This is a genomic window from Laspinema palackyanum D2c (assembly GCF_025370875.1).
Taxonomy (GTDB): Bacteria; Cyanobacteriota; Cyanobacteriia; order Cyanobacteriales; family Laspinemataceae; genus Laspinema; species Laspinema palackyanum.
Window position 1 is genome coordinate 122356 of sequence record NZ_JAMXFD010000007.1, and the last position, 115343, is coordinate 237698.

The window sequence follows — 115343 nt, forward strand, 5'->3', positions numbered from 1 at the left end:
ATTCTCGAATCGCCTCTACAGAGAATTGTGCTAATTTGAGGGACTGGCGATTCTCGAATCGCCTCTACAGAGAATTGTGCTAATTTGAGGGACTGGCGATTCTCGAATCGCCTCTACAGAGAATTGCGCTAATTTGATAGACTGGCGATTCTCGAATCGCCTCTACAGAGAATTGCGCTAATTTGAGGGACTGGCGATTCTTGAATCGCTTCTACAGAGAATTGCGCTAATTTGAGGGACTGGCGATTCTCGAATCGCCCCTACCTCCCCCGAATCGCCTCTACCTCACCAAGACACAGGGGAGGGGACCGGATTAGTTTGTTATAATTGGGCGAAACAGCAAAGATGCTGCTAGAAACTCGGTGTGTTTATCTTAGGAGAGTATCCCATGAGCGATCGCATTCCGTCGGAGTTCTTACAAATTATTGAAGATTTTCTCACTTTGCTGGAACAAGCTAAAACCGACCCCCAAACCCAAACCCAACTCTTGGCAAATCTCCCCAGCTTAGAAACCCAATTGACTGCCGCTGAAGATAAAACCTTGAAACTGGCTAAAATCCTTAAAACCTGGTGTAAAGAGTCCCAGATTACCTTCACCCCTGAAGAGTTGGCAACCATTCGCGCTAACATGATTCAAAAAGGAGAGAAAATCCGGAAGCCAGCGGAGGGAGAACGACCAGAAAGCGTCTATAATAAAGCCTTCCTGGTGGGAAAGGTGCAAGAGGCACAAAATACCATTGCTTAATCTTTTCCTGATTTTGAAGCGAGTGATTCATGAGCCAAACAATTCCTTCAATTTATTCCCCGAGTTTATATTGGTTTGCCTATCACTATCATCGAGGTTTGGTGACTTCCTCTGATGGGAAGACCGCCAAAAATTTAGATGGCATCAATCCCCAATGGGTGCAGAACAAATATCACAGGATTCTGACCCAGTTTAAGGTTGACTTAGAGTTAAAGATTCGTCAAGATGAACCCGCTCAAGATTTTGATTTGCTCATGGGTCCTGATGATGAAAGAGCCATTGTTGAGTTTACCACTCCCCAGGATTTAGAAGGGTTTATTTATCCCCAATCTCTCCATGATAGTTATGCCCTAAATCTTAACATTTACCAACCTGAATCTCGCGGGAAAAAGGAATATCAAATAAAAGATTTAGCTCAATTTAATCCAGGGAATTGCTTTAAGCCGGAACCGGAATCGGCATCAAATTTAGGTCAAACTTTGCTGTTGAGTGGTTATGTCAACACCACTCCCCCGGCGAAAATTCGAGATTTAGAACCTTTGGCGAAAGAATGCTGGATTCAGTTTTTTCACCTAGAAAATGGGCAAGCCTTACCGCCTCTTTATCGCGCTTATAACCTGTTTGGCGGATATCTCTACGAATATGGCAGTCCGAAGGCCAATTTAGACAAAAATCCTTATGGTCATTTATTGATTTGGTTTTTATTTGAAGAATATCCGACTTTAACGCTGCAAAACTGTTATTGGGAATTGCCGGAGTTATTCCTATACTATCACAAAATCTCGAAGAGTTTTCAAGATAGTCGGATTTATTATGATTGCGCCGATCGCCTGGTGACAAACCATGAAACGGAATTCAATCCGGTGAGTCAAACCTATCTCAATCGGCAAAACAAAGACCTACTCTCGGCCAGGGAACTACAAGTTTTGAAAATTACTTTAAAAACCCTGTTAGAAACTTCTCTAAACTATACGAAACAACTGCGAAATCTGGAATATGCCTGCAATAGTATTGCTATCAATAGTAAGAACTATCAAAGCAGTTTAGACCGGATGGAACAACTGGCGCAAACCCCGATGGAGGGGTTGAGGTTATTTCACGACAAAGAAGCGATCGCCTTTCAAGAACAAATCCGCGCTGATTTAAACTACTTTTATCCGGGCTCAAACCTCCTCAATCAATCGATTGCCACAATTCGCGGTTTAGTGGAAATTGACCAAGCGGAACGCGATCGCCACTTAGAACAGCAAATCCAAACCATTGGGACGGCGATCGCCTTCGGTGCCATTGTCGCCTCCACCTCCGCCTTACTTTTTGAACAATCCATGACATTTCCCTGGCAGGAAGAACATGGCGATCGTCTCCATCCTTTCATCCTTGCTGTATTACTCAGCATCGCTGCTGCTGCTGTCGCTTGGGGAGTTGCAGGATTCATACGGTGGTTGTGGAATCGGCGATAGCAGGTACGACTTACGCATTATTTAATATCACACCCTAAATGTCGGTTGATTCGCGAATCAACCCTACAGGATCTAGGGTTGATGCGTAAGAGGTGCGTTCGGTTGTTTTTTCCTTTTAAAACATATCCGCCATCCAAGGATGCGGTCCCGAAAAGAGTTGGGTGGCAACAGATAAAGCGGCTGGATTCCCTTGAAGATGACCGCTTAAATGGAGTTGATGGGGAGTGAAAAAGCCTGTATAAAGAGGCGCTAATCCCCGTACATCTAAGATTAAGTCCCCACGTCCTCCGGGAGTTACTTCTCCTCTGCCATTGGATACGGTGAGGATGAATTTCCTATTATTTTCAGACAAGATATTATCCTGTATTTCTAAGTGTAATTCTGCCTCAATGCCAAGGGGATAACCCCGTTGTTGCAGGGATAAAGGGACATCGACGATGCGTAACATCCAGTGAGATAACTCCGTAATTTGTGCGGTTTGTTCCGGGAGAGTTAACAAAAATGGGTCAATTGGAGAACTCCGCCAAATTACATGAGCAAATTGTGAGCGAAAATCGGCGATGAAGGTCCAGAGGCGACGGATGGCAGCAGGGGTTAAGGCAACCCAATCGGCGATCGCCAGGGTTTGGGAGTTTCCTTCTCGCCGTTGACTATAGATAATATACCCTTGCCAGTCATCGGGTTCGCCGATTAAATCTGCATAGAGGGTTTCTTCGGGGATGGGTTTAAAGATGTTTTCCCAGATTCCGGGGTGGCGAACCAGATTGCCATTACAGGCAACTGCCTGTTGCTGATACAGTGCGGCGATCGTCTCGGATAATATCGGTTCCACGGGGTGCATTCCCAGGGTGCGATCGCGCATCCGAATGCTATGGATGGGGAGTTGCCACTTACACAGACTTCCCGCCTGTTCATACCCTACTTTTCGATAAAGAACCTGCGTCGCTGGATAGAGAACTGACAAGGGAATCTGATTATTATAAATCTCTTGAAGGGTATGTCTGAGCAGTTCCTCTGCCACCCCAGTCCCGCGATGTTCAGGAGACACTCCCACTGCCGCAATTCCCACCATTGTCACGGGATTACCACCCCACCATTGTGCCATCGGATAGAGTCCTAATCCCCCGATAATTTGGTTGTCTTGCCAAATTGCTCGGTAGTTTTTGATACCAAGGCGATCGCGAAACAGTTCCCACCCCGTAAAATTAAAGCTATGGCAAAGCATTAATCCGAGGTTTTCTACCTCTTTCTCATTGGAAAGGGGGCCAAATTTACGCTGATGTTGCATTATAACTCTCGATTATAGATCCGTTCAAATCAGTCATTCAGTGATTCCTTGGGTTCCAGCTAAAACCTCAAATCTGGATAAATCAAGAGGGGATTAAGTAGGGTTTACCGAACATACGCGCTCTTTAAATTTTTATTGGCAAGAAATAAGATTAATAAAACCTAAATATAATCCAGACAACGGATTGCAGGAATAGCGTAAACCTCCGATAATCTACTGGCAGTGATTTCTCCAACTCCTACCGTAGAAATTTCAGCGGATCTCTTCCCTATCAAAACAGTGAAATCTTAATGTAATTTGGAAAACTCCAGGCTGAAAATTTTAACTCTTCCCTGGAGTCCTACGCAAAGATGGGTACGGTTAATACTACTACCCATCCCCTGAAGAGTCAGGTTAAGTTTTGAGCGTAGGCAATCAACGAGGTAAAAATACTTGCTATGCGTAGGTTCTACGAAATAGCAATTGTTTCACCCTGAATGTCGCTTAAACCTTGCATAAGTAGGCGGGTTAAAGCCTCAAAATCTACCTATAGATAGATGCGTGAATTGCTGGATTTACTGTTCATTACTTATCAATTCAACTCTATTTACCACCGAGGAGAGAAATATGCGAATTGCTCAAGTTTCACCGTTAGCAGAACGAGTTCCCCCACCGGGTTATGGGGGTATCGAATTAGTGGTTAGCCACATAACCGATGAATTAGTCCGTCGGGGTCATGAGGTTACCTTATTTGCCTCGGGAGATTCCCACACTTTAGCCAAATTGGAATCCGTGGTTCCCCGTGCTTTACGTCTGGACCCCACGGTGAAAGAGCCTGCGGTGTATGATATGCTGCAACTCAACCGCATTTATGAAATGGCTTCCCAGTTTGATATTATCCACTTTCACAATGGATACTCCGCATTGCCTTTGGCGGAACTGATGAAAACCTCAGTGGTGCATACCCTGCATGGGAACTTTAGTGCCGACAGCCGCAAATTGTATCAAAAGTATGGCAACCAGGGTTATATCAGCATCACCAACGCTCAACGAGAAGGTGGACCCGAACTGAATTATCTGGATACAGTTTATAATGGCATTGATATCGAAGCCTATCCGTTCTTTCCCAAGCCCCAGGACCCTCCCTATTTGGCATTTTTAGGCAGAATTTCCCCTGAGAAAGGGATTCATCATGCGATCGCGATCGCCAAAGCAACCGGCTGGCATTTGAAAATTGCTGGTAAAGTCGATCCCGTAGACCAAAAATTCTACGAAAATGAAATTAAACCCCAAATCGATGGTACCCAAATTGAATATTTAGGCGAAACCAACCACCAACAAAAGGTAGAGGTAATCGGAAATGCCGTAGCAACCTTGTTCCCAATTACCTGGAGAGAACCCTTCGGCTTGGTGATGATTGAATCGATGTGTACAGGAACCCCACTCATTGCCATGAATCTGGGTTCCGTTCCCGAAGTGATTGATCACGGTAAAACCGGCATTGTCTGCAACAGCATCGAAGAAATGATTGCTGCAATTCCTGCCGCTATGAAGCTTGATCGCCAAGCTTGTCGCGATCGCGTCGTTAGCCAATTTAGCATTGCCAAAATGGTGGATGGATACGAAGCTGCCTTCCGTCTTGCACTCTCGAAAACCTTTCACCAAAATGGTCATATCAAGGATAAATTGACAGTCATTGCCTAAAACTTTTTCAACAGAATAGGAGGTGGATTTACATGAAAGTCAGCAATCAATGTCCTTGTTGTAATGGCTCTTTATTACACCATATCCGCCAAGGCGGTTCTTACTGGTTTTGTTCAAACTGTTGGCAAGAAATGCCCAACAAATCATTGCCAGACAAGCTTATAACCTCAACCTCTAAAAATAAGGTGAATTAACTTCTGACCCAATTCCCCGTTTAATTTCAATTTTGTTTTTCTAAACCCTAGGCGAGGATGGAGCTTTTTAAAACTCTATCCTCGCCTTTTAAAATGAGTGACCAGTCTTCTGGGTTCATCCTGAAAAAATGCGAGAAAAATATCATTTCTCCTCCTCACTTCTGACCCGAAATCCTTGGCGAATGGGTCCATTATCCGGGGGTTGCACTTGAAAGGTCACTCGATCGCTCAAGTCTCCACTTTTAACTTCTAACGTCCATTCCCCCACCTCCATCGGCCAAAATAAAGCATGATTCGCCTCGGTTGTCAATTGCTGTTTCCCCGATGGACCGATTAACCACCATTCTATGGGTGTTTCCGGTGCAATGGCTAACTTAAATTGAATGCGCGGTGTAGCATCGCTCGAATCTAAGATAAAATAATCATCGTTTTCAGGAAAGGCAATTTTCAACCGATCTCCCGACAATTGAGGTTGACTTTGCCTTGCCAACCAGCTATTATACTCCTGAGATAACTCAAATTTCTCCCCCCGATTATACGCGCTCAAATGTTCCGGGGCCAAATATTCCAGAACCACCGAGGGACAATCGGGCTGTGGTTTTAATCCCGTTACGGCACATATAGGATGCTGAACCAGATTGTCCGGAGTCGGCAAAGCCGCCGGTTCCCGGGTTTCATGGAGATGTAACATAATCCGATTCCACAAGGGGGCCGCACCCGTGACCCCTGATACTTTTCTCATGCGATCGCCACTAAAATTCCCCACCCAAGTTGCCACGGTATAATCCACCGTATATCCCACCGTCCAAGTATCCCGATAATCGGAAGAAGTCCCGGTTTTCACCGCTGCGGGGAAGGGTAAACTCAGGACCGACTCCACCCCAAACGCCTGCGATCGGGCATAGCGATCGCTCAACATATCCCCAATCAGCGCCCAATAGGAGGATTCCGGGAGGGGTTGTGCAGAGGCAGCCGGGAGACGGCTACCCGGAGTCACGGACAACGGAATCAAATCCCCATTGCGGGCGATCGCCACATAAGCCCGCGCCAACTCCCATAAACTCACTTCCCCACTCCCCAAAGCTAACCCTAACCCATAATAGTCCGGGGATTTCGTGAGATGCTCAAACCCTAACTGATGCAAGCGCCCCAAAAACCGCTCCACCCCCACCTGTTCCAAAACCCGCACCGTCGGCACATTCAGGGAATTTGCCAGTGCCGATCGCACTCGTACCGGCCCTAAAAATCGTTCACTATAATCCACCGGACTATACAACTGCGCCCCGGGGATGGCATAATGGGTGGGAACATCCGCTAAAATCTGATTCGGGGCGATCGCGCCAATTTCTAAGGCAAACTCATACAAAAATGGTTTGAGCGCCGAACCCGGTTGGCGTAACGCCTGTACCCCATCATTCCGCCCCTGTTGCGCGTCGGCGAAGTAATTGGGAGAACCGACATAAGCCAACACTTCCCCAGTATGATTGTCAATCACTAACGCTGCCGCATGATTCACCTGATGCGCCGCCAGGGAACGGACCACCTCCTGAACCTGGGTTTGCACAAACTGCTGCAAAGGTCGATCCAGGGTTGTTTGTACTGTAGAAACCCCGTCCGGCAAGCGATTAGCCAGCCAAAACAGAAAGTGAGGGGCGGCGATAATGCCGCGATCGGGCAACAAAACCTGGATTTCTTCTTGTTCCGCCCGAGTTGCTTCCTCTGGGGTAATATAACCATCAGCGATCATGCGATCGAGAACATAGCGCTGCCGCTTTTTCAGCGATCGCCAATTAGAATAGGGATTATAATAATTCGGTGCATTGGGAATTGCCGCAAGAATACTGGCATGAGCCAGGTTGAGTTCCGAAGCGGGGAGTCCGAAATAAGTCCGCGCCGCCGCTTCTACCCCATAGATATTTCCCCCCATCGGCAGACGGTTAATATAAGCGTGGAGAATTTCATCTCGGTTCATCCCCGCAAACAGTCGCCAAGACACCCAAACTTCACCCAGTTTATGGGGCAAAGTGCGAGGGGCAGGTTCCAGCATCCGCGCCAATTGCATCGTAATCGTGGAGGCACCGGAAACCAGCGATCGCGCTTGTACTGCTTCCAAAACCGCCCGGGCGACGGCTTGTAAATCTACTGCGCCATGCTGATAATAGCGCTTATCCTCTGCGGCAATAATCGCCTGGAGAAACGATTCAGACACCTGATCAAGCGCCACCACAGCGGTATGATCTTGGTCCCGAGTGAGCAGGGTTCCCAGGGGGAGTCCATTGCGATCGCTAAAGGTAACCGCTTGTTCATTTTGGGCAATATCTTCCGCACCGATCGGCGCTAAATAAGGCAACATCCGCACCGTTGCCCCCACTAACCCCATCCCCAGTAAAATTTTCAGAGAACCCCGCAATTTGGGATGTCGCCTCAACCCCAATTGCTGAACGAATAAGCCGATTGCGGACATTTTGCTCATGGTTTTATTCTCGGAAGAAGGCAACATGGAAAATCATCCCCCCACTCGGGAAATTTTTAACCCGCTTGGGCTTGTTTTCCGAGGTAGGAAGAGTCTGTATTTATTTTAGGACGTGGGTACAGGATTGGTTCAAAACCGGGTTGGTTTAGCAAATTTGTCGCCATCAGGAACCACTCTAGGCTAGAAACCCGGTTTCTTGTCTTGCGCGAATCCGGTCCCGAGGTTCTCTGGCTGATTTGAGATCTCGTTATCAGTCCAATGCTACCCCCAGGGTCTGTTGCGAGGCGGATTTGCAGGGGACCGCAATTGTCAAGAGTCTCAGGTGATAAAATTGGCCTGAATGTAGGCCGCAGGACCGAGTAACCGCCTAGGCGATCGCCACCCTATCGAGATTCATTTACCCTCGGAGCGATTCCGTGAGGGATAATAGAGAAAAAATCATCAGCATCCGTAATATGACCGATCCCATCGGAGATATTTTATTAGTAGACGATCGCCCGGATAACCTCCGCTTGCTTTTAAATATTTTGAAAGACAAAGGTTATAAAGTCCGGTGCGTGACCAATGGTGCGATGGCCCTCCGAGTGTCCCTCAGACATCCTCCTGACTTGATCTTGCTGGATATCCAAATGCCCGAAATGAACGGGTATCAAGTCTGTGAAAAACTTAAAGCCGATCCGGAAACCGCCGAAATTCCCGTGATTTTTTTAAGCGTGATTGAAGAGGCTACCGAAAAGGTCCATGCCTTTAATGTCGGCGCAGCGGACTATATCACCAAACCCTTTCAAGTCAAAGAAGTGGTGGCGCGGGTGGAAAACCAACTGCAAATTTTGCGACTGCAAAATAAGCTGAAAGAGCAAAATATCCGACTCGAACAGGAAATTCGAGAGCGCAAAGCCATCGAACAGCAGTTACTGGAATTAAACCGGGAAATGAAACGGTCTAATCAGGAACTTGAACAGTTTGCTTATGTGGTTTCCCATGACTTACAAGCGCCTTTAGGAACCATTGCCAGCTTTGCCCAACTGTTACAAAACCGTTACCCAGATAAACTCGATAGCAAAGCCCTTCAGTTTATTGAGCGCATCATCAGTGGGAGTCTGACGATGCAACAGTTGATTGATGACTTATTGCAATACTCCCGAGTCGGGAGAATGACACAAGTCTTTGAAACGGTCAATTGCGATCGGGTACTCTCCCAGGCACTGGCTAATCTCGAAACCCAAATCAAGGAAACTCAAGCCCTAATCACCCATGATCCATTACCGGCGATCGCTGGCAATAGCATGGGGTTATTGCAATTGTTTCAAAACTTAATCAGTAACGCCCTAAAATACCGTCACCCCGATATTTCCCCCAGAATTCATATTACTGTCTCTCTACAGGAGGATATGTGGAGCTTTTCCATTCAGGATAATGGAATTGGCATAGAGACCAAGCACCTAGAACGGATATTTCAAATTTTTCAGCGGCTCCATTCCGACAAAGAATACCCCGGAACAGGTATCGGACTTGCCATTTGTAAAAAAATTGTCGAATTGCATGGGGGGAAAATCTGGGTCGAATCTTGTCCGGTACAGGGTTCAACATTTTACTTTACCATCCCGGCTCACAAAACCCAAGAGAATCCCTTGATGGAATCTCCTAAATTATAACTCGACCTAATTTTTATGCCCAACCCCTCCATCCCAAATCTTATCGGACCCCAACTATGAATTCAGCCCTCAACCCCCACACTATTTTAATCGCGAATGACGATTCCTCCTTCTGTCTCCTGATTGAAGAAGCCTTTCACGAAATTCGCGCCAACATCACCCTATTTTTTGTAGAAGATGGAGAGCAACTCCTCGACTATCTCTATCGGCGAGGTCGTTATCATGACCCCCTCAATTCGCCTTTTCCTGATCTCCTTTTGCTCGATCTCAATATGCCCAGACTCGACGGACGAGAGGCATTAGTCCAAATTAAATCTGACCCCCAATTCAAGATAATTCCCATTGTTATCCTGAGTAGTTCTTATCATGAAGAAGATATTTCTAAATGCTATAACTCCGGTGCTAACTCCTTTATAGTCAACCCCTTAAACTTTGACCAATTAACAGTGGCCATGCAGAGCTTATGCAACTATTGGTTATCCGTCGTCGCCCTTCCCCCTAAAAAACTATAAGCCCGAGTTCATCCCAGTCAATACCACCCATTCACAAACTTGTCTGAATTCACCGAACCTTAGAAAAGAGCCAATATATCAAAAAAACAACCCAGATTTCGGGTCGGAAAACCTCAAGTTTTCCCTGACCCGATATCGCTATAGCCGGTTGGTTCCGCCTGGGTTATTCGGCGTGATTTCCCCGGATTATTTATGCCGAATGGATTCGTAAATCTCTACATAATTTTTCCCAGGATAATTCCATGAGTAATCATATTCCATACCCTGAATTGCTAATTCTCGAAACTCTTTCGGGGACTCATACCACAAATCGATCGCCCGACTCATCGCCGACTCCACCGCAGCGTGATCCGTTTCATAAAACACATAGCCATTCCGTTTTTCCGGTGGCTTATTCTGGTCATAATCTCGGTCAAATACCGTATTCACCAATCCCCCAACCCCACGCACAATTGGAACCGTGCCATATTTCAAGCCAATCATCTGGGTTAACCCACAGGGTTCATAATTACTCGGAACCAGAATCATATCTGAACCGGCATAGATGAGATGGGATAACTCTTCATTAAAGCCCAACTCCAAATGACAGTCGGGATTATCATTTAAGAACTGTTTCTCATGCCAGAAATGGTCATTAATGGCCGGTTCCGTCGCTGAACCCAGGAGGACAAACTGCGCCCCTTTACTCAGGGCATAGTACATCGCATGGTGAACTAAATGCACACCCTTTTGTTGGTCCAGTCGTCCAATATAGGCAATAATCGGTTTATCTTCATCTTGCAACAATAATTGCGATCGCAGAGCTTTCTTCGCTTGCTGCTTGCCCTCAAAATCATCAATACTGAAATGAGAGGGAATGTAGCGGTCTGTTTCCGGATTCCAGAAATCATAATCAATCCCATTTAGAACCCCGGTAAACTTATCCTGATGCAAATGTAAGGTATGGCCTAATCCCGACCCCACCTCGGTGTAATGCGCTTCCCAAGCATGGTGAGGGGAAACCGTCGTCACCGCATTAGAATAAACAATGCCACCTTTCATGAGATTTATAGCAAAAGGATTGAAATTATCCCGGAGGCGATCGTATTGGAAGTAATAGGAATCTTGATTCAGACCCGTTCCTCTAAGCACCTCCGAACCCGCAGGTCCTTGATGCTTAAAGTTGTGAATCGTGTAACAAACCCGCTGATTCCACATCCCATTATACTTGTAGATTTCGTACAACAAGACGGGAACTAAACCTGTTTGCCAGTCATGACAATGGATAACATCAGGTCGCTTATTACTTCTGAGGAGAAATTCTAAAGCTGCCTTGCTAAAAAATGCAAAGCGCATATTATCATCACTGCACCCATAGTAACAGCCACGGTTAAAGAAATTATCCTCGCAGTGGGGTTCAATAAAGAAGCAAACCCGCCCGTGGACCCATCCACAATACACAGAACAGTGCACCGCCCCCCCATACCAAGGCACGAACAAGTCCTTATAGGCATCATGAAGGCCCCAAATATGGTCATAGCGCATACAATCATATTTGGGCAGAATCAGTTCCACCGTATGGCCCCGATTCTCCAATTCTCGGCTTAATCCATAAACCACATCCCCTAATCCGCCCGCTTTAATTACGGGGGCGCATTCCGAGGCAATCTGTACGATGTACATTTTTACTCCTCACGTTACAAAACTTAATTTTATCTCTGCTTTCATTGATTAGCAGCAAGGAGTCAACTTTGGCAAGTGCCGGTTTCACGAAATCAACACAAGCACCACGGCAGTGCAGGGGTTAGGGTGAGATTCCTCAAACATTGGTCCCGTAACGCTTAGAAACCGGGGTTTTGCAAAAATTTTGGGCCTATCTTGCACTAATTTAAGCCAAAAACCCGGTTTCAGGTCCCCCTGAACTCATCCAATATTCAGGTCAAGGGGCCTCTGGGGACAAATCTTTCTGCCTGGGGGACCCTTGAATGGGGATGAAGGCGATCGCTGCTGCACCTTTTAGGAGGGCGGCAGAGTATTGGGTTCTTGATAGCGTTGGTAGATGGCATGAATTTCTTCCTTAACCCGATCGCGGATAGCTTGGGGGGCCACCACTTGGCATTTATTGCCGTAGGGGAGGATTTCTCGAATCAACCAGAAGGGGTTAGAAACCCGACGGACCACTTGGCGCACCTCGCCAATCACCTCATTGCTGATGTCATTGCCTTTGCTTTCATAGGCTTTGACCAAGCCTTCATAAAAGTGTAAGTACACTTCAATAAAGTCGAGACCATTTCGCCATTCCCCTGCGATCGGTTGAATCTCTTTAATCCGATCCAGGCGCAGGCAGCGATTATGGATGAGTTCGGGAAAATCCGTGTTGGGGATATCTTCGGTCTCCTCGCACCAAATTTCCAAATAAAAGCGCTTTTCGCGAAAGGTGACTTGAGCGTAACGCACCGTGTATTCCAACTCACTGTCTTGGGCGTTCCGATAAAACAGTCGAAACGTTTGCTGGTTCTGGATTTGCTCCTCGGCCCGCAGACGCCATGCCTCACTGGGTTGAGTGACCAGTTGCTGGAGGGCTAGACGCAGGGGGGCCTCTAAATTCCCTCGGTCGAGGAGTAGAGTAGTCAGGGTTTGGGCTTCGGGGATATAGCCTGAATCAATCAAGAGGCGGTTAGCTTGCTGGAGGGCCTGAACCTGGGCGTTAGTCAGGGTTAGGGACTGTCCCACTTGAAATTTCCCCTGGGCGATCGCCGTCAGCAACCCCGAGATACTCCCGCGATCGCCCCACCGCACCTTCAGTTCATCGGCGATTTCTTCCAGTCGTTCCTTGGTCCCAGGGGGAATTGACAGTGTAATGGTGTCTTTTTTTCGGATCATTTACAAAATACACTTTCACTTATAAATTTATTATGCCATAGTAGCTATTGTAATTAAAAACGAGGTCGAATCTTATGTCGCAACGTCTTCGACTCTTGAAAGGCCCACCCACCAGTTTGGAGGAGCGCTATTTCAGCGATATTCGCCCGGTCCTGTATGAACGTCATGGCGCTCATCAGCAGTACGGAGTCAGAACCGGAACCACTTTGGCAGAACATTTGGATTCAGCTTGTCAGTTTATCTTGACAGTCAGCCGCCAAGCCGGAGTCCCGGATCGGATCCGGGAAATTCTCCTAGCAACCGCAGCGGTTCACGACCTCAATAAACTTGGCGACGCTTCTGGGCGTAACGTGAAACAGTTGGCGAGAGATCGAACATTTCTCGAAAAGCAGCTTGAAAGAGCCTGTGTCAAGTCTCTGGTTCCCTCAGAAGACTCACTAGAACTAGCGCGACGCCTGATCGAAAGGCACTCGGGTCATGGCGTCAGCGATGGCATGATTTTTTCCCCGGAACCGGATGAGATGGAAGCCTGGGTTGCGATGTTAAGAGCTGCCGATTTATTTGATTTAGGAATTCCTGAACACAAGCGGATTCAAAAATTGCAAACAGAGCTAACCGTAGCTTTTGAACGGGCCTGTTCTCTTTACCAAGTGAGAATCTCGAAGGATCTGGGATACATCACAGCTTTATTGCTCAATGCAGCGGAGGAAATTTTAGTCAAACAGGGAATGACTCCTTTGGCGATTTTCCCCGATGGCGTTCTGTTGGAGGGGGTAGCTTGGCCGCAAGGAGATTTAATCCCCAAAATAGCAGCACGGTGGCAATCCAAGATTAATGAAGTATTCGGTAAAAATATCGAGCAACTGGTTAATCCAACCAAGGATGGAATTAAAATTTCTCCGCAAGCGATCAACCAAGATATCGATGAAGTGGTGGCGATCGCCTTCGGGTTTTTAGAAAAAAAGAAAGGAGGGTTTAAAGCCAGCAAAATTGAGCAGGATATTGCCAAATGGGGACAAAAAGCCGGTTCAACGGCCTTAGCGGAGGCGGAAGCGGTGGGATTAGTCCCTGTGAGTAACCCGGAAGAATTTGCGATCGCCGAGGGATTAAAAGCGGTTTATTTAAGTTATCGCAGCCTTCAGCCCCAACCTAGCACCCAAGAAACTTGGGATTTAATTGCCTCTCAGGTGGGGATTTCTCCGGTTCATCGGGCGGCGATCGAACCCTTTGACCCGCAGTATGCGCGTCCTTTGTTTGCCGCCAAAGTGGTTACAAAAGGCCGCGAAGGAATCGAAGCAGCCTTGCGAGACTCCCTCCAAAAAAGAAAAGAGAGTGAGAGCGGAAGCGATGGCTCAGAGGACTCAACCGTTGCGCCAGAAATTCGCACAGCAGTCGAGCAACTATTAAACCTACCTGTTCCCTCCCTGCTCAATGGATTTGATGCCTTGACCGATTACATTACGACTAATCCCAAAGAGCGGTCTTCTTTGGGTTATACATCCGCTAACACTGAAAAACTGCGGTCTCCAAATATGCCACCGGGAACCAAAGTGCAGATGTTTTCTAATCGAATTCCCGGTGGAATGAGCGCGGAACCGACTCGGTATGCAGATTCTATTGAAGCATTAGCCTATCAGTTAGTCGCGGTGGGTGGACAGTTTCCAGCAGGTAGTAAAAATGAACCGATGTACTTACACTTCCTCCTGCCTCCCGGTTCTTCTCCAGAACTGCGGCGAATTTGGATCGAATTCTTGCGAGATAAAGCCCGAATTAATCCCGAAGGCGGACCGATTCAAGTCGATGAACGGAAGCTGTATCGGGATAACCAATTAGAGTTTAAATCTAGCAAAGTTGTAGGATTTGCCTTTCCTCAACGGTCGGATTATATCAATGGTAATGTCCTGATTCCTTTATTATGGGGGGATACGAATGTTTCTGTCTCCCTGCTTAAGTCATTGTGGCTGGCATTAGAACTTTCTTTATCCTTAGAGGTCGGATTTCCATTCATTGTCAGTTCCCATTTGGAAATAGACCCTTCTGCGGAGGTGTATGGCAAAGTCGAAGGAATTCCCACCTCCCTCAGTCCGTTACTAGAAACCGGGCAGTATAGTCGGGAAAATGCAGCCAAAATTCGGGACAGACTCCGATGTCTTGGACCGCTAGTTTTAGCCGTTGCCAGCCCTAAAAAACGGGATGATTGCCTGTATGATTTAGCGCGGGCAACCTCACAACCCTTTAGCCTTTACTATGTTTTATTACGATGGATTTTGCGAGAGAAAGAGAATCCCAACTGGGAAACAATCTGGAGTGAAATTTGTGAGCCCCTGAATACTTTACTGGAGAGTCTTATGCCCAAGGAGAATCATACCTTAACGCAATACCTCAAACAAGCGGCGCAACTGGCAGTCGCCGGAAAAATTTGGGGTTCTTCTTATAAGCGGACCGCTTCCATAGAACCATTTGGGAATTTTATTGCCGCTATTCGTTCTCAAAAGCCTTACATGGATTTGGACCTAATATTTGCCGCCCTGGTGCAAAATTATCATACCCGGCTCGATCGCATTCGAGAGCATGGGGTGGGCGCAACCAAGTTCGAGCAAATCAAGGACTATTATCAGGTCCTGCGGCAACTGTATGAAGAAGTCTATCAAGGTCGAGCCGAAAAGCTTATGGCTGACCAAAAAACCTTGGAATCGGCTTACTTTTTCTTCCTGCAAGATGCGAGAAATAAAGCCAAGGCTGAGTCTGAAAATTCCGAAATTGAAGTAACTGAAACTGTTGAATAGGAGACTTAATCATGTCTATTGAAACCCTGACCCAATTCCTCGCGCCCACCTATGAAAATTTCCCAAAAGGTCGGACCATCGGGATGGTGGTCTTGCGGAAAACCCAATCTGAGTTAATTCTCCGCACTGAAGGCTCCGGCGAACCTATGTGCAGTGAATTTGTACAAGCTGGATTTCAGCATAAAAATTCCCTTCAGCGTTTAGTCATGACTAAACGCAAACAAGTCGCTCCTGAACGGCGATTTGGGCGGGAACAACTTCGCGGATTTGAGCTTTTATATCCGAACAAAGATGGGGCAGTCTGTTCCCTAAATACTAATGCGCCTTGTGAAATGTGTATCGATTGCTTTCTGTATGGATTTGCTGCCGGTGGAGGTGGCGCACAAAAAAGCCGGGTTTGGACGGAAGACGCATTTAGCTTATTACCAACCTCTGAAACCGTGGCCGAACGAACCATCAATGCGATTTTTGAAACGGGAACAATGCGCGATGAAAATGGCAAAGCATCAACCGCCCTCAATACCAGTGAGTATATCAAACCTGGGGTACATTTTCTGGATGTGGTGACCCTAAAAGATATGACTGCGGATGAAATGCGGTATGTTCTGGGTAATATTTTGATGACTCCCCGATATGGTGCGGTTTCTAGTCGCATCGGACGCATGGAAAACCAGATTTTAGGGATATTTGGAGGGATTACAGAACTGCCGAGTTCGTTGGAGTTGGTGCAAAGTCTCTACGATGCTTTAATAGAGGCAAACACTCCGTTAGAGCATCCGTTTGATACAGATTTGTTGGTAGAGATGACTAAAGGGGCGATCGCCACTTGGACAAACCGTCGGGGGATTTCTAGGCAACTAACGGAAGAGCAATTAACCGATGTAATCGCAGATGTTGACCGTCACTGGGATGGAGAGCGAGAAACCTTTCTCAAACGCCTGGATCGTTCTTATGAAACCTTCCGCAAACCTCCGGCAAAGGCTTCTAGCAGTCGGAAGGGCAAGAAAAATGCTGAACCTGTAACCCCAGAAGGTTAAAATCCGGCTCCCCTTCTCCCAAAAAGGGAGAAGGGGTTGGGGGATGAGGGCCAGACCGGAAAACATGAGATACACCCAAGTTTTATCCCTACGGTTCAATGCAGAAATTGTATTTTGAACCATTCTAAAATTCGTTACAACTTTCAAAAATTAGCTTATGTCACTCCTCACAACTATAGAGAATACCCGGGCAAATTTGCCTTTGTTTAAACAGGCACGTTTGGTCGAATTGTGGTGTGCAGAACCCGTTTTTTTTGCCTCCCGAGAATTGTCCGACGCTTATTATACCGAGGGAGTCTTGGGAAACTATGCCTTAGCTTATGCTTTGGGTTGGGTCCGTTCACCCTATCGCCTGTCTGGAACTGCCACCTGGCGACCCACTTACCTGGAAGATTTGGGTGGACTTTCGGATTGTTATGTCTTACCCGCTTGGCCTAAGCAGGGCAAAGTTACATTTCGTTGGGAACGATTTAATGCACTGTCTGATTCTTATTGGTATGCGATGACAAATAATCGAGTCGCCACCAGTCGCGAGGATTTGCCCGTCCAACGTGAGGGAAAAAAGCCCAATTCATTTAGACCTAGCAATTTTCCACAGTCGGGAAGGTTACGAACGATCGCCCGAGGAAATCTGTTTCAAACTTTAGTCTTTGGCAATCGCGAATTACCCGATTACATTCGCGTGGGTAAATTTATGAGTAAGGTTCGAGTCGAGGTGATTTCAGAACTGAAACAGGTTGCCTTATCTGAGGGGATGTACCAAAGTAGCGCTTATCTGAATACGGCAGATTTACCCGCAGAGTTGCAGATGCTCTCCTTTGATTTAATCTCAATCCCACCAGCACCTTTAGTCAAAAATCTCCGATTTCAGGGTGCTGCTTGGCAATTTGGCGAAATCATTGTTCCCGTCGGTATCTGTTTTTGTGGTGGAGGAATCAAATAATGAGTAATGAACCCTTATCAATCCAGCTTGAAGCGCGCAGCATTGCCGCTTGTACTTCCTTGCCTCCGGAACTCGCTTTTATGGGGAATGCATTGCAGCATCAAGTGGAAGTCTACGAGCGATCGCGCGATCATGACTTGATTCTCGCACTCGCACCCACGGGGACTGGCAAAACGAAAGGCGGGTTATTAACCCTACTGCATCAACCGACCAAAAGTGCAGTCTATATAGCCCCCACCAATGCCTTAATTACCCAACAAACAGAAGCGGCTAAAAACTTTCTCAAAGAGGCGGGATTAGACCATGTGGTAATTGAGGCATCTGCCGCCAAAATTCGCCAATGGCCTAACACTCAAGTGGGGGCGCGTTCTGGAGAAAAAGTCTATAACCTGTTAAGGAATCCCGCTACAATTTTTCCAGAACTAGGCCCGAAACGTCCTGTTTTGCTGGTGACTAATCCCGATATTTTTTACTACGCCACCTTTTTTGCCTATAACCGACTCGATCGCGTCAATATTGCCAGTGGGTTTTACACCAAATTTTCTACGGTTATCTTTGATGAGTTTCATCTTTACGATGCGAAACAGTTAGTGGGATTACTGTTTTATTTAGCTCACTCCCACATTTTCAGATTTTTTGAACAGGGGCGGCGAGTGATTCTGCTCACTGCTACACCGGAACCTGCTTGTGAAGTGGTATTCAGTAATTTAGAAGCTCAAGGGGTCAGAATTGCCCGGATTGATGGGGTAGGAACATCAAATTTGGTCCCCTCGCAAACTGCGGTTAATTTAGAATTGCGATCGCAACCCACGAAACCGGAATTTATCGCTGAATTAGCCAATGAAGTGGTTCGGCGATACCAAGCACGACCGGATTGCAATGGGGCGGTCATTTTAGATTCTCTCTCTGTGGTGACTGAGTTGTACCAAGCTTTAAAAGCAAAAGGTTTAGGCGATCGCATCGGAAGAATTACCGGCCCTGCTTCTGCCACGGATCGGAAATGGGCAATGGAACAATCGATTATTTTAGCCACCAGTACAGTGGATGTGGGGTTTAATTTTGAACGGCATCCTGCACCGACTCGACAAAACTTAGATTGGTTGATTTTTTCAGCCCGCGATCGCGCTGCATTTTGGCAGAGAATTGGGCGAGTGGGGCGGGTATTGGGGAAAACTGAAACCGTTATTCCTTCAGAAGCGATCGGCTATTTACCCGATCGCGCATGGGAACAAGGGATTACCAACCTGGACTGTTCTGGCGGGCGATCGGCCCTCGCTGAAACTCTCGAAACCATTCGATGCCTAGATCGACCTTTTTGGCTGGCTTATTGGCGTTCTGAGGCATTTTTAGAAATCGCCCGTCCCCTCTTGGAAATGGAAGAAATGCTAGAAAAATTGCCCCAACATTCGCTCATTTCTGAACTGTTTGAGAGTCTGCGGTTAAGTCTGGGAGGCAAACGCACTTGGTCCTACTATCGTTCTCGAATTAAAGATATCCGGGCCGCCCGAGACTTAGCTAAAGAACCGCTTAAACTCGTACCGGGTCGAAGGCATTTTATCCAAACCTTTCTGAAAATTAACTGTCCGGAAGATTGGGAAGAGATTCAATCTGGAAATGCAGAACTTGAAGACATTGAAAAAATCTTCAAATCTGACCCCGAAGCGGCCAGACATTTAAAAGACTTTGCTGCCAAATGGAGCGCCAGCTATCAACCCATTTTCCAATTTCGCTCCGGGTTATTTGAGAGCCTCCAAATTCGCGATCCGCAGGGTTTATTTTTAGACCGCTCCTCTGAGACTTATTTAGATGCCTTACATCTATTACGCTATTGCAACTTTGTTTCCGATGGGGAAATCCTGGAAATTCAAAGTCCAGCAGATCCGCCCTATCAGGTGAAGTTTCGGTTGCGTTACCCGAGGACAATCAGGGAATTTATAAATGAAGAAATGAATAAGCTCAATGCCTTCTTAGGTTGTAAAATCCAAAGAGTTTCGGGTGATGCAATCGCCCCAATGCCCTTTATAGAAAGCCTGGAAAAGGAGTGGTTTCCAGGAGTTATTATCTGTCCACTCAAGAATGGCGGCCCCCTCTATCGGCTACGACAAGCTAGAATAGAATCTTTTCCCATTACGCTTAACTGCAATGATGGTGAAAAAGATTATGAATTTTTCCCTGGACTGTCTGGAATACTAGCACTCGCCACGGAAGGAGTAAAGCTCCGCCTCCCTGATGAACAAGACTTCTATTGTGTCTAACCAAAACCCATTTTATTCTATTAACAAATCCATGACCACCCAACAACTCATCGAAATGCTCTCTCAATTTGACCCTGATACTCCTGTGGTGATTCAAGGGTATGAAGCAGGATATAACAGCATCAGCATTATTGAACAAAAAAGCATTCAAATGAATGTAAACCCCGAACATTTCTATGGCGCACATGGCCCCACAGACCATCAACCCGAGCCAGTTCCTAATGTACCGTTTGTCGATGTGATTTATCTGGGCGGATATAATCATATTTCTCGGGAAAATGGTTTATATTAAGCCTTGAATAAAGACAGGGAGTTGTGCTTTTCCTATAAGTACAACTCCACCCCTAACTAAAACATTGTACACACATTTATTGACTTTAATTATCATGCCTCATAGTCTTATCATCAACCTAGTTCCCACCTCCCCGATTTCTCCACAATTTCTCAGTGGTAGACATCTCCATGCACTGTTTCTAACCCTCATCAATTCCGTTAACCCAGAATTGGCGACCTTTTTACATGAACAGAAGAGTGAAAAAGCCTTTACTCTCAGTCCCCTGCAAGTCAGTCATTCCTCACATAATGCGGGCCATTTATTGCAATGGAAGCACAATAAATCCATTCCCAAGGGTATGGGTTGTTGGTGGCGGGTTTCTCTGTTAGATGATGCTTTATTTAACAATTTGATGCAGCTTTGGCTCAATCTAAATCCCGAACAACCTTGGCATTTGGGGTCAGCAAATTTGCAGATTACTCGAATTTTGGGGACGCCGCAGGTGACTCAGCCTTGGGCGAATTTTTGCACTTATGGGGAGTTATATGAACAGGCATCGGATAGTCAGCGAAAAATTGAGATAGTTTTCTGTACGCCGACGGCTTTTCGCCAGGGTCAATATGATTCTTGTTTGCCAACCCGAGAATGTTTGTTTAATAGTTTGCTGCACCGTTGGAATAAATATAGTCAGATTCCCCTCGCTGAGTCTTTGACAGAGTACATTTTTCCCACTTATGTGAATGTTCACTCGGAAATTATTAGCGATAAACGCAGTAAATTTATTGGCTGTGTGGGGGAAATGGGATATTCCATTTTAGGGGATGCTTCGCCGGAAATTATCAAGGATATTAACGTTTTAGCCGATTTTGCTCTTTACAGTGGTGCAGGACGGAAAACGCCGATGGGGATGGGGATGATTCGGCGGTTGAATATGTCTTGATAGAAGGCGATCGCAAGTTAGCAACAACCGACGGGGGTTTAAACGATTGGCGGTCTCATAGCTAAAGTCGGTTAAAAACCGACTAAAAACTTAGGGTTTTTGTTAATTAAGTAGGAGAAAATTAGCCTCCGAGTTTGCATTCTGTTACAACCCATTAAAAAACATTACACCATAAGACTTTCAGTCGGTTTCAACCGACTTTAGCTGTTAGGCGGGGGTTTAAACCCCCGCCGGGTATTGCCACTATCCACAAATTAAACTCATGAACAATTCTGATTACATTACCATTGCTGCACTCAATCAATATTCTTATTGTCCTCATCGCTGCTGGCGGATGTTTTGTGCAGGCGAATTTCGGGACAATCACTACACCTTAGATGGAACAAATTTACATGAACGGGTGCATACCCTGGGTGAGGGAAATCGGGAAGAAATGTGGCAAGTTCGGGCGATTTGGTTGAAGTCGGAACAGTATCAATTGATTGGCAAGGCGGATTTAATTGAATCCGTGGAGGGGGAAGTTTATCCGATTGAATATAAGCGGGGGAAGAAAGGAGAATGGGATAATGATGAGTTACAAGTTTGTGCTCAAGCCTTATGTTTAGAGGAAATGATGGGGAAAACAATTGAGCGTGGGTATGTGTATTATGCCCAAACTCGGCGACGGCAAGCGGTGGAGATTACGGAGGAGTTGCGACAGGAGGCGATCGCCACTTTAGAAGCCATTTCTAACCTCCTCCAAACTGGAACTATGCCACCTCCTATCTATACCAAACGTTGTCGCGGTTGCAGTTTATTTCATCAATGTTTACCTCAAGCTGCGGACAAAGTTAAACGCTATCAAGAAGCGAGTTAATTGGGTCAATTATGAAGGCTTTTTCTGGTTGTTTGCGCCGGAGGACCCCACCCTAACCCTCCCCTTGCCAAGGGGAGGGGACCGGAGGTGGATTAGGGAGAATTGAGAAACCTTTTTCAATGAGCCTGCGAAGGCAGGCTTCGTCCGTATAGCCCCACCCTTTAGGGTGTGGGTTCAAGTTATTAGATTAAAATTAGGAGAGAATTGTGGGTACAGTTTATATCACTCAAGATGACTGCTTTATTGGCAAAACCGATGAACGATTAAACATTCGGGCTAACAAGCAAAAATTGCTGGATGTGCCGTTAATTAATATCGAAGGAGTGGTAATTATGGGACGGGCGACTGTTTCCCCCGCAGTGGTGACGGAACTGCTCAATCGCCATATTCCTTTGAGTTTTTTAACCACAACCGGACGATATTTAGGCCGATTAGAACCGGAACTGACTAAGAATATTTTTGTCCGTAAAGCCCAATGGCAAGCAGCGGGAGAAACCGAGAAATCCCTGCATTTAGTGCGGGGATTTATTCGGGGAAAACTCAAGAACTATCGAACTGCATTGTTACGCAAACAGCGAGAACGAACCGATGGGAACTTCCAAACGGCAACGGATCGCCTGAAACAAATCCTGTCCTCCCTGACATCAACAGCCACGATTGATTCCTTGCGCGGATTAGAAGGGGCGGGAAGTGCTGCCTATTTCCAATGTTTTGATGCCTTAATTCGTAGCGAAGGGTTCAGATTTGAAGCGCGTCGCCGTCGTCCTCCCACGGACCCGGTGAATGCCCTGCTCAGTTTAGGCTATTCTTTACTCAGCCATGATATCCAGAGTGCAGTGAATATTGTAGGATTTGACCCCTATCTCGGATATCTGCACGTTGAACGCTATGGACGCCCTTCCTTAGCCCTGGATTTGATGGAAGAATTTCGCCCGATTGTTGTCGATGCGATGGTGTTGAATGCGATTAATAATCGCATCATCACTCCGGCAGATTTCACCACTGAACCGATTAGCAATGCCGTTTCTTTGACCCCCGAAGCGTTGCGGACTTTTCTGCGACTCTATGAACAGAAAAAACAGTCGAATTTCACCCATCCGGTGATGGGGAAAAAATGTACCTATCAGGAATCCTTTGAAATTCAAGGACGACTGATGGCGAAGTATTTGATGGAAGAAATCGAACAATATCCGCCCTTGGTGTTGAAATAGCCGTCCCCTTACCGGGAATTGATGCAACTGCCGTTGCTGAGACGGCGTTGGGGTGAATTTGTAGAACATTTGGTAGATGGGTTATGTATGTTGTGATTGCTTACGATATTTCTGAGGACAAACGACGCACGAAAATTCACAATATTCTCAAGTCCTATGGACAGTGGGTGCAATTTTCGATGTTTGAGTGTGATTTGAACCCGACTCAGTACCAGAGACTGCGGATGCGCCTGAGTAAACAGATCAAACCTGATGAGGACAATATTCGATTTTTCTTCCTCTGCGCCTGCTGCCAAGGTAAAATAGAACGCATCGGGGGAGTAGAACCGAGGGACTCGACCATCTTTTTCGCCTAGATTGAGCGCGAACCCCAATCTGTAGAAAAGAAGGGGGGAAATTTGGGGGCTGAAATCCTCACGGGATAAGGCGTTGATTGCTTTTCCCCCTTTTATCCGGTTCGCGCAAACGCTGAAAGCTATATGGAGCAATGATTTGAGAGAAAAATGAATTTGACCTATTTACAAGTCGCTGGCTGTAATGGTATTTTTAATCTAGATTCGCGCAAATGCACCTTGAAAACTTTATATACCAAGAGTTTCAACCACGGGCAGTCCCAATGAACCCTAATCCCTTTCAGGGATTGAAACTCGATACCACCGCGATTTAAGCATTTCTTCGTAGGTCCCAATGAACCCTAATCCCTTTCAGGGATTGAAACCGCTTCAAGACTGTCTCCGCCGCTAAACACAAAAAGTCCCAATGAACCCTAATCCCTTTCAGGGATTGAAACGGAAATCAGTGGTCGCGATAGTGCTTATGAGATCGTCCCAATGAACCCTAATCCCTTTCAGGGATTGAAACAGAATATCGAACGCATGAAAAAGCAGATGGAATCCATGCAGTCCCAATGAACCCTAATCCCTTTCAGGGATTGAAACTTGGATATCTCCGGTAATAACAACTGTATTTAAGGGTCCCAATGAACCCTAATCCCTTTCAGGGATTGAAACCGATTAGCATCGGTTTTGAACCGGGCCGTAGGGCGTCCCAATGAACCCTAATCCCTTTCAGGGATTGAAACCAACTACGCCTACTCAAACTACTTGCTCCGAATTGTCCCAATGAACCCTAATCCCTTTCAGGGATTGAAACCAATACCACCAATGTAATAAGCCATCGGCATCCACGTCCCAATGAACCCTAATCCCTTTCAGGGATTGAAACTTGTTCCGTCTCGTTTAAAATCTGCTGGGATATATGTCCCAATGAACCCTAATCCCTTTCAGGGATTGAAACACGGAAATGTAGAGGGCTACCCCTATTACAATTCGTCCCAATGAACCCTAATCCCTTTCAGGGATTGAAACTTGACCTTTCCTTAGAAGGAGAACAGGAGATTGGCTCCAAGTCCCAATGAACCCTAATCCCTTTCAGGGATTGAAACTCGAAAGAGGTATTCGACAAGAGTGCGGCGACGGGCAAGGGTCCCAATGAACCCTAATCCCTTTCAGGGATTGAAACTTACGAGTTTTGGACCGCCCGGGATGTTGTGGAGGGTCCCAATGAACCCTAATCCCTTTCAGGGATTGAAACTTGAGCAGTTGTTGGGTTACAGAAATGGATTACAAGTCCCAATGAACCCTAATCCCTTTCAGGGATTGAAACCTAGCAATTCCGCAGGTTTCTCGCAAGGGTGCTTCCCGGGGGTCCCAATGAACCCTAATCCCTTTCAGGGATTGAAACGAGATAGGTGGTCAAACGGTCAAGATTGCCGAAGGTCCCAATGAACCCTAATCCCTTTCAGGGATTGAAACAGCCAAAAAGAAAAAGGAGAGGGATCATAACGCAGGGGTCCCAATGAACCCTAATCCCTTTCAGGGATTGAAACAGAAAGTGAGGAATGGCTAACCTCCTGTTTAAACGTCCCAATGAACCCTAATCCCTTTCAGGGATTGAAACAACCGTACCTGGTATTTGACAGGACTGAGTTACTGTCCCAATGAACCCTAATCCCTTTCAGGGATTGAAACATAAAAGTGGGGTAATCAGTGTCACCCCATGCCCAGTCCCAATGAACCCTAATCCCTTTCAGGGATTGAAACAGGGTAAGGCCGCTTATTTTTGCCTCAAATATTTGAAGTCCCAATGAACCCTAATCCCTTTCAGGGATTGAAACAGAGAAATCATAGAAGAGGCTCGGCAAAAACTAAGTCCCAATGAACCCTAATCCCTTTCAGGGATTGAAACGAATCATCATCCTCGATTTCCTCCATCACTTCAAGTCCCAATGAACCCTAATCCCTTTCAGGGATTGAAACCCTTGGGTTTGGCTTTGGTAGCAGTGGAGGATTGTCCCAATGAACCCTAATCCCTTTCAGGGATTGAAACTTACTCGAAAACTCGCTTAACCTAATTTCCTATGGCAGTCCCAATGAACCCTAATCCCTTTCAGGGATTGAAACAATTCAAAACCTAACCCGTCGAGGGTCTGGTCTCGTCCCAATGAACCCTAATCCCTTTCAGGGATTGAAACAACAATGACGACTTGTTAAAATCTTCCCCTAAAAAAAGTCCCAATGAACCCTAATCCCTTTCAGGGATTGAAACATAGACCTCGCGGCCTAGAACCAAGGTATTCGGGTCAGGTCCCAATGAACCCTAATCCCTTTCAGGGATTGAAACCTTCTCCTTCCCCGAGAGACATGACGATTTTGAGCGGTCCCAATGAACCCTAATCCCTTTCAGGGATTGAAACGATAATCCCGCGCTTTTGGAAACCGCTTGTGCTTCGTCCCAATGAACCCTAATCCCTTTCAGGGATTGAAACAATATTGGCAGACGAAGCCGTTTTGTTTGTATTAGTCCCAATGAACCCTAATCCCTTTCAGGGATTGAAACTTCATTTTTTTCCACTATTATCAGCCCTTTTTGGAGTCCCAATGAACCCTAATCCCTTTCAGGGATTGAAACTTGATATTGCCTTGCTACTGTTGTGGCCTGATGCGTCCCAATGAACCCTAATCCCTTTCAGGGATTGAAACATAGCAGTAATAATTAGTGTGTAACCGTATGGAGCGTCCCAATGAACCCTAATCCCTTTCAGGGATTGAAACCGATAAACGGAATAGAGCCGCGCCGGGAGCCGGAGTCCCAATGAACCCTAATCCCTTTCAGGGATTGAAACGCGGCGGTGGTGGTGGTTTCTCCTGCTGCTGCTCGTCCCAATGAACCCTAATCCCTTTCAGGGATTGAAACGAGACACCCATAAAGAGAAGGCTGCGATCTTAAAAGGTCCCAATGAACCCTAATCCCTTTCAGGGATTGAAACAATAAAGCTAACGTGGGAACTCGGGACCCCAAAAGTCCCAATGAACCCTAATCCCTTTCAGGGATTGAAACCTTCCAATAGCTTAGGGTCCACTTGCGCCCATGAGTCCCAATGAACCCTAATCCCTTTCAGGGATTGAAACCTACCCTCTAGCTTCATATCTTTGGCTAAGTCGCGTCCCAATGAACCCTAATCCCTTTCAGGGATTGAAACGCTAACGTGCGAATTTGATAAAATGGCATTTTTAGTCCCAATGAACCCTAATCCCTTTCAGGGATTGAAACTTGTTAAAAGTGGTGATGCCTGATTGCGTAACGGGTCCCAATGAACCCTAATCCCTTTCAGGGATTGAAACGATCGCAATGGTGAGCTAATCCAAGCCTATGCAGGTCCCAATGAACCCTAATCCCTTTCAGGGATTGAAACATCTGACAGCTTCCAAGCGCTACCTGTGGTCAACATATAACGTCCCAATGAACCCTAATCCCTTTCAGGGATTGAAACCCAACCCGATGGGCCGCGAATTGGAGTGATTGACGTCCCAATGAACCCTAATCCCTTTCAGGGATTGAAACTCATTATCATATTCCCTGGGTATTGAGTGTATGCTTGTCCCAATGAACCCTAATCCCTTTCAGGGATTGAAACATGAATCTGGGGCATTTGACGGAGTGCAAGACTAGGTGTCCCAATGAACCCTAATCCCTTTCAGGGATTGAAACCAGTTAGTTCCTGATTCCATGTTTCATCGTTCTGAGTCCCAATGAACCCTAATCCCTTTCAGGGATTGAAACCTCTGCGCCAAAAGAATTCATTCACGGATGACTCAGTCCCAATGAACCCTAATCCCTTTCAGGGATTGAAACGCCTTTCTGGTGAAGAAACACCGGATCGGGGTCTCTCCCGCGTCCCAATGAACCCTAATCCCTTTCAGGGATTGAAACATTTTTTTCGGATTATTCAAAAACCCATGAACAAGTCCCAATGAACCCTAATCCCTTTCAGGGATTGAAACTCAAAAAATATCGGGAGATACTTCTTCTCTCGACGTCCCAATGAACCCTAATCCCTTTCAGGGATTGAAACATACTTAGCCGCGCACCATCACCAAGTCTTAGCGTCCCAATGAACCCTAATCCCTTTCAGGGATTGAAACGCCACGGGCCAATCCTGGGGGGATTTTGTAATTGTCCCAATGAACCCTAATCCCTTTCAGGGATTGAAACTGAGATTTCCCCCTAACTTCCCAAAGCGGTATATGTCCCAATGAACCCTAATCCCTTTCAGGGATTGAAACCTGGATCTTCCTCTCTTTCTTCTTGTATACAAGTCCCAATGAACCCTAATCCCTTTCAGGGATTGAAACTCAATTACTCCAGAACCGGCAGTATCCTGGCTTAAAGTCCCAATGAACCCTAATCCCTTTCAGGGATTGAAACTCCCCTGATACCATATCGAACGCGACCGCCATCTCAGGTCCCAATGAACCCTAATCCCTTTCAGGGATTGAAACCCTTGAGCCGAAGATCCACCGCAACAGCAAATCCTGTCCCAATGAACCCTAATCCCTTTCAGGGATTGAAACTTTGCCAGTGAGGGGAGGGGGGATAACAATTTTGGTCTCAATGAACCCTAATCCCTTTCAGCGATTGGAACTTATGGGATGATATGACAACACCGGACCGATCGCCCCCACCTCTCTTTGTAGACTGCGATCGCCCCGGTGTCCCTTCTCACAATTCCCTAAATTAGGGTAAATTCTCTGAACCTGCTCCGATTACTCCTATTTTGTGGCGAAAGGTGAGTTCCCCTCCAAACCAGCCGGTTACTCCTAATAGGGAAGCTATCACGAGGGACAACCCTAAACCCCAGGGTACGATCGCTGCGGCAGGATCTCCCTGACGCATCCAGAGGTTGACTATACTTAGCAGCAACACTCCGATATTCCCAATCATGTGAATCCATCCGGCGCTGCGCTCACGCACTCTTTTGACTTTCACAAAATCAAACATTCCCGTGAGTCCAGCGGCGATCGCCGTGACAATTCCCCCGAAAATCAGCCAATATGACCCTTTAGCCCAAAATATATCCGATGAGAGCCAATATACCACATCGCTAACCAGTGCCGTAATCAGTAACCCGATCGGCATGGTCACAATCACCGGGTGAATCGGATGTCCGGCAATGGATAGTTTACTCGTCACACCAGAATCCAGATACTCTTCGTCTTTGGTTTCAATCACCGGGGGAATATTCGGATAAGGGGAGATTCTTCTTTCGCGTGTTTCCATAATCTTTTTTGTTACAGCAAGTTTTTAACAAATTAGGAGCGAATACTTTAGGCGATGCTTTGCTCACCCGTATTCGCTCCTAAATTAAGCTGCCTTAGTTGTAAGTCCTCTTCCCCTCAGCCTAAATCCACCTACCGGCAGATTTCATCCCCTCCAAAGGGAATAAATTTATCCCTCTGGACCGAACCATTCAGGGGTAAAACTCCCATGCAATCCGTATGGAACATGATGTTTCAGATGCAATTGGGCAGTCGGTCCTTGGGTCAAATCCTCCGCATCTAATATCACCAAATCGGACCGATGATGTGCCGCATCATAGATTAGCACCAGCAACCATCCGTCATCTTCCCGGGTTCCCCCAGGACGCGGAACGAACACGGGTTCCCCGGTAAATCCACGGGGTGCGGCACTCCAAATCTGTTGGGTTTGGGTTTGGAAGTCTAGCTTTAATACTGCCTGCAAGGGTGCATTTCCCTCGGGTGCATGGGCGGTTCCGATATACAAGTACCGATACGGTCGGCCTACTTGCTCTGGATGCAGGGAAGGAAACTCACAGCAGCGGGTTTCTATCACCTGATGCGCCACGGTTGCGGTTTCTAAATTAACCTGAAATCGCCACAACTGACCGGCAGGAACGGTATCAAAATCAACTTTGCGAAAATCTCCATCGGGGTCAACGGAGGGGAAGGAATCATAACAGACCGAATCAATGAAAATTTCGCCGTTTTCTTCCCAAGCATTGGCGTGATGGAAGACAAAGCAAGGTTCAGTTTCGATGATTTTGACCGATGAGTTCCCATCCCGAGGAATTAAAATAATTTGGGTTTTTTCATGGGGATTAAAGTCGATACATTGCCCGGGACTACGCCATCCCAATAAAAAAGGTAAGGGATTAAACCGGACGGGATTTTGGAAAAAGATACAGTAATTCGGGGTGATTGCCATGTCATGGAGGAAGGCAAACCCAGGAATGATGTGGGAATGTTGTCGCACCACTTCCCCGGTGGGGTTGAGTTCATAAATGGTGATGGTGCTGGAGGGTCCGGGTTTAACGGCAAAATTGACGAGGCAAGGTACATTGCCATCTTGTTGGGAATGGGGGTCAATGCGGGGATGCGCGGCGAAGGCATCTCCGGGATTTAAAGTACCTTGAATGGAGTCTAATCCTAGGGTTTCTAGGGTATAGGGGTCCAGGCGATGGGGTTGGGCGGCTTCCCACAAGGCGAGGAGTTTGTTTCCCCAATAAATGACGTTGGTATTGGCAATATTTTTAATATTAAAGTTAAAAATATTGGCTAACCATCCCCCGGGTTTTTGGGTGCCAAAGACGCCGCGATAGAGGATTTTCCCGGCTTGTTTTTCGGCGAGGTAGCCTTCGGTTTGGACGAAGCGGTTGCTAAAGTGAGCGCGTCCTTGGTCGATCGCAATTTTGCAGATCATGCCATCGCCATCAAAGGGGTGATGGATGGATTCGCCGTTAATATCCAGGAGTCCGGGACCGTTTTTAAAGAAGGTGCCTTGGAGTTCGGGGGGGATTTCTCCTTCGATGTCTTCAATCCAGTAGTCAAATTCCCTAGGTTGGGATTCGTAGCCTTTTTGCCAGTCTTGGCGAGTATAGGCTTTTTTGGAGGAGATGTTTTCGGGTTGACGGTTTTGGAGTTGCATGAGATGGAGAGATTATAAGGTTAAATTTGGGTTAGGTCGCAGTGTTAAATTCGGGTTAGTCGCAGAGTCCGGCGGGGGTTTAAACCCCCGCCTAATAGCTAAAGTCGGATGAATCCGACTGAAGAAAATGTTGGCGGTTTAGGTTCCAAAGAATAATAGTAGAGTTTTGAAGAAGGTTTAATAAATTTAATAAGAAAAAGAGTTTTTTTTAGGTGACTTTCAAGGATACCCTATCGGACTGCAATCCCAAAAAAATCTAATTTTCCTAATAAATCTCCCTTAATCTTGTTCATTTTTGCAGTCGGTTTTAACCGACTTTAGCTATGAGGCGGGGGTTTAAACCCCCGCCGGACTCTGCTACTTACCGAATTAAGCTGAGGGTTCTAGTTCGGGGACTTGTTCTGGTTGCAAGGGTTCGATCGCCCCTGCATGATCCGGACTTAATTTCGGCATATTTTCATACCGCCGATTATCTTCCGATGAGGAAGATAGATCGTCTCCGGAATTACTGTCCGGTAGCCATTTGATGAAGATTAACGGTAACAGGGTGGTGAGGTTGGTAATTACCACTAACAGCCAGAGTTTGTCAAAGTTGGTTTCTGTCACTCCCAACAGATGCATCAGCAATGCACCTTCTTCGTATGACAGCAGTCCCGCTAGGTTGGTGACGGACATCAGGAGGGCAAATAAGGTGGCTTCCACTCCTGGGGGGCAAAGTCTGGCAGCGAGGACTAGGACTGGCATATAGGCGATTTGTCCCATGACGGTGAGAATCAAGCTATCGCCGATGCTAAACCAATGGTCATCGATGCCGATCGCCCGGTTGGTATGGGTCACCAGTAACAAGGTTGTCATCCCTAACACCGCAGAAAGCAGGGTGGACCACCGGAAGATTGTGCGAAAGGGAATGGTTTTAAAAAAGCGTTGGAACAGCCAAATCCCTACGAGGGATGCCAGACTGGTAACCAGTCGCACTTTCCCTAAAAATTCAGGATGAAATCCCAGTTCGTTGGTGGTGAAGTAAAAGAAGGCGGAATCACTCGATGGGGTTGCCTGCCAGATAAAGAGGAAGGCGGTGGGTAACCAAATCGCTTTTTGCCCGATCGCCCGTTTGAGTTGCATCACTTGTTCTTTGACTTGCACCAACCCCGTCGCATCCTCCTCCACTCGTTCCTCGGCGATCAACCAGGCAACGGCGGAGACGATGGGAGGAAAGGTTGCCGTCATTAAAAACACCGTTTGGGTGCTGAAATGTTCCAGCAGGGAACCGCTTAAATAGGCGGTAATCAATCCGCCGACTGCGGAGGAACCCCAACACAAGGATTGCAGGGACCCGGCATTACTCAGGGTCTCTTGTCTTGCTCGTTCGACAACGAGGGAATCTACAATCACGTCGCTAACAGCAACAGACAGAGAACTGAGCAACATTAAGGCAGTGGCTTTCCATCCCGTATCCACTACGGTTGCCATGCCAATCCAGGCAACTGCGCCAAATATCCCCGACAGAATGAGATAGGGTCGTCGGCGATACCCAAAAATGGGTAACCCATCGGACATAAATCCAAATAGGGGTTTGACAATCCAGGGTAAGGCGGCAATCCCCATTAAGGCTGAAACTTCGGCAGGACCTAGCCCGAGTTCGTCTTTTAGGAAGAAACTCACGGCTAAGCGCGCTAATCCTAGGATGCCTTGCACGAAGTACACGAGCAAAATGGCAACTAATTCAGGAGTAGGCTCGTTCCCAAATAAGAGTTTCTCTTTTATTAAGGTTTTGATTTTGGCTCCATTCGTCGGGGAAGTTAGCATGGGGCTTATTTTCTTAACATTTCTCAATAATTTATAGCATAACTTTATTTTTGTGTAGGTGGCTACTTCTTGGGAGGGAGGTAACCCCGGATTTCATGGATTTTCACGGAGGGATGGGGTGGAGATGAAAGGGGAGGGGCGTAAAATAGGTGGAGATCTGTTTGGGGGTTGAGGGGATGTCTAATCGTAATTCCGGATTTCGGCAGGTTTTTTTGGCGGCGATCGCCTGTAGTTTTGCTGTCATTTTAGCGGGTTGTCCGTTGTTGTTCGGACCGCCGACGGGTCTGGAAACTCATCTGCTGCTGGGGAATCCGAGTAATGCAACTTGGGATCCAGGGAATGCGGATAATTATTTGATGGAAAAGCCGCAGTATGTGTTGTCCTATAATCGCAGTCTGGGGACGGCAAATTGGGCGAGTTGGCAGTTGAATTCATCCTGGTTGGGGAGTGCGGACCGCCAAGATGATTTTAGACCGGATGAATCGTTGCCGGAAGGGTTTTATGCGGTGAGACCGACGGATTATCGGGGGAGTGGATATGATCGCGGGCATCTGGTGCCTTCGGGCGATCGCACGGCTTCTTATGAGGACAATTCCTCGACATTTGTAATGACCAATATGATTCCCCAATCTGCGGGGAATAATCGGGAGGTGTGGAATGAATTGGAGCAATATTCCCGCCAGTTGGTGGAAGAGGGGAAGGAGTTATATATTATTGCGGGACCGGAAGGGCGAATCAAGGCGATCGCCAATGGTCGAGTTACAGTGCCGCGCTATACTTGGAAAATTATCGTGGTCCTCGATCGCCCAGGAAGTGGATTAAGAGACATTACGGCAGATACGCGGGCGATCGCGGTCCGAGTGCCGAATACGCAACGGGTGGCCAATACGGCATGGCAGGATTATCGAGTCTCTATCGATGTCTTGGAGATGGCGACAGGGTATGATTTCTTGTCTAATCTCCCAGCAGGAATTCAAGAGGCGATCGAGAGTCGGGTAGACAATCTCTAATTATTAAAAAAGGACAAGGCACTGCCTTGTCCTATGTGAATTAGGTTTCCACAACAGTTGTTTTGAGTCCTACGGTTTTCTCTTCAAGAGTTCCCAAAACATAAACCTCAATTTCTACCTCTCCCAGGCGATAAACAATTAAGTCCTTTAACTGTTCAGTCAGAAAATTAAATAACTCTTGATAACGGTTTCTGGTGGTTCGTTCCTCTTCATTATGCCAGGACTGTTCCCGGAGTGCTGGGGCAAAAAAACGCTCTATACTCAGGGTTTCAACGGGGGTATCTGAAGGGAGATTGTTCTGTTCTAAGAGTTGCTCCGGGGTGATATTAGAGCAATCACAGGAAACAACTTCCCAGGGATAATCGGCTTCACTCATCCAGAGTAAATCTTGAGTTAATTTTGTCAGTTCTTCGGTGATTGTTTGGGTCATCACTTTGTTGTTTTTAAGGGGATTTATTGAAGGTAAATGGGGGGTTTACTTAAGAGGGACCCCACCCTAACCCTGCCCTTGCTAAGGGGAGGGGACCGGAGGTGTACTTAGATGTGAGGTGAATTATCATGAGCGTAAAAAACTTATTGTTGTAAGGGAAAGGGAATTAGGTCACCTTTTTAATTATCGGGTTCCCGCTCATCAATTAAGACAAAACCGGGAAACATTTTGGCGATCGCATTGCCTAGCTCGTATTCAATTCGTTTTTCTCCGGCGATATCTTCTATCACTAAATAAGCGATTTGAGACCGATCAACTCGCATTCCCACCCGCCATGAATCCGATGATTCATAACTGGGAAGTTTGACCATATCGGGTAGGGATTCTTTCAATCTGATGCCCTTGGATTGGGGGTCAACCCAGAGGGTTAAACTCAGGGGGGTATCATTTTGAAAAGTGACTAAGGGGGGAATGTCGGCAAACTGAGGTTTCGCTAATTCATCTAAACCAGAACCGCCTTTAATAATCGGAATAAATCGTTGTTCTCGTTCCGCTTGGGGATTAATCGTATCTACGACAATTCCCAGGGTATGAACGTATTTTTCGGTCGGTTCTACCAGTTGATTAGCAATTAAGCAGGCTCCGTAAGAAATGGCATAAGCACTATTCGTTATATTAAAGGTTTGGTCAAAGCGCGGGTCAGTTTCATCGATGGCTAACGCTTCGGAAATGGTGCGTTGGACGAGGAGAAATTGGGAGAATCCGCCGACTAAAAAGAGTCGGTCAATTTCTAGGTTCTGTTGCTGTAACCAGGCTTTTAAACGGTTCATCACCCGGTGAATTCCGGCGGAAATGGGAGTAAAAGCTTCTAGGACTTCGCCGAAGCTGACGCTGTAGCCGCCAGCAAAGACATATAAATCGCGATCGCCATAGATATCCGGTTCCTTTAAACAGTTAATCAGTTTGCGCGTTCCTCGGCCATGAGAGCCTATTTTGACCGTTTCAAACTCTCGGAGTAAGCGCAGGAATTCCGGGTCGGTTTCATCTAACGGGTGACCCTGCTTGCGTTGGTAGGCGAGTTGGACGCAGTGGCGATCGAAGGCAACTCCGGCAGAATCTAAACCGCGATCGCCTTCTCCATCAAAATACAGCACCTCCACCTTTTTATCCCCATAAATCCGGCACAGACTCACATCAAAAGTCCCGCCTCCCATATCACAAACCAGCAAATTGCCACTAAAAGGAGCAACTCCCTCTTGTCGAGCGCGGCGTTGGATTTCCCAAGCATAATAAGCCGCGGCTGCCACAGGTTCACTCACTAGATGAATTAGCGGTAATCCTAACTGTTTAATTAACGTTTGGAGCGATTCCCGGCCTCGATTATAAATATCTCGCTGCCAAATTTCTGGAACCGAAACCACCAAAGCATTGACCGTCCCTTGTTGGTTGATAAAACTATAGGGATTCTCCTCAGAAATCAGCAGTTCCCGCAGGTAATCTGCCGTTACTGTACTCGGCGTCCGATTTCCCGCAAAATACTCGGAAAAATCAGCCAACGGCAACCGCATCTTAAAATTGCCATAACTTTCCACCTCCGGATGATTCGCTGCCGTGGTGCGCGCCGCCATGCCAATTTCCACAAATCCCTCATCGTAGGCGATAAAGGAAGGGACATATTTATGACCGTCTGGCCCCCCATATTGGAAAGCATCCAGTTCTCCATTCGGACCCATGTAGGAGACGATTGAGTTAGTCGTGCCGAAATCGAGTCCAATGTTGTAACCTGTCATGATTCCTACAGTGTCAGGGGTGATCATCCAATCTCGCCGAGAGCTCCCGGGTTACTCTTCCATCAACGGGACCAGAAAACCAGTTTCTGGCCCTCCTGGGGTGCAGATAGGCAGAGCGTTTGTGAAGAACCCCGGTTTCTCATCGCTGTGCCGACCCCATAGAACAAGTTTATTTTAAATGGCGATCGCGCCTCCTGACTTTCTTCGGTGAGCTTATGTGTTCAAGGAGTGGGTTGTGGGATGCCTCTTCTCAACCTCCACTGGACTTCTGAATGGCCCTCTCCTTTCGGGGTCAGGACTTACGCAATTTTTAATATTCACCTCAAAATGTAGAGGCAATTCGCTTGGATGCCTCTATATTTCGGGTATATTTTAACATCTATGTAAGTTTTGATAGGATTGTTTTTATAAAAACTTGGAGAATAAACGATGATTGGGAACTTAAGAACGACTGAAGTCGTTACTACGAACAATAGAAGAGAACGACTGAAGTCGTTACTACGAACAATAGAAGAGAACGACTGAAGTCGTTACTACGAACATCGGAAAGAATAAATTTGGTTTTCTTTCTTAGCCTGCGTAGGCAGGCTTCGTCCGTGTAGCCCCACCCTTCAGGGTGCGGGTTTGTTATTCCCCAAATGTACGCGAATAACGGTGGAACGCTCTATAAATGCGGTGAATCCCGAAATCTGCTCTAAAGTGGTGTCTAATAGTGGCAGGACTATCATGATAAAGGGATTCCCCCGTTGCATTTAGTCCCAAATCTCTCTGTTTTGGACGGTTCAGGACTTTCTACCTATGTTTGACTTCCAGAATTGGCAATTTCTCCGGGTATTCCTGCTGAGTCTGTCTCTAATCCCCTTGACAACCCTACCAACAAGGGCCCAATCTTCTTTTACCGATGTGCAAGGACATTGGGCGCAATCTTGCATTGAAACCCTGAAAAATCGGCGGATTATTAATGGGTATGAGGATCGGACATTTCGTCCGAATGCGCCAGTGACGCGGGCGGAATTTGCAACAATGTTGGATGTGGCTTTTCCGAATGCGACAGGGGGACGGGATGCGGTGGCTTTTACGGATGTTCCTAATAGTTATTGGGCAACTCCGGCGATTCGGACTGCTTATCAACGAGGATTTTTATCAGGATATCCAGGAAATCGATTTAATCCTACAGAAAATATTCCTCGGGTTCAGGCTTGGGTGAGTTTGGTGAGTGGGTTAAATTATTCTCCGCAAGGAGAACCCCAGAAGCTGTTAACTGAGATGTTTGATGATGCGGGACAAATTCCGAGTTATGCTCGAAATGCGATCGCAGCAGCAACGGAAAAACGCCTGATTGTTAATTATCCCAATCTCCGGCGTTTAAATAGCGATCGTCCTGCCACTCGTGCAGATGTCTCAGCTTTCCTCTGTCAAGCGCTGATGGGACGCACTTCTCCTCTGTCTTCCGACTATGTTGCCCTTGCGCCCATTCCTATCCCCAATTCAGAAATTCGGGGGGTCTGGTTAACCAATATTGATAGCGATGTCCTCTTTTCTAAGCGCAATCTGGAACGGGGGATGAAACGACTGGCTGACCTCAATTTTAACACCGTTTATCCCACGGTGTGGAATTGGGGATATACCTTATATCCGAGTCAAATCGCGCAACGGGTGACGGGGAAATCGATGCAGTTAGTGACGCCAATTGATCGCAATCATGACCCCAATTTGGGACAAGGACGGGATATGCTCAAAGAGGCGATCGCCGAAGGTAAAAAAAATGGATTGCGGGTGATTCCTTGGTTTGAATTTGGCTTTATGGCCCCAGCAGATTCAGAATTAGCCCGTCGTCATCCCCACTGGCTGACGGAACGCAGTGATGGGACTGAAGTTACAATGGAAGGAGAACATCCTCGGGTTTGGCTGAATCCCTTTCACCCCGAAGTCCAGCAATTTATCCTGGATTTGCTCCTAGAAATTGTCACCAATTATGAAGTAGATGGCATCCAACTGGATGACCATTTAGGGTTACCTTCAGAATATGGCTATGATGATTATACCGTCAGCCTCTACAAACAAGAACATAACGGAAATTCTCCCCCGAAAGACCCGAAAGACCCGGAGTGGTTACGCTGGCGGGCCAATAAAATCACGGCATTTAAAGAACGGATGTTCCGAGAAATTAAAGCACGCAATCCCAAGGCGATCGTGAGTTTATCTCCCAATCCCCAACAGTTCTCATATCAATACTATTTAGCAGACTGGGCAACCTGGGAACAAAAGGGATTAGTGGAAGAAATCGTCTTGCAACTGTATCGGAATGATATTAATGTATTTATTGAGGAGTTAGACCGGCCCGAAGTGCAAGCAGCCCGACGCAATATTCCCGTGGGAATCGGGATTCTCAGTGGGTTACGGGGTCGCCCTATTCCCATGAGTCAAATTCAAGAACAGGTAGAAGTGGTTCGGGAAAAAGGATTTGCCGGAGTCTCTTTCTTTTTCTATGAAAGTATGTGGAGTTGGTCCGATGAAACCCCAACTCAACGGGAACGGGGGTTCGGGGAATTGTTTCCCAATCGGGCCGATCACCCCAGTGTGATTGATAACGAAAATTGGCAATCTCACCCGTAATGGGTTCGCCGTCCAGGAATGGTAGGGGGGGCTTATACTTATCAAGACTCTCCATAAGTCCCCCCAAATTTTAACCTTTCAGCACCTTTTCCCTTTAAGGGAGTTCCAAAAAATAAAATCCTCATACCCTAAACAGGATTGAGGATATTTCCAACCCATTTGCCTAAGTTAGGCTGATTTTATGGATCAGCAGTTGTCCGTCGATTTAGCTTGTTTTCAATCTTTTCCATTTCTTTTTTCGTCAACTCTATTCCATTGGGATAGGTTTAAGTGACGAACTTAAATTGGGGGTTATTCTCCTTCCCTATCATCGTTTCTGCAAATTTTAAAGCAGTTTTAACTTCATCAATAAGACGGCTATTAAATTTATGACCTTGACAGAGCCACCGGGTTGGTCGCCGGGGTAGGGGATTCCCGGCAGACCGCGACCCGTCTGGAATCAGCCGCCCATCAGTGCATGGGCCATCGCAATATAGAGCGGTATTCCCACGCCAATCGCAATCGGCGTGCCGATGGCTGTGGACGCCCCGATGTAGGCGGAGGGATTGGCCGACGGGATACCGGCTCGTAAAGTGGGCGGCCCTGAGATATCTGAACTGGAGGCGGCGATGACGGCCAGGATCACGACCCCACCAAGGCTGAATCCCGTGGCGTAGTGGGCAATCATCCCGAGACCGAAGGCTATGAGCCCATGCAGCAGCGGCGCTACCACGGCATAGACGACATACCACTGGGCCACCTTGCGTAGCTCGCTAACCCTTGACCAAGCCTCCATACCCATGATTAGCATCAGTATCGAAAGCAGGCCGCGGAAGAGGGGGTCGTAGAAGCTTTCATAGACACTTTCCGGGCGGGTTATCAGACCTAAAGCGAGGCCGAGCAGCAGGGCCGATAGGGCAGAACCCTCAAGGCTTTCCTTCACGATGGGCCATATTTTGACCCCCTCGGGCTGCTTGCTGGGATACCCGCTGGCGGTAATGCGCTGCTGGCTGCGATACTCCTGCCTGGTGGTGGGATACTCCGGCTTGCTGGGATACTCACCTGCGGCAACCGACTGCTTGCTGAGATACTCCTGCTTGCTGAGATACTCCTGCTTGCTGAGTTCCTCATCTAAGCTAGCGCGCTTCTTGCTAGTATAAATGCTGGCCACGACGATCGCAGTCACGAGCGCTGGGATGTCCATGAAGGGATAGAGTGCGCCAGCCCAGGGCTCGTATTCCATGCCTTGCGTTTCCAGTACCGTCAGGGCGGCGGCCATAGTAGAACCACTCACGGCACCGAACAAGCCCGCAGTCGCAATGGCATCCACGGTTTTGACGTTTGGCAGTTTGGCCAACGTGTAGCGCCCGATGAACACGATCAGGATGCCCATTACCACGGCGAACAGCGCGGGCAAGAGCATTTCTATCAGATTGCCATTGCGGATCGCAATGCCGCCGCTGAGACCGACTTTTATGAGGAGCATGAAGACGATGAACTTATAGATCGCATCTGGAATTTCCAGCTTGCTACCGAGGGCCGCAATGATCATACCACCGATCAGAAAGGCGAGTGTCGGGGACTGCAACTGCCCCACGAAGTCCATAAAGAAATAGGACAAAAAATCCATGTTGTAATTCTCCTTAATTAGATATTAGGGGTTAAGACGGCAGGCAAGCGTGGCCTCGAATCCTGGGTGGCTGGCTCTATGCATCCGGGTGAGCAGCAAGTCAACCCGCCACTAAGAATATATCTGCATCCCGGTGCTTTTTTTGCTCGAAGATAAGGTTTCGCTCCGGCGAGCGATCGCAAATGATCGCGCTAATCAGTGGTGATTCATTAGCAATCGCTGGTTCGGGTCATAGTTCACCAGCAATTGGTTCGTAAAATCCCAGCGATGCCTCTGGCAAAACGTTTTCGGGTACTCACTCAGGTGGGGAGCGGTTATTCATCGCACTTCAGCAACGGAAAATGGTCCGCAATCGGGCAATGCCTCGACTGAGCGCTCAGATTAGCCCAGTTGATGACGTCGGCATCGGTCAACACCAGACAACCCGAAGCATCTAGCAGTGAGTGATTACAGTTAAAACCAGTCAGGTTAAACGCCATTGTACTCACTGCCCAAGCCGCAAACTAGATGCAGACTGTGGGAAACACGGCCAACCAGAGAGGAAGATATAGCCGCTTGCGGAAGCCTCTGGGCTGTACAGAAAGTTCCGACGAGTCATGGGAGAGAAATTTGCCATCAATACCTCCTTGCGCTTCCTCTAACGAGGAGTGATTATTGTGATAAGTGAGCTTTAAGTTGAAGAAAGTAGGGATGAAGGCTTCATCCCTACCGCACAGGTGTTACAAGAATACCTGTCGATAGGGTGTTCAGAGGTGGCCGCTCTCTGAACCTGCCTGGAAGGTGTCGGTGCCCCGCAGCATCTCCCATAGATCAACATCTATTAAGACCCGAATCTCTATGTGCTTAAGTCTATCCTTAAATTCCCATAAATTTGCGATCGCTTTACATGGATCTGCTAAGTAATTTCAAATTCAAATCATAAGTTTTGCTTTTATCTTCCGCAAGCCCCTATATCTGTGGTTAATATAAATGGCAATCATAGAATTTTCTCTATACGTTGTTATTAAGCAAGGGCTTTTTATGACTGCACTTCCCAAATTGCGTGGGATGGCGCTGCCAATCGCTGTCGGATAGGAGCGTCATTAAATTTGTCTCCAGAGCCTGCTGCTATGCCTGATGCCTCTATTAAAGACCTTTACGGAATGGTGTCCAGAGCGGGCAGAGTTGCCACCAGCAACGGCTCACACTGTTGATTAGCTGCTGTTGCTCACGGGGACAAAAGACTGTACGGCTGCCGACGCTTTGAGCAGCCAGCAGGAAACATTGATTTTAGAACCCTTGGAGTTGCCAGATTTAAGGCCCTTCTCTGCCTTGACCTAGCTCACCTGGTTGTCATAGCGCCAAAAGGATAAGTGTTTTTTATAAAATGCTTCCGCTAATCTGAGTCAATCTTTCTCAACAGAGGGTAGTGGATTCGCCGATCTTTGGCATAAACTTAAAGATATGGTTCAAGGCAAAACCATAAAGTCTTGCCTTGCATTGTCGTAACAGAACCTATCAAGAGGTAACCCACATGGCCCAGAAAGCTAGCAAGCTCGTCATCGTCACGGAAAAGGTGCTGCTGAAAAAGGTCGCCAAGATCATCGACGAAGCCGGTGCTACCGGTTATACGGTGGTGCCCGCTGGCGGTAAAGGCAGTCGCGGCGTGCGCTCGTCGGGACAACCCACCGTTAGCGACGCCTTCTCGAATGTAAAGTTCGAGGTACTCACCCCCAATCGGGATATGGCCGTGAAGATTTCGGATGAGGTCGCAGCGCAGTTTTTCGACGATTATTCAGGTATCGCCTATATCTGTGACGTGATGGAGGTACTGCACGCCCACACGTTCTGACCTCAAAACCCCAGCAATTCTCATTTTCGCAAGAAGCTGTTAAAGCAGTGGGAATCTCGGTATTGTAATGACATCTGAGACAGGACTGACACAGATTTTGAGACTACCCTAAATGTAGAGGAAACAAAGCGAATTACCTCTACATTTCGGGGTTTATCTTACAGATTGCGTAAGTTTTGTAAGATAAACTTAAGACTATCGTTCAAGGCAAAAGCATAGATGTCGGTCTTCTGTTCAACATCAATGTTAGGTTTGAGCGCCCCAGTCTCTCTCCGTGAGACACTCTCCATTCACAGGTGAATTTCACAACAGGTGTTTCAGTAGCGGCGGGTACTTGCCAGCCATAGCCACACATATTCGATCAGTATGGAGCGGACATCATGAACAAGTTTGACTCAACTCAACTGCGGACCCAATTTGACAACACCAGCGAAGGCTGGCTAGTGCAGGTATATAGCAGCGATCGCCGCCTGCTCTGCGTGCTCGATTCGTCTCACGCCTGGACTTTTTTGTTGGGCTGTGGGTTCGGTCTCCTACTGGCAGTCGGGTGGTTTAACCTCGCCAGTTACAGTCCGTCCACGACTTATGTGCCAGCAACAACTCCCCCCGAAATGTGGATTGATTAACTCAGCCATTGCTAAAAGAGTAGTTCCCACGCAACTCCTGTTCCCGATTTGACCGGCCCGATTCCGTCCTCTTGTGAAAACAAGCAGACCCAGGCCGGTTCGACTGGAGAGGTAGGATGGAGCAGGCGAGTCTCCCTCCCCTCGGCGGATGAGGTGATTTGCGCTCTTGTAGATGGGTGGGCGATCAAGGTAGATTTGTTAGGGTTTGGCCAGGGTGCTGTTTTGGGTTAATCGGGGATGGGAAGTAATTGCAGTTCTTTTTATCCTGGGTGGTAAGCGTCTTGCCGATCGCCTCTGTGGCCCCGAGTTAAGATATAACTGGAGTAGACCCGTGGTACAATTTTGCCCTAGAGGTTCATCTGAGCTCGTTTGTTGAGATAGTCTTGTTCAAAACAGTCTAACCAATCTTCTATAGGGATGGAATCAGATTATGGTTCTGGCTGCAACCATTCCGACCCAGTAAATTGCTTACAATCAAGGAGACCCCCAACACGCAAGGCTTCAGATTTGGCTCGTTTGAATCCGGCGAGATTGGCGTAGATGTTGAGGGCGATGTCTGATTGATAGGGTTTGGTTTTGCCCCTACCTGTTTTGGAGGGTGCCACGAAGACTGAGGCGATCGCCCCTTTGCTGATGGGGATTGCTACTTTTGCTGCGTTTAGTTCGGCATGGATTGCATTAAGCGGTTCTTCCTGACTTTCATCACTGACCTAAATTTGACCTAAATTTTTGTGTCACATAGAGTAGGTTAACGCTACAACCGGCGTGCTGTCGAGTGACGTTAAATAGCCCCCACCAGGATGGGGTGGAGGCTGAAACGCTGATGGAGTAAATGGCTCAGGCGGGATTTGAACCTGCGACCTTGGGCTTATGAGTCCCCTGCTCTAACCTACTGAGCTACTGAGCCTTGGTGTTTTTTCACCTTTATTACTTTAACATAATTTTTAGATTTGTCTAGTCCTTTTTTAAAAAAATTTGGTAATTCCCGAATCCCTTGATTTTCCAGGGTTTGAGGGCAGGGGGAGAGGACCGAGGACTATCCGATGAAGGGGGCGATCGCCTCGAACCCTCAAACCCCTATCCGAATAGCCCATCCAGGACCCTGAATTTCCCTCCCGGGTGAAAAGGCTATTCATCACCACTGCTGTCACTGGCACTACTACTATTGCTGCTACTACCTTGCACCGGGCGAAACGGATTTAAAAAATTCAAGAAGGGGAACAAACTGCGGGACTGCACCCACAAGCGCCCGGTGCCTTGAAAGCGACAAACTAACCCTTCCCCACCCAGAATACCAGTTTTTAATCCCCGGAAGGATAATCCCCCTAAAACTTCTACCCGATAGTCTAGGGTATCTTCAAAGGCGACTATATAACTGGTATCTACAATATAGTCCCCTGCAATGGGAATTTCTATAATTCCGCCATAGGAGTTGAACCACAAATCTCCTTCTCCAGTTGCTCGGATTAAAAAGAAGGATTCCCCACTAAAAAAGCCTTTCAGTCCTTGAAATGTGGTGTCAATGTCCACCGTTGGACTGGAGGCAACAAAGCTAGAAGATTGGATGAATAAGCTATTTCCTTCTAACAGATAATGTTTAATATCTCCCGGTACAGCGGGAGATACAAATAATTGGCCTGCTTTTCTTTCAGCGGTGAATTCGCTAATAAATAAAGATTCTCCACTCACCATGCGGCCTAAGCCTTTGAGCAGTCCCCCTTTCATTTTAGATTTCATTTTAATCCAGCTATCCATTGCCGCCATTGCTCCGGCTTCAACTAATACGGTTTGGTCCGGTTCTAAGTCAATATGCAAGGAAGCATAGGAGGGTGAATGCTCAATTTTATAGGCAATCGGACGACTCATTTTTATCTCCTTGATGATAATTGTAAAAAAAATAAGGGCTATTCAGTGCGTGGGGATAACTGAGACCCAATCAATTGACCAAAAGCCTGGGGATTATGGGTTTGACAAAAGAGACGCCCTCGGCCTTTAAACCGACAAACCAATCCTTCTCCACTCAGCCATGCGCTGACCCAGTTGCTTCCGGGAGGTTTGGTAATTTCAAAGGTTAGGGTTTTTTCAAAAGCGACAATATGGCCGGTATCTACGATATAATCACCTTCGACCCAGACTTCATAAATAGCCCCAAAGGAACTTAAAAGGAGGTCACCGCGACCACTCATATCGAGCCAAAAAAAACTTTCTCCAGAGAAGAAGGATTGGAAGCCGGGAACCCCTAAATTTAGGATAACTTGAGAGGTACAAGCTAGGTAAGAGGTGGCTTGGACAATTAAGCCGACTTCTTGGAGTTGATAGTGGCAAATATCTCCTAACATTTTCGGGGCTAAAAAGATTTCGCCGCCGGTGGAGGGGGCACGAAAGACGCTTAAAAATAAGGATTCACCGGCGAGGGTGCGTTTCAAGCCGCCAAAGATGCCGCCGCCTTTGCCTTGGCGCAGGGTGGTGCTGACTTGCATATTGCCATTCATGGCAATCATAGAACCGGCTTCGGCTAAGATATCTTCACCGGGTTTGAGGATGAGATGAGCGATCGCACAGTCGGGTTGATGTAAAATATTGACTTTCATAGTTCTCTATGCCTTCCCGCTGAGATTACCGAAATTGGGGGTTTAAAAATTTGACTAAGCCTTCCACGCTTCGGGATTGTAAGTAGATCATTCCTTGGCCTTTTAAGCGGTTGACAAATCCTTCCCCAGATGAAAGGGAACTGAACAAGCCACCGGACATGGAAATTCCCATTTTTATGCTGGGTTCATAGGCGACTAAATGACCATTGTCCACGATAAAATCGCCGTTAATTCGTTTAGGAGTTAAGCCGCCATAAGCGCCGAAAAATACTCTCCCGGTGCCGGTTAATTTGAGCTTAAATAGTCCCTCGCGGGCGAACCAACTGGAAAATCCCGCCCAACTGAGGGTGATTTTTATCCCCGGGGTATGAGCAATATAAGCCCCGGGTTGCAAGCAGATACTGGACTGGGTGAGTTCAATGCAAGCCATATCCCCAATACTGGCTTGACTGAGGACCAATTCTAGGGGGTGAGTGGTGGGATTGCGAAAGACGTTAACCAGGAGACTCTCTCCCCCGAACCATTTTTTTAATAACCCGGAGAAGAACCCCCCGGAAAATTGGGTTTTCATGGCAATCCGGCTATCCATTGAGATGGCGGCACCGGGTTCTGCGGTGATGGATTCCCCGGGACTGAGGGTGACAAACAGGGTGGCAAAGGAGGGTTTATAACGAATCTCATATTCCACGATAGAACTCGCTTGTTTCTCAGGGTGATGATTATTTACCAGTGTGGCAAGATTTAGTTGCAAGTTTCGATTCCTTAACAAAAAGCAAAATATCTCTGGAAGGGTAGATATAGCGTTTCCAACGGTTATGAGGTACCGACATCTTGCACCATTCTCAACACCGGCGGGGGATAAATCGATTGGCGGCCTCATAGCTTGCATTCGGTTAAAAACCGACTGCAAGTCTTATCCCGTGGTTTTTTCAGTCGGTTTCAACCGACTTGAGCTGTTAGGCGGGGGATTTATCCCCCGCCGGGTGTTGCTTCCTTCGGGGGGACTATTTGACAAGAAGAGGGTAAATTGAGAATCGATAACCTGCAAGAGAGGCATCTCCCATGCCAAAAATTAGTCCGGCGTTCATTTTGATTTTGACTGTATTGGTGAATGGGTTCTTCTGTATGGCGATCGCCATCACGGCGGCGTCCCCAACGAGTCTCGGCATTTTGCTGGGGGTTTTGACCCTCGGATGTGGACTGTTATGTGCCTTAACCTGTTGGTTACCCGGTGCCAGGGTGGAACGGGGTTTTTGGCTGTTTGGGGTTCTGCCTCTGATTGCGGCGGTGTCGGTGTACTTCCTCCTCGTCAGTGAGTCCCTCAATCCCGCTTTTCAGGGAAATTTAAGCGCTGCATCGGTGTTGTTGTGGGGGTTGGGGACGGGATTGCCGACGGTGTGGGTGCTCTGGCAACGGTGGCAGCGCTGGCAATCCTCGGCGATCGCCTTACGTTCCGGGTTACTGGCAGCAGTTGAAAGTGAAGCGATCGCCCGACAGCAGCAGTCGTTACATTATGCGGTACATCGCTATTTGGTGCGCGAACCCCTGACGGAGGAACTCCCCCGATTGTGGGATGTGGAGGTGAAAATTGGCAAGCACCCGAGACGGAAACTCGCACCGGAACAAGGGATTCTGGAGGGGTTACAGGTGGCAGCACCCCAGCAAGCGGGGGTAGAGGTGCTCAATGAGGTGGGAGTGCGTGCGGACCCGGAAACGGGGGTTCTCGAAATCGGGGCGATCGCCGGAATTGTTTTAATCCTCGGTGCACCGGGTGCGGGGAAAACCAGCACCTTGTTAGAATTAGCCCAAGAGTTATGCGATCGGGCCAGACAAAATGAGCTAGAACCCGTGCCGGTTGTCTTAGATTTAGCACATTGGCTGGATCCGCTCCCGTTGCTCACTTGGATTGAGGAAGAAGTGGGTCGCAAGTATAACGTCAACCGGAAGTTAGTCCGAGAATTGTTGGCAGACGATCGCTTGTTACCCCTCCTAGATGGATTGGACGAACTGGATGGCGATCGACAGGAACAGTGTTTAAAAGAGATTGCCCAATCCAGACGCCAAAATGGACAGGCGCTGCCGTTGGTTCTTTGTACCCGCATGGATACTTACCAACGTCGCCCAACTCGTCTCCGTTTGTATGCAGCAGTCGGAGTTCAACCCTTGAAGAAGCAGCAAATTGAGAGATATTTGCTCGCCTCTCGCAGTCGGGAACTTTGGGAAAATCTGCAAACAGACCCAACATTATTCCGATTAGCCAAAACGCCTTTATTCTTAAATCTGATGACCGTTGCCTACGAGGAAATTTTAATTCATTCCTGGAAACGCCTGAAGACAAGAGAAGAACGGCAGCGCTATGTGTTTAATGCCTATATTCGACGGCAACTGTCGCGGGACATGGAGAAACCCATTTATTCCCGCAAAACCGAACCCCCGGCGGAACAAACCAAACTCTGGTTACGCTGGCTCGCAGGGGTGATGAGTCAGAGCAATCACCGAATATTTTCAACAGATTCTCTTCCGGCGTTACGGTTGCAACCCACCCGGAAACAGTTACAGTATCCCCTGGCCTTGTTGTTGCTTTTTATTATTCTATATGCTGGGTTATTTACCTTGATTTATGGATGGGAAGTGGGGGGAATTTATGGGATATTTTTTGCAATTATTGCCTTAAGTTGTGGGGGAATTATTGCCTTAAAAGCGCCGGATATTGAACTGAGTACCACCTCCCCGCGCATCCTCTGGCAGTCGGCGATCGCCTCGGTGAGTTGGTGCCTTCTTGGTTTCGTAAGTTTTCAATTCATTGGGGCAATTTTATCCGCTGTCACCCCCAGGGAAGGTGGGGTGATGTATTTGCTCTCCGTGCTGTTTTTTATGGGGTCAACCGCCCCTATTTTAGGCTTAATTTGCGGACTGATTACCGCTATTCCCTGGATGAAGCACTTGCTCGTGCGCGTGATATTGTGGCGCAGAGGGGATATTCCCTGGAATTATAGTCGGTTTTTGGAATATGTCAGCCAACGGTTATTTTTACAGCGAGTGGGATGGCAACAGTATCGATTCATTCATGAGTTATTGCGCGATCGCCTCGGTGAGAGTTAAAATCCCTTCCTGCCGCTGCCTGCAACGGCTCTCCTCTGGGGTTTCCCAACTGTCACGGCAATGCCATCCCGCTGTCATCTCGACTCCATACCCCCTCGTTAGAGTATTTCCTAGCTATTGAAGAACCCTCGCTGTTTTCCGGTAGCTCCTGCACTCCTAAATTCCTCTCGGTCCCCACTGAGAGGTTTTTTTTGTTCCTAACTCCCCCTTCCCTAACTTGTCTATTCCTTCCCTATAATTTCACTGTTTATCATACAATTAATTTAAAGCATTTTGTACAAACCCAGGTGAATCCATGCCCGATATTGTCGATATTGCGGTGAGCAATGACTCCTTTAAAACCCTTGTCGCTGCGGTGCAAGCAGCGAACTTAGTCGAAACCTTAAAAAGCCCCGGTCCTTTCACCGTTTTTGCTCCCACCGATGCCGCCTTTGCCAAATTACCCCCAGGAACCATTCAAACCCTGTTACAGAATATTCCTCAATTGGCTCGAATTTTAACCTATCATGTCGTTTCGGGTAAATTGATGCAAGCGGATTTAGCAAAATTAGAGTCAGTCACCTCGGTGGAAGGGTCTCCGATTTCTATCGATTGTTCCGATGGATTTGAAGTCAAAAATGCCACGGTTGTTATGGCTGATGTGGAAGCCGATAATGGGGTAATTCATGTGATTGATAACGTGATTTTAATGGGTTAAGACTAATAGGAACAACCGGCGGGGGATAAATCCCTCGCCTAATAGCTCAAGTTGCAACAACCGGCGGGGGTTTAAACCCCCGCCTAACAGCTAAAGTCGTCTAAAGACGACTGAAAACACCACGGGATCAGACTTGCAGTCGGTTTTTAACCGACTTTAGCTATGAGGCGGGGGTTTAAACCCCCGCCGGTTGTTGAGAATGGTGCAAGATGTCAGTTGAAACCGACTAAAAACACCACTGGATCAGACTTGCAGTCGGTTTTTAACCGAATGCAAGCTATGAGGCGGGGGTTTAAACCCGCGCCGGTTGTTGCCACCGCGCCGGTTGTTGCCACCGCGCCGGTTGTTGCCACCTTATCGATAATCCTGACGCTGAATATCCCGTAACCGGGCTTCAGGACGTTTAAATCGATCCAGTTGGCTTTCAAAAAACTTCCGATTTGCCATCAAATGCTTGGGATTTGGATCATCTAAAGGATAGAGTAAAGCCGTGCGTAACGCTTGAATGACAGCGGAAGTGACACAATACATCGATCGCTGGAATGTAATTCCCAACTGAATCAACATATCATCCTCACCCCGGCAATATTGGCGATAATAATCTACCAAGTAGGGGGGGAGGAAATGGAGCATATCCTGCATTAATAATGTCGGGGGAATGCCTGCGGTTCCCACGGGAAAGACATCGGCATATAAAATGCCATAATGGAAGTCTTTCTGCTCATCTGGCACTTGTTTTGCTTGAGCATTATAGGATTTAGTGCCTCGGAAGGGTGCGGTGCGATAAAAGACGGCTTCGACGTAGGGTAAAGCGGCTTCATAGAGCCAGGTAAAGCCTTTTGATTTGGGGATAATTTCGTAAACTTTGCCGCGAATATGAGCGTGATGGTAAATGGGACGTCCCGCGATCGCAAAGATGCCATTCACAAGGAAATTCATCGCTTCTGGAACAGTGGTGAGTTTGCCTTCATCATACAGATCGGACATTTCAAAAAACACCGGAGCCATTACTTCCCAGAACAATCCCAAATTGCTATAATAGGAAAGTTGCCTCACCTGTTCTAAAAACATTTCGGGAAACAGCTTATAGAGTCCCAACATCACCGGATTGCCTTTAAAATAGGCTTTGATGGCGACATCAGCATTGGCTCTATACTCATCACTATCGAGATAAGCATCAAATTTTCCCCAACCCATATCTCTGCCATGCCAATACATCGCCCGCATACAGGCTTCGGCAAATTCCATATTAACGCGATCGTGCAACCAATGATGGAACAACCGGGGGATTTTTTGGTTTAATTCCCCTTTTTCCATAAAGGCTAAGAGTTCCGGATGCGCCGTTGCCTCTCCCCGCCAAATTCGCAAGTCGGCATCATCCCCAGCATAGTGATTATGCAAGTCTAAATACTCTTTCGGCAGGAAGTATTTGAAGAAATTAAACGGTTCTAAAAACACGTCTTGGGCGATATAAAGCAAATCTCGCCAGTAGAAGTCCATCGGCACCGCGTATGCTTTATAAATGCCGATAATTTGCATTAAATTTTCGGGACTATCCGGCAACATAGCGCCACCGGCTTCTAAACGATGAATAATATCGGCAAATTCATGGGTAGAGGGGGGGAGTTTTGTAGAAGTTGCAGTTGTCATGGTTTGGATATATTTTCCCTAGATAACAATCAAAAACAGGCAATATAGGGCTGATTTTTCAAGGCGTTATAGCAACTCGAAATCATGATAACCCGAAAATTCAGGAGTGGGAGCATCTCGGTTCCTTATGCAGCAAGGGAGCAAGATGCTCCCCCTCCGGCATCCGGAATTGTCCCCTGGATTTTAGGGGGCAAAATTGTTCATTTTTTGAGCAATTTGCGCGGGATGAGCGGGAGTAATATTGGCTACCATTGCTGTCGTTGTCGGTTCGCTCCACCGCACTAACCAAGCCGGTTGAATACCTAATATAAAAATAGTGACCGCCAATATCAACGCCGGAACTCGTTCGGCTGCCAACACTTTGGGATAATATGCCAACTGATTATCCAGTTTTCCAAAACAGGTGCGATTGATTAAAATCGCGAAATAAACTGCGGTTAAACCCGAGGCAATAATACAAATTAAAGTCTGTACGGGAAAGACCGAAAAACTGCCCTGAAAGACCATAAACTCGGCAATAAATCCTACCAATCCTGGAATTCCTGCACTTGCCATTCCGCCTAAAATCAGGAAGGCGCTGGTGAGCGGTAAGCCGCGATGGGGATTCATTAATCCATTCAAAACATCCAGTTCGCGAGTGCCCACTTTCTGCTCAATGATACCCACGATATAAAAGAGAATGGCGAGGATTAATCCATGACTGACCATTTGAGCGACTGCACCGAGTAAGCTCAGGGGAGTTCCGGCAGCGGCGGCAACTAAAATATAGCCCATGTGTCCAATGGAACTGTAAGCAACCATGCGTTTGATGTCCTTTTGGGCGATCGCACTAAAGGCACCATACATGACGCTCACCACCCCAATAATCGCCAACCCAGGACCAACCACTCCCCAGGCTTCTGGGAACAGTTGTAACCCAAACCGGATTAACCCATAAGCCCCTAATTTAGCCAGAATTCCCCCAAGAAGAATTGCCACTGCCGGGGACGCTTCCACATAAGCATCGGGTAACCAAGTATGCAAGGGAACCAGGGGAATTTTAATTCCAAATCCGATTAACAGAATGGTGAGTAAAATCAGTTGGGTGGTTAAGGATAATTTTTCCGTAGAAATAGAACCGATATCAAAGCTGCTCGAATGGGTTAACCAAGCCATTCCCAAAAACGCAGCTAAGATTAAAATTCCCGATAATGCGGTATAAATTAGGAATTTCATCGCGGCATATCCGCGTTTTTGCCCCCCCCAAATTCCAATTAAGAGGTAAAGAGGAATCAGTTCTAATTCATAGAACAGCACAAATAATAATAAATTTTGTGCAACGAATGCCCCAGTGATTCCAGCATTCACGAGGAAAATCATGGGATAATAGAGCCGAGGGCGCTCCACGGTTTCACCCCGACCATAAATGGCAATGCAATTAAGAAATGCACTTAAGGCAAGCAGAGGAAAAGATAACCCATCAATGCCTAATTTATAGCTAAGTCCTAACTGGGGAATCCAAGGTAAATATTCCTGAAATTGCACTCCCGGGGAGGCTAAATCAAACTGAGTGGCGATCGCCACGGTCCAGCCTAGAATCCCCAAAGCGACTACTAGGGCAATATTTCTTAACACCGTAGGCGACCCTTTGGAGGGCCAAAATCCAATGAGCACTGCACCGAAAAGGGGCAATCCAATTAATAGACTCAGCATAGCGTTATCCTTTCTAGGTCCTCAAACATGAATCAACAAGGGCAGCACCAAGGCCATTCCGGTTTAGCAGTAGCCTGGGTCAATATAGCGACTCTAATTCATTCACAGAATAGCTCCAAACCTGATGGGTTTGTAGGGGTGAAATGCTTTGGCGGGAGGAAGGTACATCAAATCGAATCTCCCTTTTTCTCGGGCAAACCGCAGGTCAAACGCGCGATCTCCTCAACTTTTGACATCCGCTTGTACCCGAGTGGGTTAGTTGAACACTAAGAAAATCTTCGACAAAGAGGGCCAAGCGAGTAACATTCCCAGTACAGCCACCCCGAACAGAATAGTTAGGGCATAAAATTGGGTTTGTCCCGAAACATTGTATTTTAAGCTCTGGCCGCTAAACACCGTAAATAATCCTACTAAATTGACTAATCCATCGACAATATAGCGGTCAAACCAGAAGACAATCTGGGAAACCAACCCCACGGCAAAGACAATGGTCAGTTTGTACAATTTGGCAGTATAAAAATCGTAAGCAAAAAAGTCTTGGACGGATTGGGGACCAAATTTGACGGGTTTGGAAATGCGATCGCTCAGATAAATGAACCCGGCCAATCCACCTCCGATTACGGTTGAGCCAATTAAAGCGCCCGCAACTGGAATATTTAGGTTCGCCCAATCCGGCAGCAGATTCCATTCCATCAAAATTAACGGAATATGCAAAGTCACACCCATTAAAATCACCATTGGAATCACCATCGGCCAATGTACTTCTGGCGATCGCACCGTCATCGGTTTCGGTTTCCCCGCAAAAATTAATCCGAACTCGCGAATCACACTAAATGTCGTTAACCCATTCACCACGAGTAACACACCCACCAACTCCGGATGTGCCTCCCACAGATTCTCCGCCATTTTGAGCAACGCCCAAAATCCGCCAAAGGGAGGTAACGCCACTAAACCCGCCACTCCCACGAGAAATGCCAACCCAGAAATTGGACGGCGAGACCAGAGTCCGCCATACTGAGTGAGGTCTTGGGTAATCGTATTCCAGATCAGTCCCCCAGTACAAGTCACCAAAAGTGCCATTGCCACCGCGTAAGACAGGAGTAACATCAGAGCGGTTTGAGTTTCCCCCGTTCCCACGGCGATAAACACTAAACCCATGTAAGCACTTACCGAATAAGAGAGCGATCGCTTGATATCAATTTGAGCAATGGCGATCGCCGAAGCCCCTACAGCCGTCACCGCCCCAATATAAATCGCCGTCGTCGTCGCAATCTCCGACAACGCCAACACCGGCTGTAATTTAATCAACACCCAGGCCCCAGTTGCCACCACCACGGAATTCCGTAAAATCGTGCTGGGAACCGGCCCCTCCATCGCCTCATCCAACCACAAATGCAAGGGAAACTGAGCGCATTTCCCCAAGGGTCCCGCAATTAACGCTAACCCTAACAAAGTCGCCACTTTGGGATCTAAATCAGCAGTTTGTGCCCATTGCGCTAATTCATCAAAATTCCAGGTACCTGCTAACGGTAATAAAGCAACCACCCCCATCAGCAGGATTAAATCTCCCACCCGTTTTGTTAAAAAAGCATCTCTGGCCCCCGTCACCACCAACGGTTGCGAGAACCACAATCCGACTAATAAATAAGTACCCAGGGTGAGGACTTCTAAAATGACATAGCTGAAAAACAACGAATTGCACAAAATCAGGGCGCAAATTCCCGCTTCAAATACTCCCAACATGGCATAGAAGCGACCCCAACCCCAATCCATTTCCATATATCCCACAGCAAAAATCTGTGCCAGCAGATTTAATCCCGTGACTAATGCCATTGCACCTACCGTCAAGGCAGATATTTTTAAATCTACCGTTAGGTTTAACCCGGCAGCATCCAACCAAGTCCAAGATATTCCTTGCGCCGGTTGATTCCAGGTTGCTGGTAACGCCAATAAACTATGAAGGAAGGCTAAAAAAGTCAGGACTAAATTAATATAGCCCGAGGGTCTCGGTCCAGTTTTTCGGATTGTTCCCGGTGACCAAGCGCCCGCCAGGAGTCCCCCGAGTAAGGCATACCCAGGCACGAACCAAACGGTTGTCAGAAGTAAATCAGCCATCTGTATTTCCTAATATTCGCTGTCAATGAACAGTCTGCCTTTGATGCTTCCATGATAAATTTCACGACCGCAGTCGGCTAGGCTGCAATAGATTTATCTTTTCTTAATTTTCTTAAAATTAGGTTATCGTTATTCGGTCCCAAAAGGAAGAGACTCCTGCACAAAAATTAATAATTTCTTCTCTAATTTATTCTTATAGCCTTATCTCCACAGGGCTTTGGGGGGTTTGAGGGGCTGACCCAGGTAACTATTGATTTTAACAAGGGTTATCATTGATTTTACTCTATGGTTAGGTGGAATTGCCCGATTAATCGGGTCACCCGCCCCAAGTTCAGCGTAAAATATGAGGTTAATTTAAAATTTTGGTCGGTCTAAATAAGTAACAATACTTAGGCAAAGTCCAAAATTAAACTCTCGGGAATAGATAGAGCGGTTCTCATCAATATATGGTATAGCCCTCCCTCCAAACCCCTGGCGGCCCAAAGGGGGAGAGGGGATGCAAGAGAAGACCTCATGAGTCCACCGAAGCGCTATAGCAGGGTCTCTAAATCAGACCAGTCCTCGGAGCATCTTGCTCTCTATTGAGTCGTAACAAGCAAGATGCTCCCACTCTTGAATTCTATTGAACTCATGATTTAGATTGGGTATATTTATCAGGAGTCAGAATTCTATTTTATCTTTAAAGGAGGGTTTACAAAAATTTAAGAGATAAAAATGATGGCCTGAATTTAAAATCGGGGAGTAGCCTATCCTCTGAATGCAATTCCAATGGAGCAAACACCAGAGGCGATCGCCTTAACCTCAATGTCTTCCGTTTTGGCTTAACAAAAGCAAACCCTCAATATTTTATACTTGCTTTCTCACTTTAAATTCTAATCTTTCGGACCAGCTTCGACAGAGGTAATCTCCAGTAAACCGAATTTGTATAACATAAAAGTTTTAGCAAGGCAGTCCCTCACCGGGGCCGGAGCAAGCGGGGGAACTGTAGAGGGATAATCTGGAGGGAGTCCGATGGGAATGCTAGATTAAAACAATGGAATGGACATTCTAAATCCGATGGGTAGGTATTCAGTCCTGTGGAGTGAAACCGGAAGACTTATGCAAGAGTGGGAATTTCACCCCGGAGGATAGGTGCCTTTCATCTACTGCGGTGCCTACTCAATATAGGAGATCAATATAGAAATGATGCGTCAGTCGGGCAACCAGGTCCCTCAACTCTCCGATCTAAACTCTCAACATTAACCCTTAACCGATGTTCAGTGTAGACCAACTCCAGAAAAATTTCTCGCAACCCCTCGATCGCGCGGCGATCGCCCTGATTGCAGTCTTGACGGTGGCGATCGCCCTGCTCCTCTTTGGAGGCGATAGTACCGCTCCACGAGTGCGGGAATTTAGCTGGCAAAATCAACAAGTCAGTGCCAGAGATCGCGCCTTTATCATGACCTTCAGCCGTCCGATGGATCGCCAGAGTGTGGAAGACAACCTGATAATAGAACCCCCAGTGCCTGGTAAAATCAGTTGGGCGGGAAGGCGGATGGCTTACACAGTTACCCAAGGGGTGCCTTATGGGATGGAATTTAAACTGCAACTCAGCCAAGCGCGGGAACGGTTCGCCCAAGCGGGAAAAGAGGGAACTCTGATCGAGCCGTTTGTGGGAGAGTTCAAAAGTCGCGATCGCGCCTTAGTCTATATCGGAGTCTCCCCGGGAGAACGGGGACAGTTAATCCTGTACAACTTCAGCAAAAGCGAAAAAACGATTCTGACCCCGAAAGAAATTACAGTTTTGGATTATAAACCCTATCCCGACGGCGATCGCCTCTTATTTTCCGCGATCGACTCCCTTTCTACCAACCAAGGACTTTTAGAACAACGACTCTTCACCGTCACCACCGGCATCGTCCCAGAAACCCCGGGAAAACGCTCCCGCCGCCGTGACAACTCACCGGGTCAAATCGAACCGATCTTAGACTCCGACAACTATCAAAACCTTAGCTTTGACCTCTCCCCCGATGGTAAAACCATTCTGGTGCAGCGCGTCAACAAACAGGACCCGGGACAATTTGGACTCTGGAAAATAGAGGAAGGAAAGCAACCCAAACCGCTGGAAAACGAACCGGGTGGGGATTTTATTATTACTCCCGATAGTCAAACCGTGGCGATCGCCCAGGGACAGGGACTAGCCATTTTACCCCTAGAACCGAAAGCCGAACCCGTAGATTTTCTCCCCCAATTTGGGCGAGTGTTGAGCTTTTCGGCTGATGGTAGCGCTGCAGCGATGGTGAAATTCAACACCGACTACACGCGATCGCTCTATTTAGTCACCACCACTGGAGTCAACAAAGAACTACTCCGCATTAAAGGTTCCTTTCTCAGCGCCCAATTTGGACCCGAAGGAAAAACCCTCTATTGTTTGCTTACGAAATTGGTGGAAGGGGAAATTTATAAAGAAGAACCTTACATCGCCGCCATTAATGTAGAAACCGGGAACCTGCAACCCCTGGTTCTGCTACCGGATCAGCGAGAGATTCATATTAGTTTGGCCCCGGATGGGTTAGGGTTGCTGTTTGATCAAATAGTCAGCGTCGCCCCTCAAGCCAATCAAGCCCCAGTGGATGCAGTTCGGACCAGTTCCGGGGAAGCGATCGCCAGAAGTCGGCTTTGGCTGCTGCCCTTGGATCCGAGCGCCTCCATCAACCGCCCCTTAGATTACAAACCGGAAGAGTTACCCTTTGAGGGCCTCCGCCCGGGCTGGCTTCCGTAAAACAGGAGAAAACAGGAGCGGGGGTTCCAACCCTCGCCCCTTTTTTGGGCCTACTGTACCTGCTGACGCAATCGAGCCAACTGCTGCCTAGCCTTGGTATGATTCGGAGTAATTCGCAACGCTTGGTCATAAGAGGCGATCGCCTCCTCGTAACGCTCCAACTGCTCTAGTGCCAAACCGCGATTGTACCAGGCACTAGCCGGACCTGTGGATAAACCCCACTCGCCGGTACTTTTAATGGCGCTATCATAAGCGGTGACTGCTGCTTCCAATTCACCGAGGATTAGGAGTGCGGTAGCTTTGTTGTACCAAGCTAGGGCAAATTGAGGATCCAGTTCGAGCGCCCGGTCAAAAGAAGCGAGGGCATCATCCCGGCGATCCAGTTGCCAGAGGACCGAACCCCGGTTAAGGGCTGCATCTGCGGGTCGGTTATCACCCCACTGTCCATCCCCGTCCAAAGCGCGATCGAACGCCGTTAATGCATCCTCAAAGCGTTCCGCCTGTTTCAGGACCATCCCCCGACTGAGCCATGCCAGAGAATAATTCGGACTAATTTCTGTCGCCCGGTCAATCGCCGCGATCGCATCATCGTAACGCGCCAACTGCTCTAACACCATGCCTCGACCAATCCAGGCATCCGCATTATTAGAATTTAACTCCAAGGCACTGTCATAAGTTTTGAGCGCCTCTTCATATTGCTTGGACGACAACAAAAATTGACCCCGAGAGAGTAACGTCTCCACCTCACTCGTCGCCTGGGATGCAGGTCTTGGCTCCACGGGTTCTTGCTGCACTCTCGGGGTTGCCGGTGCAGGGCTGCTTTCGGGAGTCGCTCTCGGGGTCGGTGTAGGGCTCTGAGGCGGTCTCTCGGGAGTTGCCCTAGGGGTAACCAGAGGCTGGAGCGGTTCTAGAATATCTGGAGAGGTGGTCACCTGTCCAGAATCCATGCCACCTGTGGGATCATCGGGTATTGCCCATCCGGGTAACGGCATCGATATCCCCGATATCCCGATTGCTGTAACAATACCAAGCCATTTAAACATTGGCTGCATAAATTTAGCCTCCAACAACTGCTGATTTTTTCCTAACTTTTACCCTCTGATGCCCCTAATGATAGATCGGTTCACACTCCTGCGACTCCTGGAAATCGCCTTGCCTCAATTCGAGGGAAGACTTTTACAGTTCCCCCCGGGGACCTAAAATTGACAACTTTGCGCTTCACAGGGGACCTTGTTGTGATTGAAAGGCCACTTTATGGAATGAAGAAACCGCCAGAGTGGCATTCAGGGTGAGAGTGAACTCCCCCGGTTCTCTTTTGAACGTATTTTACAATCGAGCCTAGAGTCGGAGCAAATATTTCATCGCAATCCGAACCGTTGTCGTTTGTCCGGCAACGAAAAAAGTCGCCTCGCTAAATTTGGGAGCACCCGTCAGGATGGGGGGGTTATTGGAAAATCCAAATCCTTCTTGGGGAATACCCACCGCATTGGTGTTGAGTTGTCCATCCGCGTTTTCATCGTGAAAAACTGCCACGGCATAGTTGCCTGCATTTAATCCATTGATGCTCAGGGTCACTGGGAGGTTTTCCAGGGGAGAACATTCGGCTTTGAGTGCCTTGGCTCCATCCCGAGGAAATCCATCACTGCGGGAAAAAATTGTGAAACAAATATTACCTCGGGGATTGGTGATGCCTTCTATTTGAAGGTTGAGTTGACTCCCAGGTACCCCTCGAACCGATTGAGTTAAGGTAAAACTGCTAAAGATTGAGGCGATCGCTAAAATAATTTTTCCAGGTGTTTTCATCATGGTGATCCGGTTTATGAAAGTGTCAATCACGGTCCCTGTCATCCTCTGATTCCGGGGGTTAATAGGGGTTGTCTAGGGGATTATTCTTGAGCTTAACCCCCTAAATAGGGCCAGGTTTCGCCTGGGGGATGGGTGCAGAAACCTCCGAGCTAAAAGCATTAGCCTTTCTTCCTTACCCTTGCTCGGTGAGCGATCGATTTGCCTCCCTTCCAGATGCACTGGACTCAAAAACCCCGTAATTTTTGGACTGGTTTAATTGTATGAATTTTTATACAAAAATCAAGTGATTTTTGCTCAAGATAGAAAGAATACTTTAAAAGAGTCAAATTGAGGGTATGGAAAGAAGCTGGGAAAAAGGTTATCATCCCCCCCAGATTGCCCACCCCTTCGTCCCTACAAGGCATAAGTCCCAACCGGGAATAGCTCTTGCTCAGAGCCTTCTGCCTAAAAATGACATCCCTCCACAGGGCAGGAGGTGGCCTGGAAAACGGGAGGTTAGGGCCAATTGATTGATTGATATCCGCGTTGAAACCGGGTTGCTGTACAACAGGGATTGATTTGAGGGTACAAGAGGGTAGACAACCCGGTTTCTGACTTGCTGAGAAGGTTCGAGCTCTAACCGGGGTTCAAGGGTCATGTAGGAATCCTAGAAGGAAGGGTGACGGTAACCGTCGTGCCTACACCCACTTCACTAGCAATGGAAATTTCCCCGCGATGTAACTCGACACATTTTTTGGCGATCGCCAAGCCCAAACCCGTGCCCTGAATTGTCCCCACATTGCTCCCTCGGTGAAAAGCATTGAAAATTTGGCCCTGTTCTTGGGGTAAAATTCCCAATCCTTGGTCTTTTACCCGAACAATGGTTACAGGGGACTCAATTTTTTTTAATTCCGCCTCGGTCAAAGATAAGGCGTTATTTTCAGACCCATTATCCGGATTATAGAAAATTAATTCTACTTCGACCATCCCTCCTTTCGGAGAATATTTGATAGAATTAGAGAGAAGATTAACCAACAGTTGTTGGATTAAGTGGCTGTCAAGAAAAAGCTCAAAATCATCGCCGTGGTGAGTTAACCTAATTTGATGGGGAGAGGCGGGAGAAAGCCGTAAATTTGCAATTGCTTCTTGGCACAGACGCTCCAGATTCACCGGAGCCGGATTAAACTCCATCTCTCCGGATTCTACCTCATTGATAGACAACACATCTGCCACCAACTGCGTGAGATGAGTCGCCGCCAATTGAATCCGTTCGAGATGTTTGAGCCGTTTTTGCTCATCCCATTTGTGCCAATAACATTCCAGCAATTCAGCCGAAGATAAAATCGCCGTCAGGGGAGTCCGGTACTCATGGGAGACCATTGTCACAATCCGAGACCTCAATTCGTTGAGTTCTCGTTCTTGCTCCAGTGCCTTGATAATTTCTCGTTCAGCTTTTTTTTCTTGTAAAAGCCGCTGAACGCGCCGTCGCAAGACCGCCCAAAGAATGGGTTTGGTAATATAGTCGGTCGCACCCGCCTCAAATGCTCGATCAACCGAATCCTCATCTTCTAAGCTGGTAATCATTAACACCGGGATACTTAACCCACCGGCGATCGCCTTAATTTGAGTACAGCAGCTAAAACCATCCATCCCCGGCATCTTGGCATCCAGCAGCACCATATCCGGGTTGAGTTGTTTGTACAGTTCCAACCCTTCGATGCCATCCGACGCCTCGACCACTCGATACCCTTCATTGTGCATTGCCCGACGCAGCATCATCCGCGTTGTCCGGTCATCATCTACCAGCAGAATCAAAGGAGAATTGTTTTGGGAATCATTACTATTCATCTAAATCTTTTACTAGGATATTAGGAGAACCGCACTCCGCGCGAGGCGTGAGTGTCTCTAAGAACAAAACTCTGTCACGAGCGGGATTCTGTGCCATCAGTCAGGAAACTAGGGTTGCACCTAGACTGGCTCAAACTGTTTTTGTCCCTCGGAAGGTAGACCTTTTAAAGCTTACATTTATCCGGTTAAGGGGGCGGATTTAACTTCCGCCGTTTTCTCCTGGATCAGCTCATCCCTTGCCCTTTAAGGGTGAGTGAGAATCCGAGGGTTGTCGTCAAAGACGACAAACGGACTTCGCAGTTGAGATCATCCCTCCCCGTTGCCGGAGTGATGAGGTACAAATCCAAAAATTTGACATTCCCAAGGGAGGCACTGAATCCATCAACAATCTGTACTTCGACCGACTCCAAAGCGCTATAAGTTGCGTTGGAGGAGCCGGATAGGACAAAGAGTGCCAGGATATTTTGTCATGAATCACACCAGATGACTTGACTTTTTTGAGACTGGACAAAACTACAGGAAAATACTGCGGTCTTTGACAACCGGATTGAGCATGAGTCAGGGTTCGGAGTCGGGAATTGCTCAGGGGGGAGGCGAGTCCCGGTCGTCCAATATGGGCCCTGCGGTTCTACTTCCGGTTTACCCCCGGGTTCCAGAGGCAGCCGAGGGGCTCTCAGGAGGCTTGCGGTCAGGCAGATAGGAATTAGCCTATGCGATCGTCATCCTCTCCCGTCAGGGGTTTTCAGAACACCCCTGACTGGACTCAAACCAAACTGGTCCCTAGACTGGGTTCAAGGGATAGTTGTTAGGGAAGTCTTGGCCGCTAATTAGCTCGCAATGAGAAAAGCTCCTCTCTATTATCTCTGGAATTGGAGGGATTGGCGAAACTGATACCCCGTAAGCTAAGTGGCCTGTGAAGAGCGATCGCCACCCCCATTTTTCCGCGATCGGCCAGAGTTACTTCCTTGACGGCGAACTTCCGAGCATCCGATTCGGATCCCTCAACCCTCTTCCCTCAAAACCGCACGGGAACCCGTGTGAACCAATGGACGGGAGAAATTTGAGGGGGGAAATCTGCATCCACCCCTCATCTTTGACAAATCACAGGATACCAAGGCCGACTGATAGCGCGACAGAATCACCGGCGACGACTGGCACTTCTTCCTCAAAATGCTACGCCCGGACCCCCTTCTCTGTTATAACTTAATCCCCCAATCGTAAATTTTAAGCTATCGTAAGGTTTGAATATCATCTTGATTGTTTTTAGTCAATGTTTCTTTGGGGAGTGGTCTAGTTGCCGAATTGCCTATAAAAGAGTGCTTTATTCCCTAACTCCCCCTCTATCTATTTTATTGAGAACTCCTTGCTCCAATTGCTATTGAGCAACTCCCTCTAGTAGTAGAGGCAGGATCTGTTGTATAGTCAGCGATACCCTTCGCGATTCAAGATCCGCTAAACCAGTGGAGGTGGAGGGAGTGACAACAGCACTCTAGGTAGGGTCGTTAGGAGGAGGTCCCGTTTCCCGGAATTGGCCTCATTTGTTGCCAATCAATCATTTGGGCAATACTCTATCAAGGGATTATAGTGGATCCTTGAATTCACCCTGATTGGCTTAATCAAGTTAGACCCTCTATCTGACTCATCATGTCAGGCTGAATGATGACTCTTGACCTGTTCACACCAGCACAGTTGTAGCTATGGCCTCTGCCAAGATTCTTGTGGTTGATGACGATCCGGCGATCCGGAATTTAATCCATCGCTTTTTAAGTAAGCAAGACTATCAAATGGAGTCGGCTGAAGATGGAAAAAAAGCGCTCGAACTCTTCGAGCAATTTAATCCAGACTTGGTAATTCTGGATGTTAACTTACCCGATACTACGGGGTATCAGCTTTGCCAAGCGATGCAAAAGCGCACGGGTGTTTTCGTTTTAATGCTAACCAGTCGCACGGATGAAGCTGATAAAATCCGGGGATTTAATTTAGGTGCAGATGACTATATTACCAAACCCTTTAGTCTCGTCGAACTCGGGGCCAGAGTCGGGGCGCTGTTGAAGCGTCAACGGGTGGTCCAGGTTGCAGAACAACCCTCGGTTGATTTCGGATCAATGAGCATCGATCCCGTGCGTCGCGAGGTAACGATCTCTGCTCGTCCCATTCTCCTAACGGCCCTTGAATTTGATCTACTCTATTTTTTAGCCTCTCATCCAGGCCGAGTTTGGCGTAGATCTGAACTGCTTCAAGAAGTTTGGGATTATGACTATGTGGGGGATCAGCGCGTGGTGGACGTGCATATCGGCCAAATCCGCCGCAAAATCGAAGGGGATGGCATCTATCCCAAACTGATTCATACGGTGCGCGGAGTGGGGTATAAATTTGAAGCTCACAGTGGTGATTCCGAAGATGCACCGGAGGAAATCTAGTCCAAATTTAGATGTGATCGTCCCTAATTTTCAATTCATTCTCATTCGGGACTCAATGGCGTCTGTACGAAAAACAAACGCCTTTTCCCCGGGGTCCCAATGTTGGTGAATCGGCTGTTTGAGTTGCTATAGAGGGGCCTAGGCAATCTCTCCAGCTCACTCTCTTTTCTCTTCATTTGCTCTCGAAAGGTTTTAGAAATGTTTGGGAATCTGGTACTCCCCTCTCCCTAATGGTTTGCCCGGATTCATTACATCCCTACCTCTGTAGCAGCCTCCTCTCCCGATTCATCAACCCAGATTCCCCAACCTTTGCCCGTTACACCGGATGCTGAAACAGGGTTTCCAGATACACTCTAGCCGCTTGGTGATAGTTTTTTGAGGCTTCCGGGGTCCGGTTATCCCCATTTTGTAACAAAAACAGAGACAGGGCCGCAGCAAACACCCGGTCTTGATCCCAGTCGGGGTGAGAGTCTAAATACCCTTTAAGGGATTGATGCAGTTCTTCTGGAATTTCTGCAAGGATGCTGACGTTTGCGTTCATTCTGGAAACCTCCGTGCGCGTTCCGCGTAGCTGTTAACGTTTTACCAATCCCCACCGGCTTTGATTCAAGCTGGCGTTACTCTCATTCGGGTTGCCGCATTCCGCTTGAGCTCGCTCGTTCAAGCTAAAGCCCTTCGATTAGAATGCTGGCTGCTTATTTTAAAAAGCTGCAATGACGAGAAACCCTTTTGTTTTAGGTTGGCGGTTTCATTGTGCGCTCAGAAGGGGTGGAGTTGTCAACGTTGCGAAATGTTACAATTTTCGGTCTGGGTCCCTCAGAGCCACGAGAGAATAAGGGTTTTAACCATTTATTGTTACAGAACTTTACAAATTTTCCCCAGGCGATCGCCTTGAGGCATTTTTTGACCTTAATCCCCAGTTCAACCAAAACATCAGAACTCGAAGGCGATCGCCTGGGGAAAACTCTCCCTAACCTGTGGAAAACCCCCGATAACCTGTGGAAATCTTTGTGGAATCTGTGGGGAAAACCAGCCGAAAAAATAAGAATTGCAAAATTTTAGCAATTTTAGGGAAGTTAGAAATTGGTAACTGAAAATTATCACTCTCCACAATATAGAGTTAGTGATTAAAAATCCAGTGATTATTAACTGTTGATTTTATCCGCAAATTTTCCTCGGGAGTTCTGTCTAGGCATTGCCTAGATTTAGGGACCATCCCAGGTGCCTTGTCCTCGCCAATCATCCCATTCTTGACTTCCTGCCCCTTTAACCCCTCTCCCCGGGCATGAACCCGGGGATTTTTCAGCGCGATATCCCACCGTTAGGGCCAGGATTGTTAAGTTCTACTAACTTTGCTTGACGCCTAAAAATCCTATCTGTAACAATTGTTACAGACAAAAATATTACATAACCCATGTAGGTACAACCCAGATCGAGTTTTTGGATCCAGGGTCACCTTGAGCATAAAAACGGAAAAAATTATGAAACTCGACCTAGTTAAACAAGAATTGGAAAAACTTTATTTGCGATCGCCCGAATGGATCCCCACATCCCACCGGGAAATCTTATGGCAGGAACCCGAACCCAACACCTGGGTGCAATTACTAGAACAACCCAGCGAATACAGTGCAGATCAAGCCTTACTTCTGTGTAAATGCGGCGATCGCGAGTGGGTAGCCTGGGTCCCCGAACATGGGGAGGTCATCTTGCATGAAGACCAATTTTACGGACTCTGAATACGAAAGAAGGAGGAGATGTTTGTAGTAACGACTTTAGTCGTTTCTTCTCCCCCATCTCCCCTTACCACATCCCCGCAGCGAGTCCATAATGCACCAATAACCAACTCAACCCGGTTCCCACACCGATGCCTAATGTGGCAACGGCTAGGTGACGAGCGATCGCACCTATCCCAGCGTTTTTCCGTTGAATTTCCTGTTTGGCGGTACTGCTTAAAACTAATCCCGTCACCCCAACTTCTGCCACTTTCCCCGCCATTCCCGTAGCCACTCCGAGCGCCACAAAAGACAAACCAAAAATTAACAGCGGTAGTAATACCACCATCCGTTTAAAGCCTGCCTTAAATAACTCTAATATCCCAATGCCAATGCCTCCCATTGCCATTGCTGCTACAATAACCCCTAATAATTTTCGTTCTGGATGCTCTAACCAGGCAATATCGACTACGGTAAAAGACCACAAACCCAGTCCGACTAAACTCGGCGCAACCAACCATTTTCGCGAAAATTCAGCCACCTGCTCGATCGCCGGGTCCTGAATCTTATCGGAAAACCCTCTACCCGATAACAGAACCAAGGGAACGGCGATCGCCACCGCCACATAAGGAGACAGAAAAATCAAGGGAACAGCTACCGTCGTTCCAAACAAGATAACTGGAAACGGAACTGCGACTTTTTGTTTCCAATTGGCCATTTTACCCGGTTCTGAACCTACCCATTCTGCCGGAACTTCCCGAGGAGAAACCCACAGGGAAAGCGGGATAATTTGGGTTTTATTCGCGGTATTGGCATGAAGTAAAAGATTTCGAGTGTAATCTTGACTAACGACTAAATTTGTGGTATCAATTTTAATTTCAAATTCAGTTTCATTCCCCTGAAACTTTGCGGGTTTTATAGAGATCCAATCCGGCTTTGTCTTGGGATGATTCGAGTCTGGAGCAATTTCCCACCGTCCCGCTAGGACTGTATCATCCACCGGATTTTTGACCGTGAGAGTTTGGGTGAGGGTTTCTCCGGCTTGGGTGCGTAATTCCAGCCGAGTCTGGCTAAATTCCGCTTCCGGTAACAGGCGGCACACCGAAATGGGAGTCAGGGCTTCTAAAGCTGCTGCTGCATGAGAAAAGCGATCGCCACTATTCGGTTCCACCATTTTCTGTAACCAGTGAATAAACTCATCACTGAGATGGGGGACTAACTCCGCAAAATTGAGGCGATAGCTACTATCAATTAAGCGGTTAATTTCACTAGAATCCGTTTGGGTTAGCAAACATATTAGGGTCACTCCTAACCCATATAAATCAGACGCTTCCGTAAGTTTTAGATTGAGTAATTGCTCTGGTGGCATGAACCCCGGTGTGCCAGAAACTACACTACTTTGCGCCACATCGCCTCCACCGATGCGGGCAAATCCGAAGTCAATGAGGTAAATAATATCGGTGCGATCGCCCATTAAAATATTTTCTGGTTTGATATCCCGGTGAATCACCCCGGGAACCCGGTTTTGCAGATAAACCAAAATTTCCAAAACCGCCAGAGCAATTTGTTTGATTTTCTCCGGGTCCAGACGCCGAAAAACTGCTAAAGATTGGGCATTTTTATAGTCATGAACCAGACAAAATCCCTCCGATGTTTCAAAAGAATCCAGATAGCGAGGAATCCCCGGGTGACTCAGACCCTGCAATACTTTAATTTCCCGTTCATGAGCTTTGTAGGCGGACCAATCTGCACCGGGTTTAGCAAACTGAAATTGTTTGATCACCACAGGTTTTTGAGTTTTCAGATGGGTTGCCAAATAGGTCGAACGACCCCCGGCATAGTTATGACCCAAACTCTGAAGCACTTGATATCCATGACTAGAACAGTCCGGGAACTGAGGCGAATTAGAACCCGGGGAGAGGGTTGGACTCGACCCCTGGGGATTCAGGGATGGGTTATCCTTGCCCTTGAGGAGAGAGAAGAGATTTCCGTTTCCAGGATGTCCCGCTTCCTCCAATCCCAAGGGAGCTTTATTTCCGGCAACCCGTTGGGAGAGTTGTTGTAACCAGGTTTTCATGACTTTTTCGGCCATCACTTTAACTTGAGCAGCGATCCCTTTCTATTCTAGGGGATGGCTTTCCCCACCTGGGTAAAAATAGGATAAAATTTCCCTGGAGATTGGGAGTCATGGCCGAAAGGCCCGATTTGCCATGTCAGGGGACAGTTTCTGTCTATTTCTAGTTTTTAGTCAGTTGAAATCAAAGAATAAACACTCATTAAGATGGACAATTTTTGGGTGAAGCGTTCAAGGTTACAAAACTGAGGAAATATTTGGCAAGTTAAGCGAGTTTGGAATTCCTCTCACTGAAGTAGAATTTTTGGAGCAGATTCAGTCTTGTTATGGGGCATCGGAACTGCGAAAAAAATGGAAAACCCAGTATGAGATATCAGCCCAAAGGCGGGATAAAGATTTTCTCTCTCTAGGGGCCAGGGTGTTATTGGAAAGATTAGCACCAGATTTGCTGAGTGCGGAGCAACTCCATGATGTAATTGAAGCCGGATTTTATAACTTGGAGGAGAAGCAAGAAGTCCAAGAAACCTGCGATTTGTGGTTAGAATACTGGGGTAAATTTAAAACTCGATTTATTCCAATGGGTCTCTCATTTGCGGAGTTAGAAAAAAAGCTGGATGGCGGTCTCTACTCCGTTGCCGGTTGGCTGCTAGAAATAGCCGAGGCCCTAGACCAATGCGGACAAAAACAACAAAGCTATCTTCAAAAGAAGATTGATTATTGTGAAGAGTATATGACGATATTTCCTGATGCTTACGAAAACCATGCTATTGAGATAATGGAGCAAAAATCTGGGACTTTATTTGAATTAGAACAAGTGGAATCTGGAGATGAATGTTACGAGTAAATTCTGACGAATTATCCCGATAATAATAATATATATATCTCTTGGGGGAGGTTCTATTGGAAACCTGATTGGTGTTCCCATTCAAGACTTAATTTTGACAAAGCCGAACAAATTTATCGGAGGGGATTGGCAAATTCATTCCCCGAGTTTAAACGTGATATTTTGGAGGAATTGAAAGCATTAGAGAAAGCCCGATTAAAAAATAAGGGCTTTGGGAAACCCAGAACCACAATGTGAAAAAATTGAAAAAGTTAAAACGTAAATAATCGGTGGCGGCTCGTGATTTACGCTGTTTTGAAGCGGGTAGCGGCAGTTTAAATCAGTCTGAGCCTAAAATTAAGGAGTGGGAGCATCTTGCTACCGATCAGGAGTAGGGAGCAAGATGCTCCCACTCCTTAAAGAATTTTCAAACTGATTTAGAGTCGCGCTATATCACTTGATCCAGGCCAAAAAATAGCCCGCTTATGCGGGCGTAGGACGGGGAATTTACCTATTTTTTGAAGCGGTTGTTTTAGCGTCTCATGTAATTTCTTAAGCTTCCCCGGACTTCCCGTGCATCGCTAGAGCTATCGCTGGCAACAGCGATCGCAGCGAGGAGTTCCCGTCCACTTTCAATGCACATAATTTTCGCTTCCAAATCCCTGGTGGCACCCTGGATTAATTCATTATCCTGGACTTCCACATTCTCCAATCCGGAGGATTTCATGGCTTCAACCGCTTGTCTTACACATCCGTCCCGGTTTGTCGAACTCATGCGGACCCAAGTCAAGCGCAAATTTTGGTTTGCTAACGAGGGGGTGGACCAAAACAGAAGGCTCAAGCCTACGGTAGTGGCGATGGTTTTTTGAAGGGTTTTCATCATAAAAGCTAAGGTTAAAGTGTCCAAGTAACTATAACGCTTTTTGGCCTTTTAAGTTCCTCCGACGGGAGAAAAAAGAAGGCGTTCGATAAAAAGAATAACCCGGTCCGGGGACAGTTAGACGAGGAATCTTTGAATTTGTGACGAGTTCGGCGCATTCATCAACAGTAGATTACCACCCCAATGGGGGATGAAAGCTTGAAAAATTAAATTTTAGGTAATTGGGATTGGGGTGAAATGTTATCAAAATGCTCGGATTTACACCCGGAGTAAAGGGGAAAAGAGGCAATCCGCTAATTGTTTGTTTTAGCCGTTTTGTCTGAAATTTCTACGGCTTTATAATAGGCGCGCTCATAACAATCCCGGGCTTCTAAATAGCGATTTAATCGCGACCAAGCAATGCCTTCCATTTCCAAAATATGAGGGGAACCCATGCTATTGGGACACAGAGCCAGGGCTTGTTTATAGGCAAAGATTGATTCTTCATAACGTTCAAGGGTAAAGAACAAGGCCCCTAAGCCATTCCAGGCTTGATAACGGGCAATCGGATTAGCGCTGACTTCTAGGGCCTTGCGATAAGAGGCGATCGCCTCCTCGTAGCGATGCAACCGTTTGAGGACCTCCCCCCGTTGCTGCCATGCATAGCAGGCGGTGGGTTTTTGGAGTAAAGCACATTCATAAGCGGCGATCGCTTCGAGATAGGCTTTTGCTACCCGGAAGCGATCGCCTTCCCGCTTCCAATACTCATAATTTTGTTCACCCTCTTGATGTTCGGTTGACAAACTATCCTTTCGATTGAACAGGGGTTGATGCCTGTTCGAGTTCGTTGGATAGATCTCAGGTAACTCATGAAACGGTTGTTCTTGCATTGGAATCTCCTAACAGAGCCATTCCTGGAAAGGGGTCCTTTGTATGACTGAAGACCCATTCAGCTCGATACCTACCCCAACCTTTAAGGTTGAGTATAGATGAGGTTTCTTAAACCTGTTGTTCCTTAAAATAACTCACTTGATCCCTATGTCAGGATTTCTTAGTAAATTTTTTATACTTTACCCGATTTTTGTTATATTACTTAACGTTAGTTCACCCTAATTCATGAACTATCTTCATAAACTCCACCCCGGCCCGGTCCATCCTAGAGGGGGACTCACGTCAAGGTTCGTATTTAATTTTGATGACATGGAAGCAGCAGATTTCCGTTACAATCAGGAAAGGGCCAGGATTCATTCGGCAGAAATGCGCGATGCCAATCCGCCAGTCAGAGTGGTCAAAACCCCGGAAATCTGGCAAGGCGATCGCCTCTCAAGGCTGAATGGGTATAGTGATCGCCGCCCTGTCAACCCTGACCAACCCCTGAAGGGGCGATCGGCTCCACCCCAGGGGTCCAGATTGTAAAGTGATGTTGCGAATCTTTCAAAAATCTTGAAAAATCTATTAAAACAGAAACAGCATATTACTCCGATCTTAAATCTATAGTTTTCGAGGAAACCCCTTAATGAATAAGCTGCAAAAATACCGATTGGTCTGCACCCTGACCTTTGGAGATATCTACGGACAAATCATCATTTGGCTGATCGTGATTTTCCTGAGTTTAGCCTCCGCCCTCGCCTTGTGGAGTACCGCTCGTCAAATCTTCGCCCTCGCTACAGTGGGTTTAATCGTCGTTCTCTCCCTGCCCTTTCTCCTGTTTGCCTTCGTCACCACCTTGCTCAATCACATCGAACTGAAGCCGGTCGAGATCTCTGCAGAACCGGCGGAGTCAAGTTCTAGAACTGCACCCAACTCTAATCCCGCCCAAGCAGCGAGTTAGCCTAACCGAGGGAGAACCGACTGCTGAACCTTAAAATCTTTAATGCGGCCCTGTTCATCCTCAAGCGCGAATCCGCGATCGACTGAGCGATTCTAAAAAATTCCCTACCTTTGAGGAGGGATTTTTTTTTGAGTGGGAAGATAGATCCAGAACCAATCCAGAACACCTTTAGATCCCATAGATCCAACGAGAGCTAAGAGAACCATGATAGAACATGACGTCATTATCGTCGGGGGCGGACTTGCCGGTTGTCGCGCCGCAGTGGAAATTGGGCGCATCAATCCCAGCATCGATGTCGCCGTAGTCGCCAAAACCCATCCCATTCGGTCCCATTCCGTTGCCGCCCAAGGGGGAATCGCCGCTACCCTCAAAAACGTCGATTCCACCGATAGCTGGGAGGCCCACGCCTTTGATACGGTCAAAGGGTCCGACTATTTAGCCGATCAAGATGCGGTAGAACTGCTCACCAAAGAAGCCCCTGATGTGGTTATCGACCTCGAACACATGGGTGTTCTCTTCTCCCGGTTACCCGATGGGCGGATTGCTCAAAGGGCCTTCGGGGGCCATTCCCATAACCGCACCTGCTACGCCGCAGATAAAACCGGCCATGCCATGTTGCACGAACTGGTGAATAATCTGCGCCGCTATGGGGTCCAGGTCTATGAAGAATGGTACGTCATGCGGTTGATTTTGGAAGACGGACAAGCCAAAGGATTGGTGATGTACCATATTCTCGATGGCCGCCTGGAAGTGGTGCGCGCCAAAGTGGTGATGTTTGCCACTGGGGGATATGGACGGGTGTTTAATACCACCTCCAATGACTTTGCCTCTACCGGGGACGGGTTGGCGATGTCGGCAATGGCGGGGGTGCCGTTACAAGATATGGAGTTCGTGCAGTTCCATCCCACGGGACTCTATCCCGTGGGGGTGTTGATTTCGGAGGCGGTGCGTGGGGAAGGGGCCTATTTAATTAATAGCGAGGGCGATCGCTTTATGGCAACCTACGCCCCCAGTCGCATGGAATTAGCCCCCCGTGATATTACCTCTCGGGCGATTACCCGGGAAATTCGCGCCGGACGAGGAGTCTATCCCGATGGTCGTCCTGGAGGGCCTTGTGTCTTCCTCGACCTACGACACATGGGACAGGAAAAAATTATGAGCCGGATCCCCTTCTGTTGGGAAGAGGCCCACCGTTTGTTAGGGGTCGATGCAGTCTATGAACCGATGCCTGTACGTCCCACGGGTCATTATTCAATGGGAGGCATTCCTGTTAATACCGAGGGACAGGTCCGAAGTGGTCCCGATGGGTTGGTGGAAGGATTCTTTGCAGCAGGGGAATGTGCCTGTGTGTCCGTACATGGTGCCAATCGCCTGGGGAGTAATTCTCTGCTGGAATGTGTGGTGTATGGGAAAATCACGGGGGCGGCGATCGCCCGCTATGTGGAAAACCGCAAATTGCCGGACCTCGACGATCGCCCCTACCTCCAACAAGCTCAACAGGAACTGCAATCCCTGGTCGATCGCTCGGGACCCCTCCGCATTGGGGCCGTTCGTCAGGGATTCCAGGATGCCATGAGTGACCACTGCGGCGTGTTTCGTAGTGATGAACTGATGCGGGAAGGGTTAAAGCAGTTAGAACAGTTCCAGCAGCAGTATCAGCAGATTTATTTAGACGATAAAGGCAAACTGTGGAACACGGAAATTATTGAAGCGTTAGAGTTACGCAGTTTAATGGTAGTCGGACAATTGATTTTAGCCAGTGCACTCAACCGTCAGGAAAGCCGAGGCGCTCATTTCCGCGAGGATTATCCCGATCGCGATGATGATCAGTTCCTCAAGCACACCTTGTCCTATTATTCTCCTGCCGGTGTGGATATTCGCTATCGACCTGTAACGATTACTCAGTTCCAGCCGAAAGAACGGAAGTATTAAGCCCTAGCCCTGAATTGGTGATGCCAAAGAACTCAAAACCCTTGAACATTTGTAGGGTTTTGTTGATAGATACAGCCCAGCCTAGATAAGGGATTTCCAACAAATAAAACATTTATATGTTTTATTTGTTGGAGTTCCTTAAGTGTTTCAAAATTTGACCCAATCAAACTGGGTCAGGTTTTTTCCTTCCGGGAACTGCATCCAATAAAATATCCAAAAAACTCTCACCTTAAAGCATGGGGAGGAAAACGAAAGTAGCCCGCCTGCGGGGGCTACTTTATAAAAACGACTTTTGACAACCGGATTTGGTATAATACGGAACCCGGTATTTAAAGGTCTATAAAAACGGATTGTAGGGGCCTGCGCATCGAAGCCCCTACACATACAGATTGACGCCGCTCGTTTTTATAGACTTATCGGTATCGTATTCCGTATAGTTACCCAACCGAGAAGAAATCCTCTTGACCAATCAGCGAAACATCCACCCCATTAACCGTCGCCAGTAAGTTGTTACCGGCATAAATTAACGTGCCAGTATTGCCTTGGGTTAAGGTTAGGTTCTCGAAGGATAAACCTTCTGCCAAACCAATCAAATCTTCTCCATTGGTAAAGTCAACTATGAGATCGGTTCCGGCATTGGGACGGATAACAAAGCGATCGCTGCCTGCACCGCCTACCATCGTATCGTCACCCAAATCGCCTAACAACCAATCATCGCCATTACCCCCGATGAGGATGTCATTATCATTGCCACCCCATAGCACATCATCGCCGTCGCCACCGTCGAGGGTATCATCCCCTTGATTGCCATAGAGGAAGTCATTATCGGCGTCACCAAAGACGAAATCCTTGCCTAAATCGCCGTATAATTCATCAGTGCCAGCGCCACCTTTGAGCGTATCGTCATCTTGACCCCCATGTAAGACATCATCACCATCGCCGCCGTCAACCCAGTCATTTCCTTGGTTGCCATTGGCGAAATCGTTGCCATTCTCACCGAAGATCACATCATTTCCCAAGTCACCGTATAAGCGATCGCTGTCATCGCCACCGAGGATAGCATCGTCATCCTTCCCTCCGTGAACCCAGTCATCCCCCGCACCGGCTGCAATATAGTCAGTGCCTTGGTTCCCATGAATCGTATCGTTGGCATCGTTGCCATACAGATTATCATTGCCTTCTAACCCTTGGACAAAGTTGCTGCCCGCGTCATCATTGATCTCGTCAGCCGCGTTAGTGCCCATGAGATTATCCAGGGAAGTTGCCTCAGTATTGGGTGAGACTTGAGGAACCGTAAGATTGGCGATCTCGGTAAACACAGTATTGAGAGATGCGATCGCCTCAGATGCCGAGGGTAATGGGTTGATGAACAGCGGTGGAATCCCGGGACTGCCTGGATCGGAGGAACCGGCAGTGGCACTCGAAATCCGACTCGTCAAATTTTCGCCCGTGTTATTCTCCACCACTTCTGCAATGGATAAATTGCCTTCCCCGGCAGCAAAGAACTCGTCCGTGGTGGTGCCGAGGGAAACTTTCTGGCGCGTTGCGATCGCCCCATTGATATCCGTCTCCCCATTTGCCACCGCATCTGCCTTTTCCTGATTCGCCTCAGCCATCACCGTAGCCGCATCCGCCGCCATCGCCACGATCCGATTCACATCCAAAGTGGGGTCAATGGTAGCCACATCTTGAGTCGCCGCTTCGATTAGGCTTTGCAGTTGTTCGGCAGAGTTTAAATCCAAGGCATTTTGGGAGAGAACCGCATTCGCCAAAGTATTGACAACTGATCGGCTAATTTGAGCTTTCTCCAAACTGGAAGCGCCATCGAGTAACGCCGCAGTCTGAGTGACGAGATTTTGCACCTGGACCATTGCCAGATTCGTCTCGACCCCTCCGGGAATTCCTTCTTCCGTCGCTGCGATCGGGTCAAACGTAGACAAATCCACCTCATCCGGTAAAGATAACGCTTGTGTGACCTTTTGATTCGCTTCCAACGGCGACAAACCCTCGTCGATCGCCTCCGCCACCAAGCTGGTTAAAAGACTGACAACTTGAGAATCCGGTGTCGCTGTCAGCGGCGTTTCCAACGGTAAACCATTTGCTGTATCAATCCCGCCGGTAATCACAATGTGACCCTCTTCCGGGTCGAGTTCCCCATTGCCATTGGTATCGAACGCTTCCAGAGATGCCTCAAACTCAAACAGACCCTCTTCATTCGTCGTCGAGGTGGGTTCGTTTTCATCGCGGACGCCATTTTTATTCGCATCAAAGAACGCATCAGCCCCGGCAATATAGCCATCAATTGCCCAACCGGTGAAAATCCAAGGAATCGAGATGATAGGGGTAAAGATCGGACGGGGGGTAGGAATCGCCCATACACCTGTGTTGGCATAGTTGATGATTTGCCGTCCCAGGGGGCGATCGCGCCAATCCCCAAAAGAGGACATAAAGTCATTCACGGGTGGAACAGTGCCAGTGGCTCCCGAGATTTGGAAAATGATATCGTTATAGTCGCGATTGCGATTGCTCCTAATCGGCATATCCTCCCAAGCAAAGGTATCGCCGTTCCCCGTCAGATCCACCATCTGACCTTGAATTGCGTGATTGGAGAAGAAAGGAAGGCGAGGGCCACTCAAGAATGCAGTCTCGTTTAAAACACCCCGCACCGTGCCATGAGGGACAAGCATCATGGCAAACTCTGTGCCCGGATTCATGGCAAAATTCTCAATGCCTTGATACCAGCCGCGATTCCAGTTGGATTCCCCGAATTCAAAAAATCGATCGCTCAACAGCGCTCGATCCCAACGATCAGAGATAACCACATGACCTTGGTTCGGGTTAAGCGCTCGTCGAGCCGCCTCCCTCATGTACTCCCGGGAACCCACCTGGAGGTTTTCCATCCCCTCAATACTGAAGATGGCCACTTCTCCCTCATAGCCACTGCCGTCAAACAAGAACTCCACATTAACCCGTCCATCGTCACCCACGACAAACACACCCGGAGAAGTTGGATCTAGAGTTGGGGGTGGCGGGTTCGGAGTCGGGCTCGGAGTCGGGCTCGGAGTCGGGCTCGGAGTCGGGTTCGGGGTCGGGCTCGGGGTCGGGCTCGGAGTCGGATTGTCTCCTCCGGAGACAAAACCATCAATAACAATGGATTTACTGCCAGCCAGAGAGTTGCTGGAACCCAAAGCCGGAAGGGTTAACTCGACATTTTCACCCAATTGGTCTTGAATCGTAGCCCCATTCAGTGATAAGGCCGTATTGGAGAGGTATTCTAAGTCAGCAGAACTGTCTCCCGCTTGCACCACATAGTTAAAAGTGAGGGTATTACTGCCGCTCCCACTGTCGTAAATCGCCGCGCGATCCGGGGTGCCGGTTTCCAGTTGCAGGCGAGGAGTACCCGTGACGGTAACAATTTCGTCAAAGGTGACGGCGATCGGGATAGTTTGTCCGACGCTGTAGCGACCGTCAGGGGTGGTGGCGGTAACCGATGTCACCTTGGCAGTCTGGTTCAGAAGGACCGAGAGGTTGTTGCTGCTTAAGTTCGCCGTCACCAAGTCGTCTTTGCCGTCCTGATTGAAGTCTCCCACATTGAGTAAATACGGACTGCTTCCCACATCGAAAGTAGCTTGGGAAGCGAAACTGCCACTCCCGTCTCCCAGGAGGACGGAGACAGTCTCATCCAACTCGTTCGTCGTCGCCAAGTCCGACTTACCGTCCCCGTTGAAGTCTCCTACCTTGATCGAACTCGGCCAAGTTCCTACAGCGAAGGTAGTTTGGGTAAAACCCCCACTGCCGTCTCCCATAAGCACGGAGACGTTGTCGTCGGAGTAGTTCGCCGTCGCCAAGTCGTCCTTGCCATCCCCGTTGAAGTCTCCCACGGTAATGAAACGCGGTCGGCTTCCCACGCGGAAGGTGGTTTGGGGGGCGAAACTGCCACTGCCGTCTCCCATAAGGACGGAGATGGTGTTACTGTCGCGATTCGCCGTCGCCAAGTCCGACGTGCCATCCCCATTAAAGTCTCCGATGGTGAGGGAAACCGGAGCGGATCCTACGAGGAAGCTGGTTTGCGGCGCGAAACCGCCACTGCCATCTCCCAGGAGGACGGAGACGCTGTAGCTGTCCCGGTTCACCATTGCCAAGTCGGATGTGCCATCCCCGTTGAAGTCGGCCACGTTGACGGACATCGGAATCCGTCCCACGGCGAAGCTGGTTTGCAGCTCGAAACTGCCATTCCCGTCTCCCAGAAGGATTGATACATTGTTGTCGAAGCCGTTCGCCACCGCCAAGTCGGACTTGCTATCCCCGTTGAAGTCTGCCACGTTGACGCTAGAGGCACCGGAACCCACGGCGAAGGTGGTTTGGGTGCCGAAACTACCACTCCCGTCTCCCAGGAGAATGGAGACGTTGTTGCTGTTCTGGTTCGCAACTGCCAAGTCATCCTTACCATCCTCATTGAAGTCTCCAATGAAGACGGATTCGGGCCAAGTTCCTACAGGGAAGTTGGTGTAAGAGCTGAAACCGAGGGTATGAGAGTAGGTGGCGAGGGTGTGGGGGGAGAAGGGTGAGGAGTTACGGGTCCTTTGTCTTTTGTCCGTTGTCCCTTGTCCTTTGTTAGGAGTCCCATCACATAAGACCCATTCCCAGTTCCCATCTCCCTGTTCCCACTGGGGAAAAATTTGTTGCAGGTTCCAAGTGCCGCCTAATGCGGAGTTGCCGGTGGGGTGGGGGTTGGCGTAGATAGCGATCGGTAGGTGTTGGTATAGCTCCTGGAGAAACTGCTGTCCCTCGGTTCCGGCGGCCACTTCACATCCGTAAATGTAGAGTTGGTCAAGGGGCCACTGGTGCAGTTGGGTAGCGTAGTTGCCGAGGGTTTGGTGGTTGAGGATGCTGTTGCCCAGATGGAGGGTTCCGGGGGTTCCGTGAGAGATGAGGTGAAGGCTGAAACTCCCTAGGGAGAGGATTTCGGTAATTTGTGCAATGCCGTCGCGATCAGGGTCGAGGATGTGGACTTCGCTTGGAGGGGCGATACCTGCGACTAGGGTTTGGTAATCGTCCACCTTGGGATCGATGATGACCAGTTGTCGGGATAAGAAGTTTGAATTGCTCGATCGGACAGGATCGATGGTTTGTAGAGGAGAACGGGAATTATTCGTCATAATTTTAGTGGTGGGATATTTCTTTGGACTCTTAAATCTTTTTCACCTTTTTGAAGAAAAGAGGCGAATCGTCCCGAAAAGGGTACCCTATTTTTCTCTCTTTTTCTGCGCTAGGGTGTGATCTCAGTCACAATTGTTTCAGAATTTTCCCTGTTGACAAAATATAACGATCATAATTGTGATGCTTTTTCTCCGTAGTTTCATGGAGAGAGCCTCCTCCCTGGCGTCTCCATCGGATGAATTTTCCCAGTCGTTTGATGTAGACAGCCGGATTCACGATCGCTCCAAAAGCAAGTTCCCCTATAGCAGCCCTTAACAGATCCTACAAGGCTTACTGGGTGACAACCCAGCTAGAAGCTAGACGGGATAAGGGACATGGCTCTTAAACACCTTCGATAAAACCCTGGTTTATGAGGGTTCAGTTTCATCAAAGTAACGCCTAAATCCTCTCAGGGAACTCGTCAAAATAATATAGCCCAAACCCTTCCCCGGAAGCAATTGTAGGCCCTTCGACTCCCCCTTCGACGGAGCTGCGGGACAGGCTTCGACCCTTCGACCCCCTTCGGCCCTTCGGCAGGCTCAGGGCTCAGGACAGGCTTCGGCCCTTCGACTAGCTCAGGGCTCAGGGCTCAGAGCTCAGAGCTCAGGAGGCAATGCCCACATAGCTGTTCGGTTGGCATTGCCCACCCTACTCCTTTAACTGCTTGAACATAAGAACCGAATAGGAATGATTTATTTTTGGGAATACCCTTAAAGGAATTTAAGCCACTGAATTAACCTCGGAATTGCTTCCCTGGCAGAGGGGTAAAAAGGGGTAAAAAAAGCAAGGGGCAACAGCAGTTGCCCCTTCCCTAAATACTACTCCGCTTCCGGTTCCGGTGTAGAATTGACTTCCGGTTCGGCTGTAGAATCCACTTCCGGTGCGGGTTCCGGTGACGCCGGTGCCGCTTCCGGTTGTGGGGTTGCCGGAACCGCTGGGGGAATTTGTTGCGCTTGTTGCTGAATTTGATCCCGGTATTGGGGCGGTGCTAATTGAGCGGCTGTTTCAAACAGGGGTTTAGCCTCAGCCAATTTTCCTTGATTTTGCCAGACGATCGCCTTAGCATAGATCGGACGAAAATCCTCCGGTTCAGCTTTCATGGCTTCATCGTAAACCGCGATCGCCTCATCATAGCGCTGTTGGTCCGCATAGACCTGACCTAAAATCACCTGCACCGAGACCACATCAATACTTCCCGGCTGAATTTGATTAGCTTGGGGAGCCGTTTTGAGGGTATCCTCAAGCAGTCCGATCGCCGCTTCGGGACGACTTTCTAACAGCAAAAGATTCACATAACCCTGGAGGGCATTAATATTACCGGGTTGGGTTTCCAAAATCGAGCGATAGACAGTCGAAGCCCCATCGCGATCGCCGATTTGTTGCTTGCCTTGAGCCAGTAGGACCGCATAATCCGTGCGTTCGGGATTGATCGCCACTAATTTTTCCAAAGCGGCGATCGCCCCGGGGATATCTTGCAACTTAAGTCGAGTCTCCAACAATCCGCGCAGGGCCGTCTCATTGTTCGGTTCCCGCTGCACTACTAATTCATAACCCCTAGCTTGAGCTTCCAAATCCCCCTGCTGCGAATTTGGGGTCGTTGTTGGGGTTGCTGCTGTGTTAGACCCCGTGGTTTGTGCAGCTCCCATCACACCATTGACAATCGGCGTAATAATTGGTGCAAGACCAATTCCCACAAAGGCAACTAGCCCCAGTATCAAGACGTACAACTTCCATCGCCCCAGCTTTTCTGTCACAATAAAACCTCTAACGCTATCCACATTTTAATCAACATCGGCAGTAACCGCAGGGATTTCTACAAGAACTGAACTACCCGACGCTGACCTGGCGCTACAGCGAGGGCTTCCTACCCAGCAGATTGCGAAATAGTGGATTTCTTGCGTCCTCTACTATCTCCTCTGACACCTGGGCGGTAGGCGATCTCCCCGGTCCGGTGAGGATAAGATTCGCAGTCCTTCATCTCTTCTGTTCGAGGCCGCGTTGATGTTTCTATCGTGCTTCTTTTGACACTTTTCACACTGCCAAGTCCTGACATCAGGGGTCAGCCTGCTTACTTGATTGACGCAAACATTACAGGTTTTGGAGCTAGGAAAGAATCGGTAAACTTCAAGGTAGACTTGGACTTCTTGCTCTGCTTTGTACTTCAGCATGGCACAGAACTGACCCCCTCCCACCTGACTGATTGCTTGATTCGAGACAGTGATTTTTGACCCGGTTCCTAACGGCTAGATTTTCTACCACTATGACTTGGTTTTCCTCTACCCTACGGAGTGACAGTTTGTGGGGGAAATCTGACCGGCATTGAGCTATTTTGTTATGTACCCCGGCTACCTGCTTACAGGTTTTGTTACGGTTGTTAGAACCCTTTTGTCTTCTGGACAATCGCTTCTGCTTGGCTCTTAGATTTTTTTCAGGTTTAGCCAACCAACGGGGGTTGTCAAATTTAGACCCATCAAAAGTGACAGCAAAATGAGTCAACCCTAAATCAATACCTACCGCTTTACCTTCAGCAGTTTTTCCCAGGATATCTTCCCCGTCATTGACTAGGACAGAGGCCAAGTATTGACTATTGGCATTCATCGACACCGTGACTGTTCTGATTGCCCCCTGAATAGGTCTGTGTAGTCTAGCATGAACAATCCCCATCTTGGGAAATTTGATACCCTCTTCTACGATCAAGACATTCTGAGGATAACTAATGGATTGGTTACGGTGCTTTGACTTGAATTGAGGATAATCAGCCCTCCCTTCAAAGAAGTTGATAAAAGCCCTAGACAAATTCAGGGCAACAACCTGTAAGCATTCGGAAGAGGGTTCTTTCATCCATTCATGCTCTTTCTTGAGATGAGTTATCTCTTTGAAGAATGACAAAGCGACCTAGACCCTGACCTGTAGCTTTGTAGGTTTCGTTAGTTAGGTTGAGAGCGTAGTTCCAAGGGAATCTACAGCAACCAAAACTCTGAGCAAGATGTCGTCTTTGCTCCAAGGTTGGGTAAATTCTGTACTGGGTTGCTCTGAGCATTACGGTAAAAACAATTTGGGATAAAATTATAACCGGACAATCCCACTGATTGTCAATTTTCAGGGTATCGTAGCTTGTTTGGTGCGATCGCCTGACCCTTCAACTGACTTGAGGGGTCCATGTATCCCGACACTGACCGTTCCGGTACAGCGCCGGACTTATCGCCCCTCAAACTCCCCAGTAGTTATTCCTTTGAATCGGAGTGACAATTGTAGCTGAGTTGGCAGACAACAGCGAACCCACAATCATTTCAGCAGTCATTTACGGGCCCGTCACCCTAAATTGAGAGCCGGGATATTCACAAACGCGATGGAGTAACGATGGAGTCGCGATCGCCCCTTCATCCATCCAACCAAAGCGAGAAAAGCCGACTCAATGCTATCTTGATCAGGAGTGCGTTTTCACGCCGAGCTGCATTAAACAAACCTAGTTTCCGGCATTACGCCACGAGTAAGCATTGACAGAGCGTACCCCAGATCGACTAGATTTGACGGGTATGAATGCTGTGCGAGCCAGTAAAAAGCAGAAACCATGCGGATTCGGCCCTAGCATCCTTGCATTTTAGGTAAAATCAGCAGCCTGACGGAAAGCAAGCCCCTATCTGCCGATAGTGGGGGGGTTCCTCCCTTATGTTAAGTCAGGATGCAACGAGCTTAATTCTATAGAACCTGTCAAATTCAGGTTTAGAATCATAAAGCGTTTTTCAAGTTAGCTGTCACCGGATGTGTCTCCGCCGCCAGGAGGTTTTATGAATTCCTCTCCCAATCAATTTCCAAGCTCCGCTAATACTCCAGAAGTAGGCCAGTCTGATCCTAGCGTTCAGGCCAATCCGCCGGACTTCTCCTTGAGCCCTCCGACAAAATCACCGGAACCGAAACCTGTGGTCGAATCTCAGGGCGTCCCTGCTCCCGAGGCCGCTACTCATAAAGATACTGAGGGGACCGTGATGCGGCCTCATCCGATTCCCCTGCCTTCGGAACCGAAGCAATATCGGGCGATCGGATTGGTCGCCGGTCGCTATCAACCTTCGGAAGAACAATTCACCCGAGGGAATTTAATCACCCCCGAAGGAACCGCAATTGATGCGGTTTTACTGGGTAAAGTGATGAGTTTGGTCAAAAATCATCTCAGCGATGAAGAAGATCACCTTTGGGTGGTTTATCCTCGCACTAGACAGAAAGAAAAGACCTTGCACGTCCAAATTATGGGGGTGTGGGAGCCAGAAAAACTGACTCCCGCCTCCTCAGAAACCCCGGCCCAGACGACGGAAGCGACACCGACGGTCACCGAGGAGTCCTCTGAGACGGAAGAACCGGGCGAGTTAGAGATTCAAGATGGGTATTTTTCCATTCGTGGCGAGGTGATTTTTCAATCTCAGGACGAGGAATATATCGTCGTTAAAATCAAGCAAAGCCCTAAAGATTCTGACACCAAACCTAAGTTTTTCAAGTTACAGCTTGATGGGACTTTACCTGGGAAAGCCGTCGGTCATTTCTGGGACCTGCACGTGAAGCGTCAGGAAAATTCTCTGCGGATTGAGCAGGGGAACGACATGGGATCGATCGCTCCTAAAAAGAAAAAGCCCTTTAAAGGGAAAGGGGGTAAACCGGGCGGCAGCAAGCGCCCCTTCAAGAGTTCTGGACGCCCAGTCCCCAACCCGACGGTTCAGCAAACCGCCGCCGCACCCCGGACCGAACCGCTTCCCAAACCCGTCAAGCGGAATAAACCCAAAAATCAGGAATAAACCGTGGATCAGGGTTGGGTTTGAATTCCCTCACCGAAATTCTCAGCTGTGCACCATCCTCCCGGTGGATTATTCCAAGCTCAGTTGAGACCCCCACAAATTTTGGGGTAAAAACGAGCGGTCCATCGGCAGGGGGATGACAGGTTCGGTCAGGGTAAATTCCCCGGATTCGATCCAGTGCTTTAATTCCAAGGCAACTTGACGGGAAAAGAAGATACTGGCTAAAGGTGCCGTCCGCACGGGTTTACCTTCTAGGGTAATCCGACCCGTTTTAAGCTGGGCGTAGCTGACTAACCCAAAGGTCGGACGAACCCGACGGGGGATGGCGAAATCCACGACCGGGGCAACTACATCTTGGTCTTGCACCGCACAGTGCAAGACCACTTGCTCATTGAGGATGGGTAACGGCACTCCCACGCCCAGCATTAACGAGGGACCGTAATTGTGGAAGTAGCAACCCCGCACCCATCGCGGATTCATTTGTTTGGCATCTCCAATTAAGGCTAAGGTGGCCGCAGGGCCAATCGGCGTCTTATTGGGTAGGCGTTTTTGCTTGGGAAAGTGCTGAGTCCCTTCCCAAGCAACATAGCCAATTCCGCCCCCTAAAAAAATCCGGGTTCCCGGACCAATCAGGTCGAGTTCCGGGTCGTTGAGTAGGGGTGAAATAGCGCCCGGGTTGGAATAGACGGCATTCCCGAGATGGGGTTGTAGGGGACCGAGGTAGGTAAATAAGGGCCGATCGCCCCCATTCACGCCCACAATAAAATTTTGATATAAGTTCCGAGGATTATATAAATAAAACTGGTTAATGGTGTCCTTGGTCAGGGTGGTTTCAAAGGAGGCCCGGGGATAGCAATCGGTGACTTGCCCGATCGCCCGCAAATGAATCGGTTTCCCCGCAATTAAATCGGCGATCGCATGACCCCCTCCCCGTTCTCGGATTTCCTCTCCATCTTGAGCTTCCGCGACTTCGGTGGCCCCCAAATACAAATCCACCGCCCCAAACCCCGAATAGGCGGGAACTCCATCTAACCAACAGCGCCGAATTTTAATCGGGGGGTCTGTATGTCCCAGGTTCAGAATCGCCCCAGATGACTCCATCGGTTCAAAGGTCCCCGTCGTCACCACATCCACTTCTTTTGTCACCGCCGGGATGCCCTTTTCCAAAACCCGCGCTTTTAGTTCTTCTACAGTCCAGACGACCGCTTTCTTCTGGCTAATTTTGTCATTAATTTCGGCAATCGTTCGCATAGCTTGGGTTCTCTAATATCGGGATTAATTCTGAGAATTTTTTGACTATTGTTAACGAATTCCTCTCTGATTACGGTTAGGGTCTTGGTGGTATAAAAGCCAATTTTAAGACAAGAATAAGGGTAAAAAACAACTCTTTAGGGGAGTTTTACCCTTATTCCGGTTGGGGTTGTTCCTGAAAGTCGGGTCCCGATTTGACCTCGGGGGGAATCAGTGGGCGATCGCTTTGCTGGGGGCGATCGTCCCAAGGGTCATAGTCTAGGGGGGATAAGTCCTGACTTGATGGCAACAACGGCACTGATTTGGTTTCCCCTGGGGTGTCAACCGGGGCGATCGCCTCCAAGGGTCTTGGACGTCTGGTTGCAAAGGGTTTCCGCCATCGGTCTAATATATCTTTCACCAACGTTTCTTGAAGCCAAACCTGAAGCACTAAGGTTAAAGGCAGGGCTAGAAATAATCCTAAAAACCCAAAAATTGAAGCAAAAAAGACTTGGGCGATTAAGGTGACTGCGGGCAGTAAAAAAATCTGCTCCGCCATCACATAAGGAGTCAAAACATTACTTTCTAACTGCTGAATAAAAATATACAACCCCAGCACCGCTAGGGATTTCCACGGTGCATCCAGCAGGGCGATCGCCATTGGCGGAATTGCACTTAAAGCCGGTCCAATATTGGGAATAAAGGTTAATAAACCCGCTAATACTCCATTCGCTAAAGCCAGGGGAACTCCCAAAATTAAAAGGCCAATCCAGCTTAATACCCCAATCACCATCATGTTAAACAGAATGCCAATCAGCCATCCGCCTAACGCCACATCGCAGCGGTCAAGAATGCCATCAACTCGCCATCGATAAAACGAGGGGAAGAGTCGCACGAAAGAACTTCGGTAAGCTTGAGGACTGCTCACCATCATTAAAGCCAGAACTAAGACTAATAGAAAGCTTAATAAGCCCCCAAAAGTCCCGCCCACAACTGCCCCAGCCCCTCCCACTAATTGATTAGCCAAAGGTTGGAGTTGTTGAACGATACTCTCCACATCGGGTAAATATTGCTTCAACTGTGGCGGAACTTGGGTTCTAAATTGATAAATTAAATCATTAATTTCTGCAAATCCCAAAGTTAGGAGTTGGGTGAGTTGTTGTAATTGAGTGGCAAAGGGAGGCACAATCAGCCAAAAAAAACTCACCAAAACCAGGAGTAAGAGGAGGATGGAAACCATGACGGCCCAACCCCGTTTGATGCCAAACCATTGCAACCGGCGAGCGAGTCGATTTAAGGCCGTCGCTAGGACGACTGCGGCAAAGAGTAGCAATAAAATTTCTCGGATTTGCCAGAGAATATAGCAAGAAATAAAAATGGCTAATAAGCCCATCCATTGACCTAAATTCACGGCGATCGCTCCCTCCCATCTAAGCTATTTCCACTAACCCCGTTTTCTTTCGACCCTAAATCAGAGGTTTCAATCTTCAGCAGATTGACCCCGGGGATTGTACTCGATACTCAATATATAGCCTCAACCGAGTCTTTTTGTCTTAAAGGCGCTTAAATGCCTGATCTCAAAAGGGATTTTCTCACCAAACTACCCCCTCCTTGAACTGAAAAGGGCCAATGGGTCCCCAGCCCCCTTAATTTTGTGGATCCTGGAAATACAGTCGCCAACTCAGGACCCCCAAGACGATCGCGGTTGGTGTACAAACGAGGAGCAAGGCGATCGGCGAGGTCTCTGGAATCGCCAGCAGAGGACCTCCATATTTGATAGCAGCAGAAACGATGGCTGAGGCCACCATCACCTTAACGATAAATATAGTATTACTATCCATTGTGATTTATGACCCTTGAAAAACTCACCCGAACCCTTTACACTCAATAAAAAACTCAGCAAAAGACAAAATTAAATTGACTGTCTTCATACCTCTTAAGAGTGCAGTCAATCTCTACCCTTAATCCTAAAAACCTAAAAACCGTGGCTAACAAAACTGGACCTTCGCCCATTCTTTATTTTGTCGCCTTTCTGATTCTAGCCGCAGTCGGTTACTGGTTCTTAAGTTCCGAAGAACAAACCGCGCAAATCACGCCCAATGGTGCGATCGCCCCTCCAGCCCAGGCCCCAGCCACCTCCGAACCCAGCACTTCCACAGCCCCTCCCCCTTCCGCACTGCCATCAGCCCCCCTTGCACCGACCCAGGCGAGAAGTTATACTTTTTCCTTGCCTGCATCAGTCCCAGGGAATACCTCTGTCCGAATTGACGGTTCTACCAGCATGGTGACCATTAATCAGAACCTGAAACAGGGGTTTGAAAGACAATATGCGGGGACCAACATCCTCACCGTTGCTAATGGAACTGAACGGGGAATCCAAGCAGTTCAGGAGGGAAATGCGGACTTGGCAGCAATTTCGCGATCGCTGACCCCCCAGGAAAAAGCCCAGGGATTAGCAGTCGTGGCGATCGCCAGCGATCGCATCGCCCTTGTCGTCGGCATTGAAAACCCCTATACCAGCGGACTGACTCAGGAACAAGTTCGCCAAATCTTCCAAGGACAAATCACCAATTGGCAGGAGATTGGCGGACCTGCAGGACCCATTCAAGTCCTGAATCGCCCCCGTATCAGTGGCACTCATCAAGCCTTTCAAGAAATTGTACTCAATGGGGGCAATTTCGGGAATAGTGCCAATATTACCACCCTTAAGCGAGATGAAACCACCGGAATGCTGCGACAACTCGGACGTAATGGCATCGGATATGCCACCTTCGCTCAAGTTGCCAATCAGCAAACCGTCAAAACTCTCCCCATCGATGGCATGATGCCCGATCATCCCAATTATCCCTTGCAGCGCGTCTTATCCTACGCCTATCAGCAGCCGCCCAACCCAGCAGTCCAAGCCTTTTTAGGCTATGCAACCTCCCCCCAAGGACAGCAATCCATGCTTTCTGGCAGCAATTAATTATTACTACAAACTTGGATAACGACTGAAGTCGTTACTACGAACATCGGGTCACTTCAGGGAACACTTCAATGTTTGTAGTAACGACTTTAGTCGTTTCTTTAGGTTCTGTGTCCTGACTTGAGTTTAAAAAACGCGACCCTCACTAAATCCATTTAGGATATAGTGTTCAGTTGCGGCCCCTAAATCATTACCAAACGCTGCCCTTAAATCAGCATAAGTATTGAGATAACTGACCGCATCGAACAGATTGGTAACCCGCCCTTCCGAAACCCCAAACACAATATAATGCTGCGTGGCTGAGAAAGGATTAACCCCAATCACCTCAATCAAATCCCCATAAGAAGCCAGATATCGCAGTTCGTCAAACGTATCCAATGCTCGATTTTCTGCCTTCCCAAATACCTGAAAATGATCAACAGCAGCGCCAAAATTATAGCCATACGCAGCAATTAGATCCGGATGAGAAGCCAAATATTGATCCGGGTTAAATTCCGTTTCTCCCGTAACCGTGTCTCGGAACGTAGAATTGGGTAACGTTGCCAACCCTTGTAAATTTAAGCCGGTGTTCCCCCCAATCATCCCTAAGCTAGTGGCTTGACCATTCGTCAGGTTAATAGAATAAAGCATCGAGTTATCAACGGCAAAAGCCGTATTCTCCCCAGCCATCCCTGAAACAATATCAAATCCTGCCAAATTGCCAAAATCTACCCCTAAATTCCCAATGGTAACCAGAGTCCCATCATTAGGGGGATTTTGCAGTAACAAGGTATTCAGTTGAGTATCGATATTGTAGAGTTGGGTGGAAGTCGTTCCAGCAAAGGAATTGGTATAACCCGAGGCACTAATGGTCGGATCAACGGCCCCATTGGCGTCCCCTGCTGCAAATGCTAGGGTGCCATCCACAATAACTGCGCCGGTATCAACATTAATGCGGAAATTTTGGTTATTTTCACCCACTAATCGCAGTCGATCTGGAACCGGATTAAAGTCAAATCCCGAAACGGTTCCCCCTTCAAAAGGTTGGGATAAGGTACTGACTAATGTGGCCGATACGGTGGCCGGAGTCATTGTATTATTCAATGCTCCATTGGCATCAATGGTGAATCCCAGACGCTGGGGGTCAATGGAGTAAATATTATTGGTGGTTGTGATGCCATAAATTAAACCGTTAGCCGGTCTGGTATCAATGCCGAGTAGGGTTCCCTCAATTCCAGTGACTCCCACAGAGACGGTCTGGGTTGGATTATTCGAGTTAAAAGCAACTAAGGTATTGTTGTCATTTAAAGCAATAAAAACGGTCATTATTTTTCCTTATTTTTGGGTTAAGGGTCAAGATTTTTCTGTTTTTCAGCTAAAAATACCCGCATAAAAATAGCGGATTATGAAATCGATATTACACATCTCTATGCTTTCGGTGAAACCTGATAGATGTGTTAAACCTGGACTTTTCCAGCTAAGACTTGCCTCAATTCTCTTTCAAGTCTTTTTATTTTCGATTCCGCTGTAGGTTGGCCTCCCTAAAAATAGTGCTGATTGGTCTCGGGGGGTCTCGTTTGTAAGAGGCGGTTAAAAAGTGAATCATTTATGTTCTGGTCATTTAAGTTACTTCCTGAAGATAGTAAAATTATCCAATTTTACTATCTTCAGTGAATTAACCCCCAGGGGAGAAAACTTATCTAATTTTAGCACTATCTCAATGAGTCCTGAGAGAAATGGGCGGGAAAATCCGCCAAATGATCGATATTTATCCCGCACTTTTCTATCAGGAGCGGGCTGATAATGGCCAATTTCAGGGCTTTGGGAGACTTTCGGAGGAGAACAGGACAAACGGCAACTTACACTCCAGAAGCCCTAAGACAATCTGGGATTTCCGTCTGTTTTCAGGTATTTTAGGGCATCAAGTTCCTGCTCGGGATCAACTGAGTCCCCGTTTTTAAGTGCCAGGGCTGAGGTTCCAAATTTAACCTGAGCGGTGATCAATGGCCAGTTATGCTATCTCTTATAAGTGAGTATTTTGTTGCGGGGAGTGATTTAATTTCCCTCAGTTAAGTAGCTCTGGCCGTAGAACAAGTGAAGTTAGGGGGCCGGTACAGTCTTGATTTAAACCTGGATATCTTTACAAAATATCTGCTACTCTGTAGCCAAGAAAGTTCGATAAAATCTGCTTCCTTATCCTTGGAAACTCATCCTATACCGAGGGGACGTAAGTTGGGTTTACAAGAAAAAACACGGACTCTTTGAGTCCGTGTGTGAAGTTTTATCGGATTTATAAGGGTGGGCTTAACGACTAATATAGTGAACCCAGAACTCTCCATCCGGAATACAAGTGCGGCGGATTAAATTGTAGGAGTAGTGCAGATAGGCACCGTTCCTGTCATTTCGATAACCCGATGGGAACCATTCGCCATAAGGGTCATGAACAATAAATCCGTTGGCGTCAAACCCGACTAACACGATAATGTGACCAAAGCTGGTGAAATAGCCGTGAATCACACAGGGATTGCCACTGCGCAGGTGATTTTGACAGCGTTCGATGGTTCCCCAGTAGGTAAAGTCATCTTTGCGTTTATAGTCTCGGACAACTCGCGCTAAATGTTCAGGGTTATGACGGGAATATCCGCGATCGAGACACCAACGATATAATTCATCTTCCATCTGGCGATAGCGACTGTCGTAGCGGGGAACGCCTAGATATTCCAAACACATGGCGATCGAGGTGACATTACAAGCGCCGCTGGGATTGTAATAGTTATCCATCTGAGACTTGAAAGGCACATTTAATCGCACCGTTGCCGCCGGTTGCTGGGGTTGAGTTAGGGTGCGGTTGCCTTCTATGAGTTGAACGTGCTCTTCAAAGGCATACCAGACGCGATTTCCCCGAATCGCTTCTTGTAAGGTAATCCGATAATGACCGCGATGGCCCCGTTCATAATTAGCTAACGTAAAACTTTGACCCACTTCTACACTAAATTGCTCATTGGCAGTGAGTACAGAAGATTGGAGGGGTAAAGTTTTAAAAATCGTTTTCGTGATGATTTGTAGGGAAATTCGCGGTATCGATAAAGTTTGGACCTGAGGATTCATCAGGGCTGCAATTGTTTTCGGACCCAGGGCTTCTTCTTCTTCTTCAATCCCGTTCACTTCCTGAAAGCGTTGATAAGCGGCGATCGTCAGTTCCCCAAAAACACCATCAACGGGAGGAGTGAGTAATTGCAACTCCGTTAAGCGATGCTGAATCTCACTCGTTAAAATCTGATTATTTGCCACTTCGGAGAGGGGACAAATCTTGTCAATTTCCAGAAAAATGGAATTAGGCTTGTCGTTAGTTACGGTCATAATAAAAGAGTGGAGGGCAAAAGTTCGGGTACTAAAGACGCTGCTAATTGGTTTTAGCCCCTGTAATTTTATTGCGGATAAAATATCGGTTGCTCCGGAAATTGAAGCCGACCTAATCCAGGATTTAACCCTCGGGGGACAAAAGACTGAAGAAAGGGCTAGACTCATTCCGCCAGAAGAGATTCTGAGCTGTTCAAGTCCGCTTGGTTGCCCCACGCTGACCTATCCCCCTGCTATCGTGGAAAAGAGTATCTTGTTAACTGACGCGATCGCCCACTTTTATGACAGAAAAAGCACGAATTTGTATCCTCGGCGGCGGATTTGGCGGTCTGTATGCCGCTTTGCGCTTGAGCGAGTTACCCTGGAACCCATCTGGAACCCCCGAGATTGTTCTGATTGATAACAACGATCGCTTTTTGTTCTCCCCCCTCCTCTACGAGTTGCTCACCGGGGAATTGCAATCGTGGGAAATTGCACCCCCGTTTTCCGAACTGTTGGCAAATACCCGAGTGCGCTTCCATCAAGGTACTGTCTGTGACATCAACCTAGAGAATAGACAGGTCCATTTAGAGGATGGAGTAGAATTCAGTTACGATCGCGCCATCTTGGCCCTCGGTGGCGAAACTCCCTTAGATTTAGTCCCCGGATGTGCCGATTATGCCTTCCCTTTCCGCACCATCGCCGATGCCTATCGCCTAGAAGAACGCCTGCGCCTCCTAGAAGCATCCGACAAAGATAAAATCCGCATCGCTGTCGTCGGTGGCGGATATTCCGGGGTGGAATTGGCTTGTAAACTGGCCGATCGCCTCAAAAACCGAGGTCGTCTGCGCCTCGTTGAAATGGGGACAGAAATTCTGCGAACCTCCACGGAATTTAACCGCAAAGCAGCAACCCAAGCCTTAGAAGAACGGGGAATTTGGATTGATTTAGAAACCACCACCCAAGAAATTACCGCCGATAGCATTTCCCTGTTATATCGAGAACAAGTAGACCCCATTCCCGTAGATTTGGTGATTTGGACCGTTGGAACCCAAGTGGCGGCAGCGGTGCAAGCCCTCCCGGTCAAGCATACCGACCGGGGTCAAATCGAAGTGACGCGGACCTTACAGGCGATCGACCATCCGGAACTGTTTGCAGTCGGGGACCTCGCCTATAGTCTTGATGGCAGCGGACAACCAGTCCCCACCACGGCACAAGCAGCCATGCAGCAAGCGGATTATGCCGCCTGGAATGTTTGGGCCTCCTTGAGCGATCGCCCCCTTCTCCCCTTTGAATATCAAGGATTAGGAGAAATGATGACCTTGGGAATTGATAATGCCACCTTAACCGGATTAGGGGTCAAATTGGATGGTCAAATGGCGCACCTCTTACGGCGGTTAGCCTATCTGTATCGGATGCCCACATTTGACCATCAGCTTAAAGTCGGCTTAAATTGGATTACTCAGCCCGTGCGTGAGTTTTTCTCTCAATCCGGTTTACCCCGTTAACCTAAGCTGATGTCCCAACCTTCGGTGATTTTTTTCGATGCCGCCGGGACCCTTTTTGGAGTGCGTGGCACTGTCGGTGCCGCTTATGGAAATTTTGCCCGTCGCTTTGGGGTCGAAGTGGACGATCGCCTGTTAAATCAGGCATTTTTCGACAGTTTTGCCGCCACCGAACAGGCGGCATTTCCGGGAGTTGTGCAAACTGAGATTCCCCGCCTGGAATTTCAGTGGTGGGAGGCGATCGCCTCGGATACCTTCAAACGCGCCGGAGTCTTCCATCAGTTTGCCGACTTTTCCGCCTTCTTTGAGCAACTGTACGATTACTTTGCCACCGCTGACCCTTGGTTCGTCTATCCCGATGTTCGCCCCACCCTGGAATCCCTGCATTCTCAAGGCATTCCAATGGGAGTTGTATCCAATTTTGACTCCCGACTCTACTCCGTCCTAGAGGCATTGGATCTGGCTCACTTTTTTGAGTCCGTTACCATTTCTACCGTCGTGGGGGCTGCAAAACCAAACCCGCCGATTTTTGCGGCGGGTTTAGAAAAACATGGCTGTGCAGCGTCAGAGGCATGGCACATCGGCGATAGCTATCGGGATGATTATCAAGGGGCGATCGCCGCTGGTTTGCGCGGGATATGGCTGCGGCGTAACCCCTAGAACGGCTTAATAAAGGTAGCAGGTGAGTTGCTGGGATTCCATTTGTAGCTGTTCAATCAAGTTTTCATTCCCCAGCATCATTGCCGCTTGCATCCGGCGTTCTAAACTCCGACAAATGTTATTGCGGTGAAGTTTGGCTACCTCTTCCATCACCTTGTCTGCCGGTTGAGCATCCATGAGGGGCCTCACCTGCCGAGTCTTGGGGGCTACTGGTGCCACTGAAGTGCTGACAGGTTCCCCAGAATTATACTGAGCGCCCCGATAGGTTAACTCCTTGAGAGTTGCGGGGACAGGAATATGCCGGGGATAGCGCACTTGCCAATCATTCCCCCGATATTTTCCCCCAATTTCTGCCTCCATAAGATTAAAGCTCTGGGGTTCCGAATCGTAGCCAATTCCCCGATAAGTTAGTTTCATATCTGTGTTCCTGTTCTAAATTAAGTGGATTTACTAAAGTTGGGAGAGGGGCCGCTTTTTTGCATTTCCCTCTATTTCTGTATTATATTTTACCGTTTTGATGAAATATGGGTTTTCTTAATAAAACTTAACAATTTGAGCCGTTTTCTGATAGATGGACCTCTCCCTCGTTTCTGGGCAAGAAAGCCTTGATCCCCGATACCACTCAAAAATAAGGCCCACTAGAGTAGGGTGGTGTGGAAACTGAAGAAACGACTAAAGTCGTTACTACAAACAGGGGATAAATCTCTTCGTTTGTAGTAACGACTTCAGTCGTTTCCGGGCATTAACTTCCGGGAGTAACCCTAAACTCTGCCAATGTCAAGAGGCGATCGCCTCCCCACATCATAAAGAAACGACTAAAGTCGTTACTACAAACAGGGGATAAATCTCTTCGTTTGTAGTAACGACTTTAGTCGTTTCCGGGCATTAACTTCCGGGAGTAACCCTAAACTCTGGCAATGTCAAGAGGCGATCGCCACCCCACATCATAAAGAAACGACTAAAGTCGTTACTACAAACAGGGGATAAATCTCTTCGTTTGTAGTAACGACTTCAGTCGTTTCCGGGCATTAACTTCCGGGAGTAACCCTAAACTCTGGCAATGTCAAGAGGCGATCGCCTCCCCACATAATAAAGAAACGACTGAAGTCGTTACTACGAACCTAAGAGAACGACTAAAGTCGTTACTACGAACTTGGAGAAATCTCTTTGTTTGTAGTAACGACTTTAGTCGTTTCCGCGCATTAACTTCCGGGAGTAACCCCAGACTCTGCAAACTCAAACAACCGATCGCTAAAGGACCTAATTAAGTCCGCATCCGCTACCCGTTGCCGCCATCGTTCTGGAATGCCAGATTCTCCATAAAATGCCCCGGCAATCTGCCCATAAATCGCCCCGGTTGTATCCGCATCATCCCCTAAATTAACCGCTAATAAACAGCCTTCTTCAAACGATTGACTGTGATAAAAAGCCCATAATGCAGCTTCTAAAGACTTAACTACATAACCAGTCCCTTGAATTTCTGGTGGTTGGCGAGTTTTGAAAGAACCATCCGCAATTTCAGCAATTTCTGGAACCAGGGGATGTTTTTGCCAATATCCAGGAAGGGGACTGTAGTGAGGAGAAAGCAATTGTTCCTTACTACTATCCTGGATTGCACCAATAATTAATCCGGCAAAATATCGGCAAGCATCGACGGCAGTAGCTGCACCGTGGGTGGTGCGTGAACTGTCTTTTGAGGTGGCGATCGCCACTTCCGGATGATTCGCATAAAATAGGGGAACAGGTGCTAACCGCATCAGAGAACCATTCCCCGCACTTCGGGCATCTGTCGCACCACAATAGGGTTGTCTCGTCTCTTGAAATCGCCCCAGGGCTTGTTGCACCGTATTTCCGATATCAAAACACTCTCCGGTACTGCTGAGATATCCCGTTTGCTCCCATTTTAAATAGGTTTCTAATTGGTTAACCGGGTCAAACCCCTGTTTTTCAATCAGACTTTCTGCTAAACATAAAGCCATTGAAGTATCATCGGTCCATTCTCCGGGTTTGAGGTGAAAAATCCCCCCGCCTACCATATCAGTGATGGGAGTAAAAGTCCCCGGTTTCTTAAATTCTAAGGTGGTTCCTACCGCATCACCCACGGCTAAACCGAGAAGACATCCACGATATCGAGCGATTTTTTCCATTGGAATTATTAGGGTTAAGGAAAAATCTTCAGAGCCATTAAGACAAGGGGTGGGAATTCAGTTTTAGAGGGATAAGTCACGCAGATAGTAAAAGCGATCGCTGTGCCAATCGCTGCCTTTAATTCGTCCTAAATATCCCGTGAGGGGAGAAGAAAGTTCGATTAAAATTTCGTGCATTTCTTTTAAAGGAATAAAATGATGCGGATAGGAACTCACATATAGAGCATGGAGGGCTTCTACTCCAGCGAGTTCTAAGCGGGCATTTTCTAAATGTCGTTTAACCAGTTTGATAATGCGCGATCGCAACTCAATGGATTCTTTGACTTTATCAATATAACTATTGACTTTATCATCGGCCCATCCATAAGGGTCTTGCCGCAAACACTGTTTTAATTTCAGCAAGTCCACGGACCCTTTATATTTAGCTTGCAAGTCAACTAAACTTTGCAAGGTTTCGGGACGGATGACATTCATCTGATTTTTAATTGCCACGTTCAGCACATCCACAGTTAACTCTTCAGCCGCGACGATCCACTTAATAGCTCGTTCGTATCGTTCGGTTCCGAGATGATTTGCAGCCCGGGTTAGGAGTTGAGCGGGATTGTCAGAGATCGCAGTTTTGGGGTTTTTAGCTTTACACTGTCCTACCATAAGATAAGGCGTTTCGCAATAAAAATCGCATCCTTCCCCGGCAATCAGGAACTCAGGAAGGAGTTCGGGACCGCTAAACCCTAATTTCAGCAACCCTTGGCGCACCAGCTTGGCAAACCCTTGGGCATCTTGAGAATTACCCACCGGGGCGATCGTCCTAATCCAGGTTAAATCCGGGTCCTCTGCGGTGGCAGGAACCGGATTTCCGAACCCGAGAAACTGTTGCAAATCATCATCGAGGTTTTGTGCCGTTGGTTGAGAACGAGCGAGTTGGGCGATCGCCCCTTGCAAGGCATCTAATTCTGGATGCAGAGGGAGGAGGAACTGTTCAAGTTGTGAACGCCGGTAGGCAAAGGTGCGATCGCTCAATACTGGCACAGAATCAGCCACCGCAATGGTTACAGGTAAGGCAATGGGGGTTCCGATTCGGTCCTGGGTGGGAAGATGAAAAGCTAAGGCGATCGCCTCCGGAAGTCGATCAACTCGCAAATGAGCCAGAAAAATAGCCCCCTGATCCTCGATAATTTCCTCTAAGTCTTCTAAACTCCACAAGGTTAATCGAGACAGGGTAGGTAAGGAATTTCTGTCGGTAATGGTTTGGCATCCTTCACACCGCGCGATCGCCACAATTTTGACGGTTTCTGCTACTTCCGTCGGTTGATCCGAGGACTCGGGCGGCAGTTGAGGGGTAAAATCATTTCGGAAATAAAGGGCAAATTCTTGTCCCGGATCCAGAAAAATTTCTGCCACCGCAGCAATGGTAGCCCCTTGGATGAGCGCCTCAACATCCGGTGCACTTAAGCCTAAGGCGGTTGAAATTAACACAGATTGATTCATAGTGCCATCTCTCGGGGACCTACTAGAACCGGGTGATATTTTTCTAAATCAAGGGTTATAGCGGTTCCCACAGTTATTTGCGTACATTTTTGGAGTGCGAGCATCTTGCTCGCTAGGACAAGTGAAATATCAAGATTTGCGTCAGTCTTGTCCATTATGATTATTCTCCCTGATCGTCCTGACTAAAAGAAGGCACTTTGTCAGAATTATTTTTACAGAAAGAATTTTAGAACAGCGATCGCCCTAAAAAAAAGAGTTGCCGACGATCTGAAGCGATCGCCGACAACCGAAAAGGCTGTTAACACTTGATGGGTTAACCCGCCTCTATAAAATTTCCATCACCTAAAATCGGGATGACTGGATTCGAACCAGCGGCCCCTTCGTCCCGAACGAAGTGCGCTACCAAGCTGCGCCACATCCCGTAATTTATGACCATTTATCAGTCTATGGCCTCATAGCCAGAATTGTCAAGTAATTTCTGGCAGATGATTGTAAAAAGGTTTGTCCAGAGCGATCGCAACTGCGAGCGAGTTGAACCCTAGGCCAGTATCATAAGGATGATGTCTTTTAAAAATGTTAGGGCATAAGCGTGAGTGTAAAACCAGATTGGCTGCGGGTCAAAGCCCCGCAATGGGAGCGCGTCGGCAACGTTAAGGAAATATTGCGGGATTTAGCCCTCAATACCGTCTGTGAAGAAGCATCCTGTCCCAATATCGGAGAGTGCTTCCACAACGGGACCGCGACTTTCCTGATTATGGGGCCAGCCTGTACCCGTGCCTGCCCCTACTGCGATATTGATTTTGAGAAAAAGCCCCAAGCCCTAGACCCCACGGAACCCATTCGGTTAGCGGAAGCCGTGCGGCGAATGCGCCTGAATCATGTGGTGATTACCTCAGTGAATCGGGATGATTTGCCTGATGGGGGAGCCAACCAATTCCGGCGATGTATTCAGGAAGTTCGGGCTGCTTCCCCCGGCACCACCATTGAAGTATTAATCCCGGACCTCTGTGGGAATTGGCAAGCCTTAGAGGTGATTTTGCAAGCTGAACCGGAAGTGCTCAATCATAATACCGAAACGGTGCCGCGTCTGTATCGCCGGGTGCGTCCCCAAGGCAACTATGAGCGCAGTTTGGAATTATTGCGGCGATCGCGCCAACTGGCACCGGGGTTGTACACCAAATCGGGAATCATGCTCGGACTCGGGGAAACCGATGAGGAAATTCAACAGGTGCTGCAAGATTTACGCGCTGTGGAGTGCGACATTTTAACCTTGGGACAATATATGCAACCGACCCCGAAACATCTACCTGTGGTGAATTGGGTCACCCCAGAGCAATTTACCGCATGGCAGCAGCTTGGGGAGTCCTGGGGATTTTTACAAATTGTAGCCTCTCCCTTGACTCGCAGTTCCTATCATGCCGAGCAAGTCCGGGCTTTGATGGAACGGTATCCTCGGGTGAATAGCCGCAACCCCCAAACGGTTGTTTAGGGGAAGGATTGAGGAAAACTGATGGATAATAAGCCGACTTTCCCCGCCACGAAACCTCAGACCCTCGGAATTTTGGGGGCTGGGGTTTGGGGGCGGACGTTGGGACAGTTAGTGAGCCAAAATGGTCATCCGGTGGAATATTGGTGCAGGAGTGGCGATCGCAGTTTAGAGGAGATTGTCACTGGGGCGGATATTCTCCTGTCTGCGGTATCCATGAAAGGAGTGGCCCCGGTTTTGTCCCAAGTTAGAGCCATTGGTCTTGCCACAGATACCATTATCGTAACGGCAACCAAAGGGTTAGACCCCCAAACGACCTGTACGGCAGCGCAACTCTGGCAACGGGCATTTAGCGATCGCCCCGTGGTGGTGTTAGCTGGACCGAATCTGTCCAAGGAAATTCAACAGGGATTACCCGCAGCAACGGTGGTAGCAAGTAACGATGAGAGTGCCGCCAGTTTGGTTCAAGAGGTGTTTTCTTCTAGTAACTTTCGGGTTTATACCAATCCGGACCCCTTGGGGGTAGAACTGGGGGGGACCCTTAAAAATGTCATGGCGATCGCCTCGGGGGTCTGCGATGGACTCCAACTGGGCACCAATGCCAAAGCGGCTTTACTCACCCGAGGACTGACTGAAATCATTCGCATTGGCATCCATTGGGGGGCGCAAATGGAAACCTTTTACGGATTGTCAGGACTTGGTGATTTACTAGCAACCTGTAACAGCCCTCTTAGCCGCAATTATCAAGTGGGCTATCAATTGGCACAAGGCAAGACCCTGGCTGAGATTCTCCCGGATTTAGAAGGGACAGCCGAAGGGGTAAATACCACCCAGGTGTTAATTCAACGGGCTAAAACTTTGGAGATTTCCGTTCCTATTTCCTATCAGGTGCATCAGTTACTCGAAGGCCAAATTACCCCCAAAGATGCGGTTGAAGCCCTGATGCTGCGGGATATAAAGCCCGAGTAATGTCCCGATATCTAAGCAACCGGAAACTAAACCGGCTCTTTTGTGATCTCAATTCTAACCCCCCGTGATCCGGAACCGTGGCGATCGGTGATGAAAATTAACGAAGGGGCTGATAGAAGTCACCTCAAGTTGAGGGAATACTTTCTATACTTGCGAGTAGGGTTCTGGGACAGGAATTTTTCTGTTTCTTCCAAGAACCTGCCTGTTTGATGTAAAATATTGCGAATTCACCGAACGGCGAATTCACCGAACAGGGGCAGCCCTGTTTCGGGAATTAAACCGCCAAATCCCTTAAGTAACTCACTTTATAACTGACAGTAACGTTATGTAACGGAACGGTCAGATGTGACAAAAAGTCTGATATCGAGGGAATATTGATAACAAAGCAGTCAAGAACCGCAAACCACCGATCACCTGGAGACGCTGGGAAGATCACCATGCCAGGAATTTCTCTTTACCCTAATACAGAAGACGACAATCCACTATTGCCCTCCGACTTCGAGCTGGATGCTCCCGAGGACAATGACTTAGACCTGACCTCCGATTCCATTGCAGTCGAGCTGGAAATGGAGGAACCGGACACGGTTGAAATCTCTCAAGCCCCCACTCGTCGCACCACCGACCTGGTTCGGTTGTACCTCCAGGAAATTGGGCGCGTGCGGTTGCTCGGGCGAGAAGAAGAGGTTGTGGAAGCCCAGAAAGTGCAGCGCTATATGCAAATCAAAGAGATGCGTGATGCGGCGGCTACTGAGGAAAATCCAGAACTGCAACGGTATGTTCGCCTGGTTGATACTCGCGATCGCCTCGCCTCTCTCTTAGGACATCGACCCTCCTTAGAGCGATGGGCTGCGGAAGCGGGAGAGCAAGTCACTGACCTCAAGCCGATTTTGGCTGCTGGGAAACGTCAATGGGCGGCCCTGGCATCTTTGACGGTGGAGGAACTGGAACGCACTCAAGCCGAAGGAATTGGCGCGAAGGAACACATGATTGAGGCCAACCTCCGTCTCGTGGTTTCCGTGGCGAAGAAGTATCAAAACCGAGGGTTAGAGCTCTTGGATTTAGTCCAAGAAGGCACTCTGGGTTTAGAAAGGGCGGTGGATAAGTTCGATCCGACCAAGGGGTATCGGTTTAGCACGTATGCATACTGGTGGATTCGTCAGGGGATTACCCGGGCGATCGCCACCCAAAGTCGCACCATTCGCTTGCCGGTTCACATTACCGAAAAGCTCAATAAAATTAAAAAGGCCCAGCGCAAGCTGTCCCAAGAAAAAGGCCGCACCGCCAGCATCGAAGATGTTGCCAAGGAATTAGAGATGACTCCGGCACAAGTCCGGGAAGTGTTATTGCGAGTTCCTCGGTCTGTGTCTTTGGAAACTAAGGTGGGCAAGGAGAAAGATACGGAACTGGGAGATTTACTCGAAACCGATGATATCTCTCCGGAAGAAAAGTTGATGCAAGAAGCTTTGCATCGGGAGTTGCATCACCTCCTGGCAGATTTAACCAGTCGAGAACGGGATGTGATTGGAATGCGGTTTGGATTGACGGATGGACATCCCTACTCCTTAGCCGAAATTGGTCGTGCTCTGGACCTGTCTCGGGAACGAGTCCGTCAAATTGAGTCCAAGGCCCTGCAAAAGTTGCGGCAGCCGAAGCGACGCAACCGCGTCCGAGATTATCTGGAATTGTTAACTTAGAGGGAAACGCTCATCGCTTCAGGGGAGTTTTTCTACTCCCTGTGAGCAATGGCGCGATCGCCTCATCGGTCAGGGTGGTTGGTGGATGCTCAAAAAACTTGCTCCCCCGCGACTGCTATCACAAGGGGGACTATCTACTGCATAATATGGCGATCGCCTTTCACAAGTCGGGAGGGCGATTTTTGCGCGGGGGGGTCCCAGGTCAGAATGGTGAAGTTTTGGCCCGTTTAAAATTGTTATAAAACTTAAAACTCTGAGGGATGAAAATTCCTGCACTGCCCTCACCGTGGGGATTTTGTACCCGGTGTCGCCACAACCAACCGGGAACATTTACAATGGGTCCTCATTCCCCCGAGCCGCTTTACCAACTCCAGAATGCTTACCCCTCATGGCGTTGAGCAATTAGAGAACCACCGATTGAGTAGGTGCTAATAATTGTCAATAAGCCCGCTTTGTTGCAAATTCTCAATTTATTGTGTATCCTTCTCAATAAAGAGGGTTTCTTGAGAAGAGAAAAAGATTGCTATGTCTTTCTACACGGCGTCCTCGCTTAAAGCTGAATTAAACGAACGGGGTTGGCGCTTAACCCCGCAACGAGAAACGATTTTACAAGTGTTTCAAAACCTTCCGAAAGGTGAGCATCTGAGTGCTGAAGACCTCTACGAACTTTTAAAAGAGGAAGGAGAGGCAATCAGTTTGTCTACCATCTATCGCACGGTCAAATTAATGGCGAGGATGGGAATTTTACGCGAATTAGAGTTAGCAGAAGGTCACAAACATTACGAAATTAATCAACCCTATCCTCACCATCATCACCATTTAATTTGTGTCAGATGTAACAAAACTATTGAATTTAAAAGCGACTCCATCTTAAAAGTAGGGATTAAAACCACCACCAAAGAAGGATACCATCTGCTCGATTGTCAACTCACCATCCATGCGGTTTGTCCCACCTGTCAGCGGGCATTGCTGCCAATTTAGGGGCAGAAATTAACCCTTCTACCCCCTCTGACGGCTAACTAGAAATAAGCCACGCGAGTATCGATGAGTCCGCGTTGTTTTAAAAGTTTCGCGCGGGTTTCAGCAACCTCCCGGCGCACATAAGAACCGGCATGAATGTAATTCCCCAATCGGTTTTCGGCCTCAAATGCATCGGGAAAAATTTCACGAACGGCGCTGAGGGCCAAAGTATTGCGCTTAGGAATTACAACTACATAAAACTTGCGGTCCAAAGCTTGGCGAGTGTCCGCACTGGCAACTCCAGAGGGAACGAACCCAAAACTTAATTGAAACTGTTTGAGGGCTTCTTCCGTGCGGGGTCCGAAGGTGCCATCGGCGGTACCAATGGGATAGCCTGCGGTAATTAACCGTTCTTGAAGAGATTTCACCGCAATGCCGCGATCGCCCAGTTTCAAATTTCCCGTCCCGTTCGTAGTGGCGACTGGGGTGACAGGTTGCCAGGATGGAGCCGCAGGAATCCGCGCTAATTGGCGATCTAAGACCCCCCGAGTAGTCGGTCCCACCTCTCCGGTCTGCTGGATATTAAATGCCTGTTGGAAGCGCAAAACTGCCTGTTGTGTCTCAAAATCAAACTGACTTGTGGAGGCCCGATTCAAATATCCTAACTGTCGTAACTGGTCCTGGAGGGCGCTCACTGATAAACCCGAGTCACCAAAACGAAGCACTTGATTGGTCGTTCCCACCTGGGTGACTTGACCAAAACTGGGATCCGGTCGTAATAATCGCTCGATCGCCGTTAACGTCTGCGGATCCACTCTTCCCGTCACCGGCAGGCTATTATCGCGCTGAAAACGCCTCACCGCGTCCTCGGTGATCTCACCATACAAGCTAGTTGGCTCCGCATTAAAATAGCCTAACTGTTGTAAGCGCAGTTGGATAGAGCGCACCGCTTCACTCTGATCACCCCGTTGGTAAGCCAAAACCTGGGTTGCCATGCTCAAGAGTGCGACAGTCAAGGCCACAGAGAACCAGCGAATCAATCCCGCACTAGAGAATTTTTTCCCCTTGAATCCTGCAAAAAATTTTCTCACCCCTGGGGCCAGAGGTTCTAAGGGGGCGGGGTGGGCATCATAGACGAGAAATAATTGAAGATAGGCAAAAGTTTCCATAGTGGTGTCGTTAAAGTGGAGTCAAAATACATCTGCAACCGTTATAGCAGCTTTTATCGACCCCGCGTACTTTCCATACCCCCTTCCCACCTGATTCAAGGGGTTGATGTCGGAACCTTTCCCCCGTCCCCCCTGGGGATAGCAGTCACGACCGATCGCCACTATCCCCTTCTGTACTGATTCTCGAATATTCTCTCTATAAGGGATGTTAGATAACCGCAATTATCACCCTGAAATTTGCCCTGAAATTTGCCCTGAAATTTGCCCTGAAATTTGACACCCTAAGCTCCCGCTTAAGCGAGAATAACCCCTGAAATGGATCAATTTTTCCAAGCGGGTAAGCGCACACTAAAGACGCTGCCTTTGCCTAACACTGACTGGACATCAATGGTTCCATTATGAGCTTCGGTAATTCGTTTACACAGGTGTAGGCCCAAACCGCTTCCCGATCGCTTGTGCTTGCCGGGAAGAAATCTTTGAAACAATAAGCTTTGATCCGCCTCACTAATCCCAGCACCGTTATCAGCTACTGCGATCGCAATCCAGTTGGGAACCCCTGCATTTTTAGGAACGACCTCTTCCGTAATGCGAATCTCGATGATCCCATTGTCGGTAAACTTGATCGCATTCCCCACTAAATTAGTCACAAGGCGACGCAGTTCTAGGCGATCGCCCCGGACGAACCCCGAAGTTTTGTTGGATCCATCAACTGCCGTTCCATACTTAACCTTGATTTGGGTTTCTTTTTCCTGGGCGATCGGCAGCAGTTCCTCGATAATTTCCTGAATCAGTTGCGGCATATCAACCAACGAGAAATTCAGATTTTTGCGATCGGCTTCGTAGCGGTACACCTCCAGCAACGTATTCACCATTTTCAACAGATTTTGGTTACTCCGCACCATCGTGGTGAAGACTTCATCCATCTGAGGCGTGATCGGTCCGAGGGCTCCTTGTTTGAGTAGGTTCACCATTCGATCCGCCGCGACTAACGGAGTTCGCAAATCATGGGTCAGCCTGGATACGAAATCCTCGCGCTGACGGGCGATTTCATCCCGCTCATCTACACTATGCTTGAGGCGCAACAAACTCCGCACCCGCGCTAAGAGTTCATCCAGTTCGACGGGTTTGCGGATAAAATCATCGGCCCCGAGATCCAATCCCTCAACCACACTGGGTTGATCGTGAGCGGTGATCAGCAAAATGGGGATAAAGGGCCGCTTTTTTTTGGGGTCGCGAATCCGCCGGGTAACTTCATAGCCATCCATTCCCGGCATCATAATATCCAGCAATACCAAGTCTGGCGGTGATTCTTCAATTTGCGCTAAAGCAGCATAGCCGCTATCTGCCTGAGTGATGTCATATCCCTCTTCTTCCAAAATTGTCTTGACGAGCAAGACATTATCAGGAGAGTCATCGACAACCAGGATGCGGTCTGTTTTTGGGTTCTGAGGCAAGGAGGGATCGCTCATTTATCTATAAAAATTGGACTGGGCTCAAATAAGCAGTTTGGGTGGTACGGAAATTGTCTCACCCTACCGCTTTTGATGTTCTCGCTCTTTAGACGGATTTTATCGGATTTTACTTAGGGTAAGGAGTTGCCTAGGGGATATTTCTTTGACTTGCATTGAATTCAGAGTGCTGGATAGTGGGCTAATCGTCGGAAAAAGTGTTGCTACCTCTAGTTCCACGCAATGTCTGAAATTCCCGAGGGCCTAAAATCTCGGGCCGAACTTTTTGGGCTTGGGGCGATCGCCCTTAATCCCGAATTGTCCCGAGGGGGTCCCCACCCTTCCGAACCCGCCTAATTTTCTCCAGGTAAAGAAATAATCTTCTGGAGGGGCGACTTTGGGGCTCAGAACCCAGGGTAATCGGGGGCCAGCAATGCCAGGAATGGAACAATGGCGATCGGTGCTAGTTTTTATATCCAATGAAATAATTTAGGGAAAATTTATCTAAGGGAGTTATTTCTGTAGATAGATGAAATAATTTCACAGGGTAAAAAATCGATATTTTTTAAAATAAACCGGACAAAATCTCTATCTAAAGATATAAAAACATTAAAGTAACGAAACTCAGTTCATCCCGAGATAGATTGACAGTTAACCTAAAGATTTGTAACAATCAATTCAGTTCAACTTGATAAAAAGAGAAGATTTCTTTTATGACTGCTAATTTGACAGGAAAAAGCCAAATTCGTTCCCAAGGAACTCTAGACATCGTTAATGAATTTGAAAAATTGAGTACCGATGATAAATTGGCTCTGCTGTATTGGATTTACGAGAAAATGGGAGATTCCATTACTCCCGCCGCGCCGGGAGCAGCGGAACCGAACATTGCACCGATGCTGATGGATGACTACTATGACCTCTCTGATGATGAGCAGCTTCAGATCATGAGGGATATTGTGGAACGGAAAGATACGGTTTATTCCCATGCTTATGGGGCTTTATCCGCTAATAATCAATTAGTCGTCTGGTATGCCTGGGCCGTGGGAATGGGCGATCGCATTGTAGATATGCCTTCCGATTACCAATCCACTCCGGAAACCGAGCGCATTCTGTCCCATATCGAACAGGCTTCATTCGAGGAACAAATTTCGATTTTCCGAGAAATCGCTGGTGAAATGGGCTATACTGCCGCTACTTCTGTCCCCACCCAAGCTGAAACGGGTGTAACCCCGAGCTTATAATTTCAATGCTCGACCATAACAGCATAAATTTTGTAGGGACGCACTGCGGTGCGTCCTTACAATTTGTCTGTTTTTATTATTAAAGATATAAAAGTTGTTAATCACGGGGATAAACCCGAGGTAGAGGGATTAAATAATTAGTTTAATCCCCCGGGGTTATGTAGAAATATGACTCCAAGAAATGAATCGGACATTTTTTTAAAAAGTGGGAGTATTGTGTTCCACATTCTCAGGAGGGAGCAAGATGCTCCCACTCATTAAGGGTCGGGTAATCAGGATTTAAACGGGCTATATTTAGGGAGATTTGAATTTTTAGATGGCCTTAATCAAGCAAGCTCTGAGATAGAGCGAGGGATTTGAATCGAGAAAGTCGAACCTTCATTAATCTGACTTTTTACCGAAATCGTCCCCTTCATCAGGCGAACTAAAGAGTCACACAGAGCTAATCCTAAGCCGGTGCCCGAATATTCGCGAGTGGTGGTTTGATCGCCTTGGCGGAAGGCTTCAAAAATATGATTAAGCTGTTCAGGAGGGATGCCGATGCCGGTATCCTTGACGAAAATTTCCACCGAATCCGGGGAGGGACTGGAGAGTAAAACTTCTACCCCACCGGAGGCGGTAAACTTAATGGCATTGGAAATCAAATTGGTAACCACCTGGCGCAGCCGTAAGCGATCGCCGACAACCCGGGGATGATCCAAGGTGGAATTAAACTGCAACGTTAAATTCTTACGTTGGGCAAAAATTCGCAATTCCTCACAGGTGGCACTGACTAATAAATCGACTTCAAACTCTTCTAACTTCAGTTCAGAATGACCCGCCTCAATTTTAGACAAGTCGAGGATATCATCAATTAAAGCGAGTAATTGCTTGCCATTATTGAGGATGCGTTCCACCATTTGTTTTTGCTGAGGAGCCAAGGGATGGCGGCGTCCCCGCAACAGGACCTGGGAAAAGCCCAAAATTGAATTCATCGGAGTCCGCAGTTCGTGAGACATGGTGGCTAAAAACTCCGATTTGAGGCGAGATGCCTCCTTGAGTTGGCAGTTCTGACGTTCGATCTGTTGACGTTTGGACTCTAGTTCCTGATTTTGACAAGCCAAAGTATGATTTTGAGCTTGTAACAGTTGATCGCGCTCCTCTAAAATTTCGATAGAGCGGGCATTGTTAATGGCGATCGCCGCTTGTTCACCCACTGCGGTGACCATTTGACGGAGGTCCTCCACCTCAAAGGCCGCCAAATCTTCCCAATTGCCCACGGCGAGGACCCCCAAACGCCCTGCCCGCGCCGACTCAATCGGCACGGCATAGACACAAGCGGGTAACTCCCCGGGGAGGATTTCGGTTTGGGAATCGGAAGTCAGTCCATCGAGAGAATGGCATCGCAACAGAGACTGACCCGTAGCAAACACCTCGGAGAGTAAAGAATCCTTGGTTTTCAAATGGATTCCGATGGGTAAATTTTGGGTACCTGTACCGGCAGTTGCCATTAATTCCAGACGGTCCACTTGGCGATCGTGAAGGACGATTAGGCAAAACTGGGCCTTGGGGATGGCCGAGCAGACGGCTTCTACCATCAATTGCAACAACCGGGGTAAATCAGCAATCCGCTGGTTGAGCAAATTTGCCAACTGTTGGAGTGTCCGTAACTGGCGTTGCCGTTCCCCTAAAATGCTAACCGTCTTGCGGAGACTTTCTCCGGTCTCCCGAGCTTCCCGGTAGAGGATAGCTTTTTCTAGGGTCATGGCACCCCGACGCACCAAATCTTCAACCAGAGACAGGTCGCTGGGAGTATAGGCTGCATCCTCTTTTAAAGGCACAGGACTAGAACTGGGCTGATTGCCGCGCACGAGGAGAATGGAGCCAAAGGTGCGATCGCCGAAGGAGATGGGTAACCAAATATAGGACTTAACATCAAGCGATCGCAACAGTTCCAGATGTTCTGCATCCTGCGCCACTGCTGCGAGTTCATCGTCAGAAATGCCAAAACAAAACTCCGTCCCATTCTGCCGTTCTCCACAGTCGGAGCTAGACTCAAAGCGGCGAATCTCGCTGAGTTGTTGCAAATAGCTGTACCGACCCTCCCCATTCACCGGGTACCGATTTTGCAAGGCCCAAACCGTCGATTTCTTCAAGGGGTTCAGGCAAGCGACGGTCACACAACGATAGTCTCCATCTGAGGACCCCAGAGGTCTAGTGCCAGTTTCCATGACATTGATCACGCACCAATCGGCAAACCGAGGCACCAGCAGTCTCCCCAAATTCTCCAGGGTCGTTTGGTAATCCAGGGATGCGGTGAGTAGGGTGGTCGCTTCCGCTAAAAAGGAGCGGGATTCAGCAATGCGCTGGCGTTCCGTACTCAGCAGGGTCTTAGCCGCTTCCGCCACTTTGCGGGCTAACTGTTCGCGCAGGAGCAATTCCTCTTTGAGTTGTCGTCCATTTTCCAGTTCCCGTCTTTGCTTGCGGACTAAGCGTTCTAAATCATGATTGAGCTGGGCAACTTTTTCTTCCTTCTCCTTGTGCGGGGTAATATCTCGGGAAACCGCGATCGCTTCGGATTCCCTCCCTAACCCAGGGTGATGGGCCCAGCCCAGGGTCGTTTCCAAGCAAATATAGGACCCATCTTTGCGCCGATGGCGATAGGTGACCCGATCCGTAGAGGATTCCCCGGTTAATCCCTCAAAGATTCCCTTAACTACCTCCACATCCTGGGGATGAACAAACTCATAAATACTTTGCCCCACCAGTTCATCGGGTTCATATCCCAACAAGGAACGACTGGCATGAGAGGCATACAGATAAAGTCCCTCGGGACTATGGCGAGCAATTAAGTCCTGGGACTGTTCGACCATGAACTGATATGTGGGGTCGTTGAGTTCCCTCAAAGAGTCTTGATCTTTTGTAAAATTGTCAATCTCCTGGAGGTAGACAATCACGGTACAAGGATGGCACTCCTCCGGGTCAAAATCCGGATCAAATAAGGGCTGAAGCTTGAGGGAGACCCAGGTAAGGGTGTCATCGGGTTTGCAAATCCCCAGGATGGTATTGGATTGCGCTTCTCCCGTCTCGAAGGTGATGGCGACGGGATGGAGATCGCCTTCAACAGGTGAACCGTCGAGGAAGATGCTGGAATAGCCTGCATCTTGATACGAGCGTCCGATCAACTCCCGAACACTTACGCCTAAAATTCTTTCGGCCCTGGGATTGCAGGTGGTGAGAATCCCATCGGCATCATAAATGAGCACCCCTTCGTCTCCCGGGGTTTGGTGGGACTCTTGAGGATGACCCGAACCCCCGCTGATGGCTGGTTCTGACCTTTTTCCTGGGGAACTACTGGAACTACCCGGTTCCATCTCTGTGCGGTAGTGGATGCTATCGTGAAGGCGATCGCGATCTCTACCGGCATAGTTTTTCTGGACCCTGGGATTCTCCTGGGCTGGGTTCTCCTGGGGGTCTGGGGAGTTTTGGGGAGAGGGTGAAGCTCCAAAATACTCGGAAATCCTCGGTGAGCAGTCCTGTGGGGTGGGTGGGTGGTTTTGGTTCAAGGCGATGGTTTCCCTCCCATTGAGAAGCGGAGATTTTCTCTCCCGGTTCTGGGTGGGTGAGAAATGATTTTCTTGGGAAGGGTGGGATAAGAAGGCAGAAAGGGACTCCCGGAGATCGCGGGGTTTCTCTGTTGTGGGTTGGTGGGATGCGGAGACAGCGGAACGGCGATCGCGCTTGCATTGGCTCTGGTAATCGGTCTGTGCGGATCCGGTTACGAGGTCTGGGTTTGGGTTCTGGGGTGAGGGTTCAAGGCGATCGCCCCGGGTATTTTCGAGGCCCTCTGTTGCGTCATCCCCGCCCTCTGGAGAAAGCTTTTCTAGGGTTTCTGAGGCTTGCTGAATCATCCCTTCTAGCAAGTCTAGTTGAGAGGCATTCAAAGCCGATCGCCCTTCAGGGACGACAAATAGCAGTCCCACCTTTTGAGCGTCACCCTTGCCGATCACCGGAAATAGCAGCACAGACCCCAGTTCGGTGACCGGGACTTCACAGCCTTCCCCTTCCGGTAAGGCAATAGACCAAACCACCGCTTCCGGGGAAGGCGATCGCAAAATCTGATCCGGGAAGGCTCTCAGCAGTAAGCTTTCTAACCGTTCCCACAGGGAATCCGCCAGGAGGCGATGGCAATTCATCACCCCTTGCAATTCCCCCCCCTGGTCCCAAAGAAGACCGGCGATATAATAGGGACTAATTAAATCCAGGGTTTGGAACAGTTCAGCGAAATCCTCCTCATTCTCTATTCTCGGCAGTCTTTGAGTCGGTGAGTCATCGAGGGATTCTGGGGCCGTTGTCTGGGGGGACTGGGCGCGCACAAGGGGGAGTGGGCGATCGCGATCGGCCAGTTGAGCCTGGAGTAAGCGAACTTCTTCCTGAGTTTCTGCATACAGACTAAAACAGGCTTGTTCTCGCTGTTTCCGTTTCGTAATATCCCGCATCAGGGTCACCGCCCCTAATTTGATGCCGCCCGGGTTAAAAATCGGATGACTATTCGCCAGCATGATCCGGGGTGTTCCCGTTTTAGGAGTCACCACTAATTCTTGTTCTGATGGCGTTTCCGTCTGGAAAGCTTCCCATAGGGGCAACCCTTCCGGTGAAGTGGGCCCGGGTTCCACCGTTTCCGGTTTGCTCTGGGAATGACTCACACCAACCCCACTCCCTGAAGGGGATGGGTCCGGTGTCCCTGGGAGTTTTTCCTCGGGGGGACCGGATTCTGAGGCATTCTGCGGGGGTTTCTGTCCGGCTAATCCATATAATTCCTGGGCCGCCTGATTAAAAATTTGGATGGTTCCATTGGCATCCCCGGCAATAATCGCCTCGGAACAAGAGGCGATGAGATTTTCTATAAATTCTTGTTTGGCTTGGAGTTGGATCTGGGTTTGCTTGAGGCGATCGATATCCGTAAACGTTCCCTGCCATCCCACCACTTCGCCCTTGTTCCCCTCCAGGGGAAAGGCTTGGACGAGCACCCAGCGATAGATGCCGTCCCTTCCTAACAAGCGCAGTTCCATTTCACAAACCGCAACCCCTAAGCGTTTTTGACTTAGGTCGGTAGGAGTTTCTGGGCTGGATAATACATGATGCCAAATGGGTCTATCTTCCGGGTGGATAGCTTGTAAAAAGCCACCAGCCAAGGAAACCTTCCGGTCCATCCCCGTATAGGTTTGTCCGGTTAGGTTTAATTCAGTCAGGGCCCCGCTCGCATCGGCTTTCCACAGGATTTGTCCCCCCAAGCCAATCGCTGAATCTGCCTCTGTAGTCGGTAAATGGTTTACCAAGGGTTGCTGCGGTGAGTTGAAAGGGGTGAGAGAGTGGCGAGGTCTTCGATTATTAAATTGAGGATTGGTAGGGTTATTCATCTGGGTTGACTCCATCCCGATTGTCATAAAATGTGGTAAATTGTGGGTCTATTTGAGGAATTGAGTGAGGGGTTCATCCTCATTAGGCTATTGCTTTTTAGGTTTTTTTAGGATAAGGTTCAGGGAATTTATCGCACTTTAAATAAAAGGTCTTTATACGGATGCAAGCTCGGCAGGACAAGGGAAATATCATACATGAATTGGGATTAATTCGTCCCCAGAGTATCAATTAGTTTAAAGGAGTGACCTCTCCTGGAGGTCGATTTGATAAAATCTTAAGAAAAACGTTATAATTGCCCCATCTCTAATCGGGGAAAGGTTTCTGAGGGCATTGACAAAGGAGCAGTCTGGTGGAAATGCCATCGGGAAGATGGGACGCCAAAAGCTCAGAGCGAGGGAAAGTTTTGCCCCCACTGCTTCTGCGGGAACCCGCGAATCCGAGTTCTAGGAAAGGGAAAGGCAAAAGCTGGGGAGGCGATCGCCTGGGGAGATTCTCGTACCCTGGGCGGATGACATGGAACCCCCGATGATCGCTACCGGCGGGAAAACAGGAATTCTTCTCCAGAGGGATAGGACAGTTGTCTGTGCAAAAAAAACACTCCATCACCTTCCCTCGATCGGTTTGAATGCCTGCCCTGGGCATAGAAATGGTGCAGTTACTCGGGACAGTTCAAGGCTCCAATTTCCCCAGACCCCTAAGACAATTGATAAAATAATAAAGTTTAGAGACCTCCGTTGCGCGAATTCTGAAATCCCTTGTCCAATGGGGCTTCTAATCATTCAATGGTGATGCTTAACACCAAAAAGGACTCAATAACTGTAGTCTTAGATAATATAAATGTATCCGGATTAGATACTAACCACCTCTATCAATAGGTGGAATTCGCTCTGGGAAACGAATTCATCCGATCAAAAGGGAACCGAGATACCCCCTGAACCCACAGAAGGAACCCCAGGAATGAGCGCCAAGGAACACTCAGTTTTCCCCCTCAATCCAAAGAGGATCCTGGATGGGAACGGTAATCATTTGAAAACCCTAGGCGGGCTTCCCCCGAGGCGGAATGTGAGCAAGAATCAGGAGGGGAAAACGACCCTTGAGGGAAAAGGCCCCCAGAGTGGGAAGCACTTTGATAAACTGGTTTCAGAGACCTACTTTTTGCGGGCATCGGATTTATTTTGACCCTCTGGGTCATCACGAACGTAGCCCCAGATTGTTAAACTTTTGTTTTCCCTTGTGGAAAGTTATATCAAAAGTCCGCACCCCTAACGACTGGAAGGGGCTTCTGGTAACCATCCAGACTGAAATGCAAAAAGAAAGCCAATCACGCCGTTAGTACAGAATTGAAGAATACCCCCGAGGACGCTGGTACAGTATTGGTTAGAAACCAGGTTTTTCAGAACATCCTTGATCTGAAAGGGTCCAAGAAAGGTCCGCAAACCCCGGTTTCTTGTCCCTGGGATCTAAAACTGTAGCAATGCCCTAGTTCAGCGGACATTTGAGTCGCGGTGTGTGAAGTGGCAGATACGGGTTTCGGAGGGTTCCCCGGAAGAGATCTCTGAAAAAAACTCTCCAATCTCCAACTTTTCGCTGTAAACGACGGGGTTGAGACCCTTTTTAATAGATGAGTGAAATTCGCGTTGCTTTAGTTGAAGACCATGATCTGACTCGGATCGGAATCCGAACGGCTTTGCAGCAATCTGATGGAATCGTCGTTGTCGGCGATGCTGCCAACGGCACCTCGGGATTGAAATTGCTGATGGACACAAAGCCGGATATTGGGATTGTTGACATTGGGTTACCTGATATTGATGGAATTGAGGTGACGCAGCGACTGCAACAAGCACAAGCGGCTCAAGGACAGAATCCCAAAACCAAAATCTTGATCTTGACCTTTCAGGATAATGAAGATGCGGTTCTGGCTGCATTTGCTGCCGGTGCAGATTCTTACTGCATGAAGGATATTAGCTTTGAGGAATTGCTGGGAGTGGTGCGCCTCACCTACGAAGGTAACTCCTGGATTGATCCGGCGATCGCTGGGATCGTCCTCAAGCAGGCGCGCACGACAAATACCCAACCGACCCTCGGTTCTCAGAAGAAAGAAACGGTAACGATTAAGGCTCCGGAACCGGAATATAGCCAAATTATCGAAGCCTATCCTCTGACGGAACGAGAACTAGAAGTTTTAGAGTTGATTGTCCAAGGATACAATAATGCGGAAATTTCCGAAAAGCTGTACATCACAGTGGGTACGGTGAAAACTCACGTTCGGAATATATTAAACAAGCTCTGTGCGAATGACCGCACCCAAGCCGCAGTTTTAGCGCTGCGCTCTGGGTTAGTGGGATAAGAGGAGGGATTGGAGTGGCAAGGATGGGGAGTTTGGCGGCGATCGCACAGGTGCTTTGAGAACGGGTTCTCCCCGACCCCGAATCGATCTACCTTGGGATAGAGGTATAACTCCCCAGGGGTTTAGTAAGCTAAAGATATTGATCACTCAAGAACTAGACCGTTTTAATCCTCGGAATATCGCGGTTAAACGGCCTAAACTTGGGCAGGGCGATCGCCGATGCCCTAGAAGTCAGCAGGTACTTGATTCATCTTGCGCTTTCCATCTCCCTTCCTAGGCCCTAGGTCACGAAAACTGCTTCTCTTTTGGAATAGTCCAGAAGCATTGAAGAGTGAGGGTCAGACCCTAACTTTCTGAAATTTTCTCCCTCCCGGGAGGGAGAACGCGGACAGTCAAACGATCGCAGGTGGTGGGGTTTAGGATTCTCCAACCCAAATCCCTAACATCGGTAAATCGGTAAGTAAATCGTTTGGATTGATTAAAAGGGTTTAGTTAGCGATTGAGCTATCTAAGCCCTATTTTAATAAAACCCTAACCCCCCTTTACTCAAAACGGGCAGATGAGGGCAAATTGCCGGAAAAGCAACTCTTGTTTTTTAAGAGGTTCCCGAACAAACCCGACTTTAATTAAACAACTCATTGAAAAATTTTTAACAAAAAAAAGGAACAAAAATGGTTAAATTTAAACAACTGTTGCGGCTGTTAAAACTGGCCTTTTCAGAATGGCAAAAAGATAATGCAGGGCGATTGGCTGCCGCCTTGGCCTATTATACCATTTTCTCCTTAGCGCCGATCTTAATTATTGCGATCGCCGTGGCCGCAGTCATCTTTGGTCAAGATGCCGCCCAAGGTGAAATTGTCCGACAACTTCAAGGCACGATCGGCACCGAAGGGGCAGAAGTCATCGAAACCATGATTGAGAATACCAGGCAAACCGGGTCAGGCATTTGGGCAACCCTGATCAGTTTGGGTTTACTTCTATTTGGGGCAACGGGACTCTTTAACGAACTCCAGGGTTCTCTCAATACGATATGGAACGTAAAACCCAAACCGGGACGGGGGATAAAAGGGATGATCCAAGACCGCTTTTTATCCTTTGCCATGATTCTAACCATTGGGTTTTTACTGCTGGTTTCCCTCGTCCTCAGTGCCGCCTTAGCTGCAATTGGAAACTTTTTTAGCCATCTAGTTCCGGATATGCTCATGGGGTTGTGGCAAGTGTTAGATTTCTTCCTCTCCTTTGGGGTGATTACGGTCTTGTTTGCCATGATTTATAAAGTCTTACCGGATGTCAAAATTGCTTGGACTGATGTCTGGCTAGGGGCGATCGTTACAGCCTTACTTTTTGTCGTGGGTAAAACTTTAATTGGTTTGTACTTAGGGAATAGTACGATTGGTTCCACCTACGGTGCAGCGGGTTCTTTAGTCGTTTTATTGTTGTGGGTTAACTTTTCGGCACAAATTTTATTTTTTGGGGCCGAGTTTACCCAGGTTTATGCCAACCGATATGGTTCGCGGATCGTTCCCACAGAAAATGCGATCGCCGTAGGGGATGAAAACCCCAATCCCAGTTAAAAAAAGAGCCATCAACAATTGAAGCGGTTAATTCTCGGGTTGATCCCATGCTGTTTTAGAACAGAATTCCTCTAAACGGTTACAGGGAGAGGATTTTCTCAATCTCTCTATCGATAGGAGTAGGGTGAAACTTACTCCCATAGATAGTTTAATTCAGTGGGGTTCACCGGATAGGCTGAAAGAGACTAAATAAGAGATTGAGGAAATACTCATGGATAAACAAAAAATGGATAACAAAGAAACCGTTCAGAATAAAGTCACGGAACCTGTAGAAGGGCCGGTGCATTACGATCGCGGAATCGTTCCGGCAGAAGTGGCAGCGCGGAAAGACCGTGAGGGTGACAAGTTTATGAAAGCACCCTCTAGCGCCGATGAGCCTCATGAAAATCCGGATCATACCCGCGATGGCTTTACCGTAGACCAAGAAGGTTTGGTGAATAACTATGCGATCGAACCTGAAATGTACATAAATGAGCCGGGTGACTTGCGCGAAAAAGAAGAAGCCCTCAAAGCAGAACGCGCTCGGGAATATGACGAAGTTCATGATAATGACGAGGAAGGGAAACTGACAATGGAAGGCGATCGCCGTGGAAAAGGTCCCGGCATCATTTAAGTCGCAATCGGGGAACCATTGTTTCCCCTCAATCGATAACTCTGCACTTTTCAAAACCCCAGTAAATCAGTTTAATCATTAGAGGAATAAGAATGACAGCTACCCTAGGAATGTCTGCCCAAAGTCAAAATCCGATCAGCGTCAATATCGGGATTGACGACAGCACCCGAGAAGAAATTGCTCAAGGGTTATCCCGCGTGTTAGCCGATAGCTATACCCTTTATCTAAAAACTCATAATTTTCACTGGAACGTCACGGGACCCCTATTTAGCACCCTGCATCTCATGTTTGAGGAGCAGTATCAAGAATTAGCCCTAGCGGTCGATGAAATTGCGGAACGGATTCGGGCTTTGGGGTTTCCTGCTCCTGCTACTTATGCAAAGTTTTCTAGCTTGACTTCAATTGAAGACAATGAGGGTATTCCCGAGGCGAAAGAAATGATTCGCTTGTTAGTGCAAGGGCAAGAAACCGTGGTCCGCACTTCCCGGGAAATGCTATCCCTCCTAGAGGAAGCCAATGATCAACCCACTTTAGATTTGCTGACCAAACGGATGCAAATTCATGAGAAAAATGCCTGGATGCTTCGCAGTATGTTAGCGGGTTAATTGTCGCCATTGACAAAATGGAAAGGGAGTGAGGCCATTCCGAGAAGCTGGAAAATGACAGGGCCTGCTCTCTATCGGGGAAATCGTTGCAGTATTAGGGAAAAAAACCGGGTTTCTTAACTGAATGGGTGCGAGTCGAGCAGAAAAGAAAGGTCCAGAAACCCGGTTTTTTGTCCTATTTATTAAATCCAGTGACGCCGGAGGGGGATTCCACCCCATTTACTGAAGATTAACCTAGGGTCATCTACAGGAACTCTCCCCTAAATTTTGAGGAGAGTGCCCCCCTTGGGAAGATATTTTAATCAATTTTGGAGGCTTTTTATGAAGTTTACTCATTTATTCAATAGCAAAAATCCGGGATTATTAGGCGTAATTTTTAGTAGCCTCTTGCTGGGAGCCGTTGCCTTCCCCATTGCCAGCATGGCTCAGAATACTCCCACTGAACAGAACGAATTACAGGCTCAGGCCCAACC

83 protein-coding genes, 2 tRNA genes and 1 CRISPR repeat array (1 of these 86 running past the window's edge) are annotated in these 115343 nt (G+C 48.0%); of the genes, 42 read left to right on the top strand and 43 right to left on the bottom strand.

Features of this window, described 5'->3' with window-relative positions:
* Positions 1 to 388: 388 nt before the first annotated feature.
* Positions 389 to 745, top strand: a complete 357-nt coding sequence (locus NG795_RS11345; protein ID WP_367288782.1) for a hypothetical protein — start codon at positions 389 to 391, stop codon at positions 743 to 745.
* A 29-nt stretch (positions 746 to 774) separates the two neighbouring features.
* Positions 775 to 2205 carry a hypothetical protein gene (locus NG795_RS11350; protein WP_367288783.1) on the top strand — a complete coding sequence of 477 codons (1431 nt, stop codon included), beginning with the start codon at positions 775 to 777 and terminating at the stop codon, positions 2203 to 2205.
* Positions 2206 to 2320: 115 nt separating this feature from the next.
* On the opposite strand, the gene NG795_RS11355 is transcribed toward NG795_RS11350, so the two are convergent.
* Positions 2321 to 3493, bottom strand: coding sequence for a GNAT family N-acetyltransferase (locus NG795_RS11355; protein ID WP_367288784.1), 1173 nt, complete (start codon positions 3491 to 3493; stop codon positions 2321 to 2323).
* A gap of 606 nt (positions 3494 to 4099) precedes the next feature.
* Here NG795_RS11355 and NG795_RS11360 point away from each other — a divergent pair.
* Positions 4100 to 5176, top strand: coding sequence for a glycosyltransferase family 4 protein (locus NG795_RS11360; RefSeq protein ID WP_367288785.1), 1077 nt, complete (start codon positions 4100 to 4102; stop codon positions 5174 to 5176).
* 336 nt (positions 5177 to 5512) lie between these two features.
* On the opposite strand, the gene pbpC is transcribed toward NG795_RS11360, so the two are convergent.
* Positions 5513 to 7843, bottom strand: a complete 2331-nt coding sequence (pbpC, locus tag NG795_RS11365; protein ID WP_436836047.1) for a penicillin-binding protein 1C — start codon at positions 7841 to 7843, stop codon at positions 5513 to 5515.
* A 455-nt stretch (positions 7844 to 8298) separates the two neighbouring features.
* Here pbpC and NG795_RS11370 point away from each other — a divergent pair, with 455 nt between their 5' ends.
* Both NG795_RS11370 and NG795_RS11375 read left to right on the top strand, forming a co-directional pair.
* A complete protein-coding gene (locus NG795_RS11370) occupies positions 8299 to 9498 on the top strand; it encodes an ATP-binding protein (RefSeq protein WP_367288786.1) in 1200 nt (399 codons plus the stop codon).
* Between the two features lie 56 nt (positions 9499 to 9554).
* Positions 9555 to 10010, top strand: a complete 456-nt coding sequence (locus NG795_RS11375; protein WP_367288787.1) for a response regulator — start codon at positions 9555 to 9557, stop codon at positions 10008 to 10010.
* Between the two features lie 186 nt (positions 10011 to 10196).
* Here NG795_RS11375 and glgA read toward each other — a convergent pair whose 3' ends face one another.
* Both glgA and NG795_RS11385 read right to left on the bottom strand, forming a co-directional pair.
* Positions 10197 to 11672 (bottom strand): glycogen synthase GlgA, encoded by a 1476-nt coding sequence (glgA, locus tag NG795_RS11380; protein ID WP_367288788.1) that lies wholly within the window; start codon positions 11670 to 11672, stop codon positions 10197 to 10199.
* Between the two features lie 333 nt (positions 11673 to 12005).
* The gene (locus NG795_RS11385) at positions 12006 to 12872 is read right to left on the bottom strand and encodes a helix-turn-helix transcriptional regulator (protein WP_367288789.1); all 867 of its coding nucleotides are present in this window, start codon (positions 12870 to 12872) and stop codon (positions 12006 to 12008) included.
* A gap of 74 nt (positions 12873 to 12946) precedes the next feature.
* Between NG795_RS11385 and NG795_RS11390 the strand changes: the two genes are divergently transcribed.
* From NG795_RS11390 to cas2, 9 genes are all read left to right on the top strand, one after another.
* Positions 12947 to 15658 (top strand): CRISPR-associated protein Csc3, encoded by a 2712-nt coding sequence (locus NG795_RS11390; RefSeq protein WP_367288790.1) that lies wholly within the window; start codon positions 12947 to 12949, stop codon positions 15656 to 15658.
* Positions 15659 to 15669: 11 nt separating this feature from the next.
* Entirely contained in the window at positions 15670 to 16695 is a 1026-nt protein-coding gene (cas7d, locus tag NG795_RS11395; protein WP_367288791.1) for a type I-D CRISPR-associated protein Cas7/Csc2, read from the top strand.
* A 157-nt stretch (positions 16696 to 16852) separates the two neighbouring features.
* On the top strand, positions 16853 to 17638 hold the full coding sequence (gene cas5d / locus NG795_RS11400; RefSeq protein WP_367288792.1) for a type I-D CRISPR-associated protein Cas5/Csc1: 786 nt from the start codon (positions 16853 to 16855) through the stop codon (positions 17636 to 17638).
* On the top strand, positions 17638 to 19893 hold the full coding sequence (cas3, locus tag NG795_RS11405) for a type I-D CRISPR-associated helicase Cas3' (RefSeq protein WP_367288793.1): 2256 nt from the start codon (positions 17638 to 17640) through the stop codon (positions 19891 to 19893). The genes cas5d and cas3 overlap by 1 nt, the downstream gene beginning before the upstream one ends.
* A 31-nt stretch (positions 19894 to 19924) precedes the next feature.
* Complete coding sequence (locus tag NG795_RS11410; protein ID WP_367288794.1) at positions 19925 to 20185, top strand: hypothetical protein; 261 nt, start codon at positions 19925 to 19927, stop codon at positions 20183 to 20185.
* 94 nt (positions 20186 to 20279) lie between these two features.
* The gene (gene cas6, locus NG795_RS11415) at positions 20280 to 21107 is read left to right on the top strand and encodes a CRISPR-associated endoribonuclease Cas6 (protein ID WP_367288795.1); all 828 of its coding nucleotides are present in this window, start codon (positions 20280 to 20282) and stop codon (positions 21105 to 21107) included.
* Positions 21108 to 21369: 262 nt separating this feature from the next.
* Entirely contained in the window at positions 21370 to 21963 is a 594-nt protein-coding gene (cas4, locus tag NG795_RS11420) for a CRISPR-associated protein Cas4 (RefSeq protein ID WP_367288796.1), read from the top strand.
* 206 nt (positions 21964 to 22169) lie between these two features.
* Positions 22170 to 23174: a type I-D CRISPR-associated endonuclease Cas1d gene (gene cas1d, locus NG795_RS11425; RefSeq protein WP_367288797.1), complete on the top strand. Its 1005-nt coding sequence runs from the start codon at positions 22170 to 22172 to the stop codon at positions 23172 to 23174.
* Between the two features lie 83 nt (positions 23175 to 23257).
* Positions 23258 to 23530, top strand: coding sequence for a CRISPR-associated endonuclease Cas2 (gene cas2, locus NG795_RS11430; protein WP_015151927.1), 273 nt, complete (start codon positions 23258 to 23260; stop codon positions 23528 to 23530).
* Between the two features lie 254 nt (positions 23531 to 23784).
* Positions 23785 to 28158: a CRISPR direct-repeat array (repeat unit 37 nt; unit sequence GTCCCAATGAACCCTAATCCCTTTCAGGGATTGAAAC).
* 92 nt (positions 28159 to 28250) lie between these two features.
* Here cas2 and NG795_RS11435 read toward each other — a convergent pair.
* The 3 genes from NG795_RS11435 to NG795_RS11445 form a co-directional block, all read right to left on the bottom strand.
* Complete coding sequence (locus NG795_RS11435; protein ID WP_367288798.1) at positions 28251 to 28793, bottom strand: DUF2231 domain-containing protein; 543 nt, start codon at positions 28791 to 28793, stop codon at positions 28251 to 28253.
* Between the two features lie 168 nt (positions 28794 to 28961).
* Positions 28962 to 30458 (bottom strand): carotenoid oxygenase family protein, encoded by a 1497-nt coding sequence (locus tag NG795_RS11440; protein ID WP_367288799.1) that lies wholly within the window; start codon positions 30456 to 30458, stop codon positions 28962 to 28964.
* 369 nt (positions 30459 to 30827) lie between these two features.
* Complete coding sequence (locus tag NG795_RS11445; RefSeq protein WP_367288800.1) at positions 30828 to 32264, bottom strand: folate/biopterin family MFS transporter; 1437 nt, start codon at positions 32262 to 32264, stop codon at positions 30828 to 30830.
* Positions 32265 to 32440: 176 nt separating this feature from the next.
* Here NG795_RS11445 and NG795_RS11450 point away from each other — a divergent pair, with 176 nt between their 5' ends.
* Entirely contained in the window at positions 32441 to 33274 is an 834-nt protein-coding gene (locus NG795_RS11450; protein ID WP_367288801.1) for a DNA/RNA non-specific endonuclease, read from the top strand.
* Positions 33275 to 33314: 40 nt separating this feature from the next.
* Here NG795_RS11450 and NG795_RS11455 read toward each other — a convergent pair whose 3' ends face one another.
* Positions 33315 to 33704 (bottom strand): nuclease A inhibitor family protein, encoded by a 390-nt coding sequence (locus tag NG795_RS11455; RefSeq protein ID WP_367288802.1) that lies wholly within the window; start codon positions 33702 to 33704, stop codon positions 33315 to 33317.
* Between the two features lie 179 nt (positions 33705 to 33883).
* Complete coding sequence (locus NG795_RS11460; RefSeq protein ID WP_367288803.1) at positions 33884 to 35494, bottom strand: Hsp70 family protein; 1611 nt, start codon at positions 35492 to 35494, stop codon at positions 33884 to 33886.
* 798 nt (positions 35495 to 36292) lie between these two features.
* Here NG795_RS11460 and NG795_RS11465 point away from each other — a divergent pair.
* Entirely contained in the window at positions 36293 to 38110 is a 1818-nt protein-coding gene (locus NG795_RS11465; RefSeq protein WP_367288804.1) for a glycoside hydrolase family 10-like protein, read from the top strand.
* 439 nt (positions 38111 to 38549) lie between these two features.
* On the opposite strand, the gene NG795_RS11470 is transcribed toward NG795_RS11465, so the two are convergent.
* Entirely contained in the window at positions 38550 to 39719 is a 1170-nt protein-coding gene (locus NG795_RS11470; protein ID WP_367288805.1) for a sodium-dependent bicarbonate transport family permease, read from the bottom strand.
* A gap of 1513 nt (positions 39720 to 41232) precedes the next feature.
* Between NG795_RS11470 and NG795_RS11475 the strand changes: the two genes are divergently transcribed.
* Positions 41233 to 41550 (top strand): P-II family nitrogen regulator, encoded by a 318-nt coding sequence (locus tag NG795_RS11475; RefSeq protein ID WP_367288806.1) that lies wholly within the window; start codon positions 41233 to 41235, stop codon positions 41548 to 41550.
* A 380-nt stretch (positions 41551 to 41930) separates the two neighbouring features.
* On the top strand, positions 41931 to 42176 hold the full coding sequence (locus NG795_RS11480) for a hypothetical protein (RefSeq protein WP_367288807.1): 246 nt from the start codon (positions 41931 to 41933) through the stop codon (positions 42174 to 42176).
* 428 nt (positions 42177 to 42604) lie between these two features.
* Here NG795_RS11480 and NG795_RS28495 read toward each other — a convergent pair whose 3' ends face one another.
* The 5 genes from NG795_RS28495 to NG795_RS11500 all read right to left on the bottom strand — a co-directional run bounded on the left by NG795_RS28495 (position 42605) and on the right by NG795_RS11500 (position 45518).
* Positions 42605 to 42850 (bottom strand): hypothetical protein, encoded by a 246-nt coding sequence (locus NG795_RS28495; RefSeq protein WP_495855879.1) that lies wholly within the window; start codon positions 42848 to 42850, stop codon positions 42605 to 42607.
* A gap of 159 nt (positions 42851 to 43009) precedes the next feature.
* Positions 43010 to 43083: transfer RNA gene (locus NG795_RS11485), tRNA-Met, on the bottom strand.
* 221 nt (positions 43084 to 43304) lie between these two features.
* Positions 43305 to 44042 carry a TIGR00266 family protein gene (locus tag NG795_RS11490; RefSeq protein ID WP_367288808.1) on the bottom strand — a complete coding sequence of 246 codons (738 nt, stop codon included), beginning with the start codon at positions 44040 to 44042 and terminating at the stop codon, positions 43305 to 43307.
* A gap of 38 nt (positions 44043 to 44080) precedes the next feature.
* The gene (locus NG795_RS11495) at positions 44081 to 44767 is read right to left on the bottom strand and encodes a TIGR00266 family protein (RefSeq protein WP_367288809.1); all 687 of its coding nucleotides are present in this window, start codon (positions 44765 to 44767) and stop codon (positions 44081 to 44083) included.
* Between the two features lie 25 nt (positions 44768 to 44792).
* Positions 44793 to 45518: a TIGR00266 family protein gene (locus NG795_RS11500; protein WP_367288810.1), complete on the bottom strand. Its 726-nt coding sequence runs from the start codon at positions 45516 to 45518 to the stop codon at positions 44793 to 44795.
* Positions 45519 to 45829: 311 nt separating this feature from the next.
* Here NG795_RS11500 and NG795_RS11505 point away from each other — a divergent pair, with 311 nt between their 5' ends.
* On the top strand, positions 45830 to 47869 hold the full coding sequence (locus NG795_RS11505) for an NACHT domain-containing protein (RefSeq protein WP_367288811.1): 2040 nt from the start codon (positions 45830 to 45832) through the stop codon (positions 47867 to 47869).
* A 295-nt stretch (positions 47870 to 48164) separates the two neighbouring features.
* Positions 48165 to 48566 (top strand): fasciclin domain-containing protein, encoded by a 402-nt coding sequence (locus NG795_RS11510; RefSeq protein ID WP_367288812.1) that lies wholly within the window; start codon positions 48165 to 48167, stop codon positions 48564 to 48566.
* Positions 48567 to 48778: 212 nt separating this feature from the next.
* On the opposite strand, the gene NG795_RS11515 is transcribed toward NG795_RS11510, so the two are convergent.
* From NG795_RS11515 to NG795_RS11530, 4 genes are all read right to left on the bottom strand, one after another.
* Positions 48779 to 48919, bottom strand: a complete 141-nt coding sequence (locus NG795_RS11515) for a hypothetical protein (protein WP_367288813.1) — start codon at positions 48917 to 48919, stop codon at positions 48779 to 48781.
* Between the two features lies 1 nt (position 48920).
* Positions 48921 to 50216 (bottom strand): CO2 hydration protein, encoded by a 1296-nt coding sequence (locus NG795_RS11520; protein WP_367288814.1) that lies wholly within the window; start codon positions 50214 to 50216, stop codon positions 48921 to 48923.
* A 183-nt stretch (positions 50217 to 50399) separates the two neighbouring features.
* A complete protein-coding gene (locus tag NG795_RS11525; protein ID WP_367288815.1) occupies positions 50400 to 51908 on the bottom strand; it encodes an NADH-quinone oxidoreductase subunit M in 1509 nt (502 codons plus the stop codon).
* A gap of 255 nt (positions 51909 to 52163) precedes the next feature.
* Positions 52164 to 54023, bottom strand: a complete 1860-nt coding sequence (locus tag NG795_RS11530; protein ID WP_367288816.1) for an NAD(P)H-quinone oxidoreductase subunit F — start codon at positions 54021 to 54023, stop codon at positions 52164 to 52166.
* Between the two features lie 1252 nt (positions 54024 to 55275).
* Between NG795_RS11530 and NG795_RS11535 the strand changes: the two genes are divergently transcribed.
* On the top strand, positions 55276 to 56784 hold the full coding sequence (locus NG795_RS11535) for a hypothetical protein (protein ID WP_367288817.1): 1509 nt from the start codon (positions 55276 to 55278) through the stop codon (positions 56782 to 56784).
* A 50-nt stretch (positions 56785 to 56834) separates the two neighbouring features.
* Here NG795_RS11535 and NG795_RS11540 read toward each other — a convergent pair whose 3' ends face one another.
* The 3 genes from NG795_RS11540 to NG795_RS11550 form a co-directional block, all read right to left on the bottom strand.
* A complete protein-coding gene (locus tag NG795_RS11540; RefSeq protein WP_367288818.1) occupies positions 56835 to 57836 on the bottom strand; it encodes a tetratricopeptide repeat protein in 1002 nt (333 codons plus the stop codon).
* A gap of 286 nt (positions 57837 to 58122) precedes the next feature.
* Positions 58123 to 58590: a DUF2141 domain-containing protein gene (locus NG795_RS11545; protein WP_367288819.1), complete on the bottom strand. Its 468-nt coding sequence runs from the start codon at positions 58588 to 58590 to the stop codon at positions 58123 to 58125.
* Positions 58591 to 59223: 633 nt separating this feature from the next.
* A complete protein-coding gene (locus NG795_RS11550) occupies positions 59224 to 60417 on the bottom strand; it encodes a hybrid sensor histidine kinase/response regulator (RefSeq protein WP_367288820.1) in 1194 nt (397 codons plus the stop codon).
* 1697 nt (positions 60418 to 62114) lie between these two features.
* On the opposite strand from NG795_RS11550, the gene NG795_RS11555 reads away from it, so the two are divergent.
* Entirely contained in the window at positions 62115 to 62837 is a 723-nt protein-coding gene (locus NG795_RS11555; protein ID WP_367288821.1) for a response regulator transcription factor, read from the top strand.
* 316 nt (positions 62838 to 63153) lie between these two features.
* Here the strand turns inward: NG795_RS11555 and NG795_RS11560 are convergent, their stop codons facing one another.
* Positions 63154 to 63378, bottom strand: coding sequence for a DUF2811 domain-containing protein (locus tag NG795_RS11560; protein ID WP_015150167.1), 225 nt, complete (start codon positions 63376 to 63378; stop codon positions 63154 to 63156).
* 311 nt (positions 63379 to 63689) lie between these two features.
* Here NG795_RS11560 and NG795_RS11565 point away from each other — a divergent pair, with 311 nt between their 5' ends.
* Together NG795_RS11565 and NG795_RS11570 are read left to right on the top strand one after the other, a co-directional pair.
* Positions 63690 to 63899, top strand: coding sequence for a hypothetical protein (locus NG795_RS11565; protein ID WP_367288822.1), 210 nt, complete (start codon positions 63690 to 63692; stop codon positions 63897 to 63899).
* Positions 63900 to 64318: 419 nt separating this feature from the next.
* A complete protein-coding gene (locus NG795_RS11570; RefSeq protein WP_367288823.1) occupies positions 64319 to 64573 on the top strand; it encodes a hypothetical protein in 255 nt (84 codons plus the stop codon).
* A 64-nt stretch (positions 64574 to 64637) separates the two neighbouring features.
* Here the strand turns inward: NG795_RS11570 and NG795_RS11575 are convergent, their stop codons facing one another.
* A complete protein-coding gene (locus tag NG795_RS11575) occupies positions 64638 to 66641 on the bottom strand; it encodes a serine/threonine protein kinase (protein WP_367288824.1) in 2004 nt (667 codons plus the stop codon).
* Positions 66642 to 66927: 286 nt separating this feature from the next.
* Between NG795_RS11575 and NG795_RS11580 the strand changes: the two genes are divergently transcribed.
* On the top strand, positions 66928 to 67467 hold the full coding sequence (locus NG795_RS11580) for a hypothetical protein (RefSeq protein WP_367288825.1): 540 nt from the start codon (positions 66928 to 66930) through the stop codon (positions 67465 to 67467).
* Positions 67468 to 67978: 511 nt separating this feature from the next.
* Here NG795_RS11580 and NG795_RS11585 read toward each other — a convergent pair.
* Both NG795_RS11585 and NG795_RS11590 read right to left on the bottom strand, forming a co-directional pair.
* Positions 67979 to 68329 (bottom strand): hypothetical protein, encoded by a 351-nt coding sequence (locus NG795_RS11585; protein ID WP_367288826.1) that lies wholly within the window; start codon positions 68327 to 68329, stop codon positions 67979 to 67981.
* Between the two features lie 290 nt (positions 68330 to 68619).
* Entirely contained in the window at positions 68620 to 69108 is a 489-nt protein-coding gene (locus NG795_RS11590; protein ID WP_367288827.1) for a tetratricopeptide repeat protein, read from the bottom strand.
* Between the two features lie 397 nt (positions 69109 to 69505).
* Here NG795_RS11590 and NG795_RS11595 point away from each other — a divergent pair, with 397 nt between their 5' ends.
* The 3 genes from NG795_RS11595 (at position 69506) to NG795_RS11605 (ending at position 72068) form a co-directional block, all read left to right on the top strand.
* Complete coding sequence (locus tag NG795_RS11595; protein ID WP_367288828.1) at positions 69506 to 69721, top strand: hypothetical protein; 216 nt, start codon at positions 69506 to 69508, stop codon at positions 69719 to 69721.
* Positions 69722 to 69821: 100 nt separating this feature from the next.
* Entirely contained in the window at positions 69822 to 70136 is a 315-nt protein-coding gene (locus tag NG795_RS11600) for a hypothetical protein (protein ID WP_367288829.1), read from the top strand.
* A 204-nt stretch (positions 70137 to 70340) separates the two neighbouring features.
* The gene (locus NG795_RS11605; RefSeq protein ID WP_367288830.1) at positions 70341 to 72068 is read left to right on the top strand and encodes a succinate dehydrogenase/fumarate reductase flavoprotein subunit; all 1728 of its coding nucleotides are present in this window, start codon (positions 70341 to 70343) and stop codon (positions 72066 to 72068) included.
* A 437-nt stretch (positions 72069 to 72505) separates the two neighbouring features.
* On the opposite strand, the gene NG795_RS11610 is transcribed toward NG795_RS11605, so the two are convergent.
* From NG795_RS11610 to NG795_RS11630, 5 genes are all read right to left on the bottom strand, one after another.
* Positions 72506 to 77227 (bottom strand): FG-GAP-like repeat-containing protein, encoded by a 4722-nt coding sequence (locus tag NG795_RS11610; RefSeq protein WP_367288831.1) that lies wholly within the window; start codon positions 77225 to 77227, stop codon positions 72506 to 72508.
* 858 nt (positions 77228 to 78085) lie between these two features.
* Positions 78086 to 79021, bottom strand: a complete 936-nt coding sequence (locus tag NG795_RS11615) for a tetratricopeptide repeat protein (protein ID WP_367288832.1) — start codon at positions 79019 to 79021, stop codon at positions 78086 to 78088.
* Positions 79022 to 79174: 153 nt separating this feature from the next.
* Positions 79175 to 79435, bottom strand: coding sequence for a zinc ribbon domain-containing protein (locus NG795_RS11620; RefSeq protein ID WP_367288833.1), 261 nt, complete (start codon positions 79433 to 79435; stop codon positions 79175 to 79177).
* Positions 79392 to 80108, bottom strand: coding sequence for an RNA-guided endonuclease InsQ/TnpB family protein (locus NG795_RS11625; RefSeq protein ID WP_367288834.1), 717 nt, complete (start codon positions 80106 to 80108; stop codon positions 79392 to 79394). The genes NG795_RS11620 and NG795_RS11625 overlap by 44 nt, the downstream gene beginning before the upstream one ends.
* Before the next feature lie 4 nt (positions 80109 to 80112).
* A complete protein-coding gene (locus tag NG795_RS11630) occupies positions 80113 to 80307 on the bottom strand; it encodes a helix-turn-helix domain-containing protein (RefSeq protein WP_367288835.1) in 195 nt (64 codons plus the stop codon).
* Positions 80308 to 81055: 748 nt separating this feature from the next.
* Here NG795_RS11630 and patR point away from each other — a divergent pair.
* The gene (patR, locus tag NG795_RS11635; protein WP_367288836.1) at positions 81056 to 82051 is read left to right on the top strand and encodes a heterocyst master regulator PatR; all 996 of its coding nucleotides are present in this window, start codon (positions 81056 to 81058) and stop codon (positions 82049 to 82051) included.
* A gap of 69 nt (positions 82052 to 82120) precedes the next feature.
* Here the strand turns inward: patR and NG795_RS11640 are convergent, their stop codons facing one another.
* From NG795_RS11640 to NG795_RS11650, 3 genes are all read right to left on the bottom strand, one after another.
* Entirely contained in the window at positions 82121 to 83302 is a 1182-nt protein-coding gene (locus NG795_RS11640) for a homocysteine biosynthesis protein (protein ID WP_367288837.1), read from the bottom strand.
* 154 nt (positions 83303 to 83456) lie between these two features.
* Positions 83457 to 84692, bottom strand: a complete 1236-nt coding sequence (locus NG795_RS11645) for an AI-2E family transporter (protein WP_367288838.1) — start codon at positions 84690 to 84692, stop codon at positions 83457 to 83459.
* Between the two features lie 235 nt (positions 84693 to 84927).
* Entirely contained in the window at positions 84928 to 85122 is a 195-nt protein-coding gene (locus NG795_RS11650; protein ID WP_367288839.1) for a hypothetical protein, read from the bottom strand.
* Between the two features lie 143 nt (positions 85123 to 85265).
* Here NG795_RS11650 and NG795_RS11655 point away from each other — a divergent pair, with 143 nt between their 5' ends.
* Positions 85266 to 86246, top strand: coding sequence for a phosphate ABC transporter substrate-binding protein (locus tag NG795_RS11655; protein ID WP_367288840.1), 981 nt, complete (start codon positions 85266 to 85268; stop codon positions 86244 to 86246).
* A 126-nt stretch (positions 86247 to 86372) separates the two neighbouring features.
* On the opposite strand, the gene NG795_RS11660 is transcribed toward NG795_RS11655, so the two are convergent.
* Complete coding sequence (locus NG795_RS11660) at positions 86373 to 87551, bottom strand: DUF4394 domain-containing protein (RefSeq protein ID WP_367288841.1); 1179 nt, start codon at positions 87549 to 87551, stop codon at positions 86373 to 86375.
* 978 nt (positions 87552 to 88529) lie between these two features.
* Positions 88530 to 89585, bottom strand: a complete 1056-nt coding sequence (locus tag NG795_RS11665; protein WP_367288842.1) for a C39 family peptidase — start codon at positions 89583 to 89585, stop codon at positions 88530 to 88532.
* A gap of 281 nt (positions 89586 to 89866) precedes the next feature.
* Between NG795_RS11665 and NG795_RS11670 the strand changes: the two genes are divergently transcribed.
* Complete coding sequence (locus NG795_RS11670; RefSeq protein WP_367288843.1) at positions 89867 to 91072, top strand: NAD(P)/FAD-dependent oxidoreductase; 1206 nt, start codon at positions 89867 to 89869, stop codon at positions 91070 to 91072.
* 9 nt (positions 91073 to 91081) lie between these two features.
* Positions 91082 to 91729, top strand: a complete 648-nt coding sequence (locus tag NG795_RS11675; RefSeq protein ID WP_367288844.1) for an HAD-IA family hydrolase — start codon at positions 91082 to 91084, stop codon at positions 91727 to 91729.
* 6 nt (positions 91730 to 91735) lie between these two features.
* Here the strand turns inward: NG795_RS11675 and NG795_RS11680 are convergent, their stop codons facing one another.
* The 4 genes from NG795_RS11680 to NG795_RS11695 all read right to left on the bottom strand — a co-directional run bounded on the left by NG795_RS11680 (position 91736) and on the right by NG795_RS11695 (position 95786).
* Positions 91736 to 92146, bottom strand: coding sequence for a DUF4278 domain-containing protein (locus tag NG795_RS11680; RefSeq protein ID WP_367288845.1), 411 nt, complete (start codon positions 92144 to 92146; stop codon positions 91736 to 91738).
* 785 nt (positions 92147 to 92931) lie between these two features.
* Entirely contained in the window at positions 92932 to 93876 is a 945-nt protein-coding gene (locus NG795_RS11685) for an ADP-ribosylglycohydrolase family protein (RefSeq protein WP_367288846.1), read from the bottom strand.
* A 63-nt stretch (positions 93877 to 93939) separates the two neighbouring features.
* Entirely contained in the window at positions 93940 to 95364 is a 1425-nt protein-coding gene (locus NG795_RS11690) for a DUF1802 family protein (RefSeq protein WP_367288847.1), read from the bottom strand.
* Positions 95365 to 95712: 348 nt separating this feature from the next.
* A tRNA-Pro gene (locus tag NG795_RS11695) sits at positions 95713 to 95786 on the bottom strand.
* Between the two features lie 167 nt (positions 95787 to 95953).
* On the opposite strand from NG795_RS11695, the gene lipA reads away from it, so the two are divergent.
* The 4 genes from lipA (at position 95954) to NG795_RS11715 (ending at position 100494) form a co-directional block, all read left to right on the top strand.
* Positions 95954 to 96853, top strand: coding sequence for a lipoyl synthase (lipA, locus tag NG795_RS11700; RefSeq protein WP_367288848.1), 900 nt, complete (start codon positions 95954 to 95956; stop codon positions 96851 to 96853).
* 21 nt (positions 96854 to 96874) lie between these two features.
* On the top strand, positions 96875 to 97819 hold the full coding sequence (locus NG795_RS11705; RefSeq protein WP_367288849.1) for an NAD(P)H-dependent glycerol-3-phosphate dehydrogenase: 945 nt from the start codon (positions 96875 to 96877) through the stop codon (positions 97817 to 97819).
* A gap of 437 nt (positions 97820 to 98256) precedes the next feature.
* Positions 98257 to 99513: an RNA polymerase sigma factor SigC gene (sigC, locus tag NG795_RS11710; protein ID WP_367288850.1), complete on the top strand. Its 1257-nt coding sequence runs from the start codon at positions 98257 to 98259 to the stop codon at positions 99511 to 99513.
* 525 nt (positions 99514 to 100038) lie between these two features.
* Positions 100039 to 100494 (top strand): Fur family transcriptional regulator, encoded by a 456-nt coding sequence (locus NG795_RS11715; protein WP_367288851.1) that lies wholly within the window; start codon positions 100039 to 100041, stop codon positions 100492 to 100494.
* Positions 100495 to 100532: 38 nt separating this feature from the next.
* Here NG795_RS11715 and NG795_RS11720 read toward each other — a convergent pair whose 3' ends face one another.
* Together NG795_RS11720 and NG795_RS11725 are read right to left on the bottom strand one after the other, a co-directional pair.
* Entirely contained in the window at positions 100533 to 101642 is a 1110-nt protein-coding gene (locus tag NG795_RS11720) for a peptidoglycan-binding domain-containing protein (protein WP_367288852.1), read from the bottom strand.
* 320 nt (positions 101643 to 101962) lie between these two features.
* Positions 101963 to 103111, bottom strand: coding sequence for a hybrid sensor histidine kinase/response regulator (locus tag NG795_RS11725; protein ID WP_367288853.1), 1149 nt, complete (start codon positions 103109 to 103111; stop codon positions 101963 to 101965).
* A 692-nt stretch (positions 103112 to 103803) separates the two neighbouring features.
* Between NG795_RS11725 and NG795_RS11730 the strand changes: the two genes are divergently transcribed.
* Entirely contained in the window at positions 103804 to 104331 is a 528-nt protein-coding gene (locus NG795_RS11730; RefSeq protein ID WP_367288854.1) for an orange carotenoid protein N-terminal domain-containing protein, read from the top strand.
* Between the two features lie 326 nt (positions 104332 to 104657).
* On the opposite strand, the gene NG795_RS11735 is transcribed toward NG795_RS11730, so the two are convergent.
* Positions 104658 to 109730 (bottom strand): PAS domain S-box protein, encoded by a 5073-nt coding sequence (locus NG795_RS11735; RefSeq protein ID WP_367288855.1) that lies wholly within the window; start codon positions 109728 to 109730, stop codon positions 104658 to 104660.
* 1622 nt (positions 109731 to 111352) lie between these two features.
* Here NG795_RS11735 and NG795_RS11740 point away from each other — a divergent pair.
* The 5 genes from NG795_RS11740 to NG795_RS11760 all read left to right on the top strand — a co-directional run.
* Positions 111353 to 112078 (top strand): response regulator transcription factor, encoded by a 726-nt coding sequence (locus NG795_RS11740; protein ID WP_261200845.1) that lies wholly within the window; start codon positions 111353 to 111355, stop codon positions 112076 to 112078.
* A gap of 671 nt (positions 112079 to 112749) precedes the next feature.
* A complete protein-coding gene (locus NG795_RS11745; RefSeq protein WP_367288856.1) occupies positions 112750 to 113652 on the top strand; it encodes a YihY/virulence factor BrkB family protein in 903 nt (300 codons plus the stop codon).
* Between the two features lie 211 nt (positions 113653 to 113863).
* Positions 113864 to 114265 (top strand): hypothetical protein, encoded by a 402-nt coding sequence (locus tag NG795_RS11750; protein WP_367288857.1) that lies wholly within the window; start codon positions 113864 to 113866, stop codon positions 114263 to 114265.
* A 92-nt stretch (positions 114266 to 114357) separates the two neighbouring features.
* Positions 114358 to 114870 (top strand): Dps family protein, encoded by a 513-nt coding sequence (locus NG795_RS11755; protein WP_317619205.1) that lies wholly within the window; start codon positions 114358 to 114360, stop codon positions 114868 to 114870.
* A 321-nt stretch (positions 114871 to 115191) separates the two neighbouring features.
* Positions 115192 to 115343: the 5' portion of a hypothetical protein gene (locus NG795_RS11760; RefSeq protein ID WP_367288858.1), read on the top strand. The gene runs 343 nt beyond the window's last position; the window shows 152 of its 495 coding nt (coding positions 1-152); the start codon lies at positions 115192 to 115194; its stop codon lies off the right edge, out of view.

What these genes read in the sequence shown, in the direction of transcription:
- NG795_RS11345 (WP_367288782.1), top strand. Translation starts at nt 389, where the DNA reads ATGAGCGATCGCATTCCGTCGGAGTTCTTACAAATTATTGAAGATTTT.
- NG795_RS11350 (WP_367288783.1), top strand. Translation starts at nt 775, where the DNA reads ATGAGCCAAACAATTCCTTCAATTTATTCCCCGAGTTTATATTGGTTT.
- NG795_RS11355 (WP_367288784.1), bottom strand. Translation starts at nt 3,493, where the DNA reads ATGCAACATCAGCGTAAATTTGGCCCCCTTTCCAATGAGAAAGAGGTA.
- NG795_RS11360 (WP_367288785.1), top strand. Translation starts at nt 4,100, where the DNA reads ATGCGAATTGCTCAAGTTTCACCGTTAGCAGAACGAGTTCCCCCACCG.
- pbpC (WP_436836047.1), bottom strand. Translation starts at nt 7,843, where the DNA reads ATGAGCAAAATGTCCGCAATCGGCTTATTCGTTCAGCAATTGGGGTTG.
- NG795_RS11370 (WP_367288786.1), top strand. Translation starts at nt 8,299, where the DNA reads ATGACCGATCCCATCGGAGATATTTTATTAGTAGACGATCGCCCGGAT.
- NG795_RS11375 (WP_367288787.1), top strand. Translation starts at nt 9,555, where the DNA reads ATGAATTCAGCCCTCAACCCCCACACTATTTTAATCGCGAATGACGAT.
- glgA (WP_367288788.1), bottom strand. Translation starts at nt 11,672, where the DNA reads ATGTACATCGTACAGATTGCCTCGGAATGCGCCCCCGTAATTAAAGCG.
- NG795_RS11385 (WP_367288789.1), bottom strand. Translation starts at nt 12,872, where the DNA reads ATGATCCGAAAAAAAGACACCATTACACTGTCAATTCCCCCTGGGACC.
- NG795_RS11390 (WP_367288790.1), top strand. Translation starts at nt 12,947, where the DNA reads ATGTCGCAACGTCTTCGACTCTTGAAAGGCCCACCCACCAGTTTGGAG.
- cas7d (WP_367288791.1), top strand. Translation starts at nt 15,670, where the DNA reads ATGTCTATTGAAACCCTGACCCAATTCCTCGCGCCCACCTATGAAAAT.
- cas5d (WP_367288792.1), top strand. Translation starts at nt 16,853, where the DNA reads ATGTCACTCCTCACAACTATAGAGAATACCCGGGCAAATTTGCCTTTG.
- cas3 (WP_367288793.1), top strand. Translation starts at nt 17,638, where the DNA reads ATGAGTAATGAACCCTTATCAATCCAGCTTGAAGCGCGCAGCATTGCC.
- NG795_RS11410 (WP_367288794.1), top strand. Translation starts at nt 19,925, where the DNA reads ATGACCACCCAACAACTCATCGAAATGCTCTCTCAATTTGACCCTGAT.
- cas6 (WP_367288795.1), top strand. Translation starts at nt 20,280, where the DNA reads ATGCCTCATAGTCTTATCATCAACCTAGTTCCCACCTCCCCGATTTCT.
- cas4 (WP_367288796.1), top strand. Translation starts at nt 21,370, where the DNA reads ATGAACAATTCTGATTACATTACCATTGCTGCACTCAATCAATATTCT.
- cas2 (WP_015151927.1), top strand. Translation starts at nt 23,258, where the DNA reads ATGTATGTTGTGATTGCTTACGATATTTCTGAGGACAAACGACGCACG.
- NG795_RS11435 (WP_367288798.1), bottom strand. Translation starts at nt 28,793, where the DNA reads ATGGAAACACGCGAAAGAAGAATCTCCCCTTATCCGAATATTCCCCCG.
- NG795_RS11440 (WP_367288799.1), bottom strand. Translation starts at nt 30,458, where the DNA reads ATGCAACTCCAAAACCGTCAACCCGAAAACATCTCCTCCAAAAAAGCC.
- NG795_RS11445 (WP_367288800.1), bottom strand. Translation starts at nt 32,264, where the DNA reads ATGCTAACTTCCCCGACGAATGGAGCCAAAATCAAAACCTTAATAAAA.
- NG795_RS11450 (WP_367288801.1), top strand. Translation starts at nt 32,441, where the DNA reads ATGTCTAATCGTAATTCCGGATTTCGGCAGGTTTTTTTGGCGGCGATC.
- NG795_RS11455 (WP_367288802.1), bottom strand. Translation starts at nt 33,704, where the DNA reads ATGACCCAAACAATCACCGAAGAACTGACAAAATTAACTCAAGATTTA.
- NG795_RS11460 (WP_367288803.1), bottom strand. Translation starts at nt 35,494, where the DNA reads ATGACAGGTTACAACATTGGACTCGATTTCGGCACGACTAACTCAATC.
- NG795_RS11465 (WP_367288804.1), top strand. Translation starts at nt 36,293, where the DNA reads ATGTTTGACTTCCAGAATTGGCAATTTCTCCGGGTATTCCTGCTGAGT.
- NG795_RS11470 (WP_367288805.1), bottom strand. Translation starts at nt 39,719, where the DNA reads ATGGATTTTTTGTCCTATTTCTTTATGGACTTCGTGGGGCAGTTGCAG.
- NG795_RS11475 (WP_367288806.1), top strand. Translation starts at nt 41,233, where the DNA reads ATGGCCCAGAAAGCTAGCAAGCTCGTCATCGTCACGGAAAAGGTGCTG.
- NG795_RS11480 (WP_367288807.1), top strand. Translation starts at nt 41,931, where the DNA reads ATGAACAAGTTTGACTCAACTCAACTGCGGACCCAATTTGACAACACC.
- NG795_RS11490 (WP_367288808.1), bottom strand. Translation starts at nt 44,042, where the DNA reads ATGAGTCGTCCGATTGCCTATAAAATTGAGCATTCACCCTCCTATGCT.
- NG795_RS11495 (WP_367288809.1), bottom strand. Translation starts at nt 44,767, where the DNA reads ATGAAAGTCAATATTTTACATCAACCCGACTGTGCGATCGCTCATCTC.
- NG795_RS11505 (WP_367288811.1), top strand. Translation starts at nt 45,830, where the DNA reads ATGCCAAAAATTAGTCCGGCGTTCATTTTGATTTTGACTGTATTGGTG.
- NG795_RS11510 (WP_367288812.1), top strand. Translation starts at nt 48,165, where the DNA reads ATGCCCGATATTGTCGATATTGCGGTGAGCAATGACTCCTTTAAAACC.
- NG795_RS11520 (WP_367288814.1), bottom strand. Translation starts at nt 50,216, where the DNA reads ATGACAACTGCAACTTCTACAAAACTCCCCCCCTCTACCCATGAATTT.
- NG795_RS11525 (WP_367288815.1), bottom strand. Translation starts at nt 51,908, where the DNA reads ATGCTGAGTCTATTAATTGGATTGCCCCTTTTCGGTGCAGTGCTCATT.
- NG795_RS11530 (WP_367288816.1), bottom strand. Translation starts at nt 54,023, where the DNA reads ATGGCTGATTTACTTCTGACAACCGTTTGGTTCGTGCCTGGGTATGCC.
- NG795_RS11535 (WP_367288817.1), top strand. Translation starts at nt 55,276, where the DNA reads ATGTTCAGTGTAGACCAACTCCAGAAAAATTTCTCGCAACCCCTCGAT.
- NG795_RS11540 (WP_367288818.1), bottom strand. Translation starts at nt 57,836, where the DNA reads ATGCAGCCAATGTTTAAATGGCTTGGTATTGTTACAGCAATCGGGATA.
- NG795_RS11545 (WP_367288819.1), bottom strand. Translation starts at nt 58,590, where the DNA reads ATGATGAAAACACCTGGAAAAATTATTTTAGCGATCGCCTCAATCTTT.
- NG795_RS11550 (WP_367288820.1), bottom strand. Translation starts at nt 60,417, where the DNA reads ATGAATAGTAATGATTCCCAAAACAATTCTCCTTTGATTCTGCTGGTA.
- NG795_RS11555 (WP_367288821.1), top strand. Translation starts at nt 62,115, where the DNA reads ATGGCCTCTGCCAAGATTCTTGTGGTTGATGACGATCCGGCGATCCGG.
- NG795_RS11560 (WP_015150167.1), bottom strand. Translation starts at nt 63,378, where the DNA reads ATGAACGCAAACGTCAGCATCCTTGCAGAAATTCCAGAAGAACTGCAT.
- NG795_RS11570 (WP_367288823.1), top strand. Translation starts at nt 64,319, where the DNA reads ATGAAACTCGACCTAGTTAAACAAGAATTGGAAAAACTTTATTTGCGA.
- NG795_RS11575 (WP_367288824.1), bottom strand. Translation starts at nt 66,641, where the DNA reads ATGGCCGAAAAAGTCATGAAAACCTGGTTACAACAACTCTCCCAACGG.
- NG795_RS11585 (WP_367288826.1), bottom strand. Translation starts at nt 68,329, where the DNA reads ATGATGAAAACCCTTCAAAAAACCATCGCCACTACCGTAGGCTTGAGC.
- NG795_RS11595 (WP_367288828.1), top strand. Translation starts at nt 69,506, where the DNA reads ATGGAAGCAGCAGATTTCCGTTACAATCAGGAAAGGGCCAGGATTCAT.
- NG795_RS11600 (WP_367288829.1), top strand. Translation starts at nt 69,822, where the DNA reads ATGAATAAGCTGCAAAAATACCGATTGGTCTGCACCCTGACCTTTGGA.
- NG795_RS11605 (WP_367288830.1), top strand. Translation starts at nt 70,341, where the DNA reads ATGATAGAACATGACGTCATTATCGTCGGGGGCGGACTTGCCGGTTGT.
- NG795_RS11610 (WP_367288831.1), bottom strand. Translation starts at nt 77,227, where the DNA reads ATGACGAATAATTCCCGTTCTCCTCTACAAACCATCGATCCTGTCCGA.
- NG795_RS11620 (WP_367288833.1), bottom strand. Translation starts at nt 79,435, where the DNA reads ATGCTGAAGTACAAAGCAGAGCAAGAAGTCCAAGTCTACCTTGAAGTT.
- NG795_RS11625 (WP_367288834.1), bottom strand. Translation starts at nt 80,108, where the DNA reads ATGAAAGAACCCTCTTCCGAATGCTTACAGGTTGTTGCCCTGAATTTG.
- NG795_RS11630 (WP_367288835.1), bottom strand. Translation starts at nt 80,307, where the DNA reads ATGCTCAGAGCAACCCAGTACAGAATTTACCCAACCTTGGAGCAAAGA.
- patR (WP_367288836.1), top strand. Translation starts at nt 81,056, where the DNA reads ATGAATTCCTCTCCCAATCAATTTCCAAGCTCCGCTAATACTCCAGAA.
- NG795_RS11640 (WP_367288837.1), bottom strand. Translation starts at nt 83,302, where the DNA reads ATGCGAACGATTGCCGAAATTAATGACAAAATTAGCCAGAAGAAAGCG.
- NG795_RS11650 (WP_367288839.1), bottom strand. Translation starts at nt 85,122, where the DNA reads ATGGATAGTAATACTATATTTATCGTTAAGGTGATGGTGGCCTCAGCC.
- NG795_RS11660 (WP_367288841.1), bottom strand. Translation starts at nt 87,551, where the DNA reads ATGACCGTTTTTATTGCTTTAAATGACAACAATACCTTAGTTGCTTTT.
- NG795_RS11665 (WP_367288842.1), bottom strand. Translation starts at nt 89,585, where the DNA reads ATGACCGTAACTAACGACAAGCCTAATTCCATTTTTCTGGAAATTGAC.
- NG795_RS11670 (WP_367288843.1), top strand. Translation starts at nt 89,867, where the DNA reads ATGACAGAAAAAGCACGAATTTGTATCCTCGGCGGCGGATTTGGCGGT.
- NG795_RS11675 (WP_367288844.1), top strand. Translation starts at nt 91,082, where the DNA reads ATGTCCCAACCTTCGGTGATTTTTTTCGATGCCGCCGGGACCCTTTTT.
- NG795_RS11680 (WP_367288845.1), bottom strand. Translation starts at nt 92,146, where the DNA reads ATGAAACTAACTTATCGGGGAATTGGCTACGATTCGGAACCCCAGAGC.
- NG795_RS11685 (WP_367288846.1), bottom strand. Translation starts at nt 93,876, where the DNA reads ATGGAAAAAATCGCTCGATATCGTGGATGTCTTCTCGGTTTAGCCGTG.
- NG795_RS11690 (WP_367288847.1), bottom strand. Translation starts at nt 95,364, where the DNA reads ATGAATCAATCTGTGTTAATTTCAACCGCCTTAGGCTTAAGTGCACCG.
- NG795_RS11705 (WP_367288849.1), top strand. Translation starts at nt 96,875, where the DNA reads ATGGATAATAAGCCGACTTTCCCCGCCACGAAACCTCAGACCCTCGGA.
- sigC (WP_367288850.1), top strand. Translation starts at nt 98,257, where the DNA reads ATGCCAGGAATTTCTCTTTACCCTAATACAGAAGACGACAATCCACTA.
- NG795_RS11715 (WP_367288851.1), top strand. Translation starts at nt 100,039, where the DNA reads ATGTCTTTCTACACGGCGTCCTCGCTTAAAGCTGAATTAAACGAACGG.
- NG795_RS11720 (WP_367288852.1), bottom strand. Translation starts at nt 101,642, where the DNA reads ATGGAAACTTTTGCCTATCTTCAATTATTTCTCGTCTATGATGCCCAC.
- NG795_RS11725 (WP_367288853.1), bottom strand. Translation starts at nt 103,111, where the DNA reads ATGAGCGATCCCTCCTTGCCTCAGAACCCAAAAACAGACCGCATCCTG.
- NG795_RS11730 (WP_367288854.1), top strand. Translation starts at nt 103,804, where the DNA reads ATGACTGCTAATTTGACAGGAAAAAGCCAAATTCGTTCCCAAGGAACT.
- NG795_RS11735 (WP_367288855.1), bottom strand. Translation starts at nt 109,730, where the DNA reads ATGAATAACCCTACCAATCCTCAATTTAATAATCGAAGACCTCGCCAC.
- NG795_RS11740 (WP_261200845.1), top strand. Translation starts at nt 111,353, where the DNA reads ATGAGTGAAATTCGCGTTGCTTTAGTTGAAGACCATGATCTGACTCGG.
- NG795_RS11745 (WP_367288856.1), top strand. Translation starts at nt 112,750, where the DNA reads ATGGTTAAATTTAAACAACTGTTGCGGCTGTTAAAACTGGCCTTTTCA.
- NG795_RS11750 (WP_367288857.1), top strand. Translation starts at nt 113,864, where the DNA reads ATGGATAAACAAAAAATGGATAACAAAGAAACCGTTCAGAATAAAGTC.
- NG795_RS11755 (WP_317619205.1), top strand. Translation starts at nt 114,358, where the DNA reads ATGACAGCTACCCTAGGAATGTCTGCCCAAAGTCAAAATCCGATCAGC.